The sequence below is a fragment of the Streptomyces sp. EDA2-14 genome, from assembly GCF_054963755.1.
In genome coordinates this window covers 222,132-328,152 of sequence record NZ_JBUEGE010000004.1, presented here as the reverse complement: position 1 = coordinate 328,152, position 106,021 = coordinate 222,132, and the positions used below count along the sequence as shown (strand labels likewise).

Annotated in this window: 132 protein-coding genes (2 of these 132 only partly in view); 38 read left to right on the top strand and 94 right to left on the bottom strand. The window is 69.9% G+C overall.

Annotated elements, in window-relative coordinates; genetic code table 11:
- From ACY34M_RS14595 to ACY34M_RS14535, 13 genes are all read right to left on the bottom strand, one after another.
- A protein-coding gene (locus tag ACY34M_RS14595; protein ID WP_462718048.1) for a hypothetical protein crosses the window boundary here: on the bottom strand, window positions 1-458 show its 5' portion. The gene continues 22 nt to the left of window position 1, outside the view; only the first 458 of its 480 coding nucleotides appear in the window; it begins with the start codon at window positions 456-458; its stop codon lies beyond the left edge, outside the window.
- Entirely contained in the window at window positions 458-769 is a 312-nt protein-coding gene (locus ACY34M_RS14590) for a hypothetical protein (RefSeq protein WP_462718047.1), read from the bottom strand. Before ACY34M_RS14590 ends, ACY34M_RS14595 begins: the two co-directional genes overlap by 1 nt.
- Complete coding sequence (locus tag ACY34M_RS14585; RefSeq protein ID WP_462718046.1) at window positions 766-1,044, bottom strand: hypothetical protein; 279 nt, start codon at window positions 1,042-1,044, stop codon at window positions 766-768. The genes ACY34M_RS14590 and ACY34M_RS14585 overlap by 4 nt, the downstream gene beginning before the upstream one ends.
- Complete coding sequence (locus tag ACY34M_RS14580; protein ID WP_462718246.1) at window positions 1,044-1,490, bottom strand: Pycsar system effector family protein; 447 nt, start codon at window positions 1,488-1,490, stop codon at window positions 1,044-1,046. The genes ACY34M_RS14585 and ACY34M_RS14580 overlap by 1 nt, the downstream gene beginning before the upstream one ends.
- Window positions 1,490-1,720 carry a hypothetical protein gene (locus ACY34M_RS14575; protein ID WP_462718045.1) on the bottom strand — a complete coding sequence of 77 codons (231 nt, stop codon included), beginning with the start codon at window positions 1,718-1,720 and terminating at the stop codon, window positions 1,490-1,492. The genes ACY34M_RS14580 and ACY34M_RS14575 overlap by 1 nt, the downstream gene beginning before the upstream one ends.
- A gap of 38 nt (window positions 1,721-1,758) precedes the next feature.
- Complete coding sequence (locus tag ACY34M_RS14570; RefSeq protein WP_462718044.1) at window positions 1,759-2,178, bottom strand: NUDIX domain-containing protein; 420 nt, start codon at window positions 2,176-2,178, stop codon at window positions 1,759-1,761.
- Between the two features lie 42 nt (window positions 2,179-2,220).
- Window positions 2,221-2,661 carry a hypothetical protein gene (locus ACY34M_RS14565; RefSeq protein ID WP_462718043.1) on the bottom strand — a complete coding sequence of 147 codons (441 nt, stop codon included), beginning with the start codon at window positions 2,659-2,661 and terminating at the stop codon, window positions 2,221-2,223.
- A 168-nt stretch (window positions 2,662-2,829) separates the two neighbouring features.
- Entirely contained in the window at window positions 2,830-3,162 is a 333-nt protein-coding gene (locus ACY34M_RS14560; protein WP_462718042.1) for a hypothetical protein, read from the bottom strand.
- Window positions 3,159-3,377, bottom strand: a complete 219-nt coding sequence (locus ACY34M_RS14555; RefSeq protein ID WP_462718245.1) for a hypothetical protein — start codon at window positions 3,375-3,377, stop codon at window positions 3,159-3,161. Before ACY34M_RS14555 ends, ACY34M_RS14560 begins: the two co-directional genes overlap by 4 nt.
- Before the next feature lie 17 nt (window positions 3,378-3,394).
- Window positions 3,395-3,760 carry a hypothetical protein gene (locus ACY34M_RS14550; RefSeq protein ID WP_462718041.1) on the bottom strand — a complete coding sequence of 122 codons (366 nt, stop codon included), beginning with the start codon at window positions 3,758-3,760 and terminating at the stop codon, window positions 3,395-3,397.
- Window positions 3,761-3,858: 98 nt separating this feature from the next.
- Window positions 3,859-4,125 (bottom strand): helix-turn-helix domain-containing protein, encoded by a 267-nt coding sequence (locus ACY34M_RS14545; RefSeq protein WP_462718040.1) that lies wholly within the window; start codon window positions 4,123-4,125, stop codon window positions 3,859-3,861.
- A gap of 176 nt (window positions 4,126-4,301) precedes the next feature.
- Window positions 4,302-5,087 carry a GntR family transcriptional regulator gene (locus tag ACY34M_RS14540; protein WP_462718039.1) on the bottom strand — a complete coding sequence of 262 codons (786 nt, stop codon included), beginning with the start codon at window positions 5,085-5,087 and terminating at the stop codon, window positions 4,302-4,304.
- A gap of 59 nt (window positions 5,088-5,146) precedes the next feature.
- Window positions 5,147-5,566: a TIGR03668 family PPOX class F420-dependent oxidoreductase gene (locus ACY34M_RS14535; protein WP_462718038.1), complete on the bottom strand. Its 420-nt coding sequence runs from the start codon at window positions 5,564-5,566 to the stop codon at window positions 5,147-5,149.
- Between the two features lie 191 nt (window positions 5,567-5,757).
- Between ACY34M_RS14535 and ACY34M_RS14530 the strand changes: the two genes are divergently transcribed.
- The 4 genes from ACY34M_RS14530 (at window position 5,758) to ACY34M_RS14515 (ending at window position 8,062) form a co-directional block, all read left to right on the top strand.
- A complete protein-coding gene (locus ACY34M_RS14530; protein ID WP_462718037.1) occupies window positions 5,758-6,456 on the top strand; it encodes a GntR family transcriptional regulator in 699 nt (232 codons plus the stop codon).
- Between the two features lie 508 nt (window positions 6,457-6,964).
- Window positions 6,965-7,300: a DUF6907 domain-containing protein gene (locus tag ACY34M_RS14525; RefSeq protein ID WP_462718036.1), complete on the top strand. Its 336-nt coding sequence runs from the start codon at window positions 6,965-6,967 to the stop codon at window positions 7,298-7,300.
- Window positions 7,301-7,439: 139 nt separating this feature from the next.
- On the top strand, window positions 7,440-7,802 hold the full coding sequence (locus tag ACY34M_RS14520) for a hypothetical protein (protein ID WP_462718035.1): 363 nt from the start codon (window positions 7,440-7,442) through the stop codon (window positions 7,800-7,802).
- A complete protein-coding gene (locus ACY34M_RS14515; RefSeq protein WP_462718034.1) occupies window positions 7,799-8,062 on the top strand; it encodes a hypothetical protein in 264 nt (87 codons plus the stop codon). Before ACY34M_RS14520 ends, ACY34M_RS14515 begins: the two co-directional genes overlap by 4 nt.
- 46 nt (window positions 8,063-8,108) lie before the next feature.
- Here ACY34M_RS14515 and ACY34M_RS14510 read toward each other — a convergent pair whose 3' ends face one another.
- The 5 genes from ACY34M_RS14510 to ACY34M_RS14490 form a co-directional block, all read right to left on the bottom strand.
- Window positions 8,109-8,363 (bottom strand): hypothetical protein, encoded by a 255-nt coding sequence (locus tag ACY34M_RS14510; protein ID WP_462718033.1) that lies wholly within the window; start codon window positions 8,361-8,363, stop codon window positions 8,109-8,111.
- Between the two features lie 96 nt (window positions 8,364-8,459).
- On the bottom strand, window positions 8,460-9,260 hold the full coding sequence (locus ACY34M_RS14505) for a hypothetical protein (protein WP_462718032.1): 801 nt from the start codon (window positions 9,258-9,260) through the stop codon (window positions 8,460-8,462).
- A gap of 34 nt (window positions 9,261-9,294) precedes the next feature.
- A complete protein-coding gene (locus ACY34M_RS14500; RefSeq protein ID WP_462718031.1) occupies window positions 9,295-9,555 on the bottom strand; it encodes a hypothetical protein in 261 nt (86 codons plus the stop codon).
- Window positions 9,552-9,863, bottom strand: a complete 312-nt coding sequence (locus ACY34M_RS14495; RefSeq protein ID WP_462718030.1) for a hypothetical protein — start codon at window positions 9,861-9,863, stop codon at window positions 9,552-9,554. Before ACY34M_RS14495 ends, ACY34M_RS14500 begins: the two co-directional genes overlap by 4 nt.
- A gap of 121 nt (window positions 9,864-9,984) precedes the next feature.
- Window positions 9,985-10,401: a hypothetical protein gene (locus tag ACY34M_RS14490; protein ID WP_462718029.1), complete on the bottom strand. Its 417-nt coding sequence runs from the start codon at window positions 10,399-10,401 to the stop codon at window positions 9,985-9,987.
- An 8-nt stretch (window positions 10,402-10,409) separates the two neighbouring features.
- On the opposite strand from ACY34M_RS14490, the gene ACY34M_RS14485 reads away from it, so the two are divergent.
- Both ACY34M_RS14485 and ACY34M_RS14480 read left to right on the top strand, forming a co-directional pair.
- The gene (locus tag ACY34M_RS14485) at window positions 10,410-10,775 is read left to right on the top strand and encodes a hypothetical protein (protein ID WP_462718028.1); all 366 of its coding nucleotides are present in this window, start codon (window positions 10,410-10,412) and stop codon (window positions 10,773-10,775) included.
- Window positions 10,775-10,975, top strand: coding sequence for a hypothetical protein (locus ACY34M_RS14480; RefSeq protein WP_462718027.1), 201 nt, complete (start codon window positions 10,775-10,777; stop codon window positions 10,973-10,975). Before ACY34M_RS14485 ends, ACY34M_RS14480 begins: the two co-directional genes overlap by 1 nt.
- A 73-nt stretch (window positions 10,976-11,048) precedes the next feature.
- Here the strand turns inward: ACY34M_RS14480 and ACY34M_RS14475 are convergent, their stop codons facing one another.
- The 20 genes from ACY34M_RS14475 to ACY34M_RS14380 form a co-directional block, all read right to left on the bottom strand.
- Window positions 11,049-11,324, bottom strand: coding sequence for a hypothetical protein (locus ACY34M_RS14475; RefSeq protein ID WP_462718026.1), 276 nt, complete (start codon window positions 11,322-11,324; stop codon window positions 11,049-11,051).
- A gap of 9 nt (window positions 11,325-11,333) precedes the next feature.
- On the bottom strand, window positions 11,334-11,459 hold the full coding sequence (locus ACY34M_RS14470) for a hypothetical protein (RefSeq protein WP_462718025.1): 126 nt from the start codon (window positions 11,457-11,459) through the stop codon (window positions 11,334-11,336).
- Window positions 11,456-11,917 (bottom strand): hypothetical protein, encoded by a 462-nt coding sequence (locus tag ACY34M_RS14465; RefSeq protein WP_462718024.1) that lies wholly within the window; start codon window positions 11,915-11,917, stop codon window positions 11,456-11,458. Before ACY34M_RS14465 ends, ACY34M_RS14470 begins: the two co-directional genes overlap by 4 nt.
- Window positions 11,914-12,204, bottom strand: a complete 291-nt coding sequence (locus tag ACY34M_RS14460) for a hypothetical protein (protein WP_462718023.1) — start codon at window positions 12,202-12,204, stop codon at window positions 11,914-11,916. Before ACY34M_RS14460 ends, ACY34M_RS14465 begins: the two co-directional genes overlap by 4 nt.
- Window positions 12,201-12,389 carry a hypothetical protein gene (locus ACY34M_RS14455; RefSeq protein ID WP_462718022.1) on the bottom strand — a complete coding sequence of 63 codons (189 nt, stop codon included), beginning with the start codon at window positions 12,387-12,389 and terminating at the stop codon, window positions 12,201-12,203. The genes ACY34M_RS14460 and ACY34M_RS14455 overlap by 4 nt, the downstream gene beginning before the upstream one ends.
- Window positions 12,386-12,550: a hypothetical protein gene (locus ACY34M_RS14450; RefSeq protein ID WP_462718021.1), complete on the bottom strand. Its 165-nt coding sequence runs from the start codon at window positions 12,548-12,550 to the stop codon at window positions 12,386-12,388. Before ACY34M_RS14450 ends, ACY34M_RS14455 begins: the two co-directional genes overlap by 4 nt.
- The gene (locus ACY34M_RS14445; RefSeq protein WP_462718020.1) at window positions 12,547-12,999 is read right to left on the bottom strand and encodes a hypothetical protein; all 453 of its coding nucleotides are present in this window, start codon (window positions 12,997-12,999) and stop codon (window positions 12,547-12,549) included. Before ACY34M_RS14445 ends, ACY34M_RS14450 begins: the two co-directional genes overlap by 4 nt.
- Window positions 12,996-13,310: a hypothetical protein gene (locus ACY34M_RS14440; protein ID WP_462718019.1), complete on the bottom strand. Its 315-nt coding sequence runs from the start codon at window positions 13,308-13,310 to the stop codon at window positions 12,996-12,998. The genes ACY34M_RS14445 and ACY34M_RS14440 overlap by 4 nt, the downstream gene beginning before the upstream one ends.
- Window positions 13,307-13,585, bottom strand: a complete 279-nt coding sequence (locus ACY34M_RS14435; protein ID WP_462718018.1) for a hypothetical protein — start codon at window positions 13,583-13,585, stop codon at window positions 13,307-13,309. Before ACY34M_RS14435 ends, ACY34M_RS14440 begins: the two co-directional genes overlap by 4 nt.
- Before the next feature lie 53 nt (window positions 13,586-13,638).
- Window positions 13,639-13,824 (bottom strand): hypothetical protein, encoded by a 186-nt coding sequence (locus ACY34M_RS14430; protein ID WP_462718017.1) that lies wholly within the window; start codon window positions 13,822-13,824, stop codon window positions 13,639-13,641.
- The gene (locus ACY34M_RS14425; protein ID WP_462718016.1) at window positions 13,824-14,222 is read right to left on the bottom strand and encodes a hypothetical protein; all 399 of its coding nucleotides are present in this window, start codon (window positions 14,220-14,222) and stop codon (window positions 13,824-13,826) included. The genes ACY34M_RS14430 and ACY34M_RS14425 overlap by 1 nt, the downstream gene beginning before the upstream one ends.
- A 9-nt stretch (window positions 14,223-14,231) precedes the next feature.
- Window positions 14,232-14,714 (bottom strand): hypothetical protein, encoded by a 483-nt coding sequence (locus tag ACY34M_RS14420; protein ID WP_462718015.1) that lies wholly within the window; start codon window positions 14,712-14,714, stop codon window positions 14,232-14,234.
- Entirely contained in the window at window positions 14,711-15,301 is a 591-nt protein-coding gene (locus tag ACY34M_RS14415) for a hypothetical protein (protein ID WP_462718014.1), read from the bottom strand. The genes ACY34M_RS14420 and ACY34M_RS14415 overlap by 4 nt, the downstream gene beginning before the upstream one ends.
- A gap of 85 nt (window positions 15,302-15,386) precedes the next feature.
- The gene (locus tag ACY34M_RS14410) at window positions 15,387-15,740 is read right to left on the bottom strand and encodes a hypothetical protein (RefSeq protein ID WP_462718013.1); all 354 of its coding nucleotides are present in this window, start codon (window positions 15,738-15,740) and stop codon (window positions 15,387-15,389) included.
- A gap of 29 nt (window positions 15,741-15,769) precedes the next feature.
- Entirely contained in the window at window positions 15,770-17,044 is a 1,275-nt protein-coding gene (locus ACY34M_RS14405) for a DNA-methyltransferase (RefSeq protein WP_462718012.1), read from the bottom strand.
- A 408-nt stretch (window positions 17,045-17,452) separates the two neighbouring features.
- Window positions 17,453-17,743 (bottom strand): hypothetical protein, encoded by a 291-nt coding sequence (locus ACY34M_RS14400; RefSeq protein WP_462718011.1) that lies wholly within the window; start codon window positions 17,741-17,743, stop codon window positions 17,453-17,455.
- Window positions 17,743-19,107, bottom strand: a complete 1,365-nt coding sequence (locus ACY34M_RS14395) for a replicative DNA helicase (protein WP_462718010.1) — start codon at window positions 19,105-19,107, stop codon at window positions 17,743-17,745. The genes ACY34M_RS14400 and ACY34M_RS14395 overlap by 1 nt, the downstream gene beginning before the upstream one ends.
- Window positions 19,104-19,724 (bottom strand): DnaA ATPase domain-containing protein, encoded by a 621-nt coding sequence (locus ACY34M_RS14390; protein WP_462718009.1) that lies wholly within the window; start codon window positions 19,722-19,724, stop codon window positions 19,104-19,106. The genes ACY34M_RS14395 and ACY34M_RS14390 overlap by 4 nt, the downstream gene beginning before the upstream one ends.
- Window positions 19,705-20,568, bottom strand: a complete 864-nt coding sequence (locus ACY34M_RS14385; protein ID WP_462718008.1) for a hypothetical protein — start codon at window positions 20,566-20,568, stop codon at window positions 19,705-19,707. Before ACY34M_RS14385 ends, ACY34M_RS14390 begins: the two co-directional genes overlap by 20 nt.
- On the bottom strand, window positions 20,568-21,344 hold the full coding sequence (locus tag ACY34M_RS14380; protein WP_462718007.1) for an HNH endonuclease: 777 nt from the start codon (window positions 21,342-21,344) through the stop codon (window positions 20,568-20,570). The genes ACY34M_RS14385 and ACY34M_RS14380 overlap by 1 nt, the downstream gene beginning before the upstream one ends.
- Before the next feature lie 126 nt (window positions 21,345-21,470).
- Between ACY34M_RS14380 and ACY34M_RS14375 the strand changes: the two genes are divergently transcribed.
- Complete coding sequence (locus tag ACY34M_RS14375; protein ID WP_462718006.1) at window positions 21,471-21,782, top strand: type II toxin-antitoxin system prevent-host-death family antitoxin; 312 nt, start codon at window positions 21,471-21,473, stop codon at window positions 21,780-21,782.
- A 64-nt stretch (window positions 21,783-21,846) separates the two neighbouring features.
- Here ACY34M_RS14375 and ACY34M_RS14370 read toward each other — a convergent pair whose 3' ends face one another.
- From ACY34M_RS14370 to ACY34M_RS14250, 25 genes are all read right to left on the bottom strand, one after another.
- Window positions 21,847-22,161, bottom strand: a complete 315-nt coding sequence (locus ACY34M_RS14370; protein WP_462718005.1) for a hypothetical protein — start codon at window positions 22,159-22,161, stop codon at window positions 21,847-21,849.
- A 60-nt stretch (window positions 22,162-22,221) separates the two neighbouring features.
- Window positions 22,222-23,283 carry a DNA cytosine methyltransferase gene (locus ACY34M_RS14365; protein WP_462718004.1) on the bottom strand — a complete coding sequence of 354 codons (1,062 nt, stop codon included), beginning with the start codon at window positions 23,281-23,283 and terminating at the stop codon, window positions 22,222-22,224.
- Entirely contained in the window at window positions 23,280-24,227 is a 948-nt protein-coding gene (locus tag ACY34M_RS14360; RefSeq protein ID WP_462718003.1) for a DNA cytosine methyltransferase, read from the bottom strand. Before ACY34M_RS14360 ends, ACY34M_RS14365 begins: the two co-directional genes overlap by 4 nt.
- The gene (locus ACY34M_RS14355) at window positions 24,224-25,078 is read right to left on the bottom strand and encodes a hypothetical protein (RefSeq protein WP_462718002.1); all 855 of its coding nucleotides are present in this window, start codon (window positions 25,076-25,078) and stop codon (window positions 24,224-24,226) included. The genes ACY34M_RS14360 and ACY34M_RS14355 overlap by 4 nt, the downstream gene beginning before the upstream one ends.
- A 5-nt stretch (window positions 25,079-25,083) precedes the next feature.
- Window positions 25,084-25,272, bottom strand: coding sequence for a hypothetical protein (locus ACY34M_RS14350; protein ID WP_462718001.1), 189 nt, complete (start codon window positions 25,270-25,272; stop codon window positions 25,084-25,086).
- Window positions 25,269-25,451, bottom strand: a complete 183-nt coding sequence (locus ACY34M_RS14345) for a hypothetical protein (protein ID WP_462718000.1) — start codon at window positions 25,449-25,451, stop codon at window positions 25,269-25,271. Before ACY34M_RS14345 ends, ACY34M_RS14350 begins: the two co-directional genes overlap by 4 nt.
- Complete coding sequence (locus ACY34M_RS14340) at window positions 25,448-25,786, bottom strand: hypothetical protein (protein ID WP_462717999.1); 339 nt, start codon at window positions 25,784-25,786, stop codon at window positions 25,448-25,450. Before ACY34M_RS14340 ends, ACY34M_RS14345 begins: the two co-directional genes overlap by 4 nt.
- Entirely contained in the window at window positions 25,783-26,073 is a 291-nt protein-coding gene (locus ACY34M_RS14335; RefSeq protein ID WP_462717998.1) for a hypothetical protein, read from the bottom strand. The genes ACY34M_RS14340 and ACY34M_RS14335 overlap by 4 nt, the downstream gene beginning before the upstream one ends.
- Window positions 26,074-26,152: 79 nt before the next feature.
- Complete coding sequence (locus tag ACY34M_RS14330; protein WP_462717997.1) at window positions 26,153-26,782, bottom strand: hypothetical protein; 630 nt, start codon at window positions 26,780-26,782, stop codon at window positions 26,153-26,155.
- Window positions 26,779-27,687: a hypothetical protein gene (locus tag ACY34M_RS14325; RefSeq protein WP_462717996.1), complete on the bottom strand. Its 909-nt coding sequence runs from the start codon at window positions 27,685-27,687 to the stop codon at window positions 26,779-26,781. The genes ACY34M_RS14330 and ACY34M_RS14325 overlap by 4 nt, the downstream gene beginning before the upstream one ends.
- Window positions 27,684-28,538, bottom strand: coding sequence for a PD-(D/E)XK nuclease-like domain-containing protein (locus ACY34M_RS14320; protein WP_462717995.1), 855 nt, complete (start codon window positions 28,536-28,538; stop codon window positions 27,684-27,686). The genes ACY34M_RS14325 and ACY34M_RS14320 overlap by 4 nt, the downstream gene beginning before the upstream one ends.
- A complete protein-coding gene (locus ACY34M_RS14315) occupies window positions 28,535-28,822 on the bottom strand; it encodes a hypothetical protein (RefSeq protein ID WP_462717994.1) in 288 nt (95 codons plus the stop codon). Before ACY34M_RS14315 ends, ACY34M_RS14320 begins: the two co-directional genes overlap by 4 nt.
- A 124-nt stretch (window positions 28,823-28,946) precedes the next feature.
- A complete protein-coding gene (locus ACY34M_RS14310; RefSeq protein ID WP_462717993.1) occupies window positions 28,947-30,056 on the bottom strand; it encodes a DNA polymerase III subunit beta in 1,110 nt (369 codons plus the stop codon).
- Window positions 30,056-30,178: a hypothetical protein gene (locus tag ACY34M_RS14305; RefSeq protein WP_462717992.1), complete on the bottom strand. Its 123-nt coding sequence runs from the start codon at window positions 30,176-30,178 to the stop codon at window positions 30,056-30,058. Before ACY34M_RS14305 ends, ACY34M_RS14310 begins: the two co-directional genes overlap by 1 nt.
- A 73-nt stretch (window positions 30,179-30,251) precedes the next feature.
- Window positions 30,252-30,887, bottom strand: a complete 636-nt coding sequence (locus tag ACY34M_RS14300; RefSeq protein WP_462717991.1) for a hypothetical protein — start codon at window positions 30,885-30,887, stop codon at window positions 30,252-30,254.
- Complete coding sequence (locus ACY34M_RS14295) at window positions 30,887-31,309, bottom strand: hypothetical protein (protein ID WP_462717990.1); 423 nt, start codon at window positions 31,307-31,309, stop codon at window positions 30,887-30,889. The genes ACY34M_RS14300 and ACY34M_RS14295 overlap by 1 nt, the downstream gene beginning before the upstream one ends.
- A gap of 103 nt (window positions 31,310-31,412) precedes the next feature.
- On the bottom strand, window positions 31,413-31,763 hold the full coding sequence (locus ACY34M_RS14290) for a DUF6197 family protein (RefSeq protein WP_462717989.1): 351 nt from the start codon (window positions 31,761-31,763) through the stop codon (window positions 31,413-31,415).
- Window positions 31,764-32,525, bottom strand: a complete 762-nt coding sequence (locus ACY34M_RS14285) for a hypothetical protein (RefSeq protein ID WP_462717988.1) — start codon at window positions 32,523-32,525, stop codon at window positions 31,764-31,766.
- Window positions 32,526-32,780 carry a hypothetical protein gene (locus ACY34M_RS14280; RefSeq protein WP_462717987.1) on the bottom strand — a complete coding sequence of 85 codons (255 nt, stop codon included), beginning with the start codon at window positions 32,778-32,780 and terminating at the stop codon, window positions 32,526-32,528. It lies immediately after the preceding gene.
- Window positions 32,777-32,992, bottom strand: coding sequence for a hypothetical protein (locus ACY34M_RS14275; protein ID WP_462717986.1), 216 nt, complete (start codon window positions 32,990-32,992; stop codon window positions 32,777-32,779). Before ACY34M_RS14275 ends, ACY34M_RS14280 begins: the two co-directional genes overlap by 4 nt.
- Entirely contained in the window at window positions 32,989-33,444 is a 456-nt protein-coding gene (locus tag ACY34M_RS14270; RefSeq protein WP_462717985.1) for a hypothetical protein, read from the bottom strand. The genes ACY34M_RS14275 and ACY34M_RS14270 overlap by 4 nt, the downstream gene beginning before the upstream one ends.
- Window positions 33,441-33,713, bottom strand: coding sequence for a hypothetical protein (locus tag ACY34M_RS14265; protein WP_462717984.1), 273 nt, complete (start codon window positions 33,711-33,713; stop codon window positions 33,441-33,443). Before ACY34M_RS14265 ends, ACY34M_RS14270 begins: the two co-directional genes overlap by 4 nt.
- Window positions 33,710-34,003 carry a hypothetical protein gene (locus ACY34M_RS14260; protein WP_462717983.1) on the bottom strand — a complete coding sequence of 98 codons (294 nt, stop codon included), beginning with the start codon at window positions 34,001-34,003 and terminating at the stop codon, window positions 33,710-33,712. The genes ACY34M_RS14265 and ACY34M_RS14260 overlap by 4 nt, the downstream gene beginning before the upstream one ends.
- Window positions 34,004-34,092: 89 nt before the next feature.
- Complete coding sequence (locus ACY34M_RS14255) at window positions 34,093-34,380, bottom strand: DNA-binding protein (RefSeq protein WP_462718253.1); 288 nt, start codon at window positions 34,378-34,380, stop codon at window positions 34,093-34,095.
- Window positions 34,331-34,630: a helix-turn-helix domain-containing protein gene (locus tag ACY34M_RS14250; RefSeq protein ID WP_462717982.1), complete on the bottom strand. Its 300-nt coding sequence runs from the start codon at window positions 34,628-34,630 to the stop codon at window positions 34,331-34,333. The genes ACY34M_RS14255 and ACY34M_RS14250 overlap by 50 nt, the downstream gene beginning before the upstream one ends.
- A gap of 177 nt (window positions 34,631-34,807) precedes the next feature.
- Here ACY34M_RS14250 and ACY34M_RS14245 point away from each other — a divergent pair, with 177 nt between their 5' ends.
- The 3 genes from ACY34M_RS14245 (at window position 34,808) to ACY34M_RS14235 (ending at window position 37,727) form a co-directional block, all read left to right on the top strand.
- On the top strand, window positions 34,808-35,218 hold the full coding sequence (locus ACY34M_RS14245; protein WP_462717981.1) for a hypothetical protein: 411 nt from the start codon (window positions 34,808-34,810) through the stop codon (window positions 35,216-35,218).
- 434 nt (window positions 35,219-35,652) lie between these two features.
- Entirely contained in the window at window positions 35,653-37,113 is a 1,461-nt protein-coding gene (locus tag ACY34M_RS14240) for a tyrosine-type recombinase/integrase (protein WP_462717980.1), read from the top strand.
- A gap of 92 nt (window positions 37,114-37,205) precedes the next feature.
- Window positions 37,206-37,727: an N-acetyltransferase family protein gene (locus ACY34M_RS14235; protein WP_462717979.1), complete on the top strand. Its 522-nt coding sequence runs from the start codon at window positions 37,206-37,208 to the stop codon at window positions 37,725-37,727.
- Window positions 37,728-37,795: 68 nt separating this feature from the next.
- Here ACY34M_RS14235 and ACY34M_RS14230 read toward each other — a convergent pair whose 3' ends face one another.
- On the bottom strand, window positions 37,796-38,122 hold the full coding sequence (locus tag ACY34M_RS14230; protein ID WP_462718244.1) for an ANTAR domain-containing protein: 327 nt from the start codon (window positions 38,120-38,122) through the stop codon (window positions 37,796-37,798).
- 360 nt (window positions 38,123-38,482) lie between these two features.
- Here ACY34M_RS14230 and ACY34M_RS14225 point away from each other — a divergent pair, with 360 nt between their 5' ends.
- From ACY34M_RS14225 to ACY34M_RS14215, 3 genes are all read left to right on the top strand, one after another.
- Window positions 38,483-39,439: a helix-turn-helix transcriptional regulator gene (locus ACY34M_RS14225; RefSeq protein ID WP_462717978.1), complete on the top strand. Its 957-nt coding sequence runs from the start codon at window positions 38,483-38,485 to the stop codon at window positions 39,437-39,439.
- Window positions 39,440-39,659: 220 nt separating this feature from the next.
- Window positions 39,660-41,258: a carbohydrate-binding protein gene (locus ACY34M_RS14220; RefSeq protein WP_462717977.1), complete on the top strand. Its 1,599-nt coding sequence runs from the start codon at window positions 39,660-39,662 to the stop codon at window positions 41,256-41,258.
- Between the two features lie 149 nt (window positions 41,259-41,407).
- Window positions 41,408-43,771 carry a phosphoketolase family protein gene (locus tag ACY34M_RS14215; protein ID WP_462717976.1) on the top strand — a complete coding sequence of 788 codons (2,364 nt, stop codon included), beginning with the start codon at window positions 41,408-41,410 and terminating at the stop codon, window positions 43,769-43,771.
- Window positions 43,772-43,798: 27 nt separating this feature from the next.
- Here the strand turns inward: ACY34M_RS14215 and ACY34M_RS14210 are convergent, their stop codons facing one another.
- Genes ACY34M_RS14210 through ACY34M_RS14195 form a run of 4 tightly spaced genes read right to left on the bottom strand, consistent with a single transcriptional unit; the run spans window position 43,799 to window position 48,146 of the window.
- Window positions 43,799-45,031 carry a Gfo/Idh/MocA family protein gene (locus tag ACY34M_RS14210; protein ID WP_462717975.1) on the bottom strand — a complete coding sequence of 411 codons (1,233 nt, stop codon included), beginning with the start codon at window positions 45,029-45,031 and terminating at the stop codon, window positions 43,799-43,801.
- A gap of 7 nt (window positions 45,032-45,038) precedes the next feature.
- On the bottom strand, window positions 45,039-45,872 hold the full coding sequence (locus ACY34M_RS14205) for a carbohydrate ABC transporter permease (RefSeq protein WP_462717974.1): 834 nt from the start codon (window positions 45,870-45,872) through the stop codon (window positions 45,039-45,041).
- A complete protein-coding gene (locus tag ACY34M_RS14200) occupies window positions 45,865-46,857 on the bottom strand; it encodes a carbohydrate ABC transporter permease (RefSeq protein ID WP_462717973.1) in 993 nt (330 codons plus the stop codon). Before ACY34M_RS14200 ends, ACY34M_RS14205 begins: the two co-directional genes overlap by 8 nt.
- A complete protein-coding gene (locus ACY34M_RS14195) occupies window positions 46,857-48,146 on the bottom strand; it encodes an ABC transporter substrate-binding protein (RefSeq protein ID WP_462717972.1) in 1,290 nt (429 codons plus the stop codon). Before ACY34M_RS14195 ends, ACY34M_RS14200 begins: the two co-directional genes overlap by 1 nt.
- 218 nt (window positions 48,147-48,364) lie before the next feature.
- On the opposite strand from ACY34M_RS14195, the gene ACY34M_RS14190 reads away from it, so the two are divergent.
- The gene (locus ACY34M_RS14190; RefSeq protein ID WP_462717971.1) at window positions 48,365-49,174 is read left to right on the top strand and encodes a YhjD/YihY/BrkB family envelope integrity protein; all 810 of its coding nucleotides are present in this window, start codon (window positions 48,365-48,367) and stop codon (window positions 49,172-49,174) included.
- Here ACY34M_RS14190 and ACY34M_RS14185 read toward each other — a convergent pair.
- Window positions 49,166-50,584 carry a DUF2252 domain-containing protein gene (locus ACY34M_RS14185; RefSeq protein WP_462717970.1) on the bottom strand — a complete coding sequence of 473 codons (1,419 nt, stop codon included), beginning with the start codon at window positions 50,582-50,584 and terminating at the stop codon, window positions 49,166-49,168. The genes ACY34M_RS14190 and ACY34M_RS14185 overlap by 9 nt on opposite strands.
- A gap of 123 nt (window positions 50,585-50,707) precedes the next feature.
- Here ACY34M_RS14185 and ACY34M_RS14180 point away from each other — a divergent pair, with 123 nt between their 5' ends.
- Window positions 50,708-52,027, top strand: coding sequence for a diacylglycerol/lipid kinase family protein (locus ACY34M_RS14180; RefSeq protein ID WP_462717969.1), 1,320 nt, complete (start codon window positions 50,708-50,710; stop codon window positions 52,025-52,027).
- A gap of 19 nt (window positions 52,028-52,046) precedes the next feature.
- Here the strand turns inward: ACY34M_RS14180 and ACY34M_RS14175 are convergent, their stop codons facing one another.
- Entirely contained in the window at window positions 52,047-52,490 is a 444-nt protein-coding gene (locus ACY34M_RS14175) for a DUF7144 family membrane protein (protein WP_462717968.1), read from the bottom strand.
- A gap of 177 nt (window positions 52,491-52,667) precedes the next feature.
- Here ACY34M_RS14175 and ACY34M_RS14170 point away from each other — a divergent pair, with 177 nt between their 5' ends.
- Together ACY34M_RS14170 and ACY34M_RS14165 are read left to right on the top strand one after the other, a co-directional pair.
- Window positions 52,668-52,934 (top strand): hypothetical protein, encoded by a 267-nt coding sequence (locus ACY34M_RS14170; RefSeq protein WP_462717967.1) that lies wholly within the window; start codon window positions 52,668-52,670, stop codon window positions 52,932-52,934.
- A 163-nt stretch (window positions 52,935-53,097) separates the two neighbouring features.
- Window positions 53,098-53,559 (top strand): response regulator transcription factor, encoded by a 462-nt coding sequence (locus ACY34M_RS14165; protein WP_462717966.1) that lies wholly within the window; start codon window positions 53,098-53,100, stop codon window positions 53,557-53,559.
- Between the two features lie 25 nt (window positions 53,560-53,584).
- Here the strand turns inward: ACY34M_RS14165 and ACY34M_RS14160 are convergent, their stop codons facing one another.
- From ACY34M_RS14160 to ACY34M_RS14150, 3 genes are all read right to left on the bottom strand, one after another.
- Window positions 53,585-55,870: a LuxR C-terminal-related transcriptional regulator gene (locus ACY34M_RS14160; RefSeq protein ID WP_462717965.1), complete on the bottom strand. Its 2,286-nt coding sequence runs from the start codon at window positions 55,868-55,870 to the stop codon at window positions 53,585-53,587.
- A gap of 154 nt (window positions 55,871-56,024) precedes the next feature.
- Window positions 56,025-56,510, bottom strand: coding sequence for a DUF1269 domain-containing protein (locus ACY34M_RS14155; protein ID WP_462717964.1), 486 nt, complete (start codon window positions 56,508-56,510; stop codon window positions 56,025-56,027).
- Window positions 56,510-57,082 carry a DUF1269 domain-containing protein gene (locus tag ACY34M_RS14150; RefSeq protein ID WP_462717963.1) on the bottom strand — a complete coding sequence of 191 codons (573 nt, stop codon included), beginning with the start codon at window positions 57,080-57,082 and terminating at the stop codon, window positions 56,510-56,512. The genes ACY34M_RS14155 and ACY34M_RS14150 overlap by 1 nt, the downstream gene beginning before the upstream one ends.
- A gap of 133 nt (window positions 57,083-57,215) precedes the next feature.
- On the opposite strand from ACY34M_RS14150, the gene ACY34M_RS14145 reads away from it, so the two are divergent.
- Genes ACY34M_RS14145 through ACY34M_RS14135 form a run of 3 tightly spaced genes read left to right on the top strand, consistent with a single transcriptional unit; the run spans window position 57,216 to window position 62,841 of the window.
- Window positions 57,216-58,658 (top strand): hypothetical protein, encoded by a 1,443-nt coding sequence (locus ACY34M_RS14145; protein ID WP_462717962.1) that lies wholly within the window; start codon window positions 57,216-57,218, stop codon window positions 58,656-58,658.
- A gap of 23 nt (window positions 58,659-58,681) precedes the next feature.
- Window positions 58,682-61,372, top strand: a complete 2,691-nt coding sequence (locus ACY34M_RS14140; protein ID WP_462717961.1) for an MGH1-like glycoside hydrolase domain-containing protein — start codon at window positions 58,682-58,684, stop codon at window positions 61,370-61,372.
- A complete protein-coding gene (locus tag ACY34M_RS14135) occupies window positions 61,369-62,841 on the top strand; it encodes an alpha-amylase (protein WP_462717960.1) in 1,473 nt (490 codons plus the stop codon). Before ACY34M_RS14140 ends, ACY34M_RS14135 begins: the two co-directional genes overlap by 4 nt.
- Before the next feature lie 37 nt (window positions 62,842-62,878).
- On the opposite strand, the gene ACY34M_RS14130 is transcribed toward ACY34M_RS14135, so the two are convergent.
- Genes ACY34M_RS14130 through ACY34M_RS14115 form a run of 4 tightly spaced genes read right to left on the bottom strand, consistent with a single transcriptional unit; the run spans window position 62,879 to window position 68,704 of the window.
- The gene (locus tag ACY34M_RS14130) at window positions 62,879-64,576 is read right to left on the bottom strand and encodes a SulP family inorganic anion transporter (RefSeq protein WP_462717959.1); all 1,698 of its coding nucleotides are present in this window, start codon (window positions 64,574-64,576) and stop codon (window positions 62,879-62,881) included.
- Between the two features lie 7 nt (window positions 64,577-64,583).
- Window positions 64,584-67,298, bottom strand: a complete 2,715-nt coding sequence (locus tag ACY34M_RS14125; RefSeq protein ID WP_462717958.1) for a cation-translocating P-type ATPase — start codon at window positions 67,296-67,298, stop codon at window positions 64,584-64,586.
- On the bottom strand, window positions 67,295-68,254 hold the full coding sequence (locus ACY34M_RS14120) for a polyphosphate kinase 2 family protein (RefSeq protein WP_462717957.1): 960 nt from the start codon (window positions 68,252-68,254) through the stop codon (window positions 67,295-67,297). Before ACY34M_RS14120 ends, ACY34M_RS14125 begins: the two co-directional genes overlap by 4 nt.
- Window positions 68,255-68,281: 27 nt before the next feature.
- The gene (locus tag ACY34M_RS14115; protein WP_462717956.1) at window positions 68,282-68,704 is read right to left on the bottom strand and encodes a DUF7144 family membrane protein; all 423 of its coding nucleotides are present in this window, start codon (window positions 68,702-68,704) and stop codon (window positions 68,282-68,284) included.
- Window positions 68,705-68,868: 164 nt separating this feature from the next.
- On the opposite strand from ACY34M_RS14115, the gene ACY34M_RS14110 reads away from it, so the two are divergent.
- Window positions 68,869-70,269 carry an MFS transporter gene (locus ACY34M_RS14110; protein ID WP_462717955.1) on the top strand — a complete coding sequence of 467 codons (1,401 nt, stop codon included), beginning with the start codon at window positions 68,869-68,871 and terminating at the stop codon, window positions 70,267-70,269.
- A 3-nt stretch (window positions 70,270-70,272) separates the two neighbouring features.
- Here ACY34M_RS14110 and ACY34M_RS14105 read toward each other — a convergent pair whose 3' ends face one another.
- The 3 genes from ACY34M_RS14105 to ACY34M_RS14095 all read right to left on the bottom strand — a co-directional run bounded on the left by ACY34M_RS14105 (window position 70,273) and on the right by ACY34M_RS14095 (window position 72,134).
- Window positions 70,273-70,713 (bottom strand): RDD family protein, encoded by a 441-nt coding sequence (locus tag ACY34M_RS14105; RefSeq protein ID WP_462717954.1) that lies wholly within the window; start codon window positions 70,711-70,713, stop codon window positions 70,273-70,275.
- Window positions 70,697-71,716, bottom strand: a complete 1,020-nt coding sequence (locus tag ACY34M_RS14100; protein ID WP_462717953.1) for a hypothetical protein — start codon at window positions 71,714-71,716, stop codon at window positions 70,697-70,699. The genes ACY34M_RS14105 and ACY34M_RS14100 overlap by 17 nt, the downstream gene beginning before the upstream one ends.
- A 79-nt stretch (window positions 71,717-71,795) precedes the next feature.
- A complete protein-coding gene (locus ACY34M_RS14095; RefSeq protein ID WP_462717952.1) occupies window positions 71,796-72,134 on the bottom strand; it encodes a hypothetical protein in 339 nt (112 codons plus the stop codon).
- A gap of 273 nt (window positions 72,135-72,407) precedes the next feature.
- Between ACY34M_RS14095 and ACY34M_RS14090 the strand changes: the two genes are divergently transcribed.
- The 6 genes from ACY34M_RS14090 to ACY34M_RS14065 all read left to right on the top strand — a co-directional run bounded on the left by ACY34M_RS14090 (window position 72,408) and on the right by ACY34M_RS14065 (window position 78,412).
- Window positions 72,408-74,660 carry a penicillin acylase family protein gene (locus ACY34M_RS14090; protein WP_462717951.1) on the top strand — a complete coding sequence of 751 codons (2,253 nt, stop codon included), beginning with the start codon at window positions 72,408-72,410 and terminating at the stop codon, window positions 74,658-74,660.
- A gap of 88 nt (window positions 74,661-74,748) precedes the next feature.
- Window positions 74,749-75,486 carry a winged helix-turn-helix transcriptional regulator gene (locus tag ACY34M_RS14085; RefSeq protein ID WP_462717950.1) on the top strand — a complete coding sequence of 246 codons (738 nt, stop codon included), beginning with the start codon at window positions 74,749-74,751 and terminating at the stop codon, window positions 75,484-75,486.
- A gap of 157 nt (window positions 75,487-75,643) precedes the next feature.
- Window positions 75,644-76,696, top strand: coding sequence for a glycosyltransferase family 2 protein (locus ACY34M_RS14080; protein WP_462717949.1), 1,053 nt, complete (start codon window positions 75,644-75,646; stop codon window positions 76,694-76,696).
- 49 nt (window positions 76,697-76,745) lie between these two features.
- A complete protein-coding gene (locus ACY34M_RS14075; protein ID WP_462717948.1) occupies window positions 76,746-76,961 on the top strand; it encodes a hypothetical protein in 216 nt (71 codons plus the stop codon).
- 8 nt (window positions 76,962-76,969) lie between these two features.
- The gene (gene aac(6'), locus ACY34M_RS14070) at window positions 76,970-77,443 is read left to right on the top strand and encodes an aminoglycoside 6'-N-acetyltransferase (protein ID WP_462717947.1); all 474 of its coding nucleotides are present in this window, start codon (window positions 76,970-76,972) and stop codon (window positions 77,441-77,443) included.
- A 135-nt stretch (window positions 77,444-77,578) separates the two neighbouring features.
- The gene (locus ACY34M_RS14065) at window positions 77,579-78,412 is read left to right on the top strand and encodes a PIG-L family deacetylase (RefSeq protein WP_462717946.1); all 834 of its coding nucleotides are present in this window, start codon (window positions 77,579-77,581) and stop codon (window positions 78,410-78,412) included.
- Between the two features lie 77 nt (window positions 78,413-78,489).
- On the opposite strand, the gene ACY34M_RS14060 is transcribed toward ACY34M_RS14065, so the two are convergent.
- The gene (locus tag ACY34M_RS14060) at window positions 78,490-78,939 is read right to left on the bottom strand and encodes a DUF4267 domain-containing protein (protein ID WP_462717945.1); all 450 of its coding nucleotides are present in this window, start codon (window positions 78,937-78,939) and stop codon (window positions 78,490-78,492) included.
- A gap of 149 nt (window positions 78,940-79,088) precedes the next feature.
- Between ACY34M_RS14060 and ACY34M_RS14055 the strand changes: the two genes are divergently transcribed.
- Both ACY34M_RS14055 and ACY34M_RS14050 read left to right on the top strand, forming a co-directional pair.
- Window positions 79,089-82,334 (top strand): BTAD domain-containing putative transcriptional regulator, encoded by a 3,246-nt coding sequence (locus ACY34M_RS14055; protein WP_462717944.1) that lies wholly within the window; start codon window positions 79,089-79,091, stop codon window positions 82,332-82,334.
- A gap of 75 nt (window positions 82,335-82,409) precedes the next feature.
- Window positions 82,410-83,429: a LacI family DNA-binding transcriptional regulator gene (locus ACY34M_RS14050; protein WP_462717943.1), complete on the top strand. Its 1,020-nt coding sequence runs from the start codon at window positions 82,410-82,412 to the stop codon at window positions 83,427-83,429.
- Window positions 83,430-83,449: 20 nt separating this feature from the next.
- Here the strand turns inward: ACY34M_RS14050 and ACY34M_RS14045 are convergent, their stop codons facing one another.
- Genes ACY34M_RS14045 through ACY34M_RS14030 form a run of 4 tightly spaced genes read right to left on the bottom strand, consistent with a single transcriptional unit; the run spans window position 83,450 to window position 88,054 of the window.
- Window positions 83,450-84,805, bottom strand: a complete 1,356-nt coding sequence (locus ACY34M_RS14045; protein WP_462717942.1) for a GH1 family beta-glucosidase — start codon at window positions 84,803-84,805, stop codon at window positions 83,450-83,452.
- Between the two features lie 54 nt (window positions 84,806-84,859).
- Window positions 84,860-85,699 (bottom strand): carbohydrate ABC transporter permease, encoded by an 840-nt coding sequence (locus ACY34M_RS14040; RefSeq protein WP_462718243.1) that lies wholly within the window; start codon window positions 85,697-85,699, stop codon window positions 84,860-84,862.
- A gap of 28 nt (window positions 85,700-85,727) precedes the next feature.
- A complete protein-coding gene (locus tag ACY34M_RS14035; RefSeq protein ID WP_462717941.1) occupies window positions 85,728-86,723 on the bottom strand; it encodes a carbohydrate ABC transporter permease in 996 nt (331 codons plus the stop codon).
- A 14-nt stretch (window positions 86,724-86,737) separates the two neighbouring features.
- Window positions 86,738-88,054, bottom strand: coding sequence for an ABC transporter substrate-binding protein (locus tag ACY34M_RS14030; protein ID WP_462717940.1), 1,317 nt, complete (start codon window positions 88,052-88,054; stop codon window positions 86,738-86,740).
- Window positions 88,055-88,191: 137 nt separating this feature from the next.
- On the opposite strand from ACY34M_RS14030, the gene ACY34M_RS14025 reads away from it, so the two are divergent.
- Window positions 88,192-89,514, top strand: coding sequence for an ROK family protein (locus ACY34M_RS14025; RefSeq protein ID WP_462717939.1), 1,323 nt, complete (start codon window positions 88,192-88,194; stop codon window positions 89,512-89,514).
- A 22-nt stretch (window positions 89,515-89,536) separates the two neighbouring features.
- On the opposite strand, the gene ACY34M_RS14020 is transcribed toward ACY34M_RS14025, so the two are convergent.
- From ACY34M_RS14020 to ACY34M_RS14010, 3 genes are read right to left on the bottom strand one after another with little or no spacing between them, the layout of a single operon-like run.
- A complete protein-coding gene (locus ACY34M_RS14020; protein WP_462717938.1) occupies window positions 89,537-90,592 on the bottom strand; it encodes a DUF1996 domain-containing protein in 1,056 nt (351 codons plus the stop codon).
- Between the two features lie 13 nt (window positions 90,593-90,605).
- The gene (locus ACY34M_RS14015) at window positions 90,606-92,783 is read right to left on the bottom strand and encodes a discoidin domain-containing protein (protein ID WP_462717937.1); all 2,178 of its coding nucleotides are present in this window, start codon (window positions 92,781-92,783) and stop codon (window positions 90,606-90,608) included.
- A gap of 10 nt (window positions 92,784-92,793) precedes the next feature.
- Window positions 92,794-95,001: a discoidin domain-containing protein gene (locus tag ACY34M_RS14010; RefSeq protein ID WP_462717936.1), complete on the bottom strand. Its 2,208-nt coding sequence runs from the start codon at window positions 94,999-95,001 to the stop codon at window positions 92,794-92,796.
- 226 nt (window positions 95,002-95,227) lie between these two features.
- On the opposite strand from ACY34M_RS14010, the gene ACY34M_RS14005 reads away from it, so the two are divergent.
- A complete protein-coding gene (locus ACY34M_RS14005) occupies window positions 95,228-96,502 on the top strand; it encodes a metallophosphoesterase (RefSeq protein ID WP_462717935.1) in 1,275 nt (424 codons plus the stop codon).
- Here the strand turns inward: ACY34M_RS14005 and ACY34M_RS14000 are convergent, their stop codons facing one another.
- Window positions 96,503-97,393, bottom strand: coding sequence for a LysR family transcriptional regulator (locus ACY34M_RS14000; RefSeq protein ID WP_462717934.1), 891 nt, complete (start codon window positions 97,391-97,393; stop codon window positions 96,503-96,505).
- A 124-nt stretch (window positions 97,394-97,517) separates the two neighbouring features.
- On the opposite strand from ACY34M_RS14000, the gene ACY34M_RS13995 reads away from it, so the two are divergent.
- The 3 genes from ACY34M_RS13995 (at window position 97,518) to ACY34M_RS13985 (ending at window position 99,237) form a co-directional block, all read left to right on the top strand.
- On the top strand, window positions 97,518-98,027 hold the full coding sequence (locus tag ACY34M_RS13995) for a nuclear transport factor 2 family protein (protein WP_462717933.1): 510 nt from the start codon (window positions 97,518-97,520) through the stop codon (window positions 98,025-98,027).
- A 143-nt stretch (window positions 98,028-98,170) separates the two neighbouring features.
- Window positions 98,171-98,638 carry an N-acetyltransferase family protein gene (locus ACY34M_RS13990; RefSeq protein ID WP_462718242.1) on the top strand — a complete coding sequence of 156 codons (468 nt, stop codon included), beginning with the start codon at window positions 98,171-98,173 and terminating at the stop codon, window positions 98,636-98,638.
- Between the two features lie 38 nt (window positions 98,639-98,676).
- The gene (locus ACY34M_RS13985; protein WP_462717932.1) at window positions 98,677-99,237 is read left to right on the top strand and encodes a cupin domain-containing protein; all 561 of its coding nucleotides are present in this window, start codon (window positions 98,677-98,679) and stop codon (window positions 99,235-99,237) included.
- A gap of 130 nt (window positions 99,238-99,367) precedes the next feature.
- On the opposite strand, the gene ACY34M_RS13980 is transcribed toward ACY34M_RS13985, so the two are convergent.
- From ACY34M_RS13980 to ACY34M_RS13960, 5 genes are all read right to left on the bottom strand, one after another.
- Window positions 99,368-99,970, bottom strand: coding sequence for a hypothetical protein (locus ACY34M_RS13980; protein ID WP_462717931.1), 603 nt, complete (start codon window positions 99,968-99,970; stop codon window positions 99,368-99,370).
- A gap of 22 nt (window positions 99,971-99,992) precedes the next feature.
- A complete protein-coding gene (locus ACY34M_RS13975; RefSeq protein ID WP_462717930.1) occupies window positions 99,993-100,730 on the bottom strand; it encodes a hypothetical protein in 738 nt (245 codons plus the stop codon).
- A complete protein-coding gene (locus ACY34M_RS13970; RefSeq protein ID WP_462717929.1) occupies window positions 100,727-101,953 on the bottom strand; it encodes a hypothetical protein in 1,227 nt (408 codons plus the stop codon). The genes ACY34M_RS13975 and ACY34M_RS13970 overlap by 4 nt, the downstream gene beginning before the upstream one ends.
- A gap of 65 nt (window positions 101,954-102,018) precedes the next feature.
- The gene (locus ACY34M_RS13965) at window positions 102,019-102,330 is read right to left on the bottom strand and encodes a hypothetical protein (RefSeq protein ID WP_462717928.1); all 312 of its coding nucleotides are present in this window, start codon (window positions 102,328-102,330) and stop codon (window positions 102,019-102,021) included.
- A gap of 162 nt (window positions 102,331-102,492) precedes the next feature.
- Complete coding sequence (locus ACY34M_RS13960) at window positions 102,493-102,918, bottom strand: YjbQ family protein (protein ID WP_462718241.1); 426 nt, start codon at window positions 102,916-102,918, stop codon at window positions 102,493-102,495.
- A gap of 137 nt (window positions 102,919-103,055) precedes the next feature.
- On the opposite strand from ACY34M_RS13960, the gene ACY34M_RS13955 reads away from it, so the two are divergent.
- From ACY34M_RS13955 to ACY34M_RS13940, 4 genes are all read left to right on the top strand, one after another.
- A complete protein-coding gene (locus ACY34M_RS13955) occupies window positions 103,056-103,139 on the top strand; it encodes a putative leader peptide (RefSeq protein ID WP_462718240.1) in 84 nt (27 codons plus the stop codon).
- Window positions 103,140-103,353: 214 nt separating this feature from the next.
- Complete coding sequence (locus ACY34M_RS13950; protein WP_462717927.1) at window positions 103,354-104,247, top strand: ABC transporter permease; 894 nt, start codon at window positions 103,354-103,356, stop codon at window positions 104,245-104,247.
- Window positions 104,220-104,996, top strand: a complete 777-nt coding sequence (locus ACY34M_RS13945) for an ABC transporter ATP-binding protein (RefSeq protein ID WP_462717926.1) — start codon at window positions 104,220-104,222, stop codon at window positions 104,994-104,996. The genes ACY34M_RS13950 and ACY34M_RS13945 overlap by 28 nt, the downstream gene beginning before the upstream one ends.
- A gap of 82 nt (window positions 104,997-105,078) precedes the next feature.
- Window positions 105,079-106,021: the 5' portion of an ABC transporter substrate-binding protein gene (locus ACY34M_RS13940; RefSeq protein ID WP_462717925.1), read on the top strand. It continues 116 nt past the right edge of the window; 943 of the gene's 1,059 nt are visible here — the first part of the coding sequence; it begins with the start codon at window positions 105,079-105,081; the stop codon falls past the right edge of the window.

Here is a 106,021-nt window from a genome sequence, read left to right as displayed (position 1 = left end):
AGCCACGCGCATTCGGTGACGGCGAGAGCGAGCAGCCACAGCAGACCAAGCGGCCCGTTCCACGGGCCGAACGCGACGGCGAACGCCAGCCACCCGGCCGCGACCGTGCCGACACCGGCCAGGCCGATACGCCAGGCCAGGACAGAACCGCGAGCGGGCTTACGACGGTGGACGACGACGAACCAGACAGCAGGCGCGGCGGCGGCCGGAGCGAGCAGGAAGCACGACCACCAGGCGAACAGGTGCAGCGCGAAGGCAACCACCAGGGCGAGACCGGCGACCGCGAACGGGGCGAGCGCCCTGCGGGCCTTCCAGATTGCGGCGCCCAGGTAGTCGAGCGGCTTCCTCTTACGCGGTCGGCTGTCGGGGATGACGAAGACGAATGCCTCCCCCGCGCCCTGCTGGGGGATACGGAAGGTGGTGCCGGTCTTCGAGGCGCCCGCGTCCGTTGTGGGCATCACGCGCCTCCCGTTCCGTGGTGGGCGTGGTCGGTCGCCAGGTCCTCGAGCACGGCGAGCCGCTCGGGCGTGTGGTTGTGCGTGGCCCGGATCTCCACCGAGCAGTCCTCGACGGTGCAGCGGTACACGTGGGTCGTCGCCGCCTTGACGAACTGGCTGGTGAGCGTCATACCGGCCGACAGCATGCACCCGACGACGGCGAGGGTTGTCAGGACGCTGATGTGGTGCTCGTGGAGGGTTGCCACGGTGCTGCCGGTTGCCACGACGGTCATGGTCAAGCCGACGATCTCGATGGGGTGGGGCATCTTCATCGTTCGTTCTCCTCTGGGGTCGGCTGCGGTATGGCCATGCAGGTTTTGGCGTGTGCGGCGGCTGCGTCGAGGGCCCGGTCACGGAATCGGTCCGGGAACTCGTCGACGAGCCGCTGGCAGGGTCCGCAGTAGGCGCGGGACTTCGCCCCGTTAGCGGTGAGTTCGTCGACCACGTCGGTGGATGCGCGCTGGTCGTCGAAGTGGAGCCCGAACGCGGTCACGAAACGGGCCGTGACGTTCTCCGGCCAAGCCGTCGGAACCTTGACGTCGGCCATCACGCCATCACCCCAATGAGGGTCTGAACGGCGCCTGCGAGCACGGCGGCAGCCATTCCAGCGAGCGTCATGTCGACGGCCTGCCGGAAGGCGCCCATCTTCGCGACGGTGATCTGCGACAGAGCCACCACGTGCGTGGCCTCCTCCTCCGCCGCTAGCAGCGCATCCACTTCCGACGGCGACAGGCGCGCCCACAACGGGAACCCGCTGCGGCCATCCCCCAGCCGTGGACGAACCGTCAGCAGAGACACGACGATCGACGCCACCAACAGCAGCCCGGACACGACGACCAGAGCCAGCGGGCCCGGCGACGGATCCGTCGCCGACGCCGCCGTCCACAGGCCGGCCAGCGCCACCCCGTCGAACGCCACCAGCAACGAAGCCTTCGAATCCACGCGGGCAATCAGCGACTGCGCCTCAGCGCGCGCCGTCGACACCCCCGACATCACGCAGCCGCCGGGTAGTCGAAGCCACGGAGTTCGGCGGCCAGCTGCGGGCCGACGGAGCGGAGCATCCGCCGCACGCCGACCTCGTCGCCGGACTGGCGGGCCCGTGCGAACGCGGTGAACAGGTCGCTGATGCTCAGCACCGACGGGTCGGCGACGATCGCCTTGGCGCGCGCCTCCTCCCCCTCGGGGGTGTGCGCGGAATCGGCGTCGAACAGGTTCGGAGACATGACGGTCAAGCCCTCTCGGGTGAGTAGTTGGGGGGCGGTCAGGCGATGGTCTTGGCGAGCTCGCCGAGGATGTCGGCGTGGTCGAACGCGAGCGGCGGCAGGGCCTTCAGGGGCCACCACTGGGCGTTGACCGCGTCGTCGCCCGCCTCGATGGGCGTTCCGGGGATGACGGTCAGGTGGTAGGCGACGGTCACGTACCGGCCGCGCGGGTCCCGGTCGGGCCGGTCGAACACGCCGATCTGGGCCAGCTCTTCCGGCTTCGCGTACACGCCCGCCTCTTCGGCGAGCTCACGGGCCGCGGCGGCGAGGCTCGTCTCGCCGGGGTCGACGTGCCCGCCGGGCAGCGCCCACTGGCCCTCGTGCGGGGCCCAGCGGCGCTCGATCAGCAGGACGTACCCGTCGGTCGTCGTGACGACAACATCGGCGGTGTAGCGGATCGTTTCGGATCGCTCGGACATGACGGTCAAGCCCTCTCGGGAAGTTGGGATGGTGGGATACGGTCAGCGACCGGTGTACGTCTCGGCGCGGCACTTCTCGGCGTGGGTCTGCGCCCACTCACGGGCCGCCTGGACCTGCGGCATGGCGGTCTTCGCGGTGTCGTCGGCGTCGTCGCCGACGAGGAAGTGGCCGTCGTGCCACTGCTCGAAGGTGGGGCTGGTGCAGCCGTGGCCGTGGCACTTGGCGGCCGCGCCGACCTTCAGCTGGATCTCCTCCTCCCATAGGCGGCCTCCGGGCTTGCGCTCCTTGCTCGCCTTGACGAGGGCTTCGACGGTGACCTGGGACTTGCCGACGGTGGTGAAGCTGCCGGCGTCGTCGCGGTCGGTGCTGCCGTAGAAGCTGCGGTACTTGGTCTCGTTGTCGGCAGCGATGTCCTTGCGGCGGGCGCGGATGGTCTCGGCGACCTCGTTCTTCAGGTCGGGAGCGGTCGGGATGTACGGCATGACGATCAGGCCCTCTCGGGTCGAAGAAGTAGGAAGGCAGTGCCGGACGAGCGGGAGGCGACCGGTACCGGGGGAAGCACCGGACGCCACCGCGCCCGCACGGAACAGGGAGCTGGAACCGCGGGGACGCGACAGGGGGACATCCGCGCCCCCGCGGGGATCTAGTGGCTACCAGTCGCCGAAGGTGCAGACGGCGCCGCAGCGAGACTGCGTGCAGTCGTGGGCGCGGATCTCGGCCGCCCGCTCAAGGTCCTGCTGGCGGCGGGACTTGCCCCAGCGAACCGGCTCGGCGCCCGCAGCCAGCTCGTCGCAGCGGGGGCAACCGTCGACCTTGCGGCCGAAGACGACCTGGTGCGTGTGCTGAGTGGTCTTCGGCGCCTCGGTGCTGCGGCTGCTCCAGCCGGACTGGACCGGCTCGGCACCGGCCCGCAGCTCGATACAGCGCGGACAGTCCTCGACGTGTCGGCCAAAGTTCGGGCCGTGGGAGTGCTTCGTGGTCACGACGCCACCGCCAGCTGCTCGTTGCGCACGACCACCAGGAACGCATCCGCCTTGAGGTCCATCACGACCTCGGCCGGGACACCCTCGGCTCGGCGGTCGGCGGCGAACTTCTCAGCCGGCCACGAACCACGCGGGCCCCCCGCGGGGAAACGCTCCAGGATCCGGCGACGGACGAACGACGCCTTCTCGTGCGCGGTCACATCGGCCGCGGACATCTCGACTGCCGTAGCCATCAGACGCCGCCGTCCTCGATCAAGTACTGCAGGCCGGCCCGCGTCAGAAACTCGCGCCGCTCGGCCATCTCCCGCTTCGCGTCACCGAACAGACGGAGCTGCTGGCCAGTCCAGGTGTCCGTGCCCTGCGCCAGCAGCCTGTCATGCAGCTCCTGGCAGACCTCGAAACGCACCACGGCACGCTCCGCAGCCGACGGCAGGACGCGAGCCTCAGCCAGCAGATCACCCGCCGCGGAGTACTCGGCGAACTCGGCATCCGTGAGAGCACCGGGGTCGACCGCGAGCAGCCGGTTGTAGCGGGCCTCGGCGATCCGGCCCCAGTCGGCACGCGACGAACCGGACAGCTTGATGTCCAGGCGGGCCATCGCCGTCAGAGCGGGCTGCGGGAGCGGAGCCGTCAGACGGCCAGCGCCAGGGAGGGCGGACGGAAGCGGGACAGGACGAGCAGGGGACTGAATGGACATCACGCGGCCTCCTCGGCGGGAGTCGTGAGGGTTGCCGGGCCGACCCGCGCGCTGCGGAGGTAGTCGACAACGGCGGACTGAGGGACCTTCAGGCCGGTGCGGCGTTGGGTGCCGCTGCCGATCTGGACAGTCTGGAGTCGCCCTGCCGCGATCAGTCGGTAGACCGTGGCGGGGTGGACTTCAAGCATCTCGGCGACCTCGGCCGGCTTGAGCGCCCCCTGCAACTGGGCGAGCTCTGCTGCGAGTTCGTCGTTGGGTGTGGGCACTAGGGCCTCCGGTCGACAAGTGCAGGTCAGGAGTGGGTTACTGAACTTGGATATCCATGTTCAGTGGTGCAACCGTAGCGAGTGCAGCATGGGTATGCAAGTAGTGCGACACGTTCGAGCGCAGCAAAAAGCCCCCAACTGTTTGGCAGTTGGGGGCTCAGCTGGAAGAACGCGGTCTACACGTCGATGACATACCGGAAGGCGTAGCGGTCGCTCGGGATGATGGAGTCCATGACTTCAATGACATCCCCGACCGAGTCGTAGGCAGTCCGGATCACGCGAGCCACAGGCACGCCCGCCGGTATGGCCAGCTGCTCGACCTCGTGCGGGTACGGCATGCGGATCTCAAGGTCTTCGATGAACTGGGCGATACGCCGCGCGATCGGCCCTTCCGGATCCTCGATGTAAGCATTGACCCCACCCTTGATCAATCGCGCCTCCGCGAGGCGCGTTCCCCGCGCGACCTCTGCCGGATAGTAGGCGTCGCAGAGCTGCATCGGCGACGGCGCCTCCCCCTCGACCTCCATGACGAAGAGGAGGCGACGAACGACCATCGGAGCACCTGGCGCGGCGCCATACCGTTCAGCGACCACCTCGGGCGCCGGCGTCTCGCCGACCTCCCGGATGATCTGCTTGGCCTTCTGCCCTTGAGCACGCGCCTCGGCATTGAAGTTCGACTCCCCCGTCGCACGGCGAGCCCGGTAGATGCTGCCCGTCTGACGAAGGCTGACGTTCGGACGCTCACGGACCACGGACTTCTTGCCCTGGCTGCTCGTAACGTGCCCCTCTGACCGGAGCACTGCCACGGCCTTTCGCACTGTGGCCCTGCTCGCGCCGAAGCGCTGCTCGAGTTCGTCCTGCGACGGGATCTGCGCGCCTGGCGCGAGCTCCCCGCGGAGGATCTGGTCGCGGAGCTCGTTTGCGATGCGCCGGAACGGCGGCAGCTTAGGGTCGGCTGACATTGCACTCCTGACTACTTGGATACCCATTGGGCAGGGTAGCGGGATATCCAAGTTGCGCATCAGTCCGAGCGTGCCACCCAGCCTGACCAGCGACTTACCTGAATCTCGATCACAGGACCAGTCGGCCGGTGTTCGCGATATTGGTCGTACTTGGATAGGAGTGCCTGCACAAGTTCGTCGGCGTCGGCGTTCTCGAGGACCCGCGCTCGCCCGTCAGCACGCACCCACCACAGCTGCTCCCAGTCCTCGTCGAAGTGGTCGACGAGGAGGGAGACCGCAGGGTTCTCCTGGATGTTGCGGATCCTTTTCAGGTTGCTGTGACGCTTCGGTTTGTGGTCCACGGCGATGGCGACGCGATCACCGAGGACGGCGAAGGTGGCTGGCACCAAGTGCGGCTCACCCTGGGCGTTTGCCGTCGACAGCCGCAACACCCGGGCGTCAGCGAAGCGTTGACGTCGGTCCAGCTCTGACATCTCCATGATCCGACGCTATCTACATCGAGATCCGTCGCACCACTTGCACGCTCCGCGCGAGCAGCGTTACTTTCAGTGCGCCATCATGGATACCCAAGTTCGGATGAGCATGAAGGAGCGGCATGTCCAATAGCCCCACACGCTCTGCGCTTGAGCGCCTCTACTCGACCAATAGGCAGGCTGGCCTGCCTCCTTCCGTGAGCGACATCTACCCCAAGCGCATGGCCGCCTGGCGCTACTTGGGCACCGGCGGCAGCTGCCCTGCACCCGGGCCCGGCATCTCCTACCGCCCGTTCGACTGGGAGTCCGACAACTGCGTTGCCCTTGAGATCGAGGTCGAGTGGGGCGCGCCAGGCCCCGTACTCCCCATCGCCCTTTACCGCCTTCACGACGCCGACGGTGTACTGCTCTACATCGGCATCACGACGAACCCCGCAGCTCGCTTCACCCAGCACTCGCTGAGCAAGCCCTGGTGGCCCTCCGTCGCCCGCCAGAAGGTCGCCTGGCTGGAAGTCACACGCCCGGAGGCGCTGGCCGTCGAGGCGGCAGCGATCCGCGACGAACGGCCGCTGCACAACGGCAAGCACAACACGATCAGCGCGCCGTTCGACGCCGACACGTGGCCCAGGATCACAGCCCCTGTACGGCAGAAGGCGAGCGCCCTGGCGGACTTGATACGCACAGAGATCCAGGCCGACAGATGGCTGCCTGGAATGCGCACTCCAGATAGCGAGGTGCTCGCGAGCGCCTCCGGCGTCAGCCTCGGTACCGCCAACCGCGCCTACGACTTCCTCAAGAGGGAGGGCGTACTCGTCGCCCGCATTGGCCACGGCACCTTCGTCGCACGGCCGTCTTCGAGCCGTCCTTCCCCGCCTCCGCTCCGTGAGTTTCAGTGAGTCCCGCCGAGGTTCGGTGAGTCCGGCCGAGTGCGCCGGCTTCTGGTTCTCGTCGGCGTGGTCGGTGGGCCGGGTAGCTTCGAAGTGTCGGCCTCAACAGTCGCGGGATCCGGCCAAAATCGACAAGCGGTTTCGAACGCGCTGGCCCAGTTCGGCGAGTTCGTGGACGTCGCGCCAACCGGAAACGGTGAGGTCAGTCGACCTGCATGTTTCCCATCACCGTCTCCTGGTTGCTGTTCTTCCCCCGGAAGTCTGTGTGGGTCGCCGCTTCCGGATCTGTCGCCTAGGCCAGTGGCCGGGACCTGCTCCTCAGGTAGGTTCCCGGAGACGCGAACGGCCGGACGGTTGCACCCGTCCGGCCGGTTCAACCAGCGAGCTGTAACTCGCTGATCAGCAAGTCCGCCCCGTCAAGAGAGGACTCATGGAGATGAGCGTACCAAGCGTGGCCAAGGTATTACCCGTCGAGTGTCACCCCCAGGCGAGGGCGCACCGCCTCCGTCCGGCTCTGGTGAACGGCCAGCCGGTATGGGTCGGCTGCCCGTCGTTCTGCACCGTCGATCATGTCGCGGAGAACGAGCGGCATCTGGTGGACGTGACGCACGCCGGCGATCCCGTGGATCTGCTGATCCCCCGGCAGGACGGTTCGGTGCAGCTGCTCGCCACCGCGCGGGTCCTGGCCAGCGACTCGGGCACCACGGAGGAGCGTCGGCCGATGGTGGCGGTGGATTTCGAGGACGTGCAGTCCCTGTACCTGGCGCCGTCGGAAACGGACGCGACGGCGGATCGACTGGAGACGTTGGCCCAGCAGGTGCGGGCGTTGGGCCGGGTGGCCGACGGCGCCTGATCGTCCGAACGCGGGCTTGTCTTGGGCCGTGTTTGCCCATTTTGGCCAGGTGATCTCGGCCGGTGGGGTTGTGTGCCGTCCGGGGTCGCCTTGGCCTCTTGTGTCGTTTTCAATCTCTCCGTGTGTAGAGGTGTGTGTCATGTCTGACCAGCACAACTCGTCGGCGTCGTCTCAGGAGTTGCTTCCGCGTCCTGCTGTGACGGTTGAGGCGTTGCGTGCGGCGGTGGTTCGTCTGGATAGCGAGCAGACGGCTGTGTTCGACAGGGAGTTTGCTGCTTTTGAGGCGGAGGCGGCGGCGTCCGGGAGTGACGCGCCTGTGTCGACGTTTCTGCGTAAGTGGGCGGTGTGGGTGGAGCGTATGCGGGTGCCGGCGACGGCGGCTCGTGTCCGGGAGCTGGAGGTCGCTATGGGTGCGGCGAAGACGGATGACGAGGCTCGGGCGGTGGCGGTGGAGATGAGCGAGGTGCTGCACCGGGTCACGGCTGATCTTGTTTTGCCGTGACGGACTGGGAGTTCGAGTACGACGGGCATGGACTGGAGTCGTGGTCGTCTCTGCCTGTGGAGCAGCGGCTGCATCTGGATGGGATCGCGGCGCGGCTGGTCGCTGCGGCGGAGGTCGAGTATCCGGATGATCCGGAGTACGGCGACCCTGGCGTGAGCGGCTTGCTCTCCGTTGGGGAGACGCCGTGGGTGGTGTGGTATCAGCTGCATCGCCCGCGGCGCCGCGTGTACATCGTGGGAATCGTCGGGCCGTCGCCCTGACGCGCAACAACGCCCCCACCCCTGCCGGGTGGGGGCGTTCTCCTGTCTACCGTCCGCCGGCGCGCCCGTCGTCTTGGTTGTCGGCGGGTGTCGGTACTTCGCCCGTCCCGCCGCAGGCGTCGCATTGCACGACGGTCTCGTGGCCGTCGTCGTCCCGCACGGTGATCTGCCCGCCGTTGCAGCCGGCGTTCTGGCACCTGGGCATGCGGGCCTCCAGGAGCCGCTTCGTCAGGTTGATCAGCCGCGTGTAGCGCCAGTCCCGCTCGAGGGCGGGGATGTGCTCGCGGTCGACCCAGCCCATAAGCCGCTCCTTCCATCGCGTTCAGCGTCCTCCTGCGGGCCCGGACACAGCAATGCCCCCGCGGCCCTTCTCCGGGCTACGGGGGCATTGCGATGTTCACCGGTCGTAGGGCGGTTCGCGGAGGGCGCGTTTGCGTTGGTCCTCGTGGTGGTGGGCGAGGTAGGCGTGTTCGTCGGCGGCGAGCTGGTGGAGGCGGGCCAGGTACTTTGCGGCCTGGGCGGCGCGTTGACGATGCATCGCGGCTTGCTGGTCCTTCAGCTGCTGGAGTTCGGCGGCCTTCTCTTCTTCGGGTAGGGCGTCACGCGCGGCCATTCGTTCGTCCCAGCCGGGGATCACTTCGGATGCGGGGACGGTCTTGGTCTTGCCGCTTTCGATGTCGTCGAGGATCTGCTGGAGTTCTTCGGTGCTCTTTTGCTGGATGGCTACTCGCCACCAGCGGGCGAGCGTCTTCTCGTACTCGGTTCCGTACTCGGCAGAGTGGATCTCGAGCCAGGCTCGGGGCCTGTCGAAGTCGTCGATCTTGTCGAGGATGGCGTCGATGGTCCGCGGTACGTCGGGCAGGGTCTGCAGGTAGGCGGCCCATTTGGCGGGGACGCCGCGGAGGAATGGGTCGGACCCTTCGTAGAGGGGGACGGTCGCGGTCCACAGGGTGTCTTTGTCTGCGTTCGAGCCTTCGGCGTGGCTCTTGTCGGCTTGCCCCTGCTTACGCAGTCGGTCCAGGGAGCGCCACACTGTGTGCCGGTCGTCCTGGTCGTGGGGGTTGAGACCCAGCTTTTCGGCGATGTCGTTGCTGGATAGCCCAGTGGGATGGTCATTGAGCAGGGCGAGGATCGTCTCGTCTCTGCGGCTGACCTCTTCGGATTTGGGTCGTCCTCGTTTGGGAGCCGGCTCGGCCATGGTCCCTCCCCCAGTGGTTGCGTCCTTGCCCTGGTCAGCTGTCGTTCGGGTTGCCGGTGGCGACGAGGTTGATGCGCCTGGTGTTGTCGCTGATGAGCAGGATGGTGATGGCGCCGGGGAGGACTGCTTCGCGCATGCGGACGGGTCCGCCGGTGTCGAGTCCGTGGGGCTGGGTGACGGCGTCGGGGTCTTCTTCGAGGCGCGGGATCAGGTTGAAGAAGGCGAACTGGGCGTCGAAGGGCAGGGCGGCGATGAGGTCGAGGGCGGTCTGGTCGCGCTCGAAGTGCCAGGTCACGCCGCGGAGTGTCCTTGGTGTTGCCGCATGCTGTGCTCCCACTGGTCCCAGGCGGTCCGTGATTCGGGCGTCTCACGGTACTCGGGCGGTAGCTCTCCGTTGTGGGCTTTCGCGTATTCGAGGATAGCGTCGAGGTGCGGGACGGTCTCGTCGCGCCAGCGTTCGACGAAGCGCTGCCAGCGGGCCAGGACGGCGGGCAGCTCGGGGAGCGGGGTGAGGTTGACCTCGCGGAGAAACGTCTGCCGGGTGTCTGCGGCGGGGATGGCGTGCGCGATGGCGTCGATCGTCCACGGCTGCTCGCTGCTCATCACTGTCTCCTCGCCCGTCCCGTGACCGTTACGGCTACCCAATTACGGCTTCGGTTGACACTAGGAAGCGTAGCGGTTGCCCGGCCGGGCGGGCGGCCGACCGGGCGATTGCGCGGGTCGGTCAGGCGAGGTAAGGGGTGAGGCTGTCCAGCGCCTGGCAGGCGTTGCGGGCTGAGACGAGGCATCGCAGGACGTCGGTGAACTGCTGCCCTCGGTAGACGTGGAGGCCGAAGAGGATGGCCCACGCTGCGTCGACTTCTGGGGGCTGGCATTCGACCCTGGTGCCGTAGTGCGCAGCGAGGCTCAGGCTGAGGGGGTCCGTTGGGAGCCGTCCCGCGCGCGTCGGCGGCACCTCGAGCGAAGCTGCGATGCAGTCGACGATGGGATTGAACTCTTTGGCTGTGTGCTGTCGAAGCTGGTCCAGCTGCGCGTGGGTCACGTGTAGGCGGTGAGGCCAGTTGATGGCCGGGCCGAAGCGATCTTCCATCTTGATCCGCAGCAGGTAGCGGAACTGCACCGACGGCATGTCATCGATCATGATTCATGGTGGCGCTGCGCACCCTCGGCGAGTTGGGTCGCCACGCTGACGGTACGGGTGGTCTAGCAGGCGCCGTGTGGACGCCGCCGTACCCCTGCCAGCAGTTCGCGCGTTCCTTGGTCATGTTCTATGACGAGATCGACGGCCCGCTGTCGACACAGTTAGACGCGGGCGGCGGGCTGGTGCCGCTGCTGACGCAGGGCGAGGCGCGCGCGGCACGATATGCGCTGTGGCTGTTCGGGCAAGGGGACGGGGCGGCTTCCGAGGCGGCGCATGAACTGGCTGGCCGGCTTGACCGCCGGTTCCGTCTCGCGTTCCCTGACGAGTCGGTGGCCGTGCCGGGCTTTAAGGATCAGCAGTTCGGGGTGCTGTGATGGACGGCTTCGACGTCGACGACGACACGACCGCCGAAGACCGGCCCGCCCCACTGCTGCCCGTCCTGTCCCTCCCGGAGGCGCAGGAGCTGATGCTGCTGCTGGCCGCGGTGGTGGATGGCGGCGTCCCGGACAGGGATGTGGCGCGCTGGCTGCTGGGGAATCTGGCGGCGAGGGTGCCGTCGTATGACGCTGAGTGATCGCGGGATGCTGCGGGTGCAGAGATAGTTACGCCCAGGTGTAACTATCTCTGCACCCGAACCTCGTCGCCGGTCACTGTGTGTAAGACGTGAGCGGCGGCTCTTTCTCGACCATGGCCGGGCATTCGATGCAGTCGTCGTCGCGGCCTTCGATGCACCGCTTGAGTGCTTGCCGACCGTGGGCGAAGACGAGTCCGTCGTCGTAGTGGCTGAAGATCTGCGAGTCGTGCGTGCGGGCGACGACCCAGTCGGGGCCGACCGCTTCGATACGGACACAGCCGTGGTCGCGGTCGAACGCTTCGTGCGCGTGGCCGTGGATGACGTCGCCGACGGCGAGGGGCTTGGGCATGGGGTCTCCTTAGAGCTGGGTGACGGCGACGCCGATGCAGATACCGGCGAGCAGCATGCTGGCTGCGATGGGTGCGCGCCGGACGACGAGGAAGATGGCGATCCCGCCGACGACTCCGATGAGGAAGCTGCTCATCGCCGCCTCGCGGGCCCGTAGGGGCTTTGCCATGCGGGTCGTCCGTCGCGGCGCGGCAGGGGCGGACGCGGGCGCTCAAGCGGCGGGACGGGGTCGCCGTTGGTGTCGACCCAGTCGCTGCGCTGGAAGCTGTCTTGCATCTGCTGGAGTGAGCGGGCTATCGCCTCGAGGCCTTGCCGGTAGGCGTCGGCGGCTGCCTGCACGGCGGTCTGGAAGCCGAGCGCGAACTCTTCCATCGCGGGGGTGGTCTCGAAGGTTTCGACGATCTCGATCGCGTGAACGCCCTCGAGCCGTTCCCAGCCGTCGTCGCCGACTTCGGTTCCGGCCGGCGCCAGCCACACCTGGCCGCTCGTCACCGTGACCGGCCCGGCCGCGGGCCGGCTGCGCATGGCGTCGTCGCTGACGTCCCAGTCTTCGAGGGCGCCGTCGATCTGGTTGAGGATGTCGCCGGTCTTCACTCGGGTGCTCCTTGCTTGCGTGCGTGGCGGGCTCCGACGTCGATGCCGTTGAGGAAGTCCCAGGCGGATCGGAACGTCCATCCGCCCATGCTGGTCTGCCCGGTGACGATGGTGGCGCCGACGGTGAAGCTGTACTGGTCGCCGTGGTCGTGGAGTTGGATGTCGAGTCCGGTGTCGTGGGCGACGACGGCGGCATGCCAGGCGAGTTTGGTGGCCTCGTCCCAGGCGGGGTTGAGCTCGGGTTCGATGTGGCTGCCGCCGCCGGTGTGGATGCGGGTGACGTTCACTCGCCCTCCTTCTCGAGCGCCCAGCGGCGGTCGTCTGCGGCGGCTTCACGGACGGTGGGCCCGTCGTACTGCTGCCGGGAGTGCATGGCGCGGAGTGAGGTGCGGAGTTGGGCGGCTTCGGCGGGGAGGAGTACGCCGCGTTCGGCGCGGTCGACGAGGTGGAGGAGCTGGTCGAGGCTGGTCACTTCTTCCTCCGTCGTGCGGCTCGCCTGGTGGCGCGGTTGGCGCGGGGGGCGGGTGCGTCGTCGGGGACTATCTGCTCGCCGTGGCTGACGAGTTGGGTCTCCCAGCGGGCGCCGGGGCGCGGCGTGTGCTCGGCGCGGGGAGCGCTCGATGGGCCGGTCATGACTCCCCCGCGCCGATGACGGCTGCAGCGATCGCGATCCAGCCTTTGTGCCAGGCCTGGTCCATGAGGTAGCCGGCGTTGGGGTCACGTTGGAGCCAGCCAGCATGTCCGGTTCGGGCGGCGAGCTGGACGATGCCGCGGGGCTGTTCGTCCCGCCAGTGGCCGCCTTGCCGGTCGGCGACGTAGTGCGTGCCCGCGGAGATGGCGAGGCCCAGCGCTGCGCGCTGCCAGGACAGGCGCATGCCGGTGACGCGCTGGATCGCGACGAGGGCGGCGGCTTGCGTGGCCGTGTAGGTGATCACATGCTCGGCGCAGGCGATGGCACCGTTACGGTTGCGCTGGCCCTTGGTGACGGCTTGATCGTCTATCTGAATCCAGTGGTCAGCGACCTCGTGGGCGGCAGTGAGCGCCGCGTAGGTGGCGGCGAAGCGGGCGGCGGGGCTGGTCATTCGGTCTCCTTGAGCATGTGAAGACGCCCGTCGCGGCGGGCTTTGTCGGCGAGTGCGGCGGTGACGACGCGGGCGGGGATGAGACCGGCGTAGCAGCGGTTGAGGATGCGTTTCCCGTCCTCGTTGATCCACTTGTTGCGGGCTTCGGCGCGGGCCTTGCGGGTGGCGCGCTGCACTTCGACGGCCACGGCGGCGATGGCGTGCGGGGCGTCGATGACACGGCCGTCGTCATCCAGGCAGCGGGCACGCAACGCATCTGCGAGCGCGGCGACTTGCGGGTCATCGGCAACCACGACGGGGCGGGCGGTCACGGCTGGCTCCCGTTGTCGGCGGCGATGAAGTAGTGCTCACGTTTGGCGTCGCGGCAGTAGGCCTCGAGGTGTTCTGCCGGGCGTGCGCACGGCGGATAGGCGTGGCCGTCGTGGGACAAGGTCTTGCCGCAGTAAGGGCCTTGCTGGCGGCCGTCGTCGAGGATGAGCAGCAGCCGCAGCCGGGCGTTCTCGGCGATATCGCGGCCAGTGAGGGATTCGAGGTAGTCGAGGGCGAGGGATCGGGTTTCGGCGAGGTGCTGCTCGGCGGGTGTCACGGTGCTCCTCACGGTCGGGGGTGGGGCGGCGGAGGGTGCCGCCGCCCCAGGGGCTACTCGGTGGGCGGCTTGGGCTTGGTGATCAGGTCGAGGCCGAACCATGTGGCGGCCAGAATCCCGACCGCGATAGCAGTGCCGACGAGCATTTCGGCGACCTGATCGGCAAGGACGGCCAGGACGACGAACGTGGCCGGGATGAGCGACAGCAGCACCCACCCGGCGACGCGGCGGGCGGTCATCAGGCGGCTTCCGTCGAGGGGTCGACTTCGGGGTGGGTGAACGTGACGGGCTTGCCGAGTTCCCGTGCGTAGGCGATCTCGGCGCGGGTGCTGTCGCCGATGTAGTTGCCGACGACGAGCACCTCGTCGGCGAGCCGGATCTTCGCCTGGTGCAGTTCGTCGAGCCGCTGCTTCCCGGCCTCGGCCTCCGTCTCGTCGGCCCACAGCGGGGAAGGCTGCTTCATGTTGCAGCCGGGCTTGACGACGATGCGGCCGGCCCACGTCAGCTCGCAGTCGGCGGCCGTCATCTCGTCCATGAACCTGGTGGAACCGCAGATGGCGACGATCTTCGGGATGCCGAGGCGGGCCTTCGCGTCGGCGAGCTTCTCGGTCGGGGTGAGCAGGTTCGGGTAGGACACGGATTCCTCCTAGGCGGTGATCTGATGGACGGCGATGCCTGCCTTTTCGGCGAGGCGCATGCAATTGCGGGTGCCGACGTTGGCCTGGCCTGGTTCGGGGAACGCGACCATCCACTCGGGGCGCGGCCCCTTGGCGACCATGGCCGCGTTGCGGCGTGGGCCTGCACCAGGGCAGTAGTCGTCGAGCTTTCCGGGGTGGGCGACGTCGCCAGACTTCTTGCGGCGCCGATGGCCGGGGCCGGGCGGGCAGTTGGGCGCACAGTTGTCCCAGTCAGCAGGCATCGGATCCTCGGTGACGCCGTACCGGTGGCCGATCTCGTTGATCCAGTCGGAGGCTGCCTGGTCTGCCGACTTCTTGCCGGGGCAGGCGCCGTGGCGGACCACGACCGGGCCCTCAGCGATGTTGACGGCAATGTCGAAGAGCGCGCTGGGAACGACGCCGGTCTCGGTGAGTTCGCGGGAGCCGGCGAGCAGAACGACGGTGACCTTCATCGCCCCTCCCCCGCCTGCATGTCCTGCCCGTCGCGGGTGAGTTGGTCGGCGGCGTTCCGGCAGCCGTGACGGCAGACCCCGGGGTGCGGGCACGGGGCGGTCGTGCAGGCGGTGGCCTGCTGGATCTCGTCCCCGTCGAGGATCCGGAGCAGGTGCGCCCCTGCGACTCGGGTCGGCTCGCTCATGTCCGGGCGAGCCCATGCTGTGGCCGTGGCGTGGACTGCTTCAAGCTTCGCCTCGGCGCGCTCGTGATCGCGGCTGCTGGAGTCGAGGATCCGGGCGCAGGATCCGCAGGTAGTGCCCCACGTGATCCGGTTCTCGTAGTCGGCGAGCTGGGTCAACTGCGGCTTGAGGGCGGCCAGCACGGCATCGGCCTGCACGTCCGCAATTGCGGCGTCGTCTGGAGCGGTCAGGTACGCCTCCGTGATCACCCCGGCGATGCGGTCGCGGAGGTTCTGCTCGGCGGGCTCAGACGAGGCGGGCTGGGCGGCGGCGATCAGCACGTCGAGGTTCTCCTGGGCGGCGCGCACGACGCGGACCTGCTCGGCGATCTCGGCTCGGGTCGGGCGGGATGGGTCGGTACTCATGGTCAACTCCTGGAGGTCGTGGTGGGATGGGTGGAGCACCGCCCGGCTAAGCCCCGGGCGGTGCGCGTGCGTGGTCACGGGGCGGTCAGGCGGGCAGGCGGTAGACGCGGACGGCGTACTCGTCGCCCTCTGCCGCCCAGCGCAGACCCCACTCGGGTCCGCGCCACGGCTGCTCCGGGTCGTAGGGCAGCCACTCGAAGACCGCCCAACCGAGCTCCAGGTGGCTGCTGTTGGCGTCGCCCCAGCCGCCATCGGCCAGGCTCGCCGCGTTCACTGCGGTCAGGGCCTGCACGCAGTCGGCGGTCACCGCGACGAGAGCGTCGTGGGCGAGACGCGCCACCGGGACACCCGCGAAGGTGCGGAAACCGGGGGTGTCGGCGGTCGGGGTGAGACGGCCGGACGGCCAGACAGCCGGGCGGTGGGTGGTAGGGGCGGTCATGTGCTGCTCCTTCGGGTCAGGTTGGGTGGTCATGCGATGTCGTCGAAGAGGCCGACCATGTACGGCTCCGACAGCCGCTGAACGGCCAGTTGGGCGTAGGGCTCGTGCTGCTCGATCCCGATCGCCTGCTTGCCCTCGCGGAGGGCTGCGGCGAGCGTCGTGCCGGAGCCGGTGAACGGGTCGAGGACGATGCCGCCAGGCGGGGTGACGAGACGCACCAAGAACTGCGTAAGGCTGAGCGGTTTGACCGTGGGGTGCGCAGTCCCGTCGACGAGGCGGGGCCGTTCGGATGCCGGCGCCTTGGCCTCGTAGCGGAAGGCCGGGAAGAACCGGGCCTCCGCACCGAGCTCGCTGGCCGGGCAGTCGCTTACGCATGCCGCGGAACAGTCGACGCTGTGCCCGAGCAGGACGTTCGTCGGCCAGCGCCCCGCCTCGTGGCCGGAGTCCTCGCGCACGCCGGTCCACTCCCCGTAGGCGTCGCCGTTGCGGTTCGACGAGAGACCTACGACGGACGCACACTTTGCCCTGTAGTCCTGCTCGGCCTCGGTGCGGCATCCGTCGATGTTCAACGCACCCGTGCCGTGAACAGTGACATTTGCGGCGACGGTGCCGATGAGGGGCTTCCGGGCGACGACGAGCGGCTCGAAGGCTGGCTTGAGAGCGGTGCCCCAGCCGGTGCGGGCACCGGTCTCGTCGACCAGGTTCAGCGACTTCGGGAAGCCGGATCCATACAGCCAGGCCATCGAGTCGCGGATCTCGAAGCCGGCGTCCTCCACGGCAACGGCGAGCCGGTGCCAGGTGCGGGATCCGCCGAACGCCAGCATGTGACCGCCGGGCTTGAGGATGCGCAGGCATTCGGTGGCCCACGCCTCACACCATGCTTGGAAGATCTGCCAGCGGTTGTCGGCGCGAACCATCTGCGGGTTGTCGCAGCGGCAGGGGGAGCCGCCGTGCGGCAGGTGTCCGCAGTTCGCGCATCGGTAGGCGTTCCAGCCCTGGTTGCTGACCCACTCGGTTTCACGGTCGCCGATGCCGGGCTTGCCCTTCTGACCGGCTCCGCTGGTCCGGTATTCCGGGGCCTTGGCCGAGGTGCGGCCGAACACGGAGTTGCGGCCGGTGTCGGCGGGGTTGAGCGAGCGACGGAACCCGTCGGATCCGTCCCAGTCCTTGCCCATGAATTCCAGGCCGTAGGGCGGGTCGGTGACGATCGAGTCGACGGAGTTGTCGGGGAGCGTGGGCAGGATGTCGAGGCTGTCGCCGAAGTGGAGGGTCACCCCGTCCGCCGCGTAGTAGGGATCGGTCATCAGAGGCTCTCCAGAGTTGGTTGGAATGGGTTGAGATCGATGGCTGTCTGGCCGTCGATCACTGGAACCGGGCTGGCAGTTGGCGCCGCCGCTGTTCGGGACGGGCTGGGGTTGAGGCGCTTCTCGCAGACCGGGCCGAGACCCGACGGCGTGGGGCGCTTCAGCCGGCGACGGCAGGCGGCACAGCGCGGGGCGGGGGCGGTCATCTACGGCTCCAGGGCGCCGGGTTGGGGCCAGCGACACCGCGAAGCCCTGTACGCCCCTCAGGCGGCCCGAAACGCCTCGGGTGGACCTGGGAGGCCTCCGACGCCCACGAGGCCGTCTGGCGGCGAATGCGGGGCACGCACGGGGGTCGCGGGCGCGATCCGGCAGCCCACCGGTCACCCGGGCGGGACTCGACGCGCGGCATCACGCGGCCTCCTCGGACCGGTCTGCCTGGCACGGCAGTTGGAGGACGGCGGCCTGCTCGCACTTCGGGCAGGTGCACCGGCCGTGCGTCGGAGTGGGCCCGGTCGCGGTGGTGCCGATGGGCCAGGCGCCGCGGTGGGCGATCTCGTAGGCGGGCTCGGCCGGCGCCCCCTTGGCGGCGGGTGCGGGCTCGACTTTTCGGCCGGCGAGGGCGAGGAGGTGGTTCTTCAGGTCGCCTTGCTCGCGGAGGGCCTTGATGTTCTCGATCTCGTCGAGGGTCGGCTCGTACATCACGTCGGCGCCATATCGACGAACCGCGCAAAATGCCCTTGGAAGGCCACGGTGACGGTCGCCATGGGTCCGCCGCGGTGCTTGCCGACGATGATGTCGGCCTCACCCGCTCGAGGACTCTCGCGCTCGTACACGTCGGGGCGGTGGAGCAGGATGACGATGTCGGCGTCCTGCTCGATGGATCCGGACTCGCGCAGGTCCGACACCATCGGGATCTTGTCCTGGCGCTGTTCGGGACCGCGGTTGAGCTGGGCGAGCACGATGATCGTGATCCCGAATTCCTTGGCCATGACTTTCAGGGCGCGGGACATGATCGAGACGGCGACCTGGCGGGACTCGGCCGGCGGCGCCTGCATCAGCTGCAGGTAGTCGATGTAGACGACCTTGAGGCCGAACGTGCGGACCAGGGTGCGGATGGCGGCGCGCAGGCCGGGGATGGTCAGGTGCGGGTTGTCGTCGATCTTCAGCGGCGCTTCGGCCATCTCGGGCAGCTTGGCGGCGGCGCGGGCGAGGACGACGTCGTCGACGATGCCCTGCTTCACGTGGTGCAGGGCGATCTTCACCTCGCCGCACATGATCGTGGTGGCGAGTTCCTTGGAGCTCATCTCGAGCGACCAGATTGCCGACGGGATCTTGTTGGTGATGGCGGACGCCCGTGCGAAGCCGGCCGCGAGCGTCGTCTTGCCCATCGCCGGGCGGGCCGCCAGGATCACGAGCTGGCCGGGAGCCCAGCCGCCGGACAGCAGCGCGTCGAGGTCGACGAACCCGGTCGGGATCCGGTCGGCGATCGACGGCTTCGTCGTCGCGTCCACGAGGACGTCGGGCAGCAGGTCGCCGAGCCCGACCATCTGCGACTGGCCAACCGGCCGCGCGAGTTGATCCATCTCGGTCTGCGCGGCGGCCATGTCGGCGTCGGGGTCGAACGCCGGGTTGCTGAACCGGACGTGCATCTTGGCGCTGAACTCACGGCCGCGGGCGGCCAGGGCGGCGCGGGTGACCTCGTTCGCCCAGTACTCGGCGGCGCCGGGGTTGGCGGACATGTACAGGTCGCTGAGCTCGTTCTCGGTGAACGGCCGTACCGTCAGGCGTCCTTCGGCGCGCCAGACGGCGAGCTTGTTGGCGACGGCCTGCCAGCGGATCGCGTGGCCCTTGAGGGTCACGGCGAGTTCCTCGATGGCGAACCAGACCATGCGGTAGCGCTCGTCGCCGATGTCGGCCGGGTCGAAGCCCTCGGCGGCCAGGGTGTCGACGCAGCTCGGGTCGGCCATCGCGGTGGCGGCGAGGATCCGCTCGGCGTTGACGTGGCCGCCGGGCTCGACCTCGACGTCCTCGTCGGGCCCCCACATTTCGATGTCGGTGCTCACGCGGCGGCCCCCTGCCGGCGGTCGGGGCCCTCGAGCAGGACGATGCTGCTGCCGCACATCTCGGCGAGCCGGGAGGCGACGCGCGGGCCGGTGATGTCGGACAGCTGGTTGGGCAGCACGTCGCAGGTGATGATCACGGGGCGGCGGCGGATGTACCGCTCGTCGAAGATCTCGAATAGCCGCTCCTGAGTCCACGTGGACGGGCGGGCCGCGGCGAGGTCGTCGACGAACAGCAGGTCGACCTGCTGCAGCTTCCGCACCAGGGCGCGGCCCTCCCCGTCGGGGGCGTCCGGGCGGAGCGCGTCGAACAGGGCGGTCGACCGGTACGGCTTGATGATCGGGGTGCCCTGCCACGGCTGGCCGGGCCCGTACTGGGCCTCGAGCCAGCGGCGGCACGTCTTCCACGCGGTGTGCGTCTTGCCGACGCCGATGGCGCCGGTGAGGAACAGGCTCCGGCCACCCCAGCCGGCGATCCAGTCCTGGACCTGCTTCGGCAGCGGGATGGGGCGGCGGTAGATGTCGGGGGTCTCTTCGTCGAACCGGTTAAGGGCGACGGACTCGCGCTCGAGGAGGACGGATTCGCGGGGGCTGAGCTCGTCAGCGGAACTGGAGGGCACTGGTCTTCTCCTCATCGGTCATGTGGCTGGTGTCGTGGGGCGCGGTGTTGGGCGCCGGGGGCTTGTTCTGGCCCCGCTTGCTGGCGGCTTGGCGGCGCAAGGTCTCGAACTTGGCGCGGAGCTTTCCGGGGCTGAGGATGTGGGCGTTCCAGAAGTCGTCTGCGTGGGCCCAGTCGATGGCGTTGATGGCCTGGTCGACGGTGACGCCGTCGACATCGAGCAGCAGGCGGACGTCGTTGCGCCACGTCTTGGTGATCCGCTGCTTCTTGCTGCCGCCTTTTTCGAGTACGGCGGCGAGGTGTCGGCAGACGCGTTCGACGTCGTGTCGGGGAGGGGATCCGTCGGGGGCGTCAGCCTCCGAATCGGCCTTAATTCCTTTTCCCTGCTCCCTGCTCCCTGCTCCCTGCTCAGGGGCGTCATCCTCCGGAGCGCTCTCGCGGTCTTCCGGAGCACTCGGGTGATCCTCCGGAGAGTTGCAAGAGTCCAGCTCAGGGGCTTCCCGCACCTCCCACGGGAGCGGGAATCGCGGCTTCCGTGGATGGCTGACCTTTTGGTGCTCGTCCCAGCCGTTGACGAAGACGAGTGGCCGTCCGGAAGCCTCAAACAGGGTGACGAGACGGGCTTCTTGAAGCCTCTGGAGATCCTCGCGAGTCCTCTGGAGGATGTCCGGAGTCTCTTCGAGCGGCCAGATCGCGGCGCGCACGAGCCGCGGGTCCGCCGGCCCGACGCCGTTGTCGTCGACATAGGTCCACAGGCCGATGAACGTCAGCCGCGCGGACAGCGGGAGTTCGGCGATCGTCAGGGAGGTGAAGAACTCCGGCTTGATGGAACGGATGCGGGCCATCAGTTGCCACCGCCCGAGACCTGGATCTCCGGCAGGAAGGCCACGAGCTCGGCGCTCATCGCCTGCCCGGCTGCCCGAGCAGCCTGCTCTATGGCGTCGCCTTGGTAGCCGGCGGTGAGGGCCTGCCTCAGTTGGCGCCGGAATGTGTGATCAGCCCAGTCGGCGGGAGGTGCGGGATCGCGCTCCTCCCAGCCGGCCCACCATGCTGGGTAGGCGCCGCTCGCCCGCTCGAACTCCTCGTCGGTAGGCGGGGCGCGGTGCGCACGCTCTTCCTCCGTCAGGTGCTCGAGCGGCAGGTAGTCGATCGGGTCGATTCCAAGGTCTGATCCTGCCCGGAACACGATCTCGGTCAGGTCGAGTTGTGCCGACAGGCCGCGGTTCAGCATCGCGAACAGTCGGCGGGCGAAGTACCGCACGTCGCCATCGACGGGCGCGGGGCTTCCCGTGCGCTCCCACCCCCAACGCCATGTCGTATAGAGGTGCGCCGCGACCAACTCGCGCAGCTTGCCCGACGCCTGCTTCTCGGCAACGGCCTGCCGGAACATCTCCTGGTCGACGTCGGCGACCGGCATGGCGTTCGGCATGCTGCTGGTTTTGCCGGCGTTGCAGTCGACGCACGCCGTGACGAGGTTGTCGGGCTTGTCGTGGCCGCCGAGCGACTGCGGGATGACGTGGTCGACGTGGAGCTTCGCGTCGGGGGCGGTGGCTCCGCAGTACCTGCAGGCGTGGTTGTCGCGCCGGAGGATTTCGTATCGGAGTCGCTTGGAGACGGCCATCGGGGCTTCTTTCGGTGAGCTTGGGCGTGCGGAAGCGGCGGCGTCTGGCGGTGCTGGCTCGCACCTGCCACAATACTTTAAAGATTGGTAACTATGGAAGGATTGGCAATGACTTACACTCTGGCCATGGCTGCTGACCAGGGCATTCAGATCGCAGATGACGGAGTCGCGGAGGTCTCGATGACCTCGGCGCGCGCGAACCTGACCCAGCTGCTGCGCGATGTCCGCTACGGCAAGCGCACCGGCGCCTTCACCGAGCGCGGCGCCCGCAGCGCCTACGTCGTGCCGCCCGAGGACTACGCGGAGATCGCCGCCATGCGCGAAGTCCGCGACCGTCTGGCGCGGTTGGAAGCCGGCGACAAGCCCGACGACAAGGTGAGCGCCCGCGTCATCCGAGAGGCGCTCGAGGACGCCGCTCGGCGCACCTCCGATACGTAGCGTCCTCATCTCTCCTCCTCTCGGGCCCCGCCATGGCGGGGCCTTTGTCGTGCGGTGCGGCTGGCTAGCTGATGGCGGGGATGACGATCCAGCCGGGTTCGGCGGCGGGCGTCACGCCGAGCGCTACGGCTGCCGCGGCGAGCTGCTCGTTCCAGCTGGCGTACTGCTCGGCGGTGGCGTCCTGGGGGCGGACGGTCTCGTAGCCGCCGAGGTCGGCTTCCTTGTGCTGGGTGACGAGGTAGGTCTTCTCGCGGTCGTAGGCGCCGGCGTTGAGGAAGCCGACGTCGGTTCCGGAGGGGATGCCTTCTTCGAGGCGCTCGCTGTCGGTGTCGGGGATCTGGAAGCCGTAGGCGAAGTGGGCGGAGTGGAAGAAGCCCATGTCAGTGGTCCTTCGGGGTCGTTGCGGATGTGGTTGGTCAGGTCCCGGCGGGTCGGCCGGTCACGCGGCGGCGGCTCGGGGTTCGGTGGCGGGCACCGGGATGCCGGTGGGCACGGAGACGATGTGCGCGGCGAGGAGTGGCGGGACGGCGTTGGTTATCTGCCGGAAGCGCCTGGACTCGCTGCCGTGGAACGGGTAGTCGTGGCGGAATCCCTGCAGGACGGCGGCCTCGGTGAGCAGGAGTGCCCGCTCCTCCAGGTCGGCGGTGCCGTCGACCTGGATCCACTTGAAGTCGTGTCGGGCGTTGCCGGCGACGAGGGTGGCGGCGGGCTGGTCGAGGCGGCGCACGGTGGCGTTGGTCCTCTTGCCTTGGCGCAGCGCCCACCGCGGTCCTCGAGGGCCGTTGCCGCCCGGGGGCCATTGGGTGCCGGTGGCGGGTAGTCCGGGTTCCGGGCCGAGTGCGTCGGCCATGGACACCCACGGCTGGAGGCGCTCACCGAACAGGTCCCACTCGGGGGCCTGAGCGTGGGTGGGGTTGGGGGCGGTGACCTTGCGGGTGCGGGAGGCGATGAGGATGGCGCGCCGGCGGGTCTGCGGCACCCCGTAGTCGGCCGTGTTGAGGATGCCGACCCAGGTGCTGTAGCCCCACTGTTGGAGGTGGAGCGCGTACTGCTGCCACAGCGGGAGCACTTCGGGGACCTGTTCCATGCACGTCCATTCGGGGCGCAGGTCGTACAGCCAGCGCATGGGTTCGGCGGCGAGGATCGACTTTGCGTCCTTGCAGGCGGCGGCGGCTTTGGTGCGGGTGTCGCGGCCGTGGGCCAGGTCGTGGACGGCCTGGTACAGGTGCGGGAGGTCGTGGATGCCGGCCCCGTGTCCTGCTCGCGAGAAGGGGGTGCAGACGGGCGAGGAGATCTTCCCTTTGATGCGGCCTTTGAACGGTGCGGTCGGGTACTGGGTGATGTCGCACTGGATGGTGGCGTGGCCGGCCGCCCGGGAGGTGCGGGCGGCGTCGGTGTCGAGTTCGAGGCCGATGTCGGTGAGCCCGAGCATGCGCAGGCCTTCGGTCCAGCCCCGGGGGCCGGAAAAGAAGTCAACGATGTCGAAGGGGTTGGCGATCATGCGGCCACCGCCAACGGCTGCTTGCGGTACGCGCCGACGGCTTCAAGGACGGCTCTGGCGAGCGGCACGGGGACGGCGTTGCCGACGGTGAGGTTGCGCTGGCCTGCGTTTCCGTAGAACTGGAGCTCGGGCCGGAAGCCCTGCAATGCAGCGGACTCTTCGACGGAGGGCCGCAGGTGCGCGACCCCAACCCGGTCCCGCCACAGTGGTGTTCCGATGTGCCGTTTCATGGCCTGCCGGGTGCCGTTGCCGAAGGGTTCGGCGCCGCCGGTGTAGGTGCCGCCGCCGGTGACGGAGGGTGCGGGGCGTTGGGTGTAGCCCCAGCCGATGACGTCGGCCATGGCCCGGTAGGCGGGCTGCCCGAGTCCGCCGTGAGTGCGTGCAGGGAGCTGGACTTCCTGCGCCCGTGAGGCGATGAGGACGGCCCGCTTGCGGGTCTGCCCGAGCCCGTAGTCGGCGGCGTCGAGGACTCCGGCGACGGCGCTGTAGCCCCACCGCTGGAGGATTTCGGCGTACTGCTGCCAGACGACGAGGACGGACGGCACCTGTTCCATGCAGATCCATTCGGGCTGCAGGTCGTAGTGCCAGCGCATCGGCTCTGCGGTGAGGATGGACCGTTCGTCGCGGCAGGCGGCCCCGATTGCGGTCCGGGTGTCTTTGCCGCGGGAGAGGTCTTCGATGGCCTGGTGGACGAGCGGCAGGTCGAGGAGGCCGAGCTTCTTGCCGCTCTTGTTGAAGCCGGGGCACGGCGGGCTGTCGATCTTCTTGACGTTGCGGCCCTTGAACACCCAGGTCGGGTACTGGGTGACGTCGCAGCGGACCGTCTTGTGTCCGGCGCCGACGCGGGTGCGGCAAGCTGCGGCGTCGAGCTCGAAGCCGATCTCGTTGCTGCCCTCGGGGAGTGCTTCGGACCAGCCGATGCCGGCGAAACCGTGCATGATCATGCGGCCAGCTCCTTCGCGGTCCGCTGGAGCCGCGCCATGCGACGCTCCTGCTCGGCGCGGGCTTCGCGCCGGCGGATGACGACTGCGAGGAGGTCGCGGACGTACTTCTCGTTGCCGTCCAGCTGGCGCGCCATGGAGGCCGGGGACTCTCCGAGGAGATAGAGGTGTTCGATCTCCTTCATCCGCATCGAGTCGCGGCTGTTGACCGCGGGCGCCCGGTAGGGCTCGACGCTCTCGGGCTCGGTCTTGGGGTCGTCGATGTCGTCCCAGGCGAAGGGGCCATGCCAGTCGTGTCGCCGTGCGTGGTTGCGGGCCCGGTGGCTTACGCCGGGGACGGCGACCAGGTGCCGGTACGCCTTGGCGACCGAGGCTGCCGTCTTGGCGTTGACGGTGGTGAACCAGCCGGCCGCGATGCGCGCCGTCTTGTCGTCGCTCAGCCCCGAGTGGGCGGAGATGGTCTGGCAGGAGTGGCCGATGTACATGAGGGCCTGGATGCGGCGGATGGTGCCGGTGGCGTCGATTCCAAGCGCGAGGACGGGCGGGGGGCCGATGCGGATGCCCAGTACCGCGGCGGCGGTTGTGGTGCGGACTTCGGCCTGTCCGTTGGCGATGGCGTTGATCACGGACGTTGCGACGTGTGCGGCTTCTGCGATCTGTCGGTCGATCCAGTTGTTGGCGATGAGCCGTTCGATGTGGGTTCGGGTCTGGGTGGCGTCGATCTGTCGGCGGAGGCCGCGGTTGTGGTCGAGTTCGAGTGCCTTCTCGTAGCGGCTGTTGATGCGGACGCACTCGTCGCGGCGGCATCCGCGCTGGTAGCAGCCCCGGCTCGGCTCGTGGTCATTGGTGGTCATGGCTGCTACTTCTCCTTCCGGGGCTTCTGGATGTCGTTGACGAGGTCGATGGCGTCGGCGAATTGGATGGCGAGGCGGATGAGGACCCAGGCGCCGAAGCCGTAGATGACGTAGGGGGCGAGGATCCAGATCCAGGTCAGGGCGGTGAGCGCGGTGACATACACGTCGAGCGCGGCGAACAGGTCGGCCCTCACGACGTCACCTCCGGCTTGGCGCAGCGGCAGGCACAGTTGCCTTCGGGAGCGGGTTGACCTGTGGCCTTGGCGTGCTCGACGTCCTCGCTGTCCCACCACGGGTGTGGCTGTGGCGGCTGGTGGCAGTCGCCGAACATGCAGTTCCAGCAGCGCGAGTAGCAGACGATGGCCTTCATCACGCGGCCTCCGCCCGGTCCGTCTCGGTGCGCTTGCGGTAGACCGCCACTCGGTGCCCCTTGGTCGACGGTGCGGTCGAGGGGACGTACATGCCGGTGTGGATCAGGTAGTTGTGGCTCATGCCGCGGAGTACGCCGGGGAGGACTCCGGCGGCGACGTCGGGCAGGCGGTCTCGCAGGTCGTTGGCGGAGACGGTGACGTTGTCGCGCATCCAGATGAGGACGGCCTGGGCGACGACCTTCTTGTCCCAGTCGGAGGCCTGCCGGACCAGCTGGTCGAGGGTCTTGTCGCGGGCGTCGCCGGCGACCTGCTCGGCGAGCGTGAGACGGCGGCTCATGACGTCCTCCGGTCCTGCTCGAAGTTCACGGCGGTGATGGTCTGGAGCTCGTCCCGGTGGCGGCGCTGCATGGCGTGCAGCTGCTTCTCGTGCGGGTAGCAGAGGGCAAGGTCTCCCCAGCCGGGCCGCATCTTGGGGACCCAGGTGGCGCCGTAGCCGCCGCAGTTGTTGCAGCGCAGGTTCCAGCCGATGCGGCCGGCCTCGGCGGCTTCGTCGGCGGTGGGGAGCGGCGGGCCGTAGGGCTCGCGGGTGGTGGTCTCGGTCTGGTTTGCGGCCTGGGTCGTCATGGCGGGTGTCTCCTGGGTGTGGTGTGCTGGGTTCCGGGCCGCCCCGCAATGCCCGCGGGGCGGCTCAGGCGTGTGCGGGCTAGAACGGGGGCTCGGAGGGGTCGCAGCCCAGCGCGATGCTGCTGATCTGCTTCTCGATGTCGCCGGTGAGGTCGGCGCCCGCGGCCTTCAGGGCGAAGGTGATCGTCTGGCCCACGCCCTGGGCGTCGCCCTTGCTGAGGAGTGCGGCGGCGAGGTATTCGACGAGCACGCGACGCACGCGCTCGGGGATGTCTGCGGTGACGTCGGGCCTCGGCGCCCACGGGTCGTTGGCGGGGACCGCAGAACCCGGCGCCTGCCATGCGGTCTTGGGCTGGTAGCCGGCGTCGGAGATCCGGGCGTCGATGGCGCCTTCGATGACGACATCGGCCTTGTCGAGTTCGGCTGCGAGGGTGCGGGCGGCCTTCCAGCGCTCGATGTTCTTGCTGATGAGGGCGTCGGCAATGTGCTTGGCGACCAGCTGGTTGGAGTCGTACTGGCGGCCCCGGAGAAGCCGCAGCGCGTCCCGCATGTCGGCGGTCCGGGCCGCCTGCTCTTCGTTGCGGGCGAGGGTGGCGTGGACGAGGGCCGCCGCGAGGACGCCCTCACCGTCCTTGAGGACGGGCGTCTCGGGGTCGTTGAGGACTCCGTCGACGAGACGTGCCGCTTCGGCGCGGTGGTCGATGCTCATGCGGCACCGCCCTGCTGCGCCGCGGTGCGGAGCTTGTTGGTGAGGTCGCGGATGGCCTGTGCGCCGACGTGTTCGAGGGGGGCGCCGAGGGCTTCGTAGGCGAGGCGGTCGATGTCGTTGGCGATGTCCTGCTGCTCGCCGAACTCGCGGAGTTCGCGGACGGCGGCCTCGTGGTCGTCGTCGGTGTCGACGTCGACGATGTCCGAGGCGTCCGGCTGCTCCGTCTCCTGCTGAACGGGCGCGGTGAGGGAGGCCACGGACAGTGGGGCCGTGGTCCGGAACTTGGTACCGCCGACCGTCATGACCTCGGCGTGAACGGTGCCCTCCAACTCCTCGGACACGTAGGCCATGCCGTGGAGGGCGTCGGAGGCGATCAGGCGGGAGAGTTCGCCGGTGGCGCGGGCGACGAGCATGCCCTTGGGGTTCTTCTTCCACTGGTCCTTGCCGAGGAGGCCCATCAGCCGGGCACGGTCGATGGTCCACTCGACTTCCTGCCAGGTGTCGGAGTCCTTGCGTCGGCCGCGCATGATGCACCGTTCGGGCGTGGACTCGACCAGCTCGATCTCGTGGCCCTGCTGCTGGACGATCGCCCGCATGGCGTGCGCCCTCAGGGCGGGGGTGCCCTGGATGATGTCGATGGACTTCAGCGTCGCCATCGGCTTCATGCCGAGTTCGGAGCCGGCGAGGATCGCGGCGGCGATGTCGCCGGGCTTGCCGCGCAGGGACTGCGGGACGAACGAGGTGACGGCGAGCTTCTCGGCCATCTGGTAGGCGAGGTCAGCCTCCTGCGCCCACTGGATGAGCGCGGTGGTCCCTGCGGTCGGGGCCGGGGCGGGGAGGGTGTTGGCGGGCTGCTGGGTGGCGACGGCGTTCTCTTCGTCGCGGGTGGCGATCTCGTTGCTCATCCGAGGTATTCCTCTGCTTGGCGGATGGTGTCCCAGGTCGGCATTCCGATCTGGGGGATGTGGTCGACGGGTCCGGTCCAGTCGGGCCAGTGGTCGTTGGCGACGCAGTCGGCGTAGATGCGCAGGGCCTTCTCGTTGCGTGCGCGGCCGATGTCGCGGTCCTGGTCGTGGAGTTCGCGTACCGTGACCAGGTAGGGGGCGATCTTCGACTGGAAGACGAAGACGAACCGGGCGCCGTCGGGGGCGAGTCCGGCGGCCTCGACGCCGTCGATGTAGAACGGGTCCTGCTGGTGGTAGGCCCGGTCTTTGATGGCGCGGCTGATGGTGTCCGGCGACGCATCCTTGATCGTCTTGTAGTCGGTGATGATCGACCCGCGCCGCCAGTCCGGGCGGATCCTGCAGCGGACGCCTGTCGCCGGATCCGTCCAGTAGATCGACTGCTCGGCGGCCCCCGTGCCCGGCGTGAACAGCGGTCCGGCGATCGGGTGTTGGCGGATCGCCTCGGCCATCGCCACGACCACGTCGTGGTCCTTGGTGAGCAGCGGCACCTTGCCTGCGAGGTAGGCCTCGTCGCGGAGGATTTGGGCGTCCTTCTTCCGCCAGTCCGGGAAGTCGATGACCTCCAGTTCCGGGCCCTCCCCCAGCACGTACAGGTGCGCAGCGTGCCCGAGGTCGAACTCCTTCTTCGGAGCCTGCGGGTGGTCGCGGTCGTACTTGAACTGGGCGGGGCAGCCCGGCGCGAGGAGCGCGCGCAGGCCTGACGAGGAGATCGACGTGCGGTCAGCGTGGTACTCGTCGGCCGACAACCCGTCGACGACAGCGGGCGCCTCAACCTCAACAGCGGCGGTCATGCGGCGGCCTCGACGCAGGTCTCGCAGCGGCCGGTCTTCGCGTCGAACGGTCCGGCAGTGTTGCCGCACGGGCAGGCGAGGGGCGCGACGTCGACGCCGACCAGTTCGGTGCGACCGGCGCCGAGCGTGCCGTCGACCCGGTAGATCGCGGCGACCTGGAACGGGCGCTCCTGGTCGGTACCGAGGAGGTATTTGAGCTGGCCTTCGTGGGAGTCGCCGCGGGCGACCCGATCACGCATTTCGTCGAGGAGGGCGAGGAGTTCCTCGCGGCTCATGTTCTGCATCTGTGGCTCCAAAAGGGTGTGCTGAAGGAGGGCAGCCGCCCGGCAGGGGGAGGCAGGGCGGCTGCCCTGGGGTGCCGCGGAGCCCTGGGGATGTAGCTCGACGCGGCGGTCTGTGGGTTGTTGGTCAGGCGGCGGTCTTGGCGGGCCTCAGCGGCATGACGACGTGCCGGTAGGTGTCGTCGTGGGGGTCGACCACCTGGAACGGCTTGATGGGGGTGGTGACGTCGATGCGGATCGGGCCCGTGAACTGGGCGAGCGCGTCGAGCAGGTACGGCGGCTCGATCTTCAGCTCGATGGCGTCCTGGTCGCCGCTGTAGGTGGCGGCGATACGGATGCGGGAGCGGGCGTCGTTCTCGGCGTGGACGATCCCGTGCGTGTCGTTGACCGCCAGGTAGATCGCCTTGTCGTTGGCGAGGGTCGCGGCGTGCACGGCGTCCTTCAGCTCTTCGGCGGTCACAGCAATCGACCCGCTGATCGTCTTCTCGCTGGGTGACACTTCGTGGACGCGGTGCGGGAACGCCTCCCAGTCCATGAGCACGGTGGTGATCTGGTGCCGGGCCCCGATCAGGGCTGCCGTGCCGAACCCGTTGGCGGGCAGGGCGACTTGGAGCCGGCCGGTGAAGGCAGGTACGGCGTCGGCGAGGGCCGCGCCGGGCAGGATGCCGGTGCCGCCGTCCGGGCCGTCCCAGGCAATCCAGGTGGTGGCGATGCGGTACCGGTCGGTGGCGCACATCTCCAGGCGCCCACTGTCGGCAACGAAGCGGACGCCGCGCATGCCGGCGGTGGCCCCTTCGGCGGTCTTGCTGATGGCGTCCTTGATGCGCTTGAACCCGGCGGCGAGCTCGTCGCCGTCGACCACGCCGACCCCGTCCGGGACCTTGGGGAGGGCCGGGTAGTCGGCTGCGGGCATGACGGGCAGGGTGAACTCGGCGCGGTCGGTGGTGACGGCGAGGCCGTCGTCGGTGGCGGCGAGGGCGACGTCGGTCTTGCCGAGGGCGGCGACCACGTCGGAGAAGGTTCGGCCCGCCGCCACGACGAGGCCGGGCTCCAGGACGTCGGCGTCGACCGTGGTGTGGGCGGCGGTCGTGCCGTCCCACACGCTGATCTTCAGGTGGTCGTCGGCTGCTTCAAGGCGGGCACAGTTCAGGACGGGCTGCGACGGCTTCGCCGGGATCTGCCGGGCCGCCCACTTCGCCGCGGCGGCGAGCTCGGGCTGCGGGATGGTGACGTTCATCAGGCTGCTTCCTCCTCTCCGGTGTCGTCGTCGGTGGTCTCGGTGTCGTCGGTGTGGGGTTCGGGCTTGGCGTAGCCCTTGGTTTGCAGGTCGGTCAGCGGGAACAGGCAGGGCTGGTCCATGGGGTTCTCCTGGTGGTCTGGCCGCCGGCTGGCGCGGGAGCGAATCGCCGCCCGGCCGGCGGAGCGATGGGGGTCAGGCAGCGGCCGGTTCGACCGGCACGTCGTCCATGGCGCGGATGAGCTCGCAGCCGGGGCACTCGCAGCGCCGCCCGATTTCGCGTCCGCCCGGCTCGCCATGCTCGGCATGCAGTCGCTGGCCCTGGGCGGTGATGAACTCGCGCAGCCGCCAAATTTCGTCGCGCTGCTTCTCCACCAGCTGGATGCCTTCGCTCTGGCGGTGCGCATCGTCGAGCTGCACGGAGCTGTGGCCAACGAGGCCGGACATGGCCCACTTGGCTCGCCCGGCGGCTGCCTTGAGCTCTCGGACCTGCTCGACCGGCACGCACCCGTCAGGCAGTTCCGCGGCTCGGTGAATGATGGCGTTGATGTTGTGTGCGGACTGCGAGACGACGTTGGCGAGGTACATCCCCGCCCACGCCAGACGATCCTCGGCGGCGGCCCGTCGGGCCTCGGTACGAACTGAGCGGTCGCGCAGCACCTGGTCCTGCAGCAGGTTGCAGTAGTTGTTGTTGTGTTGGCGGGACTCGGCGTTGGCGCGATCGAGGGCCTTGAGCAGCAGCTCGGTGTCGCTCAGGCCGGTGACGTCGTCACCGAGGCGTGCGTACTCGTCGCGCAGTTCGGTGATGCGCTCGTCGTGGATTGCGCTCATCACGACGCCTCCTTCAGTACGAGCAGCGGCTGGGTGTCCTCGTCGTCGCGCGCCCACGACGGCACGTTGGCCGGGCTGGCGGGGTTGGCGAGCGGGGACTGGTGCAGCGGCAGCACGGCAAAGGGCTGCGTCGCGGTGACGGCGTGCTCGGCCTTCACGCCGATGTCGACCTTGCGGGTCAGGTCGTCGATCTGCTGGTCGCGGAGACGGACGACTCCTTCGAGCTGACCGACAGTCCGCTCTGCCGACTCGGCGCGCTCCTTGAACTTCCGGACGTCGGCTTCGAGGTCAGTGATGAGCTTTTCCTGCGACTCGAAGAAGTCGTCCGCACTGGCCAGTTGGCCCCGCAGCCGCTCGACCTCGTCGACGGCGCGGTGGTTGCCGGTGCCGCGCAGTGCAGGGATCAGGTCGGCGATGGTCACTGCTCCTCCTCCAGATCGGGCGCGTGGAACATGAGCTCGGCGGCGGCGAGGATGAACAGCGGCAGGATCAGCACGCACGGGGCGGCGATCTCCAGGACGGTGTTCACGCCGCCTCTTTCCGCAGCGGCGCCACGTGGCCCGCTGCTTCGCTGTCGAGGAAGTTGAGCCGGGACCGGGCCCCGTAGAGGGCTTCGATGACGTCGGCCTGGGTGCGGCCGGCCTGGCGTTCCCAGTCGTGGGGTTCGGTGTGCAGGTATTCGGTGAGGGCGTTCCAGGCGGCGACGGTGAGTGCCTCGTCGGCGATGTCGCCCTTGCCGGGCCAGAAGCCGGCGGAGTGGTCGATCGCGTCGGCGAGGTTCGCGCGCTCCGGGTCCCAGCCGTGGGCCAGGATCCGGGTCGCGGTCTGGCCGATCAGCGCGGATACGCGGGAGCGGGTGAGGGACAGGCTGACCATCTACGCCACCGCCTTCACGCGGGCGGCGTTGAACAGCCCGTACTTGCGGACCTTGTCGTAGCGGGCGATGCCCCAGACGATCGCGTGGCAGGCCCACAGGAAGTCCCGCTCGTAGTCCTGGAAGCTGAGCTCCCACGTCTCGCCGAACGTCCAGCCGTCGAGCCGCTTGACCGTGACGGCATGGGAGGCATAGCCGGGCTTGATGTGGCTGCTCCGCCACAGGCCGACCTGCACCGTGTCGTCGAGCGTGGCGCTCTCGCCGCACACGCAGAACGTCTTGTACTTGGCGCCGTACTCGAAGGAGTCCAGCAACTTGCGCGCCTCGTCCTCGTTGTAGGCGTCCTGGTCGAGAATCTCGGTGCGGACCGCCTTGCCCAGCCCGCGAGGAGCGTCGCCGTAACGGACGGCATCCACGAAGAGTTCGCAGACGACCTGCCGGAAAGCTTCCTCCGAGTACGAGCGGGCGGAGTCGCGGTGACCGTCAACCTTCTGCGCCCAGTAGTGCGGGTTGATGCCGCCGCGCCGGCTGCGGAAGAACGGGAACATGTCCCGCTCGCGGCTGAACGTGTACGCGTCGCCGTAGTCGCCTCGAATCATGAGGCAGCCGGGCCAGGTGATCAGGTCGAACCAGTACTCGCCGTATCCGCGCGGGTTGTTGGTGAACCGCAGGTGCCGGTACAGACCGTCGTGGTGAAGTACGTGCATGCCGTGGCGGTCCGTGTCTTCGGCGAACCGGGCGGCGACCTTCGGGTGATCGGACATCTACGCCACCTCCGGCAGCTGCTTGGTCTGGGTGCGGGCGGTCTTGTCGTCGCGGATTCGGTGCAGGGCTTCGATCAGTTCGTCGATGCGTTCCGGTGACGTGGTGGTCAGGGAGATCGACAGGCGTTCGTTGATGCGGTCGCTGCCGAGGGCGAGCTGCTGGATGCGCTTGCCGTCGTGGTCGCGGCCGTAGCAGTCACCGACCGGGGCGTCGTTCAGCTCGTAGACCAGGCCGCCGATGAAGTGGGCGCTCACGAGGCACCTCCGGGCGTCCATGTCGGGTAGTCGGCGTTGGTGGAGACTGGGGCGTCGGGCTGGGTGACGAGCCAGGCGGCGTGCGAGTCCCCGATCCGGTCCGACGGGGAATGCGTGCGGGCAGCGGCCTCCAGGAGGATCGCGGCGGCTCGCACGACCTCAAGCGGCGTATCCAGGGCGTCGATCGTGCGGGGGCGAGTCGGGGCGGTCACGACGCCGCCTTCTCGTCCTTGGCGGGCCAGGCGACGGGCAGGCCGAGTTCCTCGGCGAGCTGCCGTCGGGCTTCGGCGTGGCCTTGCCAGCGCCAGTAGTCGGCGTCGTTGTGGCAGCCGTTGATCGCGGTGATGAACTCGGCACGCTTCGCGGCGTGCTCGGCAGCCTTGGCCAGCTGGGCGCGCGCCTCGTCGCGTTCGGCGCGGACCGCAGCCAACTCGGCGAGGAGCGTGAGCATGTCCTCGCGGGCGTTCAGGGAGAACTCGCGGTCGGCTTCGGCGTCCTCGCCGTCACCGAAGCTGAGCGTCCCGACACCGCGGAGGTACGGGCCGCCCGTGTAGGCGTAGAAGTCCTTGCCGTAGTCGGCGTACTCGACCCACGGGCCGGGCGTTGCGGACTCGGCGCGGTCGCGAATCTCGGTTTCGCGCTGCGGCGACAGGCGGGCGGTCACGACGCACCGCCCGTCTGCGCGGCGCGCGTCTCGCGGTCGGCCATGGTCGCCGACCAGAAGGTGTAGAACAGCTCGTCGAGCGCGTCCGCCTTCTCCGACTCCGGGAGGCTGTCGAAGGCGATCCGTCCGATCTCCTCGACCTGAAAGCCCTCCGGGTACGTCTCGCGGAGCATCTCCTCGGCCTCGTTCCACATCGCCTCAAACGCGGAGACGCGGGTCACGCTGCTCGTGATGCGGTCGAATGCGTCGAGCGGGGTCAGGTCACTCACGACGCACCGCCCTGGAGCTCGCTGGCGTGCACGAGGTGGCCGAACGCGCCGACCTTTCCGTACACGACCTCGTTGTCCATGGGGAGGTTCGCGGTGGCCACACGCACGGCGTAGCTCAGCGACGCCGGGTGGCCCTCCATGTGCATCCAGGAGGCGCCGAACAGGCGGTCGTTCCAATCCTCGACGCGGAACTCGTGCGGTCCGTCGTCCCCGAGGAGGCTCGCCTTCACCGTGACCGTCTGGCCGGCCAGCGGGTGAGCCTCGGAATGGGTCTGCAAGTATGTGGACAAGGTCCACTCCTGTTCTCTGAGTGTCTGGTGTGGATCGAGGCCCTGGTTGCCGGTGTGTGAGAGCCCGGCGGTCGGGGCCGTTTGCCGCTCTAGGCGACGGAGGCGAGGTCTGCGGTCTCGGCGGCGCGGAGGCGGCGGACCTTGTCCTGCTCCTTGGCGACCTTGCGGCCGTGCTCGTGGAGGCGCTGCCGGTCGCGCTTGTTGGTCATGACGCGGCGTCCGGTCTTGGACTTGATGCCGAGGGTGTTGATGAGGTGTCGCACCTTCTTGACGCCGCACCCGAGGACGTAGGCCGTCTCCTGGACGGTCATGTACTCCTGGTTGGGATCAGCCGGCGGTGTGGGGAGGTTGTATCGGAGGTGCTTGTCGCTGGGCACAGGGGTCTCCTTCGGGGGGTGGGGTCTCGGGTGGGGCCAAGAGCTGGTTTGCGTTCGCCCCCAGGGCCTTTCGCAGCCGCTGGTATCGGGTGGGTCTCATGCGGGTGCGGGTGCCGTTCTCGATGTGGCTGAGGTAGCGGCGGCTTATGCCGGCTTTCTCGGCCAGGTCTGCGACTTCGACGCCCGCCGCCTTACGCAGTTCACGGACCTTTCGGCCGTTCACCGTGTAGGTGGTTGGGGGTTGCTGCATGAGTAGAAGTTAGCCCTAGGTAGCCCCCCAGTCCAGCCCTAGTTAGCCCTTACTGGCCGGTAGTTTTAGCTTCAGTTAGCTCTCGTTGCATATATGCAGGTCACATGGGTGCTAAAGATTCGGCCTTAGCTCGCCCTGGTCCTGGTTGGCCCTGGCTGGCCCTGCAAAGATGGCCTCATGTCGACACGCGATCTCGGACGCCTCGCCCAGGCCGTTAGGGCGACACGGCTCGCCCGGTACCCCTCCCGCCTGGCCGCCGCGAAGGCCGCCGGGATCTCCAAGGACACCTGGAAGCGCGTCGAGGAGGGCATGGAGGTCCGCGACGTCAGCTACGCCAAGATCGACGCCGCCCTCGGGTGGCCGACCGGTGAATGCGAAGCCGTGATGCTCGGCGCCGAGCCCCCTCGACTCGACGGCACCGACGTCGCACCGAAGGTGACGGTGCTCTCGCCGGAAGAGGTCGACGAGCGCGTGCGCAACATCGTGCAGCTCGCCGCGATCGCCACCGCGCCCGACATGACAGGCAAGCAGGTCAAGGCTCTCAGCGACCGGATCGCCCGCGATCTACGCGAAGAGGGCAAGATCTAGGCGAGATTCACCCGAAAGACGTACAACCATTTGCTTTCACGGATTCGTTACGAGACAGGGCGCGCCTACTGATACGTAAGTGGCCCCAACTGGCCCCAGACGTGGCAGAGTCGAAAGCGTTCCACCCTTGGAGGCTCCTTCCGACCCTTGGGGGAGTCATGTACGGAGACGCTCACATAGCCGACTACGGGCCGGCGTTCTCGGGCCACACGTTCAAACTCGATGACCGGATCATCTGCGTCATCCCGGACAGGCCCGACCGTCAGCGCGAGGTCGCGTCATCAATGCGTCGACTGGTCAGGGCAGTTGGAGGCGACTGTCGCGAATGCAGGGGTTGCCCCATCGCCGTCCTGGGCTGAGGCAGGATGGGTGCGGAGCCACGGCGGTAGGGGTACCTGCCGGGCGACCGCACCGATCAAGCGCAAGGGGGCACGGTGGCCAGACGGTCAACTGATGTCTACACGGAGTGGCGCGGCGGCACCTGCCGCGTGAAGTGGTGGACCGGCGAGTACCACGCAGGCGGGCGGAAGCGGTTCGAGTCGAAGGGTGGCTTCCTCGACGAGGACACCGCGCTGAAGCACGGCCAGGACCAGTTGTACGAGATCCGGCACGGACTCCACGTCTCCAATCGTGACGGCGCCGTCCTGATGTCGGACTGGCTGGACGACTGGCTTGCATCGCTGGACCTCGCGCACCTGTCGCTGAGGAACTACCGCTCGTCGATCAACGTGCACATCCGTCCGTTCTTCGGCAACAAGGCCGTCGGCGACATCTCCATCCTCGACGTCCGGGCCTTCAAGGCGCAGCTGCAGCGCACCCTGGGCAAGGACACCAGCCGCAACACCGTCATGACCGCCCTCGGCCTGGTGCTGGACGACGCCGTCGACGCCGGGTTGCGCAAGACCTCCCCCATCGAACGGAAACGGCGCCGCGGCCGGTACAAGAAGAAGACTCGTGAGCGGAAGCGCGACATGCCCATCGAGGTCGTCGACCAGCTTGCCCGCAACGCCGACGCCGTCTTCGGTTACTCCGGCTACGTGCTGATCTGGACGATGGCGATGACCGGCATGCGGCCGGGCGAGCTGTTCGGCCTGACACGCGACTACTGCTACCCGAGCTGGCCGCAGTCGGATCCACGCCCGGACAAGGAGGAGACGGACCGCTACGACGAAGACATCGAGCGGTACGGCGCCGGCGAGGACCTGATCCCCGCAATCCGGGTCGAGCGACAGGTTCAGTACGAGGACGGCGACCTCGGCTTCTACCCGCCGAAGTACCACAGCTACCGGACCCTGGTCATCCCGCCGTTCCTGGCGGCCATGCTGGCGAAGCTGCTCGGCAGCCACGGCTCTCCATGGGTGTTCCCCGCCATGGAGGGGGGCTGCCTGGCACAGACCGCGTTCAACACGGTGTACTGGCGACCGACCGCGGACGGCTGCGACGCGCGGGAGAGGTGGCGCCAGTTCCCGGCCCGGCCAGCGATCCCGGTGGTTCCCTCGTTCCGGGGCAAGCGGATGTACCTGGTGCGCCACGGACACAAGGAGTGGCTCGACGAGGACGGGCATCCGCGGTACGTCGTGGAAGCGCGCATGGGGCACGAGCTGCAGGGCGTAGAGGGGACGTACAGCAACCTCACGCCGGCGATGGAGCGGGCCGTGGCGGAGTCCCTTCAGCGGCGGTGGGAGAAGCTGCAGGCGTCCGCCGAGCATCCTGCGGTGGAGCCGCGCCCGGTGGAGGTGTCGGTGTCGAGTCTGGTGCGCGAGGCCGTGGCCAGGGGGGTTACCGGCCGTCCGGCGGTGCTGGCGGAGGTGCGGAAGGTGCGTCCCGATGCGCATCCGCAGGCGGTGAAGTCGGCGTTGGGTAGGCTGAGGCGGCAGGCCTCTGGTGAGGCCTGAGCTGCGGTCTCGTTTCCCGTTGGTTTCCCAGTTGGGTAGGTTGGGGCGCAGAAAGCGCAGATCAGAAGCCTACGAGGACCGAGAACTCCAACATGGATCCACGATACGAGACACGGGCCCCGGCGGTGAAGGTCCGCCCGGCCCACGAGGACGACCTGGACGCCGTCCTCGCCATCCGCAATCACGCCATCGAGCACGGCACGGCGCTGTGGACGGACACGCCGCAGTCCCGCGAGGAGGGCGCGGTCTGGCTGGGCGCGCACCTCGTAAACGGTGCCGCGTACGTGGCAGAGCTGGGCGGCGAGGTCGTCGGGTTCGGCGTCTACGGGCCCTGGAAGGCGTACTCGGGCTTCCGGCACACGGTGGAGAACTCGGTGTACGTCACCGAGGGCCACCACGGCGCAGGGATCGGTTCCGCCCTGCTGACGACGCTCGTCGGCTCGGCCACGGACGCGGGCCTGCACGTCATGATCGCCGGGATCGAGGCGGGCAACGCGGCCTCGATCCGGCTGCACGAGCGGCACGGCTTCGAGCACGCGGGGACGGTGCGCGAGGTGGGCACCAAATTCGGCCGGTGGCTCGATCTGACGCTCATGCGCCGCCAGTTGAGCTGACCGCCGGCCGCCCGTCACCCGGCCCCGCCCCCGAAGCGGCCGTCAACGACGCGCCGTGGGCCGCGTACTCACCACACGCGCCGCCGCGCCGGACGGGGCCGCAGCGCGGCGTAGCGCTCGATGGCCCGGCGCAGCTCCGCTCTCTCCCGCTTCGGCAGGTCCTCGCCGCCTTGGGCGAACTCCAGGATGTGCTCGGCCACCAGGCGGAGCTTGACGTTGCTGCGCTGCGACACGTCGCGCAGTACGCGCCACGCGTCCTCGGGCGGGATCCGGCCGAGGACGACGACCACTCCTATGGCCTGGTCCACCAGGGCGTGCGAGGACACGGCCTGCTTGAGCTGAGCGACCTCCGCCTGGAGCCGTTCGTACTCCCGCGCGAGGTCGGTGGCGGACAGCAGGACGAGCGGCCGCGACGGGGAGAGCGCGAAGAACGCCGTGGCGCCGCCGGAGCCGGAAGCGGAAGCAGAAGCTGAAGTGGGCAGAGTGGTTCACCTCTCCGGGACTACAACGGAAGCGCCGGTGGAGACGCTTTCGACCCCGATCGACACGGTAGTGCCAGGCGCCGGGGCCGACATTCCGATCCTCCGCCCTGCCGCACGAGGGTCGCAGTCCACAGAACGAATTCCCTGACGCGCACAGTCCGTCAAGCGAAACGCGCAGGCCACGGTGGGTATCGGTTTGACACTGTGGCAACCGCCCCGCCGCCGGTCGTAAGCTGCCCGCACCTGGCATATTCAGTGGGGAGGGCTGCGCACATGGGCACTCTGCATTTCGACAGCAGCGACATGGACGTCACCGAGGATTTCCTGAGTCGGCACTACGCCCGTATGCGCATCGGCAACGGCACGCCCGCCTCCTGCCGGACGCTGATGCGGCGCGACGAGATGCCGGGGGTGAGCGTCGACGAACTCGACCTCGACTTCGACATGCGGTACGCGGCGATGCCGCTGCAGAAGATCTGTCTGTGCTTCGTCCACGAGGGCACCATCCAGGACCACGCCGTCGGCGACGTCGAGGACGCCTTCGGCCCCGGCGACGTGGTGTACCTCACCCCGCCCGAACTGCCCTACGAAGGGACGGTCTGCAGCGCCCGCTACAACATCACCATGCTCGACCCCGACCTCCTGACGCAGGTCGCCGCCGGCGGCCCCGGATCGGCGCCGGGACCGGTCCGGCTGCTCGGCCATCGGCCCGTCTCCGCCGCCGCGGCCGACCACCTGAAGCGGACCATCGTCCATGTGCGGGATCACGTACTGGGCGATCCCGCGCTCGCCGCCGAGCCGTTGATCACCTCGACCGCCGCCCAGTACCTGGCCGCGAGCGTCCTGAAGGCCTTCCCCAACACGGCGTTGACCCGGCCCACCGGGACGGACCGGCACGACGCCCACTCCGCCACGCTGCGGCGCGCCGTCGCCCACATCGAAGAGCACGCCCACGAGCCCCTCACCGTCGCCGAGATCGCGGGCGCCTCCCATGTGACCGTCCGGGCGCTGCAGTACGCGTTCCGGCGGCACCTGGACACCACACCGCTGGCATATCTGCGCCGGGTCCGTATGGCGCACGCGCACGACGAGCTGCGGGCCGCCGATCCGACGACGGCGACCGTCACCGCGATCGCCGCGCGCTGGGGCTTCCACCACACCGGCCGCTTCGCGGCCCTCTACCGGGAGTCCTACGGGCGCACTCCGCTGGAGACCCTGACCGGCGCCTGAGGGCCGCCGCGCCGCGACTCCGGCGGCCTCTCCATACCTTGATCGTTCATGTGGACGAACAACGATCACGTACATAGACGTTGACGCGGCGGTGACACCAGCTCTACCGTCACCGACGACCGCCCGCAGAAAGGGCTTTCCCCCGCCCTGATTATGACGCTCCGGGTCGGTCCTGTTCACGGATTCGAACCAGCCACGTTCACGCACCTGGAGACGGACGATGAACTCAAGAGCCGCGAGACCCCTCATCACGCTCACCGCGACCGGATTGCTCGCCGGATCCCTCGTCGCCCTGTCGGGCACCTCGGCGCAGGCCGCCACGACGCGCTACCAGGCGGAGACCTCCCCGGCCGTGTGCACCGGCGTCGTCGAGACCGAATGGTCCGGCTACACCGGTTCCGGCTACTGCAACGCCACCAACGCGTCCGGCGCGTACGCCCAGTTCACCGTGGACTCCCCCGGCGCGGGCACGGCCACCCTGAGCATCCGCTACGCGAACGGCACCAGCACGACGCGGGCCACGGACGTCGTGGTGAACGGCGCCACCGCCACCTCGACCTCGTTCGCGGGCACCGGGGCGTGGACCACCTGGGCCACCAAGACCGTCACCGTCCCGGTCAAGGCCGGCAGCAACACGATCCGGCTCAACCCGACCTCCTCCGCCGGGCTCCCCAACATCGACTACGTGGATGTCGACGCGCCGGCGGGCGACACCACCACCCCGCCCGCGAGCGGCGCCCTGTACGTGTCGCCGACCGGGACCGACGGCGCGGCCGGCACCGAGTCCGCGCCCACCACGCTCACCTCGGCGATCAGCCGTGTCGCCGCCGGCGGCACCATCTACATGCGCGGCGGCACGTACGCGTACTCCTCCACGGTCACCGTCCCCGAGGGCAAGAACGGCACCTCCGGCGCCCGCACCACGCTCGCCGCCTATGCGGGCGAGAAGCCCGTCCTCAACTTCTCCGCGCAGAGCGAGAGTTCGAGCAACCGCGGGCTCGCCCTCAACGCCTCCTACTGGCACATCAAGGGGCTCGTCGTGGAGCGCGCCGGGGACAACGGCATCTACGTCGGCGGCAGCCACAACGTCGTCGAGCGCACGGTCACCCGCTTCAACCGGGACTCGGGGCTCCAGCTCGGTCGGATCGCCTCCACCACACCGCAGTCGCAGTGGCCGTCCGACAACCTGATCCTGAGCGCGGAGTCGCACGACAACGCCGACTCCGACGGCGAGGACGCCGACGGCTTCGCCGCGAAGCTGACCACCGGCACGGGGAACGTGTTCCGCCACACCGTCTCGCACCACAACATCGACGACGGCTGGGACCTCTACACCAAGTCCGACACCGGCCCCATCGGCCCGGTGACCATCGAGGACTCCCTGTCGTACAACAACGGCACGCTCAGCGACGGCACCGTGAACGCGAACGGCGACCGCAACGGGTACAAGCTCGGCGGCGAGGACATCAAGGTCGACCACGTCGTGCGGCGCAGCATCGCGTACAAGAACGGCAAGCACGGGTTCACGTACAACAGCAACCCCGGCTCCATGGCGGTGTCGAACAACCTCAGCATCGACAATCCGCAGCGCAACTTCGCCTGGGACGAAGGCACTTCGGTGTTCCGGGGCAACACCTCGTGCCGGTTCTCGGTCTCCGGGTCCAACGACAAGACCGTCGGTGACGCGGACTCCACGAACCAGTTCTGGACGGGTACGAACGGCTCCCGCTGCGCCTCCTACAGCGGCGCGCTCGCCTGGTCGTACGCGGCGGACGGCACGCTCGTCGTGACCCTCGGCGGCAAGCAGGTCGGCCTCTAGCGGATGCATCGTCCGACTCGCCCCGGGCACCCGCGGCGAGTCGGCCCCGCGGTCCGGCACGATGGCCACAAGGATTCTCCGTGCGGGGTCGGGCCGGGCGGCAGACCGGCCGCGCCGCGCACACCCCTGCCGCAACCGCTGGAGCTGCCATGGCGAAGGATCTGTCCAAGCACCAGGCCGCCGCGCTCGACGCGCACTGGCGCGCCGCCAACTATCTCGCGGCGGGCCAGATCTATCTCCTCGACAATCCGCTGCTCACCGAGCCGCTCGCCGCCGAGCACATCAAGCCGCGGCTGCTCGGTCACTGGGGCACCTCACCCGGCCTCAACCTCGTGCACACGCACCTCAACCGGGTGATCAAGGAGCGCGGGACCGACGTCCTGTGCGTATGGGGTCCCGGTCACGGCGGGCCCGCCGTGCTGGCCAATTCCTGGCTGGAGGGCTCGTACACACGGACGTATCCGGACGTCACGCGGGACGCCGCCGGCATGGCGCGCCTGTTCAAGCAGTTCTCCTTCCCCGGCGGGGTGCCCAGCCATGTCGCGCCCGAGACCCCCGGCTCGATCCACGAGGGCGGCGAACTCGGCTACTCCCTCGCGCACGCCTACGGCGCCGCCCTCGACAACCCGGACCTGCTCGTCGCGTGCGTGATCGGCGACGGCGAGGCGGAGACCGGTCCGCTCGCGACGTCCTGGCACGCGAACAAGTTCCTCGACCCGGTGCACGACGGGGCGGTGCTGCCGATCCTGCACCTGAACGGCTACAAGATCGCCAACCCGACGGTGCTCTCCCGCATCCCCGACGCCGAACTCGACGAACTGCTGCGCGGGTACGGGCACGAGCCGCTGTACGTGTCGGGCGACGAACCGCTGCGCGTCCACCGCGAGCTGGCCCGCACCATGGACCAGGCCCTCGACCGCATCGCCCGCATCCAGCGCGAGACCCGCGAGGGGAAGACGACGGTACGCCCGCGCTGGCCGATGATCGTGCTGCGCACGCCGAAGGGGTGGACCGGCCCGGCGGCCGTCGACGACGAACCCGTCGAGGGCACCTGGCGCTCGCACCAGGTGCCGCTGGCGAACGTCCGCGAGAACCCGGACCACCTGCGGCAGTTGGAGGCGTGGCTGCGTTCCTACCGTCCCGGGGAACTCTTCGACGCCGAGGGCCGCCCGACCGAGCAGGTCCTCTCCTGCGTCCCCGAGGGCGACCGGCGCCTCGGCGCCACGCCGCACGCGAACGGCGGGCTGCTGACCCGTGCGCTGCCGACCGCACCCCTTGAGCGCTTCGCGGTGCCCGTCGACAAGCCGGGTACCTCGCTCCACGAGCCCACCCGCGTGCTCGGCGACCTCCTTTCCCAGATCATGCGGGACACCGCGGACCGCCGTGACTTCCGCATCGTCGGCCCGGACGAGACCGCGTCGAACCGGCTGGACGCCGTCTTCGACGCGACCGGCAAGGCCTGGCAGGCGGGCACGCTCGCCACGGACGAGCACCTGACGCGCGACGGCCGGGTGATGGAGGTGCTCTCCGAACACCTCTGCCAGGGTTGGCTGGAGGGCTACAACCTCACCGGCAGGCACGGCCTCTTCTCCTGTTACGAGGCGTTCGTGCACATCGTCGACTCGATGGTGAACCAGCACATCAAGTGGCTGAAGACGTCGCGCGGGCTGCCGTGGCGGGCGCCGGTGCCCTCCCTCAACTACCTGCTGACCTCGCACGTCTGGCGCCAGGACCACAACGGCTTCTCGCACCAGGACCCCGGTTTCGTCGACCACGTCCTCAACAAGAGCCCCGACGTCGTACGGGTCTATCTGCCGCCGGACGCGAACACGCTGCTTTCGGTGGCCGAGCACGTGCTGCACAGCCGGGACTACGTCAACGTCGTGGTGGCCGGGAAGCAGCCGTGCTTCGACTGGCTGTCTCTCGACGCGGCCCGCGCCCACTGCGCGCGCGGCGCCGGGGTGTGGGAGTGGGCGGGCACCGAGGACGGCGAGCGCGAACCGGACGTCGTCCTCGCCTGCGCCGGGGACGTGCCGACGCAGGAAGTCCTCGCCGCGGCAGGCCTGTTGCGCCGGCACCTGCCGGAGCTCGCGGTGCGCGTCGTCAACGTCGTCGACATGACGCGGCTGCTGCCCAAGGACGAACACCCCCACGGCATGCCGGACTTCGAGTACGACGCGCTGTTCACGGCCGACAAGCCGGTGATCTTCGCGTACCACGGCTACCCGTGGCTGATCCACCGGCTCGCGTACCGCCGCACGGGCCATGCCCACCTCCACGTACGCGGCTACAAGGAGTCGGGCACCACGACCACGCCGTTCGACATGGTCGTGCGCAACGACCTCGACCGGTACCGGCTCGTCATGGACGTCATCGACCGGGTGCCGGGGCTCGCCGTGCGGGCCACGGCGGTGCGGCAGGCGATGGCCGACGCGCGCACCCGGCACCACGCGTGGATCCGGGAGCACGGCACGGACCTGCCCGAGATCGCGAACTGGTCGTGGGCGGGGTGAGGGTCCCCGCGCCGCCCACGAGCCCCCTCAGCTCTGTCCGTTCGTGAACCACGCGGCGAGGTCGGGCGCGACCCGCTCCACCGTCACCGGCTGCCCGTCCGCCCGCAGCGACTGCGTGGCGGCGACACCCGCGGCCACCGCCTCGCGGGCCGCGACGGGGCTGGTGTCGGTGGCGCCGCCCTCGCGCACGAAGCGCAGGAACTCGGCGACGAGCAGCGGGTCGGAGCCGCCGTGGCCGCCCTCGCCCGGCGAGGGCATCGGGACGACGAGGTCGGCGTCGGCGCGGTAGCCGCTGCGGTGCTTCCAGACGCGGACCTCGGCGCTCTCCCCGTGGTCGCCGAAGTTCTCCAGGCGGCCCTCGGTGCCGATGACCGTGTAGTTGCGCCAGTAGTCGGGCGTGTAGTGGCACTGCTGGTAGCTGGCGTGGATGCCGCCTTCGAGGCGCATCACCATCATGGAGAGGTCCTCGACGTCCACGACCGGGTTGAGTCCGGTGAGGGACAGCGGCGGCCAGTTGTTCCCGGGGTCGTACCAGTCGGGCATGGTGGCGCCGGGCGCCTGGCCCGAGCGGTCGGCGATGTCCCCGTACACGGTGAGTCCGCCGAGCGCGCCGACCCGCTCCGTGTAGGCGCCGGCCAGCCAGTGGATGACGTCCAGGTCGTGGGCGCCCTTCTGGAGCAGCAGTCCCGTGGTGTTGCGGCGGTCGGCGTGCCAGTCCTTGAAGTAGAAGTCGCCGCCGTGCCCGACGAAGTGCCGGCACCACACGGCCTTGACCTCGCCGATCTCGCCGCGCTCGATGAGTTCGCGCATGACACGGACGACCGGCATGTGGCGCATGTTGTGGCCGACGTAGAGCCGGGAGCCGGAGGTGCGGGCGGCCTCCAGGACGCGGTCGCAGCCCTCGGTGGTGATGGCGAGCGGCTTCTCGACGAAGACGGCGACGCCCGCTTCGAGGAGGTCGATCGCGAGCTCCTCGTGCGTGTGGTCGGGGGTGATGACGAAGACGGCGTCCAGGTCCTCGGCGGCGAGCATCGCCCGGTGGCCCTCGTAGGTGTGCACGTCGCCGCCGAACCAGTCGCGGGCCCGGTCGAACATGCCGGGCGCGGTGTCGGCGACCGCCACCACGGCGGAGCCCTCGCCGGGGCGGTGGGCCTCGCGGGCGACGGTGGCGCGCAGGCCGAGCCCGACGACCCCGAGGCGGAGGTCACGGGTGTGTACGGGGGTGGGGTGCGCCTCTTGCGCACGGGTCTCGGTGGTCATGCGTGGTTCAGCCCTTCATGCCGGAGAAAGCGATGCCCTGGATGAACTGGCGCTGCATCGCGACGAACACCACGATCACCGGGAGCGTGGCGAGCAGGGACCCCGCCATCAGCACCGGGTACTCGGTGAGATGGGCGCCCTGGAGCGCGGCGAGCCCCGCCGACAGCGGCATCTTCGCGGGGTCGGTGTTGACGATGAGCGGCCACATCAGGTCGTTCCAGGACCACAGGAACGTGAGGATGCCGAGCGCGAGCAGGCCGGGGCGGGCCAGCGGCAGCGCGATGCGCCAGAAGACGGTGAAGGGGTTGGCGCCGTCGAGCCGGGCCGCCTCCTCCAGCTCCTCGGGGAGTCCCATGAAGAACTGGCGCAGCAGGAAGGTGCCGAACGCGGAGAACATGCCGGGGACGACGAGTGCCTGCATGGAGTCGAGCCAGCCGAGGTTCTGCATGATCTGGTACTGCGGCAGCAGGAACAGCTGGCCGGGCACCATCAGGACGGCGAGGAATCCGAGGAAGATCGGCCCGCGGCCGGGGAAACGGATGCGGGCGAAGGCATACGCGGCCATCGAGCACAGCAGCAGCTGGGCGGCGGTCCTCAACAGCGCCATGACGACGGTGTTCACGAACTGCCGGCCGAACGGGACGCCGTCGAAGACCTTCTGATAGTTCGAGAAGTCCCAGTGCGTGGGCAGGATCGTCGGCGGTACGCGCACGGACTCGCCGAAGCTCTTGAAGGAGGTCAGCAGCTCCCACAGCAGCGGGAACACGGTGATCACCGCGCCGAGCACGAGCAGGACGTGGGCGGGCCAGATCCGCCCCTGGCGCATGTCCGTCTTACGCATAGTGGACCCACTTCTTCTGCAGCCGGAACTGGACGGCGGTCAGCGCCATGATGAGGACGAACAGCACGCTCACGATCGCCGCGCCGTAGCCGCGCTGGTTGTCGAAGAACGCCTTCTGGAAGAAGAGCATCACGACGGTCTGCCCCTCGCCGTAGGCGGGGTTCTGCAGCGCGTTCTGCGTGTTGGCGCCGAGGATCAGGTAGACGAGGTCGAAGACCTGGAGCGACTGGATCACCGAGAGCACGGTGGTGAAGAACAGCGTGGGGCTCAGCAGCGGCAGCGTCACCGAGAAGAACTGCCGCAGCCGTCCCGCCCCGTCGAGGGCGGCGGCCTCGTAGTAGTCGCCGGGGATGGACTGCAACCCGGCGAGCAGCAGGATCATGTTGTAGCCGACGGTCATCCACACGCCGACGACGGCGACCGCGATACGGATGGTGTGCGGGTCGGAGACCCAGTGGGTGCCGTCGATGCCGATCGTGGACAGCGCATGGTTGAGGATGCCGGCGTCGCCGTTGTAGAGCCAGCGCCAGACGACGGCGACCGCGGCGGGCATGGTGACGACCGGCAGGAAGTAGAGGGTCCGGTAGACGCCGGTGCCGCGCAGCCCCTTCAGGTTGAGCAGGACGGCGATCACCATCGAGAGCGGGATGCCGAGGAGGACGAGACCGGTGTAGACGGCGGTGTTGCCGAGCGACTGCCAGAACTCCGGGTCGCCCACGAGCGTGCGGTAGTTGTCGAGGCCGATCCAGGTCGTCCCGCCGAAGGCGCCCCATTCGGTGAGGCTGTAGTACAGGGTCTGCAGCACCGGCCACAGGTAGAAGACGGCGAGGCCGAGCCCGGCCGGGGCGATGAGGGCGTAGCCCCACCACTTGTCGCGGTGGCGGAAGCGGCGCTCGCGGCGGCGCAGCTCCTTGTCGTCGATGCGCTCGGAGTGGGCGCGCGGCGCGGGCACGGCGGCCTTCGTCGGGGTGTCGGTGACGCTCATCAGACCCTCTCCTGCGCAAGCAGTTGGTTCATGGCGTCGGCCAGCGAGTCGGTGGCGGAGTCGAGGCTCTCGACGCCGGCCCACGCCTTGGCGAGCCACATCTGTTCCTTGTGCTGCCAGGCGGAGCTGTTGGCGGAACTGGGGTAGAGCACGGCGTTGTCGAGTGCGTCGAGGTGCGCCTTCAGGTTGAAGCGCGGCATGCCGGCGGCCCAGGGTTCGGCCGTGCCGTTGCGGGCGGGGATCGCGGTGCCGTACTTGCCCTGGAGGAGCGAGATGCGTTCGGTGCCGAGGAAGCGGACGAAGTCGCGGGCCAGGTCGGGGTTGGGGGTGCGGGCGTAGACGACGTTCGCGAGTCCGTGCAGCACGCCGGCGCGGTGCTTCCCCCGGGGCATCGGCGCGACGTCGACCTTGGCCCGCAGCTCGCGGTCGCGGTAGAAGGTCGCGGCGTTGTAGGACGCCTCGTAGGTCATGGCCAGGGTGCCCGACTGGAACATCTGGGTGGGGTCGGTGTCGGCCATCTGCTGGAGGGTGGGCGAGGCGCGATACCGGTGGATCAGGTCGATCCACAGCCGCAAGCCCTCGCGGGTCTTCTCGTCGGCGTATCCGGAGCGTTGCTTGTCCTCGGAGAGGACCCAGCCGCCTGCCTGCGGAACGGAGTCGTAGTAGTTCTCCTGCGCGCGGACGGGCGCCCCCACCCCGTAGATCCCGCGCCCCCGGTCGGTGAGCCGCTGGGAGTTCTCGATGAGGTCCTGCCAGGTCCAACCGGCGTCCGGGTAGGGGACCTTGGCCCGGTCGAAGAGTTCCTTGTTGTACCAGAGGGCGACGGTGTCGAAGTCCTTGGGAGCGCCGTACTGGGTGCCCTTCCACCGGTACAGGGAGACGAGTTCCTTCGGGAAGTCGTCGGTGTGCAGCACGGCGTCGGAGCCGCCGGTGTCCAGGGGCAGCAGTTGCCCGGCGGCGGCGTACATGCCGAAGTTGGGCCCGTTCATCCAGAACACGTCGGGCGCGGAGCCGCCGGTGCAGGCGGTGCGCAGCTTGGTCCAGTACGTGCCGTTGGGCGTGAGCTGGACGTCGACGGTGACGCCGGGCCGCTCCCGCTCGAAGGCCCGCGCGGCGCGCTGCATGGCGGGCAGTTGGTAGACGTCCCAGACGCCGTACGTGAGATGGCCGCGCCGGGAACCGCCGCCGGCGGCGTCCGACGCGTTCGAGGAGGAGGGGCCGCAGCCGGACGTGAGCGGCGCTGCCGCGAGTGTCGTGGCGGCCGCGGCGAGGAGAGAGCGCCTGCGCACAGGGAGCCTTCCTGGTGAAGGGTCGACCGGAATGCAAGGACGCTATTTGCTTGAAGTTGATGGGTCAAGGCTTGTTTCGATCACTTTCACGCAAACAAGCCGGTCCAGCGGCAGGCCACCGTGTCACCCGGCGCGGGCGACGTGCTGTCGGCCGGACGGCCCGAGGGTGCCCCGCAGGGGCCGCAGGCTCGTGTCACGTGTTCCGGGAGGGCGCCGTCATGCCGATCTCAGGTGCCGCCCGGGCCCTGGCGGGCCGGATCGCGCAGCAGCTGGTGCACGTCACGGTCCTGGACATGGCGACACGGCTGGCCGCACAGGCCTTCCTGGCCGCCCTGCCGATGCTCATCGCGCTCGCCTCGTTCAGCCCTCGGGTGGTGCGGCGCGAGCTGCTGCACTCGCTGCGCACGTTGATCGGAACGGGCGGTTCCGTGGTCGCGCAGGCCCGGGAGCTGACCCTCGGCGAGGACGACGTCCTGCACAGTTGGGGCACGGCGGGCGTGCTGGTCGCCCTGCTGTCGGCCACCGCCTTCACCCGCGCCCTGCAACGGCTGTGCGAGCGGGCCTGGGACCTGCCCCGGGCCTCGGTGCGGCTCGCGGCCTGGCGGTGGGCGGCGTGGCTGCTCGTGTGGGTGGCGATGCTGATCGTGCAGGGCGCGCTGCACCGGGCGTTCGGCGCGGGCGCGGTCCTCGGCTACCCCTTGCAGTTCGCGGCGTCGACCCTGATGTGGTGGTGGACCCAGCACCTGCTGCTCGTCGGGCGGGTGCCGTGGCCGCCGCTGCTGCCGGGAGCGGTGCTGACCGCGGCGGGATCGATCGCGTTCTGCGGCGCCTCGGGGGTCTGGCTGCCGCACGCGCTGCGGGTGAGCGTGGAGCGCTACGGGGCCCTCGGGTCCGTGTTCACCATGCTGTCCTGGCTGATCGTCTTCTTCACCACCGTGGTGTTCGGGGTGGCCGTGGGCCGCGTGCTGGCGCAGGAGGAGTTCCTGCGCCACCGCCTCGACGGCCCGGCGGCCACCGGCTCACGCTGACTCCGCCCGCACCCTGCCCTCGCGCACGGCCGCCGACAGTGCGTGGAAGTCGCGCTCGTTCTGATCGGCGTACGCCTCCGCGAAACGGGCGATGGCCTGGTCGAAGCGGTCGGAGCGGCCCAGGTAGGCGGCGATGGCGATGCGGTCCCCGGAGCGGGCGTGGGCGCGGGCGAGCGTCGCGCCGCAGGCCCGGGCGAACAGGCCCATGACGCGCGGGGTCATCAGGTCCGCCTGCGGTATCGCCTTCCAGTCCCGCAACTGCCTTACGTAGAAGTCGCGTTCGGCGCCGTCGAGGCCCTCCACCCGCTCCCAGCCGAGGAACATGTCGCTGGTGGCCTGCATCAGGCGCTGCCCGGTGACGACCCGTTCACCCTGGTTGTCCTGGGCTCCGGGCCCCACGAACCGGGCGAGCACGGACGCCTGCGCCTCCTTGGCCTGAAGCAGCAGCGGATCGCGGTCGTCGCGGCCGAGCAGCAGCACGATCCAGCAGCGGGTGCCGACACTGCCCACGCCGACCACCTTGCGTGCCATGTCGACGACCCGGTACTGGGCGAGCAACGCCCTGCGGTCGGCGGTGAGCGTGCGCGCGTACCGCTGGATCAGGTCCATCAACTGCGCCTCCAGCTGCTTGCGTTCGACGCCCGGCAGCAGCTCGCCGAGCGGCGCGACCAAAGGCGGGTCGGAGGCGATCCGCAGTTCGCCGTCGACGACGTGGGCGAGCTTCTCCAGTGCCTGGAGGTGGTCGCGGCCGCGGGCCTTGCTGAGCGCCCGCGTCATGCGCCGCTTGGTGCGGGCGTCCAGCTTCGCGGACACGGCGGCGTACAGCTCGTCGGCCTCGATCCGCGAGTACCAGACGTCGAGCGTGCGCATCCCGGCGAAGCCCTCCATCGACAGCCGGTACGAGGCCGCCGCGTCCCGCACCACCCCGGCCCGCTCCCTGCGGTCGAAGCCGTTGCCGCGGCCCGCGATGGCGAGGCTGGCCGCGAGGCGTTTGACGTCCCACTCCCAGGGCCCGCGCAGCGTCTCGTCGAAGTCGTTGACGTCGAACATCAGGCGCCGCTCCGGGGAGGCGAGCAGCCGGAAGTTCAACAGGTGCGCATCACCGCAGAGTTGGGCGCGAAAGCCCGTGGATGGGGTGCGCGCCAGATCGGCGGCCATGATCGCGGCCGCGCCCCGGAAGAACCGGAACGGCGACTCCAGCATGCGCCCGTAGCGCAGCGGGACCAGTTCCGGCAGCCTGCGCGCGGACTGGCTCTCCAGTACGTCGACGGGGTCGGGGCGGTCCGCGGCGGGCGCGAAGGTGGCGTGTCCGGAGCGCGGGACGCCGGACCTCGCCGTCCTGCCCCTGTCCGCCCGCTCCCGCGCGGTCTGCCGACGGATCGTCGTCCCGGTCTCGGCGGTCTCGGTCATGACGGCTCCCTCCTGGCTGTGCACACGGTGCGCCGGGTCGCCCGCCGCCACGTCACCCCACCGGTGTGAGGTCGCCTCCGGTGGGTGAGCCCGCCGGGTCCCGCCGGTCGCAGACTGCCGGTCATGGAAGCGACGACGAGGGGGCGGGTGCGGGGGCAACGGTGGCTGGCGCGGGCGGCGCTGGCCGCCGCTGCCGCCGCCGTGGCCGTCCTGGCCGCCTTCGCGGGGCTGCGGACGTTCGCCCTGCTGGGCGTGGGGCTGCTGGGGACGGCGGTCACGGCCGCCGGTGTGTGGTGGGTGCTCAGCAGGCGGGGGGTCGTGCGGTATCTCGCGCTGCTCCTCGCGCTCGCCGCGCCGGTGTGGGTGCTGGTCTCGTACGCCCGCGCGCGCCTCGTGTGGGTGGTGCTCCTGTCGGGGGCGCTGTGGCTGCTGGCCGCGGGGGCGGGCAGGGCGGCCCTGGCCCCGCGGTCGGCTCCCGCCGCGATGCCCGAGGCCCCGGCTCCGGCGTTCCACCGGCCGGTGCTGATCATGAATCCGCGCTCCGGCGGGGGCAAGGTCGACCGCTTCGGGCTGCGCGCGAAGGCCATGGAACTCGGGGCCGACGTCGTGCTGTTGGAGGGACCCGAGGCGGTCGATGTGGCGGCGCTGGCCCGTGAGCGGGCGGCCGCGGGGGCGGATCTGCTCGGCGTCGCAGGCGGTGACGGCACGCAGGCCCTCGTCGCCGACGTCGCCGCGGAGTTCGGACTGCCGTTCCTGGTGATCCCCGCGGGCACCCGCAACCACTTCGCGCTCGATCTGGGCCTGGACCGCGAGGACCCCGCGAAGGCCCTTGACGCCCTGCGCGACGGCGTCGAGCTGCGGGTCGACATCGGCCGGGCGGGCGGCTACCCGTTCGTCAACAACGTGTCGTTCGGGGCCTACGCGGAGGTGGTGCAGAGCCCCGCCTACCGCGACGGCAAGACCCGCACCACCCTCGACCTGCTGCCCGATCTGCTCGTCGGGCACAAGGGCGCGCGGCTCACGGCACACGTCGGCGGGGAGGACGTCGTCGATCCGCAGGCCCTGCTGGTGAGCAACAACCCGTACGGCGCCCGCGACATCGCGGGGCTCGGCCGGCGCACCCGGCTCGACGGCGGGATCCTCGGCTGCGTCGGCGTGCGGGTCACGAGCGCCGCGCAGGCCGCGGGGCTGCTGCGGGGCGGCCGGTCCGCGGGGGTGACGACGCGGACCGCCGCCTCGGTGGTCGTCGACGCAGACCAGGAGTCGATCGCCGTCGGCCTCGACGGCGAGGCGCTGCGCATGGCCGTTCCGGTGCGGGTCGAGGTGCGCCCCGGCGCCCTGCGCGTGGTCGTGCCGAGCGAGCGCCCGGGAACGTACCGGGAGCGCCCGCCGCTGGACTGGCGCGGCATCACCGGCCTGGCGCTGACGGTGCGGCGCGACTGAAGGCGGCGGGGCGGGCGCCCTAGAGCGGCGCCCCGTAGACCTTGTGCGCCTCGCGGTGTCCGTACATGGCCAGCGACCAGATCACCAGGATGTCGAGGGCGATGAGGATCGCCGACCACACCGGCTGGTACGGGGTGAAGAAGAAGTTCTCCAGCGCGCTCATCGCGGCGATGATCATGACTACGATCCGCGCCCAGGTGCGGCCGCTGAACAGGCTGACCGCGGCGGCGAAGACGATGACCCCGGTGATCATCTGTACCCAGCCGCGGGCATTGACGTCGAAGTCGAACGCGTAGTCGTCCTGGGCCTCGTAGAAGTTCTCGTTGAGGATCGCGGAGAGGCCCGCGATCGCGTGGTAGGCGCCGATGATGCCCATCACGAACGCGGCGAAGACGACTCCGCCGACGGCGGCCGGACGCACGCGCGGCTCCGGCCGGGGCGCGTCGGGGAACTGTTCAGCCATGTCGGACCTCCTCCTCGATGGGACCGGAGCATGCCGCCCGCACCACCGGGGCCGGTTCACCCGCAGCGGATGAGCCCCGGCCGCTGTACGCCTGTCACCCGTGCGAGGTGATGCCGTCGGTGGCGCCGCCGCCGGGACAATGGCACGCGGGGTGGCGGTCGCACAGGAGGTGACGTCATGGGCGGGGCACACACGGGCCCGGGGCCTGCCGGAACTCCCTCCGGCGGTGGCGACTTCGAGATCCGCGTCCGAGGACGGATCGGGGAGGCCTTCCGGTCGGCGTTCGGCGAGCTGACCGTCGTGCTGCACCCCGCCGAGACCGTGCTGGTCGGCGCCGGCCTCGACCAGGCCGCCCTGTACGGAATCCTCGACCGCATCCAGGGGCTCGGCCTGGAACTCCTGGAGGTCCGCCGGCTCCCCCGGACACAGGACGGCAGGGGGTAAGGGGTTCGAGAGGCGGTCGGGGACAAGAGCCCGCCGGTTCCCGGTGCGGAGCCGACCGGCCCCGGGGACCGGCCCGCAAATCGGCGCGGAAGAACCCTTTCTTATCCGCCGCGCGCCCCCCACTGTGGTGAGGCGATGCCCTCCACATGGGGAGGTGAGGGGCATGATCGCACCACTGTGCACGCGCCCGTCCAGGGAACGGGCGGGCACGGAACGGGCCTTGGCGCTGCGCCTGCAACTGCGCGCGCTCACCCACGAGAGCACGACCGCCGACGCGGCCCTGACGACCTGCCTGGTGTGGGTCGCCGGGACGCTGGTGGAGATAGCGGGCGACGTCGCGGATCCGCGGACCGCCGGTGCGCTGGTGCACCGCGCGTCGGCCGCACTCGCCGCGGTGCCCGCGCCGCGGGACAACGGATCGCGCCCGGCACCACAGCCCTTGACCGTGCGTCAGCTGGCGGTTCTGCACCAGCTGCAGGAGGAGATGCCGCTGCGGGAGATAGCCGACGGACTCTACGTCTCGTACAACACGGTCAAGAGCCACACGCGCGCCGTGTACCGGAAGCTGGGCGCGCGCTCGCGGGCCGAAGCCATCCTCCGGGCACGGGAGTTGGGGCTCATCTAGAACCGCCGCGCCCGCACGGTCGCGCTCACAGGATCTGGAGTTCGCGGGCCCTGCGGACGGCTTCCGAGCGGCGGGACACGGCCAGCTTGCGGTAGACGCTCTTGAGGTGGGTCTTCACCGTGTTGATCGAGAGGTAGAGCTCCTCGGCGATCTCCTCGGTGGTCATCATCTGGGCGAGCCGGTCGAGGACGTCGCGCTCGCGTGCGCTCAGCCGCTCGGCGGGCGCCGTCGGGACCGGTTCCCGCTCGGGCACCGGGGCGACTTTGGTGACACGGTGCGGCTGTGCGGCACTCAGCAGCCGCACGCAGGTCGGGGCGACCGTCCGCTGCACCGCCTGGGGCAGCCGGGACACCGTCACCACCTCGGCGACCGCCTCCGCTCCCCTGGCCCCGCGCTCCGCCGTGCCGGCGACCCGGGCGACGACGCCGCCGACCTCGACGAGGAACGTGTCCGCCGTCTTGGCCAACACCCCGTCGCTGTGCACGAGTTCGTGCCGGGCGCGGCTCGGCTCGCCGCGTGCGAGGGCGCCCCAGGCGCGCACCAGGTGCAGGGTGGCGCGGGACGGCTCGCCCGCCGTCCAGGGCGGCATCGGCGGCTGGGTGGCCTGGGCGGTGAGCTCGTCGGCGGCCCGGAAGCGGCCGCGCAGCGCCTCCAGCAGGGCCAGTTCGACGAGGCAGTCCCTGCGCAGCGCGCCGTTGCCCGCGGCGCCCGCCGCCTTGAGCCCTCCGGTGAGGGATACCTGCGCGGCCTTCAGGTTGCCGTCGCGCAGCTCGTCGCTGCCCCGTACGGCGAGAATGAGGGCCTGGATCTCGGGACGTTCGGCGAGGACGGTGTGCGGCACGCGCCCGCAGGCCGTCTCGGCGTCGGCCGCGGCGGCCCCGGCGCGGCGCGGGTCGCGGCAGCGCAGCCGGTCCATGCGGATCACGGCGTGGGCGAGCCGGCACCGCGCTGCGCGGTCGTCCTCCCCCGGCGGCAGCTGGTCGAGGAGCTGGGCGGCCCGGTCCAGGCTCCTGCCGCACGCCTGGTCGTCCCGGCGGGTGCGCGCGACGGCCGCCGCGAGCAGCACGGACTCCGGTTCGTCCGCGGGCGGTTCCTCGGCCGTCCTGCGGCCGGGGTCGACGGGAAGCCGGGACCTGGACAGGCCGAGCACCTGCCCGATCGCGACGTGGTGCACGATGAGCCGGGCCGCGCCGGCCCAGTCGCCCGCGGCGAGCAGATGCCGTACGGCGTCCGCGAGCAGTCCGTGCGCGGCGAGCCATGCGGCGGCCGTGCGGTGCAGGGGCGCCACGAGTCCGGGCGCCTCGTGCCGCAGGCAGGTCCGCAGCACGTCGGCGAACATCTGGTGGCAGCGGTACCAGCCCTGCCCCACGGGCTGCAGAAAGGAGTTCTCCCGGACGAGGCCCGCGAACAGGGAGCCGTCGGGGTCCCGGGCGAGTTCGGCGGCCAGCTCGGCGTTGACCCGGTCCAGGATGCTGGTCGTCAGGAGCAGCCGGCGCATGTCGGACGACTGCTGGTCGAGCACCTCCTCGACCAGGTAGCTGGAGATCGCCTCGTCGTCGCCCGCGAACTGCGCCACGAACCGTTCGTGGTCGCCGCGCTTCTCCATGGACATCGCGGCGAGGCGCAGTCCCGCGGCCCAGCCGTCCGCGCGCCGCCGCAGCGTGCTCAGCGTCTGCCGTGTCACGTCGATGCCGTGCTGGGCCAGGAGCGCCGCCGCCTCCCGGTCGTCGAAGGCGAGGTCGGCGGTGCGCACCTCGGTGACCTCGCTGGTGAGCCGTCCCCGGTAGAGGTGCAGGGGCGGGTCGCGGCGGGCGAGCACCACGAGGCGCAGTTCGTCGGGGGCGTGCCGCAGCAGGTGGGTGACGCCGCGGGCGATGGGCGAGTCGAGGGCGGGCTGGAAGTCGTCGAGGACCAGGATCACCGGCTCGCCGTGGCTCTTCACGCAGGCGGCGAGGGTGGCCACGACCAGTGGTTCGTCCGTCGGCGCGGCGGGTTCCGGCGCCGCGACCCCGGCGGCGCGCAGCGCACCGGACACCCGCTGCCAGAAGACGCCGGGATGCTCGGCGGGGCCGTCGCAGGTGACCCAGGCGAGCGGCCAGGTGGGGCGGCGGGTGTGCGCCCATTCCAGGGCGAGGGCCGTCTTGCCCGCGCCGACGGGGCCGACGACCACGGTGAGCGGCCCGCGCACACCGCGGGCCAGTTGGGCGGTCAGCCGGGGGCGGGGCACGATCCAGTCGGGCAGTGCGGGCACGGTGCCTGCGGGTTCGGGGCCGGGGGCGCCGGCCGCAGTGCGGTGAGACCCCTCGGCCATGGTGCACCTCGCTCTCGTAGCGCCGAGAACCCTCCCCCGTGCACGCAAGTGTGGGGGTGGACGCGCCACCCCGGGCCCACGCCAGGCGCCATCTCACCCGGGTGAAGTTCCCGGGCGGGACGGCGCGTCGACAGGGGGTTGTCCGGCCGGCCGGTTACGTGCCCTGAAGGGCCGCCACCAGCTCCTCCTCCCGGTCCTTGGTGAGCGACGTACGGATGACGGTGGGGTTGAAGGGGCGTACCGCGTCCCGTACCCGGTCGGGCGTGGAGCGGCGGACGAGGGCGAACACGGCGGCGCGGCCCGGTTCGAGGGCGCTCGCGGTCTCCTTGACGAAGGCGTCGTTGATGCCGATGTCGGTGAGCTTGCCCGCGACGGCGCCGGTGGCCGCGCCCACGGCGGCACCGAACACCGGCATCAGGAAGAGCAGTCCGAACAGCGAGCCCCACAGGGCGCCGCCGACCGCGCCCGCTCCGGTGGTGCTGTGCGTCTGGTGGACGTGGATCTTGCCGTCCATCGTGCGCCAGGCCACCGCCGCGTCATCGAGGTCGAGGAGTTCCTGCCGGGACAGGTCACGGGCGAGGCGCAGCACCGCCTCGGCCTTTTCCTTGTCCGAGAATCCGAGTACGACGAGATCTGCCATCAGGTCCTCCTGTGCCGGTTTCCGGGGGTGGGGCGCGGGGGTGGAGTGGGGCGCGGAGCGGAGCCGGGCGCGACCGGGTCGCCCAGGCGCTTCGCGGCGGCGGCGAGTTCGGCGGCGACGGGTTCCAGCGCCTCCTCGGTGAGGAAGCCCTCGGCGACGGGCACCCCTCCGGCGTCCCTGACCGCCTTGCGCAGGTACTTCGCCCAGACGTGCTCGAACAGGATGTACGCCGCCGACGATCCGGGGTCGAGGGAGTCGGCCATCTCCCTGATGTCGCTGGTGCTCAGCCCGAACGCGTTGCCCTCGGCAAGGCTCGGATACGTCTCCTGGGCCGCCCTGATCCGCTCCCGAGAGATTCCGAGCAGGGCGGCGACGGTCGCTCCCATGCCCTCCTGCTGGAAGTCGAGGGTGAACAGGTCGCCACCGGACTCCTTGCTGACGAAGAGCATGTCGAGCACGCGAATCTGGTCGTTCGCCTCGAGAACCGCCAGTTCCTCGATGATGCGCCCCTCGAACTTGGCGTCGGGCCCGAACTCGATCGTGAGCAGTTGCACCGGTCCGATGTCCGCCATGGCGTCTCCTTTCGACCTACGACGGAATCTCCACCGGCATCACAGCGGTGACAGTGCCCGCGGCGCTTCACCCGCCACAGGTGAGCAACGCGCACCGGGCCGCGGCAACGCTGGCCGCGGGAGGTGTCACGCCATGAGCGATGAACGGGCCCCCGGGCCGGGCGAGGGCGAGGGGACGCCGCCCGGCGCGCCCGCCGCCACCGAGGCCGAGCTGGAACGGCTGCGCGCCGAGGTCGAGACGCTGCGCGACCGCGTCGGCACCGAACGGCGGCGCCGCGCGCGGACGTTCATGGTGCGGCGGACCGTGGCCGCGGTGCTGATCGCGCTCGTCGCGGTGTTCGCTGTGACGTCGGTCGTGGGCGTGTGGGGTTCGCGGACCACCCTGAACACGGACCGCTGGATCGCCACGGTGGGCCCGCTGCCCGAGGACCCGGACGTGAACGCGGCGGTCTCCACGTATCTGACGAACGAGATCTTCGACCAGCTCGATGTCCAGAAGCGGCTGTCCGAAGCGCTGCCCCCGCGTGCCACGTTCCTCGCCGGTCCCGTGACCGGGGCCGTGCACGACTTCATGCGCGAGAAGATCTCTCAGCTGATGGCGACGGACCGGTTCCAGGACCTGTGGCGGTTCACGAACCGGCTCGCGCACGAACGCATCGTCGCCCTGCTGGAGAAGAAGAACAAGAACGTGCAGGTGCACGGCGACACGGTGACGCTCAACCTGCTCCCCGTGGTCAACAATCTGCTGGGCTCGCTGGAGAACGACCTCCCTTCCGTCTTCGGCAAGAAGATCGACCTGCCGACGCTCACCTCGGGCGAGCTGCCGCCGGGGCTGCACGAGCGGATCGAGAAGGCGATCGGCAGGGACCTGCCCGAGAACTTCGCGCAGATCCGCCTCTACAACCGGCACACACTCGGTCAGCTCCAGGACGCGGTGGTGCTGTTCAAGCGCGCCGTGGTGGGCCTGCTGATCGCCGTCCCGGTCCTGCTCGCCCTCTCCCTGTGGGTGTCGCCGAACCGGCGGCGCACCCTGCTCCAGCTCGGCCTGTGGCTGGTGGTGACGGTCACCGTGCTGACGGGCGTCCTACGTGGTGTGCGGAACCAGTTGCTCGGCCAGATGCCGGAGGGCGTCTACCGCGACGGACTGCGCGCGGCACTGTGGACCGTCTTCACGACACTGCGCGATCGGGGCGACCAGCTTCTGTGGCTCGGCGTGGGCATCGCCCTGATCGCCTATCTGGTGGGTCCCGGCCGGCTGCCCTCGGCGCTGCGCGGGTGGGCGGTGCAGGGGGCCCGCGCCACCGGCCGCGGGCTTGCGAGGGCGGGCGAGCGGGTCGGCAAGGACGGGCAGCTGCGGCCGTGGCTGGCCAAGCACGTGGACGTGCTGCGGGTCGGCGGCGCCGTCCTCGCGGTCCTGGTGTCGATCCTGCTGTCCTCGTGGACGGGGCTCCTCGTGATCGCCGTGCTGCTGGCCGCGTACGAGGTCGCCGTGACGCTCGCGGCCCGCGCGGGTGGCTCACCCCCGGAAGGTGAGGCGGGTCCGCGGCCACCTGCCAAGACTGGGGCGCCGGGCTGACCGACCGTACCGGGAGGGTGCACATGAAGACGCAGTCGCGCGTCGGGCCGAAGGGTGACGGAAGCGGACGCGCCCGCCTGTGGGGCCCGTACCTGAGCGAGCGTCAGTGGGGGACGGTGCGCGAGGACTACAGCCCGGGCGGCGACGCGTGGTCGTACTTCCCGCACGACCACGCGCGGTCACGTGCCTACCGGTGGGGCGAGGACGGCCTCGGCGGGATCAGCGACGAGAAGCAGCGGCTGTGCCTCGCGCTCGCCCTGTGGAACGGCCGCGACCCGATCCTCAAAGAGCGCGCCTTCGGCCTCACCAACCAGGAGGGCAACCACGGCGAGGACGTCAAGGAGTACTACTTCTACCTCGACGCCACGCCCAGCCACTCCTACCTGAAGTACCTGTACAAGTATCCGCAGGGCCCGTACCCGTACAACGAGCTGGTGTCCGTCAACGGGTCCAGGTCACGGCAGGAGTTCGAGTACGAGCTGCTCGACACCGGCGTCTTCGACGAGCACCGGTACTTCGACGTGACGGTGGAGTACGCGAAGGCCGACCACGACGACATCCTGATGCGGATCACCGTCGACAACCGGGGCCCGGACGAGGCGACGCTGCACGTGCTGCCGACGCTGTGGTTCCGCAACACCTGGTCGTGGGGCGAACACGCCGCCACGACGGGCAGGCCCCGGCTGCGGGAGGCCGAGGGCCCGCGCGCCACCCGCACGGTCCGCGCGGACCACCCCGAGCTCGGCAGCTACGACCTGCGCTGCGGCGGCACGGCCGAGCTGCTGTTCACGGAGAACGAGACCAACAACGAGCGCCTGTTCGGCTCGCCCAGTGCCTCCCCGTACGTCAAGGACGGCATCGGCCGTTACCTGATCGAGGGCGAGGGGGCGGCCGTCAATCCGGACCACGAGGGCACCAAGGCCGCCGCCCACCACGTGGTCACCGTGCCCGCCGGCGGGTCCGAGACGTTGCGGCTGCGTCTCGGGCCCGCCGGTGCCCAGCTCTCGCTGTCCCGCGGCTTCGACTCCGTGTTCCGCGACCGGATCGCCGAAGCGGACGCGTTCTACCGGGAGTTGACGCCGAAGAACGCGGGTGACGACGAGGCGCGGGTGCTGCGCCAGGCCCTCGCCGGGATGCTCTGGTCCAAGCAGTACTACGGGTTCGACCTGGAGACCTGGCTGGCCGAGCACGAACTGACGCCGTGGAGCCTGCCGCGGCCCGGTGTGCGCAACCGCGAGTGGTTCCACATGATCAGCGACGACATCGTGTCGATGCCGGACAAGTGGGAGTACCCGTGGTTCGCGGCCTGGGACCTCGCCTTCCACGCGATCGCCCTGGCCGTCGTGGACGTCGACTTCGCGAAGCAGCAGCTCGAACTCCTGCTGCGGGACCGCTTCCTGCACCCCAACGGGCAGATCCCGGCCTACGAGTGGAGCTTCGGCGACGTGAACCCGCCGGTGCACGCCTGGGCCGCGTACTTCGTGTACACGGTGGAGAAGGAGACGACGGGCCACGCCGACCACGCGTTCCTGGAGCGCACCTTCCAGAAGCTGCTGACGAACTTCACGTGGTGGGTCAACCGCAAGGACCCCAGCGGCCGCAATGTCTTCCAGGGCGGCTTCCTCGGCCTCGACAACATCGGCGTCTTCGACCGCAGCGCGCCGCTGCCCACCGGCGGCTCCCTGGAACAGGCCGACGGCACCGCGTGGATGGCCCTGTACTGCCAGTCGATGCTGCAGATCGCCCTCGAACTCGTCGAGCAGAACGAGGCGTACGAGGAACTGGTCCTGAAGTTCGTCGAGCACTATCTGTGGATCGCCGCGTCCATGGACCGGATCGGCAACCTCGACGACGAACTGTGGGACGAGGAGGACGGGTTCTTCTACGACGTGCTGCGGCTGCCGGACGGGCAGGCGGTGCGCCTGAAGATCCGCTCGATGGTCGGACTGCTGCCGCTGTGCGCGTCCACCGTCTTCCATCCCCAGCAGCTGGAGCGGCTGTCGGGACTGACCGAGCGCCTGCGGCGGTTCGCGTCGCGCCACCCGTCGCTGTCCGTGACGCTGGCCCAGGCGCAGGCCGGGACGGCGGGCGGCCCGCGGCTCCTGTCGGTCGTCGACGAGAAGAAGCTGGTGCGCGTCCTGTCCCGGGTCCTGTCGGAGGACGAGTTCCTCAGCCCCTACGGGATCAGGGCGCTGTCCCGCTACCACGCGGAGCACCCGTACACGTTCTGGGTGCACGGCCAGGAGTACAAGGTCGGCTATCTGCCCGCCGAGTCGGACACCGGAATGTTCGGCGGCAACTCCAACTGGCGCGGACCGGTGTGGCTGCCGATGAACGCCCTCGTCATCCGGTCCCTGCTGCACCTGTACAGCTTCTACGGCGACGAGCTGACCGTGGAGTGCCCCACGGGATCCGGGGTGCGCAAGAACCTCTACGAGGTCGCGGAGGAGATCTCCACGCGGCTCAGCCGCATCTTCCTGCGCGACGCCGACGGCCACCGCCCGGTCTACGGCGGACAGCCGCTCTTCCGGGACGACCCGCACTGGCGGGACCTGATCAGCTTCTACGAGTACTTCCACGGCGACAACGGCGCCGGCATCGGCGCCTCCCACCAGACGGGGTGGACCGGTCTCGTCGCGGCCCTGATGAAGGTCTTCGGCACGCTCGGCCCCGACTCCTTCCGGCCGCGGACGACGAGGAGGCAGCAGCGATGACCGCATTGCCGGCACAGCCCGTGATCCACGAGGTCAACACCCGGGTGTGGCTGCGGGAGACGGGGAAACGGCTCGGCCGCGAGATCGGCCTCGCGGAGGTGCCGAAGGACGTCTGGGACGAGATCACCCCGTCCGGGGTCGACCTCGTCTGGCTGATGGGCGTGTGGGAACGCAGCCCGCAGGGGCGCGCCATCGCCCTGCAGAACCCGGCGCTGCGGGCCGCCTTCGACGCGGCGGTCCCCGGTATCGGCGAGCGGGACATCGCGGGTTCGCCGTACTGCATCCGCCGCTACGAGGTCGACGGTTCGCTCGGCGGGGCCGTCGGGCTCGTCGCGGCGCGCACCGAACTCGACCGCAGGGGCGTCGGCCTGCTGCTCGACTACGTGCCGAACCATGTCGCCCCCGACAACCCGTGGGTGGGCGAGTACCCCGAGCTGTTCGTGCGCGGCGACAGCGAGGACCTGCGGCGGGAGCCGGACGCCTTCCTCGACACGGGGCGCGCGGTTCTGGCGCGGGGCCGCGACCCGTTCTTCCCGCCGTGGCCCGACGTCGTCCAGCTCAACGCCTTCGCGCCGCAGTTGCGGCGCGCGACCGTCGAGCTCCTCGACCACATCGGCCGGGTCTGCGACGGGGTGCGCTGCGACATGGCGATGCTGCTGACGAACGACGTCTTCGCCCGCACCTGGGGCGAGCGGGTCGGCAAGCCGCCGCAGGAGGACTTCTGGTCCGAGGTGATCCCCGCGGTGCACCGCAAGCGCCCGGGCATGCTGTTCGCGGCGGAGGCGTACTGGGACCTCGAATGGGAGCTCCAGCAGCAGGGCTTCGACTTCTGCTACGACAAGCGGCTCTACGACCGGATCCTCGGGCACGACGCCGCGTCCGTGCGGGCCCATCTGACCGCCGACGAGGCGTATCAGCGCCGGCTCGTCCGCTTCCTGGAGAACCACGACGAACCGCGCGCCGCGCACACCCTGGCGCCGGACAAGGAGCGCGCGGCGGCGGTGCTGATCGCCACGCTGCCCGGCGCGACGCTGTGGCACGAGGGCCAGTTCACCGGGCGCCGCGTCCAGCTTCCGGTGTTCCTCGACCGGCGCCCCGACGAGCCCGTCGACGAGGAGCTGCGCTCCTTCTACGAGCGGCTGCTCACGGGCGTCCACCAGAGCGGTATGCGCACCGGCAGCTGGCGTCTCCTGGACTGTGCGGGCTGGCCGGACAACGACACGGCGGCGTCCTTGATCGCCTCGTGCTGGACGGGTCCTGCGGGGCACTTCCTGACGGTGGTGAACCTGTCCGACCGGCAGGCGCAGGCACGGATCCACCTGCCGTGGCCCGACCTCGGGCGTGAAACCTGGCAGTTGACGAGCCTGACCGGGCCCGAGCGGTACGAGCGGTCCGGCACGGAGATCCTGGACACCGGCTTGTTCGTGGACCTGGCGCCGTGGGGCACACACGTGCTGACCGCGTCGTGACTCGGTCCCGGGGCGCTGCCCCCGGCGGGGCGGGTGCTCACCATTCGACCCCGGCCCGCACCCGGTACGCCTCCACCGCACTCTCGACGGTGGGGTAGAACGCTCCCGGCCCAAAGCTCCGCGCCAACCCGTACCGCTCGATCTTCCGCCGCACCGGATCCTTCAGCTCGGCGAACACCAGGTCCACACCCCGCCCGCGCAGCGACTCGTCGAGCTCCTCCAGGACGTCCGCCGCGGTCGTGTCGACATCGGTCACCGGCTCGGCGGCGATCACGACGCAGGCCGGGTCCACGACGCCGCGCAGCGCCCGCACTACCTCGTCCCGGAACGACTTGGCGTTGGCGAAGAACAGCGGGGCGTCGAAGCGCAGCAGCACAAGGCCCGGCAGGTGCTGGGCCTCCGGGTGGGAGCGGACGTCGTGGTAGCCCTCGATGCCGGGCACCCGCCCGAGGACCGTGCTGTACGGCCACCACGCGCGCCGGAAGACATTGAGGATGGACAAGCCCACGGCGATGGCGATCCCCGGCAGCACACCGAGCAGCGCCACCCCGAGGAACGCGGCGGTGCTCAGCCAGAACTCGGCCTTGCGCTGCCGCCACAGCCGCGCCGTACCGGGCAGGTCGGCGAGCGAGAGCGACGCCGTGATGACGACGGCGGCGAGCGCCGGCTGCGGCAGGTTCCGGAACAGACCCGGCAGCAGGACGAGCATGAGCAGGATCAGCGCGGCGCCGACGAGCCCCGTCAACTGGGTCTTGGCGCCCGCCCGTTCGGCCACCGCCGTGCGTGATCCGCTCGTGCTGACGGGGAAGCCCTGGAACAGTCCCGCGGCCGCGTTCGCCGCGCCGATGGCGATCATCTCGTCGTTGCCGTGCACCTCCTGGCCGCTGCGGCCCGCGAACGCGGAGGCGTTGGAGATGGTGTCGGCGAGGGAGACGAGGGCGATGCCGAGGGCGCCCACGAACAGCGGGCCGAGATCGTCCCAGCGGATGTCGGGGACGGTGAACGGCGGCAGCCCCTCGGGCAGCCGGCCGACCAGCTTCACCCCGTGCTCCCCCAGGTCGAACACGACGGTCGCGCCGATCGCGAGCACCACCATCACGAGCACGGCGGGCACCTTCGGCAGCAGCCGTTGCAGCAGCAGGATCAGGGCGATGCAGCCGCAGCCCACGGCCACCGCCGCGGGCACGGCAGCCCCGTCGGCCAGCTTCCGTACGAGACCGTCGACTTCGGCGATCAGTCCGTCCGCGTCCACGGAGAACCCGAACAGCTTGGGCAGCTGGCCGACGAGGATGGTCAGGGCCAGGCCGTTCATGTAGCCGATCATCGTGGGCTTGGAGATGAGGTCGGCGATGAAGCCCAGGCGCGCCACGCCCGCCAGGAGCGTGATCGCCCCGACCATGAGGGCGAGCACCGAGGCGAGGGCGACCGCGCGTTCGCTGTCGCCCTCCGAGGCGACCAGCGGCAGGACCGTCGCCGCGATCATCGGGCCGAGCGAGGAGTCGGGGCCGAGGACGAGGATGCGGGACGGGCCCGCGACGGCGTAGGCGAGCAGGCAGAGCACCGAGGTGTACAGACCGGTGATCGCCGGAAGCCCCGCGAGCTCCGCGTACGCCATGCCCTGCGGTACCAGGAGCGTGGTCAGGACGGCGCCCGCCACGAGGTCCTTGACCAGCCAGGACCGCTGGTAGCCGCGCAGGGTCTTCAGTCCGGGCGGCAGGGGCGGCCCCTGCGGCACGGCCCGCTCACCTCCGCCGGGCGATCAGCTTGCCCAGCTCCCACAGCGCGAGGAGCGCGAGGGCGGGCAGCAGGGCCCAGCCGAACTGGCCGATGTGCAACGGCACGGTGTTGAGCAGCCGGTTGAAGGCGTCGGTCTGCGTGACGAGCACGGCGAGCACGAACTCGGCGAGGATCGTCCAGTTGAGCTGTTTGCTGTCGAAGGTCTCGACGGTGAGCGCGGTCCCGGTCTGGCTGCGGCACTCGACCGCGGCCACGATCAGGCACAGCGCGAACGCCGCGAACGCGATGGAGTTGCCGACGCGGACGCTGTCGAAGCGGGCCTCGCCGAGCTTGATCAGGCTCAGCAGCGCGGCCGCGATGCCCACGCCCACGAGCCCGACCGTGAGCATCAGCGCCGGGGTCAGCACCGGTTCGCCGCGCGGCCTGGGCCTGCGCGTCATGAGCCCGGCGCCGACCCGGTCGAAGCCGAGGGAGAAACCGAAGGCCGCGTTGACGACGAAGTGGATCCACAGCACCTGTGCGGGGTTGAACGGCTCGCCGCCCGCGATGTCGAAGAGCGTCGCGCCGAGGAACGTGAGGACGAAGACGACCAGCAGGATCAGCACGAAGCGGATGTACTTGGTGAGGTTGTCGTAGATCTTCCGGCCCTGCTCCACCGCGTGGATGATCGTGGCGAAGTTGTCGTCGGACAGGATCATCCGGCCCGCGTTCTTGGCGACCTCCGTGCCCGATCCCATGGCCACACCGATGTCGGCGGCCTTGATGGCGGGCGCGTCGTTGACGCCGTCGCCGGTCATGGCGACGACGTCCCCCTTCTTCTTCAGCGTCTCGGCGAGCAGCACCTTGTGCTCGGGCGCGACCCGGCCCACCACGCCGATCCCGTCGATCCGGTCGAGCCGCTCCGCCTCGGAGAGCGCCGCGAACTCGGCGCCGAGGATCGCCTCTCCCCCGATCCCGATCTGCTCGGCGATCGCCGCCCCCGTGATCACGTCGTCGCCCGTCACCATGCGAACGCGGATGTGGGCGGCCTGCGCGGCGGCCACGGCGTCCTTCGACTCGGGGCGCGGCGGGTCGACCATGCCGACGAGGCTCGTGACCCGCAACTCCCGTACCTGGTCCAGGAGATCGCCGTCCGGCCTGAACGTCGCCGGGTCGAGGTCGCGGGTCGCGGCGGCCATCACCCGGCGCCCCGCCCGCCCCATCCGCTCGGCCTCGTCGTCCGCCCGGCCGCGCAGCCCGGCCTCGAAGGCGATGCCCACGCCGTTCGACAAGGCGGTGGTGGCGCGGGCGAGCACGGCGGGCGCCGCCCCTTTGACGAAGCAGCGCACGACGGGCCGACCCTGCCCGTCGTGCGCCGCATGGAAGGTGGCCATGAGTTTGTACGCGGGGTCGAACGGCAGGGTGGCGAGGCGGGGCAGCCGCTCCCGGGTGGCGGCCACGTCGAGGCCCGCCTTGTGGCCGAGCACGAGCAGCGCGCCCTCGGTGGGGTCGCCCACGACCTCGCCGTCGACGAGCACGGCGTCGCTGGCGACGAGGTACGGCAGGATCGCCTCCTCGATGCCGGGCGAGCTGCCCACGGCGTGGTGGATCCTGCCGTCCAGGTCGTAGCCGCTGCCCGAGACCGTGTACCGGTCGAAGGCGTCGACGACCTCGACGACCGTCATCTGGTTCATCGTCAGGGTGCCGGTCTTGTCGGAGTTCACGGCCGAGGTGAAGCCCAGCGTCTCCACGGACGGCAGGTCCTTGACGATCGCGTTGCGGCGCGCGAGGTCGAGCCCGCCCAGCGACAGGATGGTCTGGGTGACCGTCGGCAGCGCCTCCGGCACGGCCGCGATGGCCAGCGACACCGCGCTGACGAACAGCGCGTCCCAGGCCTCGTCGCGGCTGCGGCCGAGGGCGAACATCACGACCATGGTGAGCGCGGCGGCCCCGACGATCCACAGCGTCAGCCGGTTCAGCTCCTTGGACAGCGGCGACATCTCGCGGGGTGTCGCCGTCAGCATCCCGGAGATCCGGCCCAGCTCCGTGGCCGCCCCCGTGGCGGTCACGAGAAGCACGCCGCTGCCGTGCGTCACCGGGGTGTTCATGAACGCCATGTCGCTCTGGTCGGCGGGCCCCACGTCCCCGTTCGGCACCGGCGTCTGGACCGGCCTGGCGTCCTTGGCGACGGGCACGCTCTCGCCGGTGAGCGCCGACTCGTCGATCTGCAGCGCGGTCGCCGCGACGAGCCGGCCGTCCGCCGGCACCTCGTCCCCCGCGGCGAGCAGCACCACGTCCCCGACGACCACGTCCTCCGCGGGGATCTCGGCCTCCTTGCCGTCACGCCGCACCCGTGCGGTGGCCTTCGTCATCGCCTTCAGCGCGTTCATGGCGCTGTCCGCCTTGCCCTCCTGGCGCAGGCCGATCACCGCGTTCAGGACGGACAGGGCGAACAGCACCACCGCGGTGCCCCACTCCTGGATGGCGAGCGACACGACGGCGGACGCGACGAGGATGATCTGCATGTACGAGGTGAACTGGGCGAGGATCCGGCGCAGCGCCGGAACCGGCCGTTCCTCGGGCAGCGCGTTGGGTCCGTGCTCGGCGCGCAGCGCCGTCGCCCGCGCCGTGTCGAGTCCCGTGGCCGGGTCCACGCCGAGTTCGCGGGCCACCGCGTCGGCGGGCTGGGCGTACCAGAGGCGTTCGGGCGGGGCGCCGGGGCCGGTCGCAGCGGCCGTCACCGGGACCGCCTCCGTCCGCCTTTGTGGGCGTACGGGTCGGCCTCCGCACCGGGCGGCGCCTCCTTCTCCAACGCCTCCCGTTCCGCGGCCAGTTCACGCCGGGCCTCTTCCCCGACCTCCGGGTACTGCGGGTCGATGTCCATCAGGGTGTGGGCGAGCACGGACGCCGCGCAGATCCGCGCGTACCACTTGTGGTCGGCGGGCACGACGTACCAGGGGGCCCAGCGGGTGCTCGTGGCGGACAGCATGTCCTCGAACGCCTCTTGGTAGTCGTCCCACCGGGCGCGCTCCCGCACGTCCGCCGCCGAGAACTTCCAGTTCCGCTCCGGAACGTCGATGCGCCGCAGGAAACGGATGCGCTGCTCCTCCTTGGACAGGTTCAGGAACAGCTTGACGATCCTGAACCCGTTGTCCGTCAGATACCGCTCCCAGTCGTTGATCTCCCGGTAGCGCCGGCGCCAGAGCGCCTTGCCGCTCTGCTTGCGGCCCGGCAGCCCCTGCCGGGCGAGGAGTTCGGAGTGCACCCGCACCACGAGGACCTCCTCGTAGTGGGAGCGGTTGAAGATGCCGATCTCACCGCGGCGCGGCAACGCGCAGGCGTAGCGCCACAGGTAGTCGTGGCTCAGCTCCTCGTTCGAGGGCACCTTGAACCCGGCCACGCGCACGCCCTGCGGGTTCACCCCGCTCATGACGTGGCGGATCGTGCCGTCCTTGCCCCCGGCGTCGAGGGCCTGGAGGCACAGCAGCACCCCGTGCCTGCCCTCGGCGGCGAGGCGACGCTGGTAGTCGGCGAGCAGGACGACACCCTCGCTCAGCAGTTCCTTGCCCTGCCGCTTGCCCTCCAGGCCCGACTTCCGTGCGGGGTCGAAGTCCTTGGACAGGTGCACCCTCGTACCGGGTTCGACCCGCAGGGGTGCGATGAACTCGGCGATCCGCTCGGCCCGCTCGTCCTTCATGCGCCACCTCGGCCAGCACGGTCGGTCTCAGTAAAGGGTGTCCCGCCGCACCACGCACAGGCCCCAGATCACCAGCGCGTTGATCGCGATCAGGGTCAGGGACCAGAACGGGTAGTACGGGATGGAGAGGAAGTTGCCGATGATGAGCAGCGTCGCGAGGACGATGCCGAGGATCCTCGCCCACTTCATCGCGACGAACAGGCCCAGGCTGACGGCAACGGCGACCGCGCCGAGGATCAGGTGGATCCAGCCCCAGGTCGTGAGGTCGAACTGGAAGACGTAGTTGGGCGTACTGAGGAACACGTTGTCCTCCAGCACCGCCATGAGGCCGCGGCAGAAGCCCATGGACCCGGCGATGAAGAGCATCACCGCGGCGAAGATCGTCAGCCCGCCGGCGGCAGCTTCCTTCGCGCTGCCCATGCCGTGCTGCGACGTGGTCGAGGTGGCCATCACTGGACCCCCAAGCTAGAGAAAGGTGCCAAGCGCACCGCTGTGCAGCAGAGTGTGGCGCCCGCGTCCGCGAGGGGCGTCACCCTCCGGGGGTGACGCCCGACCGCTGGCCCGCACGGAGGCTGACGGGGATCAGGGCGGCGGACCGAAGCGAGGCGATGAGCGTGGCAGGCACCCCACGGACGGAGGACGTTCTGAGCGGCAGCCGGCGCCGCCGCATCCTCGCCCCGCTCGCGCTGGCCCAGTTCATCTGCAGCTTCGCCGGGTCGAACATGAACGTGATGATCAAGGACATCAGCAAGGACCTGGACACCACCGTGCAGGGCGTACAGACGGCGATCACGGTCTTCCTGCTGGTCATGGCGGCGCTGATGATCCCCGGCGGGATCCTCGCCGACCGCTACGGCCGCAAGCCCTGCCTCGTCCTCGGCCTCGGAATCTACGGTGCGGGGGCGCTGCTCAGCGCGGTGGCCCCCGGCCTCGGCCTGCTGATCCTGGGCAACTCGATCCTCGAGGGCATCGGCACCGCCCTCCTGATCCCCCCGGTGTACATCCTCACCACGCTGTACTTCACCGACGTGGCCGGCCGGGCGAAGGCGTTCGGCACGATCATGGCCTTCGCCGGCATCGGCGCCGCCACGGGGCCGCTCCTCGGCGGCCTGATCACGTCGGCGATCAGCTGGCGGGCCGCCTTCGTGTTCCAGGCGGTGGTGGTCGCCGTCATCATCGTGCTGAGCCGGGGGCTCAAGGACCCGCTCCCACCGGACCGCGCACGCGACTTCGACACGGTGGGCGCGGTCCTGTCGGCGAGCGGACTCGTCTTCCTGGTCCTCGGGATCCTCCTGGCCGACGAGAATCCCTGGCTCATGGGGGCGCTGCTCCTGGTCGGTGCGCTGGTCCAGGCGGCGTTCTTCCGCTGGATACGCAGGCGGGAGCGCACCGGGGCCGAACCGCTGCTGCCCACCGCGCTGTTCCACAACCGGACGTCGATCCTCGGCCTGATCACCCAGCACCTCCAGTGGCTGATCCTCATGGGTCTCTCGTTCGTCGTCGCCACCTATCTCCAGGTCGTCCGCGGCTACAGCGCGATCGGCACGGGCGTCATCTTCACCGCGTCGACGCTGGGCCTGCTGATCAGCTCGCTCGGTGCGGAACGGTTCGCCAAGCGCCGCGAGCAACGCAGCCTCGTCATGGCCGGCTTCGCGATCACGGTGTGCGGCATCGGCGTGCTGCTGGCCCTGGCCCACGGCTCGCCGAAGGCCTGGACGTTCACGCCCGGCCTGTTCCTGATCGGCCTGGGCATCGGCCTCATGCTGACACCGTCGGTCAACGTCGTGCAGTCCAGCTTCCCCGAGGACCTCCAGGGCGAGATCTCCGGCCTCTCCCGCAGCGTGTCCAACCTGGGTTCGTCGGTGGGCACGGCGCTCGCCGGCACGATCCTCGTGGCGGACCCGGCCGTCGGCCCGTACGCCGTCGCGCTGTGGGTCCTGGCGGCCATCGGCCTCGGCGGCCTGGGCGCGGCGGCGAAGCTGCCGAGGACACCGCCGAACACCAATGAGGCGTAACGGCTAGTGGGGGTCGTACGCGACGGCGGTACGCATCACGAGATCCTGCACCGCCGCGCGCCGTCTGCTGAACGGTATCCAGAACAGCCCCAGCGGAAAGGTCACGCACAGCGCGGCCCGTGCGAGCGCCCGCAGTGGCCGCAGCCGCCGCCCCACCCGGTCGGTGACGCTCACCCCCATCAGCCGGGCACCGGGCGAGGCCCCCATCGCCACCCACGAACCGCCCAGGTAACAGACCGCGAGCACCCACCCGACGGGTCCGGCCAGCCACTGGGGTACGTCGGGCAGCCGAAACGGCGGCCCGACGACCACCCACCGCGCGCAGGCCGCGCTCACCTCGACCACAAGTCCCGTCACGGCCAGCACGAGCGCGTCGACGAGCGCGGCCAGCCCACGCGACACGATGCCGGCCGCGTCGGGCGCCCCGTCACTCCGGCTCGACACGCCGCAACAGCCGATCGGCGAACCGATTCACGCCCCGGTCCCCCCGCTGCCCCAGCACCCGCACGGCGTCCACGGCCTCAACGGTGAGCCCGCCCCCGGTGTCCCGCACGATCCGCCCAAGATCAATCTCCCGCAACACCCCCCGCGTGATCCCGACCAGATCGAACCGGGCGAGCACGGCGTCCACGTTCAGCCGGGCGGCGATCCGGTCGACGTCCACGCGGGCGGCGATCCGGTCGACATCCACGCGATCGGCCACCCGGACCACATCCACACGGTCCGCCACCCGGACCACATCCACACGGTCCGCAACCCGATCCACGTCCACACGATCGGCCACCCGGACCACATCCACACGGTCCGCCACCCGGTCGACATCCACACGATCCGCAACCCGGTCCACGTCCACGCGGTCCGCAACCCGATCCACGTCCACACGATCCGCAACCCGGTCGACATCCACACGATCGGCGACCCGATCCACATCCACGCGATCGGCGACCCGATCCACGTCCACGCGATCCGCGACAGCGTTCACGTCCACCCGGCGCGCGACGCGTTCCACGTCCACGCGGTCCGCGATCGCATTCACGTCCACGCGGCCGACGACGGCCGCCACATCCACGCGGCCGGCAATCGCATCGACGTCCACGCGCTCGACCACCGCCGCCACATCGATCCGCCCGGCGATCGCGTTCACGTCGACCCGGTCGACCACCGCCGCCACGTCGACCCGGTCCACCACCGCCCCCACATCGACGCGCCCCGCCACCGCATTCACGTCCACCCGCGCCACGATCCTCGCCACGTCCACCCGGTCGGCGATCCGGTTCACGTCGACCCGGTCGACGATCGCGTCCAGGTCCAGGCAGTCGAGCACCGCACCGACCGACCGGCGAACCACCAGACGCGGCACTTTCCCCACGGCGCCCAGAGCGCCCACCGCACCCCGCACCAACCGGCCGGCCGCCCTCGCGGCGGCTTCCGCACTCACCTCGGTCATTCCGTGACCGAAACAGGCGGCCGGGGCTCCGGCATCCTCCGCGGCGGGTGAGTGACAGGGCCCCGGCAGCACAGCCCCCTCACGCGGGCGGCAGTTCGGGGACGGGTGGCCGGTCCTCGGCGAAGTTCTCGGCGAAGTCTCCGACGAACCCGAACGCGAGCCCCCGCCGCTCCGCGAGCAGCCGGGCGAGGCGCAGGACGCTGAGCCCGCTGGCGCCGAGGTCCCGCGCCTGGCGCAGGTCGACGAAGACGCCCGCCCCGCCCGGCCGGATGGCCCCGTGCAGCACCCGGCCGAGACGGGCCTCGGCGGCGGGGCCGATCGCCTCGCGCACCTCGATCAACAGACAGCCCGCGACACACCGCAGCACAACGGGTGCGGCATCCGGTCCGGGCGACAGGGCCTTCGGCCTACGAGCCACGAGCGGAACGTTCCATGTCATAAGTCCCCCCGAGAGCGCCGGACTTGAGAGGCCAGCATCCGCACGCACCCGCGCACCGGCATCGCTCCGCAAGGGTGAACAAGGACGGACAGATGTGAACGCAAAAGGCCGTCAAGGGGTCAAATCCGCCAACGACTGCTCCCGTACGCCCTGTTGATCATTTGGGCGGGAGGTTCATAGTCTCGGCCCCGGCACGGCGTGGTCGCATTCCCACGCCCGCCCTCATCACCCTGACGAAGGTGGAGCCCCCGCATGAGCCACGTACCTCGCGCACACCACGTAAAGCACGACGGTCCGAGCCGACGCCGCGTGATGGGCGGCGCCGCGTCCCTCGCCGTCGCCGCGACAACGTTGCCCTCCGGCATCGCGTCCGCCGCCGCGCAGTCGTCCCCCGGCGACCTCGTCCGCTGGAAGAGACAAGCGGACCGGGTGACGATCATCCGCGACGACTGGGGCATTCCGCACGTGGTGGGGAAGACGGACGCCGACGCGGTGTTCGGGATGATGTACGCGCAGGCCGAGGACGACTTCAACCGCATCGAGCGCAACTACCTGGTCAGCCTGGGCCGGCTCGCCGAGTCCGAGGGCGAGAGCGCGCTCTGGCAGGACCTGCGCCAGCGCCTGTTCATCGACCCGGAGGACCTGAAGAAGCAATACGCGAAGTGCCCGGCGTGGCTGCGCGCACTGATGCGCGGCTGGGCGGACGGCCTCAACTTCTACCTGGCCACCCACCCCGACGTGCACCCCCGCGTACTCACCCGCTTCGAGCCGTGGATGCCCCTGAGCTTCTCCGAGGGCAGCATCGGCGGTGACATCGAATCGGTGGCACTCAGCCAGCTGGAGGCGTTCTACGCCCAGCGCGAGGTACCCATGACGGACGAGGAGCGCGGCCTGAAGTTCCGCGAACCCTCGGGATCCAACGGCATGTCACTGGCCCCGGGCCACACCCGCGACGGCCACGCGCTCCTCCTCATCAACCCGCACACCAGCTTCTTCTTCCGCTCGGAACAGCACGTGACGAGCGAAGAGGGCCTCGATGTCTACGGCGCCGCGACCTGGGGCCAGTTCTTCATCTACCAGGGCTTCAACGAACACACCGGCTGGATGCACACATCGAGCGGTGTCGACAACATCGACGAGTTCGCGGAGACGGTCGACCGCGCCGCGGACGGCTCGTACACCTACCGCTACGGCAAGGACCGCCGCCCGGTCACCACGAACGAGATCACTCTCACCTGCCGCACGGAGAACGGCGGCCGGGAACACCACACCTTCACCACGTACGCGACCCACCACGGCCCCGTCGTCCGCGAGGCCGACGGCAAGTGGATCGCGTGCGCGCTGATGAACAAGCCGGTCGAGGCACTCAAGCAGAGCTATCTGCGCACGACGACCCGCGACTACGCGGAGTACCTCAAGGTGGCGGAGCTGAAGGCCAACAGCTCCAACAACACCCTCTTCGCGGACTCCAAGGGCGACATCGCCTTCCTGATGCCGCAGTTCATGCCGGTCCGCGACGACCGCTTCGACTACATGAAGCCGGTGGACGGCAGCGACCCGGCCACCGACTGGCACGGGCTGCACACCTTGGACAGCATGCCGCGGGCGGTGAACCCGAAGAGCGGCTGGGCGTTCAACAGCAACAACTGGCCCTGGACGGCGGCGGGCGCGGACAGTCCGCACGCGTCGGACTACCCCCGCTACTTCGACAAGGCGGGCGAGAACCCGCGGGGCCCGCACGCGATCCGCGTGCTGACGTCACGCGACGACTTCACCCCGCAGTCCCTGATCGAGGGTGCCTTCGACCCGTACCTGACAGCCTTCGCCCGCCTCCTGCCCGGCCTGGCCAAGGCATGGGACGGGCTCCCCTCCGGCAACGCCCGGAAGAAGAAACTCGCCGCCCCGACCGAGCTCCTGCGTACCTGGGACCACCGCTGGTCCGGCAGGTCGACGGCCACGTCGCTGGCCGTGTTCTGGGGCGAGGCCCTGTGGGCCCTGGTGTCCAAGGCGGCGGCCGACGCGGGCCTCACCGTCTGGGACTACATGGCGGACCGCGCCACCGACACCCAGCGCCTGACGGCACTCGAATCGGCGGTGGACCGGTTGACCGAGGACTTCGGCGACTGGCGGGTCCCCTGGTCCGAGATCAACCGGTACCAGCGCAACGACGGCGCCGTCACCCAGACCTTCGACGACACCAGGCCCAGCTACCCGGTCCCCTTCACGTCCGCCCAGTGGGGCTCCCTCGCCTCCTTCGGCGCGAAGCGCTACCCGGGCACGAAGCGCTACTACGGCACGAGCGGCAACAGCTTCGTGGCGGTCGTCGAGTTCGGCCCCAAGGTCCGCGCCTGGGCGGTCACGGCCGGCGGCGCCAGCGGCCACCCGGACTCCCCGCACTTCGGCGACCAGGTCAAACGGTACGCGAGCGGGGACCTGCGGCCGGTGTACTTCTACCCGGAGGACCTGAAGGGGCACGTGGAGCGAAAGTACCACCCAGGGGTATGACGACGGGGGTGTGAGCGCCTCTTGGGCCGGGCCCGAGCGGAGTGCGGTCCGTTCGACACGCGCTCCCCACGGTCCGACCATGTGGGATATGCAGGCGTCCGCATCCCCCCACGGCCCACGAGGCCGGGCGCTGCCACTGCTTCTGGTGGCGGTGGCGCCCGACGTGCCCCTGGAGTGGCTGGCCGAGCTGGACGACCCCCGCTTCTCGTACCACCTCGCGCACACCGGCCACGACACCCTGCGCGACCTGTACCGATACCAGCCCGACCTGCTGGTGCTCGGTCTCCACGTGCGCGACCCGGGGCCCTGGGAGGTGCTCCGGCGGGTCCGGGACATGACCGAGGAGCTCCGCATCATCGTGGCCACCCGTGGCCTCGACGCGGCGGCCGCCGTGCGGGCCCTCGACGCCGGCGCGGACGACGTGATCTGGCTCGGCATGCCCGGGGGGCTGGCCAGGGCCCTGGTCATGGCCCGGCTTCGCCGGGCGACGCCCGTGGTGCCTCCCGACCAGCTCCTCGAGGACGGCTGCGTCCGGCTCGACCTCGGCAGTCATGAGGTGACCATGGGCGGCCAGTACGTACCGCTGACCCCGCTCGAATTCGACCTGCTGCACGTCTTCGCCCGTAATCCGGGGCAGGTCCTCACCGCGGAGCAGCTGCTGCACCGCGCGTGGCGCGGCCGCTCCGGAGAGGATCCGCACAAGGTGAAGTACGCCGTGCTGCGTCTGCGCCGCGGCATCGAGGGCGCCACCGGGCGGAAGGCGCCCATCGAAACCGTGCGCGGAGTCGGCTACCGGTACGTTGTGCCCGGCTCGCACCCGGCGTAGGTACCAGGCCGAAAGTCCCCTTCCCGCCCGCGCGGCCCGCTGCAACCGTCGCGCAACCTTCCTACGACCGAGCTGCTCCCCGGCCCGCTCACAGTCGAGGACGTCGTCAGGCGATCCGCCTGCGGCCGTCCACGGCAGAGCAAGGGACAGCTCGTCCATGACACTCGTCGCACTCATCCCCGCACACAACGAACAGGACCGCATCGTCGCCACGCTGGCGGGCCTGTACCGCCAGACGGTCCGCCCGGACCGCATCGTCGTCGTCGCCGACAACTGCACGGACCGCACCGCGCGCATCGCCGAGTACTGCGGCGCCGAGGTCTTCGTGCCCACGGACAACAAGGACAAGAAGGCCGGCGCCCTCAATCAGGCCATGGCGCCACTGATGGCGGACCTGGCCGACGCGGACCTGGTGCTGGTCCAGGACGCCGACACGGTCCTGAACCCCGAGTTCGTGGGCTGCGCCGTGGAGGCCATGGAGGACGCGACCGTGGGCGCGGTCGGCGGGGTCTTCTACGGCGAACCGGGCGGCGGGCTCCTCGGCCAGCTGCAGCGCATGGAGTACCAGCGCTACGCCCTGGAGATCCGGCGCAAGAACAACGAGGCCGTCGTGCTCACCGGGACCGGCAGCCTGTTCCGCGCGGGCGTCCTGCGCCAGGTGCGCCAGGCCCGCCTCGACGGGGTCATCGGCGGCGGCGAGAGCTACTACTCCCTCGCCTCCCTCACCGAGGACGACGAGATCACCAAGGCCGTCAAGACACTCGGTCACCGCACCGTCTCGCCCGACGGCTGCTGGCTGGTCACCGAGGTGATGCCCTCGGTCGGCAAGCTGTGGCACCAGCGGCTGCGCTGGCAGCGCGGCGCCCTGGAGAACCTGCGCGACTACGGCTGGACGTCCGTCACCCGGAAGTACTTCGGCCAGCAGATCAGGCTCGGCGTCGGCGCGCTGGCCCTCTTCCTGTTCTTCCTGTTCGCGGTCCTGAACCTCACCATCGTCGGCTGGGGCGGCCTGTCCCTCTTCTGGACCTCGATCATGCTGATCTTCGTCGTCGAACGGACCCTGACCGTGCGCCGCCTCGGCTGGCGGGCCACGCTCCTCGCGCTGCCGCTGATACCGGAGTTGCTGTACGACGTCTTCCGGCAGGCCGTGTTCGTGCGCTCGCTCGTCGACCTGGTGCTGCGCCGTGAGGCCCACTGGGTGGCCACCTGACCCGGCGGCCCCCGTCCACCGACCCATCCCCACCCAGGAGTTGACCACCATGTACGGAAACCCCACCAGCGCCGCGGCACTCGGCGGCGCGGGCACCGGCGCCCTCGCCATGACCGGCGGCCTCAGCCCGCTCGCGATCCTCGGCCTGGTCGTCGGCTGCCTCACCCTGATCGCCGCGGGCCTCGCCCTGCGCACCCTCAGCCCGGTCATCGCGGGCAAGGACCGGGGCCCGGGTCCGTACAGCGCCTCCGCTCCCAAGGCATGATGAGGGACATGGAGTTGAACGGGGACAAGGTCCTCCTGCGGCCCGTGACACATGGCGAGGACAAGATCCTCGCCGGGATCGTGCGGGAACCGGAGGTCGCCGCGTGGTGGTCGCCACCGGACGACTTCGACGACATGCTCGCCGTCGTCCTCAACGGGCAGGTCATCGGCGCGATCCAGTTCGACGAGGAGAACGACCCGGAGTTCCGCCACGCCGGCATCGACATCTTCCTGTCGGCGCGGCACCACGGGAAGGGCCTGGGCACCGACGCCGTGCGCACGCTGGCCGGATGGCTGGTACGGGAACGCGGCCACCACCGCCTGACCATCGACCCCGCCGCGGCCAACACGGTGGCGATCCGCAGCTACGCCAAGGTCGGCTTCAAGCCCGTGGGAACCCTGCGCTCGTACTGGCGCAACCACCGGACGGGCACGTGGGAGGACGGACTCCTCATGGACCTCCTGGCGGAGGAACTCACCTGAAGCAACCGGGGCACGATGCCCCGGGCAAATCGGCCGTCCCGGGAACAGTCGAGGTGGTCGGTGCGGTTGCATCTGGGTGGGCCGGGATTGCGGCCGCGTATTTTGACCACCGCTTTTGTCCGCAGGAGGACTTTGATGACCGACCGGCCCTTGACGCTCATGGCCGTGCACGCCCACCCCGACGACGAGGCGACCAGTACCGGTGGTGTTCTCGCGCGATATGCCGCCGAAGGAATCCGCACGGTGCTCGTGACCTGTACCGACGGCGGGTGCGGTGACGGGCCGGGAGGTGTGAAGCCGGGCGAGGCCGGACACGATCCGGCGGCCGTTGCCCGGATGCGCAGGCAGGAGCTCGAGGCGAGCTGCGAGGCGCTGAAGATCAGTGATCTGGAGATGCTGGACTACGCCGACTCCGGAATGATCGGCTGGCCGAGCAACGACGCGCCCGACTCCTTCTGGCAGACCCCCGTCGAGGAAGGCGCCGCCCGGCTCGCGGAGCTCATGCGGCACTACAAGCCCGATGTGGTCGTCACCTATGACGAGAACGGTTTCTACGGCCACCCCGACCACATCCAGGCCCACCGGATCACGATGGCGGCGCTGGAGCTGACCGAGCTGACGCCGAAGGTGTACTGGACGACGATGCCCCGATCGGGGATGCAGCGGTTCGGGGAGGTCATGCGCGAGCTGCACCCGGACATGCCGGAGCCGGACCCCGCCGAGACCGCCGCGATGGCCGAGCTGGGCCTGCCCGACGAAGAGATCACCACGTGGGTGGACACCACCGCGTTCAGTGGCCAGAAGTTCGACTCGCTGGCCGCGCACGCCAGCCAGGGCGAGAACATCTTCTTCCTCAAGATGGGCAAGGAGCGGTTCGGCGAGTTCATGGGCATGGAGACCTTCGTACGCGTCAAGGACACCACCGACGCGGCCCTCCCCGAGGACGACCTCTTCGCCGGACTGCGCTGATCCTCCCGGCTGACGCAACACACGAGGCGCCCCACCGGATCCGGTGGGGCGCCTCGTCGTGGACCGGGCGGCTCGGCTCATCGCTGCCGCAGGGCGACGTCGGGGGTCCGGCCCGCCCGGGTCGCCGCCGGTGCGGGGGCGCTCTTGCGGGTCTCGCGCAGCGTCAGCAGGCCGATGCCGGCGACCAGCGCCGCGGTCAGACCGTGGACGCCGAACGCGACGGACGCCGGGCCCTGGTGGGCGAGCACCGTCGTCATGTCGCCGATCGGCGTGAGGGCCTGGGCCAGCAGGACCCAGCCGAGGACACGGCGTTGGCCGGCCAGCAGCAGGACGGCCAGGATCACCCCGGAGACGAAGTCGCGGATTCCCTTGACGACCAGAAAACCGCCGCCGTCGCCCGACGGGTAGTGGGGCAGCCCGAAGCCCGGTGCGCTCGTCCCGGGGGCCAGCACGAAGGACACCCCGAGGTAGAAGCAGAAGAGGACGCAGGCGGTGATCAGAACGGTGTTGATGGTCTTGAGCGGCATGTTCGTCTCCTTGTGTCTCCCCGGTGGGACGCCAGAAGCTCCACCGGTCCAGGTCCGGCCCTGGTGCGATGTGCTCAAGGCTGACTCCCCCTGTTTGGGAGGCACTTGGAGTCGACTTGGAGGCGGGCATTCGTAGAATGAGCCGCGTCATGGTCTTGATCCGGGTGTTGGGCTCGTTCGCGGCCGAGGTCGGCGGCGCGCCCGTCCCGCTCGGCGGGCCGCGACAGCGCGGCGTGCTGGCCCTGCTGGTGGCCGCGCGCGGGCAGGTCGTGCCGGTCGACCGGCTGGTCGAGGACCTGTGGCGCGGTGAACCTCCGTCGCGCGCGCTGGCGTCGTTGCAGGCGTACGTGTCGAATCTGCGCCGTCTGCTGGAGCCCGGCCGCCCACCGCGGACCCCGGCCCGCCTGCTGGTGAGCGCGTCGCCCGGCTACGCGCTGCGGCTGCCGCCCGGCGCGGTGGACGCGTGGCGCTTCGAGGAACTGCTCGACGACGCCCGCGCGCTCGCCGATCCCCGTGCCGCCCGGACCCGGCTGGCCGAGGCGCTGGCGCTGTGGCAGGGACCCGCGTACGCGGAGGTCGCCGACGAACCGTGGGCCACGGCGGAGACCTCACGCCTGAACGAACTGCGCCTGGTCGCCCGCGAATTGCACGTCGCGGCGGGGCTGCGGCTCGGCGACGCCGCGGCGGTGGTGCCCGAGGCGGAGGGCCTCACCCGTGACGAGCCGCTGCGCGAGGAGGGCTGGCGCCTGCACGCCCTCGCGTTGTGGAGCAGCGGCCGGCAGGCCGACGCCCTGGCCGCGCTGCGCCGGGCCCGCCGCGTCCTCGTCACCGAGCTGGGCCTCGATCCCGGCCCCGACCTGGTGGAGCTGGAGGACGCGATCCTCACGCGGCGCACGGACTTCCTGCGCGCGGCCGTCCCGTCGCGCCCCGCGGAGGCACCAGGACCAACTGCGGTCACCCATGGGCCGGTTGATACGCGGTTTGTCGGGCGGGACGGCGAACTCGCCGCGCTGCTGGCGCGTGCAGAAGAGGCCGCCGTCGACGGGATGCACGCCGCGCTGGTCACCGGAGAGGCCGGGCTCGGCAAGTCGACGCTGCTGGAGCAGCTCGGCGCGCGGCTCGGCGACGCCGGGTGGCTCGTGGCCACCGGGCGCTGCCCGGAGGTGGCGGGTGCGCCGCCCGCTTGGGCGTGGGTCGAGGCGCTGCGGGGCGTGGCCGTGAGCGTGTCTCCGGGAGCGTTCGCGGACGACGTGGCGCCGCTGCTCACGGACTCGGCGCCGGTGGACGGTGACACGGCGGCCGGTCGGTTCCGGCTGCGCCGCGCGGTGTGGGCCTGGCTCACCGCGGCCGCCGCGGGCCGCCCGGTCGCCGTCGTCCTGGACGACCTCCACTGGGCCGACGCCGCCACGCTGGAACTGCTCGGGGGCTGTGTCGGCGTACGGGCCCCGATCCTGGTCGTCGCGGCGTACCGCGCGGACGAGGGCGAACGCCTCACGGAAGCACTCGGCTCCCTCGCCCGCACCGCACCGCTGCGGCTGGCCCTGCCGGGGCTCAGCGGCGACGCGGTCGCGGAACTCGTCCGCGCCGAGTGCGACACCGGCGGCGGGGCCGACGACGCGACCGTCGCCGGGATCGCCGAGCGGACGGGCGGCAACCCCTTCTACGTGCGGGAGAGCGCGCGGCTGCTGAACGGCGAGGGCGCGCTGGTCGCGCTCTCCGAAGTCCCCGAGGGCGTACGGGACGTGCTGCGGCGCCGGTTCGCGCGGCTGCCCGAGAGCGGTGTGTCCGTCCTGCGGCTCGCGGCGGTGGCCGGCCGGGAGAGCCCGGTGGACGTGCTCGTCCGGGCCGCCGACTGCGACGAGGACGGGGTGCTGGACGCGCTGGACGCCGGGGTCGTCACCGGACTGCTCGACGAACCGGGGCCCGGACGCGTCCGGTTCGTGCACGCGCTGGTCAGGGACACACTGGTCGACGACGTCAGCCGGTTGCGGGCCACCCGGATGCACGCCCGGATCGCCGCCGCGCTGGAGGGCACGGGCGATGTCGCGGCGCTCGCCCACCACTACGCGCGCGCGGGATCACCGAAGGCCGTCGGCCACTGCGTACGGGCGGCCGAGTCGGCCGAGGCGCGCTACGCGCACGACGTGGCGGCCGCGCTCCTCACCGACGCCGTCGCCATCTCCGGCGACCCGGACGAGCGCGTCGACCTGTTCGGCAGGCTGCTCCGCGCGCAGATCAGGGCGGGGGCGGTCGCCGCGGCCAGGCAGACCCGTGAACGGGCCGTGGAGTTCGCCGAGTCGATCGGCCGGGACGACCTGATGATCGCCGCGTTCACCGCATGGACCGAGCCCACACCGTGGCTGGCCCGCACCTATGGCACGGTCGACCGCCCCGTCGTCGACCGCCTGCGCCGCCTCCTCAAGCGGTCCGGACTCGCCCCCGCCGTACGCTCCCAGCTCCTCACCGCGTACGCCAACGAGCTGGAGGGCGAGGACGATCCGGCGGCCATGGAAGCGGCGCGGGAAGCACTCGACCTCGCCACCGGTCCGCGGCTGCGCGCCGCGGCGCTCCTGGTCCTCGCCGGTGACACCGGCCGTCCGGAGTACGCCCGCGAGCTGGTGGAGCTCGGCATCGAGCACGATCTGCCCGTCTACCGCGTGACCGGGCTGCTCAACCAGGCAACGAACGCCGCCGCGGCGAACGACCCGGCGACCCTGCGCCGCGCGGTCGCGGAAACGCTCGAACTCGCCCGTGCCTACCGGATGCGGGAGCCGACCGGTGTCGCCGAGATCGCGGTGGCGGCCCTGGCGCTCGTCGAGGGCCGGTACGCCGACGCCGCGCGCGGCTACGTCGAGGCCTGTGAACCCATGGAACGGGCGGGCTCGGTGCACACGGGCTTCCTCCGCCTCGCACTCGCGACGGTCCGGGTGAACGACGGCACGCTCGGCGACCACGTGGACGACGTGCGCGCCCTGCACGAGGAGGTCGGCCCGATGGCCACCGACCTGCTCGTCCTCGCCCTGCTCGCCGCGGGCCGCGCCGACGAGGCGCGCCGGGTCCACGCGTCACCGGGCCCGATCAGACCCGACTTCTTCTTCACCTTCCTGGCGACCCTGCGCGCGGCGGTCCTCATCGCTTTGGACGACCGCACCGCCGCCGAGCGGCTCTACGCGGACCTGCTCCCCCACCGCGACGGCCCACCGGCCGGCACGGAGAGCCTGTCGCTGGCCCTGCGCCCGGTGGCCCACACCCTCGGCGAACTCGCCCTCTTCCTGAACCGCCCCGCCGAGGCCACCACCCACTTCGCACGGGCCGCCACGATCGCCGACCGCTGGAACGCCCCGCACTGGGCAGCGGAGGCGCGCACCCACGCCTCCCCCGCACAACCCCGTTGAGACATCGCCGACTTGATGCCCTCAGGGCACATTCGGGCCCCCTGCCTGCGGGGTTCGGAGGTTAGGGTTCGGCGTATGAGCAGGCAGGCCCCCACGCTGGAGGATGTCGCGCGGGAGGCCGGGGTCTCCCGTGCCACCGTCTCGCGGGTCGTGAACGGGGTGCGCAATGTCGATCCCGGCCTTCAGGATCTCGTGCGCCGTGCGATCGACCGGACGGGGTACACGCCGAACCGCGCGGCGCGGACGCTGGTCACGCGGCGCACCGGGACGGTGGCGTTGATCGTGTCGGGGGCGGGCGACGCCTTCGTCGGGCGTGTGTTCGCCGACCCGTTCTTCGGTCGTGTCGTCGACGGCGTCGCGGGGTATCTGCGGAGACGTGCGATGCAACCGGTGCTGCTGTTCGCCGAGTCGGAGCCGGCCAGGAAACAGGTGGTCGACTACCTGCGGCAGGGCAGCGCGGACGGCGCGCTGGTCGTCTCTGTGCAACCCGGCGATCCGCTGCCGGAGATGCTGCTCGCCGCCCGCGTTCCCACGGTGCTGTTCGCCCGTCCCGCCCGGCCGACACCGGTGAGTTGTGTCGATCTGGACCACCGCGCGGGAGGGCGCCTGGCCGGTGAGCATCTGGTGGCGCGGGGCTGCCGCCGCGTCGCGGTGATCGGCGGCCCGCCGGAGCTCCGGGCCGGTCGGGAGCGTCTCGCCGGATGCCGTGACGCCCTGACTCGTGCGGGGCGGCCGGGCCCTCCTGTCGCCGAAGGTGTCTTCACGCTGGACAGCGGGGCCACGGCGATGGCCGCGCTGCTGCGCGAACACCCCGACATGGACGGCGTGTTCGCGGCGAACGACCTGATGGCCCGGGGCGCCTGCCAAGTTCTGCGGGAACTGGGCAGGCGCATTCCGCAGGACGTCGCCGTCGTCGGGTTCGACGACTCGAGCGTCGCCGCGACGTGCCGGCCGCCGCTGACCACCGTGCGCCAGCCGGTGGAGGACATGACGGCGGCCATGGCCGGGATGCTGGACGAGCTCGTCGAGGGTGCCGGTGCGGAACCGCGCACCCTGGTCTTCGAACCGGAGCTGGTCGTACGCGAGTCGGCCTGATCCGCGGCCGCGGGGCGCGGTCAGGCGTGGGACTCCCGGTGGGCGCGGATGATCTCCGCGTAGCGCAGGCCGCTGGTCTTGAGGGTGCGGGCCTGGGTCGCGTAGTCGACGTGGACGAGACCGAAGCGCTTGTCGTAGCCGTAGGCCCATTCGAAGTTGTCGAGCAGGGACCAGGCGTAGTACCCGGCCAACGGCGCGCCCTTGCCGATCGCCCGGGCGCAGGCGTTCAGGTGCTGCTCCAAGTAGCCGGCCCGGTCGGGGTCGTGGACGGCGCCGTCGGGCGAGACGGTGTCGGGGAACGCGGAGCCGTTCTCGGTGACGTACAGCTTGCGGACCCCGTAGTCGTCGGTGAGGCGCAGCAGCAGGGCCTCCAGGCCTCCGGCGTCGATCTGCCAGTCCATGCCGGTGCGCGGTACGTCGGGCAGCCGGACCTCGCGGGCGTACGGGACGGGGCCGCGGGGATCGTCGGTGACGGTCGCCGGGAAGTAATAGTTGAGGCCGTGCCAGTCGAGGGGCGCGGCGATGGTGTCCAGGTCGCCGGGGCGCTCCGGCAGTTCCACCCCGTACAGCTCGCGCATGTCGGCGGGGAAGCCGCGGCCGTGGACGGGGTCGAGCCACCAGCGGTTGGTGTGTCCGTCCATGCGGGTGGCCGCCGCGATGTCCTCGGGGCGGGTCGAAGCGGCTTCGACGGTGGAGTGGTTGGTGACGAGGCCGACCTGTGCGCCGGGGACCGCCGCGCGGACGGCGTGGGTGGCGAGGCCGTGGGCGAGCAGCAGGTGGTAGGAGGCGTGCACGGCGGCGGTCAGGTCGGTCAGGCCGGGGGCCATGCGGCCTTCGAGGTGGCCGATCCAGGCGGAGCAGAGCGGTTCGTTGAGCGTGGCCCACTGGGTGACGCGGTCGCCGAGCCGGGTGGCGACCACGGAGGCGTAGTGGGCGAGGTGTTCGGCGGTGTCGCGTGCGGTCCAGCCGCCGCGGTCCTGGAGGGCCTGGGGCAGGTCCCAGTGGTAGAGGGTGATGTTGGGGGTGATGCCGGCGTCGAGGAGGGCGTCGACGAGTCGGTCGTAGAAGTCGAGCCCTGCCGCGTTGACCTGTCCGTCACCGGCGGGAAGGACGCGGGGCCAGGCGACGGACATCCGGTAGGTGTCGGTGCCGAGCCGCTTCATCAGGGCGATGTCCTCGGGCCACCGGTGGTAGTGGTCACAGGCGATGTCGCCGTGGTCGCCGCCGTCGACCTTGCCCGGGGTGTGGGAGAAGGTGTCCCAGATCGACGGTGCCCGGCCGTCCTCGGCGGCGGCGCCCTCGATCTGGTAGGCGGAGGTGGCCGTGCCCCAGGCGAAATCGGCGGGGAAGGCGGCGGGATCAAGCGATTCGAACACGGAGGGCCTTTCTGGTGTGGGCCGGTGGGAGCATGAAGTCGTCCTGCCCCGCGACTACTTGACGGCACCCGCGGTGAGTCCGGCGACGAGGTAGCGCTGGAGGAGCAGGAAGCCGGCGACGACGGGCAGGCTGACGATGAGTGAGGCCGCCATGATCTGGTTCCAGTACACGTCGTTCTGGGTGGAGTAGCCCTGGAGGCCGACGGCGAGGGTGCGGGTGGTGTCGTTGGTCATGACGGAGGCGAAGAGGACCTCGCCCCAGGCGGTCATGAACGCGTAGACGGCGACGGCGACGATGCCGGGGATCGCGGCGGGCACGATGACCCGGAACAGCGCGCCGAGCGCCCCGCAGCCGTCGACCTTGGCCGCCTCGTCGAGGTCCCTGGGCACCGAGTCGAAGTACCCGATGAGCATCCAGATGGAGAAGGGCAGCGAGAAGGTGAGGTAGGTGAGGATCAGGCCGCCGCGGGAGCCGAAGAGCGCGATGCCGGTGGCGTTGCCGATGTTGACGTAGATGAGGAACAGCGGCAGCAGGAACAGGATGCCGGGGAACATCTGGGTCGACAGGACCGTCACCGTGAAGACGCGCTTGCCACGGAACGAGTAGCGGCTGACCGCGTACGCCGCGAACACGGCGACGGTGACGGAGCAGACGGTCGCCGCGCCCGCCACGATCAGTGAGTTCATGAAGTAGTCGGCCAGCGGGACCGTGTCCCAGATCTCGAAGTACGGCTGGATGGTGAGCCCCGAGGGGAACCACTCGAACTTCCCCGACACGTCCTCCAGCGGCTTCAGCGAGCTGGAGACCATCACGTACACGGGCAGCAGCACGAAGACGGCGAGCAGGGTCAGGAAGATCCGCCGGCTCCACAGGAAGGACCGCGGGGCGGCCATCGGGGAGCGCGGCTGCCGGACGGTGGGGCTAGACATCGCTGGCCTTCCTTCCTCGGGAGGTGAACCAGAGGTAGGCGCCCGTCACCAGGAGCAGGAACAGGAGCAGCAGCACCGACATCGCGGAGCCCGTCCCGAAGTTCCAGGTCTGGAACGAGGACTGGTAGATGTGGATCGAGATCAGGTCCGCGGCTGCCGGGGCCGCCTTCCCGAACAGGACGAAGGGGGTGTTGAAGTCGTTGAACGTCCACAGGAACAGGACGAGGACGAGGACCTGGTTGACGGGGCGCAGCGCCGGCAGGGTGATGCGGCGGATCTGCTGCCAGATGCCCGCGCCGTCGAGGGCGGCGGCCTCGTAGACGTCCTTGGGGATGTTCTGGAGTCCGGCCATGATGATGAGGAAGGCGAAGGGCCAGCCCTTCCACACCGAGACGACGAGCAGGGCGACGAAGCTGTTGTCGCCGATAAGCCAGAACGGCGGGCTGTCGGTGAGGCCGAGCTGGTCGTGCAGCACGTGGTTCACCAGGCCGTTGTCCCGCTGGAACATGAACGCCCAGGTGATGACGGCGGCGTAGACGGGCAGGGCGTACGGCACCAGGAAGAGCGTGCGCAGGATGCCTCGGCCGCGGAAGGTCTCCTGCATGAAGATCGCCGCGGCCGCTCCGAGCAGCCAGCACAGGCCGACGGAGAGCACGGTGAACAGGCAGGTGACGAGGAACGAGCTCAGCAGCGCCTTGCCGACGGGTGCGTCGAAGTCGACGGTGAGCGAGTAGTTGTCGAGGCCGGTCCAGGGCGCGGTGCCCCAGTCGCGGATGTAGAACTGGGTCAGTTCCTTGAAGCTGACGGCGATGCCGATCACCATCGGCACCAGGTGGACGAGCAGTTCGAGCAGCAGTGCGGGGAGCAGCAGCAGGTACGGCAGTCCGATGCGGCGCAGCCGCCCGGGGCGGCGCCTGCGCGGCGCCGCCTCGGGGTCGTTCCGCTGTGCCGTCCGCTCGCCTGCGCTGAGGGGGGCGGTGGTCGTCATGGTGGTGTCTGCACTCACTTCTTCGGCATCTGCTGCTGGGCCTTCGCCAACTTGGCCCGTACGGACGCGGTGGTCACCGCACGACCGGCGGCGGCGTCGGCGAAGAGTTCCTTGACGGCGGTGCCGACGACGGTCTCGAACTGCGACTCCTCGGCGACCTGCGGCAGTGCGGTGGCGCTGGTGGTGAGGGTGTCCCTGAGGACGGCGACGGCCGGGGCGCTGAAGGCCTTGTCCTGCTGGGCGGCCTTGACCGGCGGGATGGAGCCGTACGCCTTGTTGAGGACGGTCTGCTCCTCGTCGCTGGTCATGAACTTCACGAACTTCTTGGCGCCGTCGATGTTCTTGGTGTTCTTGAAGACGGCCATGTTGATCCCGGCGACCATCGAGTTGGTGGCCTTGTCCTTGCCGGGCTCGCCGGACTGCACAGGGGCGGGTGCGACGCCCCACTCGTCGTCCTTCATGCCCTGCGACTTGAAGGTGGCGGAGGCGGTCTGCCACAGCACCATCGCCGTCTTGTCCTTGGAGAAGTCGCTCAGGGACTGGTTCTGCGCGTACTCGGCGTTGCCGGGCGCGACGACCTTGTCCTTGGCCATCAGGTCGACGTACTGCTTGACGCCGGCGACCGCGCCCGCGGAGGTGAAGTCGGCCTTGCCGTCGGGGGTGAAGAAGTCCGCGCCGTGCTGCTTGGCGAGGACGAAGACCTGGTGGATGTTGTTCGAGAGGTTGGAGCCCTCGGCGCCGAGCCCCCACTTGCCGTTCTTCGAGAGCTTCTTGCCGGTCTCGGCGACCTCCTTCCAGGTCGTCGGCGGCTTGTCGATGCCGGCGTCGGCGAACATCTTCTTGTTGTAGTAGAGCGCGTAGGCCATGGAGTACAGCGGTACGGCGGCCGGGTCCTTGCCCTGCACGCCGGTGGAGCCGAGGGCGGACTCGACGAAGCGGTCCTTGCCGCCGATCGCGTCGAAGTTCTTCGCGTCCCAGGGCAGCAGGGCGCCGCTGGACTGGAGGGAGGCGCTCCAGGTGTTGCCTATGTTGAGGACGTCGGGGCCCTGTCCCGAGGTGGTGGCGGTGAGGATGCGGTTGAGGAGGTCCGCCCAGGGCACGACCTCCAGCTTCACCTTGATGCCGGTCCGCTTCTCGAACTTGTCGAGTTCCGGCTGGAGGACCTTCTTGTCCACCTTCAGGTTCGCGCCCTGGTTGGAGGCCCAGTACGTCAGCGTCTTCGGCTGCGCGTTGGACCCCTCCGAGCCGGAACTCCCCCCGCCGCAGGCCGCCGCGGTGAGCATGAACGAGAGGGTGACGGCACCGACGGCCGCGGCTCTGATTCTTCGCATGACTCCAGAGACCTTCCGGGAAGTGGCTTGGCGGACCACGACTTAATTTAGGCTGTGAGTTAAACCTCAAGCGAAGGTCGCGTCAAGGGCTCCGCCCGATGTAGGTTGCGAGAAGGACTTCGGAGCAAGGGGACAGGGTGAGAGTGCGCAACGGCCGTACAGTGCGTGACCTGCGGCGGGAGAACCGCACCGCGGTATTGCAACGGTTGTATTTCGACGGACCGCTCAGCCGGTTCTCCCTGGGACCGGCCACCGGGCTCAGTTCGGGCTCGGTGAGCAACGTCGTCTCCGAACTGGTCGACGAGGGCCTGGTGGAGGAGGCCGGCAGCGTCGACTCGGCCGGCGGGCGGCCCCGCACACTGCTGCGCATCAGCGCGCAGAGCGGCTACCTGATCGGTGTCGACGTCGGCGAGACCCGGGTCCGGGTCGAGCTCTTCGACCTGGCCCTCACCGAGCTGGCCAGGACCGAGAAGCCGCTGGCGACCGATGGGCCGAACCGCCTCGACCGCTACGACGTCGGCACCGTCGTGACGCATCTGCGCACGGGCATCGCCGAGGTCCTCGACCAGGCGGGCATCGCGGCGGAGCGGCTGCTCGGCGTCGGCGTGGGGGTGCCGGGCATCGTCGCCAGGGACCCGGAGGACGGCGCCGTCGTGCACGGCCAGACGATCGGCTGGGACGCGGTCCCGCTGGAGCGACTGCTGCGCGAGGCCCAACTGCTGCCCGACACCGTGCCGTACTACATCGACAACGGCGCCAAGACGCTCGGGCAGGCGGAGATGTGGTTCGGCGCCGGGCGCGGCGCGCAGAGCGCCGCGGTGGTGCTTTTCGGCTCCGGTGTCGGCGCCTGCGTCGTCAGCGACGACATGGGTCCGGGCCGGGCCGTGGAGTGGGGGCACCTGACGGTGCGGGTGCGCGGGCGCCGGTGCCGCTGCGGCGCCATGGGCTGCCTGGAGGCGTACGCGGGCGCGGAGGCGCTGCTGGAGCGCTGGGCGGAGGCGGGCGGGCAGCCGCCCGCGGGCGCGAACGAGGAGACGGCGCTGACCGCGATGCTCGCGGCCGCGTACCCGGAGCCGGACGAGGCGGGGGTCACGCCGGAACCCGACGCCACCGCTCTGGCCGTCCTGGAGGAGACCGCCGAGTACCTGGGCGCCGGGTTCTCCGACCTGATCAACCTCTTCCAGCCCGAGCGCATCCTGGTCGGCGGCTGGGCGGGGCTGCAGCTCGGCCGGCGCTTCCTGGACTCGGTGACCGCCCATGCCACGTCGTACGCCCTGACCTACCCCGCCGCGCACGTGAGCATCGACCTCGGCACCCTGGGACCCGACGCCGTCACCGTGGGCGCCGCGATCCTGCCGCTCGCCGGGTTCTTCGCGCGTGGCGGCAGGCCGGAGGAGGCCGAACCGGTGGAGCAGGACCCGGCGTGGCGGGCGGCGCTGCGGGAGCGCTCGGTGCAGTGAGCAGCGCCGCCCGCCACCGGGGTCACGGCAGCCGGTGGTCGGCGTTCAGCACCGCGCCGCGCTCCGGGTGGTTCTGGTCGTAGCCACGGGTGTCGCACTGCAGGCCGCCCACGATGCAGTGGTCGACCATCGCCTTGAGGGTGCGCTCCTCCCACGCGTTGAAGAAGTCGTAGTGGAAGGAGTACCCGCGGCCGCTGGCGAGCCGGACCCGGGACATGTCACCGTCGACCGGCCAGGCCATCTTGAACTCGATCATGGGCAGCGCCACGGGGTGGCTCGCCGGACACACGTTGTCGTTCGTGCCGGGCTTCACCAGCGGATACGCCATGTGGCTCTGGTGGTCGGGGGTGTCCAGGTACTGGCCGTTCCAGCAACTGGGCGCCTGCATCCGCAGGTTGAGCTGCGATCCGGCCGGGCACTGCTGCGGGATGTCGACGTTCTTGAAGCTGTCGCCGCACTCCCAGCCCTCCACCCAGCCCTTGTGGTCACGGAACTGCTGGGCGCTCTGCATCGGGCTGCCGACGACGAAGCGCAGCCCCTTGGGGAAGGGGCGGACGCTCGTGTAGTCGGTGACACCCGCCTTGTAGTAGATGACCTGCGGCCCGACCGGCAGCACCTTCGTGTCCCCCTTGAACAGGGACGGCATCCAGTACGCGGAGGCGTCGGCAGGTGCCTTGCAGGTGGTGTCGCCGCCGTAGAGGCTCGCCGTCGTGCTGTTCGCGTTCGTCGTCGTGTTGCCCATGAAGGTGTGGTCGTGGGACGTGCCGGGCTGCCCCGGGTACACGATCGGGTCGTCCGGCGCGGTGTGCGTGACGGCGCAGTTGGCCTGGAACTCGTGGAAGTAGCGCGGTGGCGGGGTGGCGTCGGACGGGGTCACACCGGTGACCGGAGGGTCGGCCGGTATGTAGCCGTCGCCGTCCGGATCGTCGGCGGACGCCTTGGTCGACACCGCCATGGTGTGCGTGCCGACCGGGGTGCTTTCGGGTCCGGCCGCCGTGGCGACGGTGCCGATGCCGAGCACGCTTGCGAGGAGCGCGCTGCCGATCAGCAGCGCGGGGAGTTTCGAACGCGGTCTCATGGGGCCCCTTTCGTCATCCGTAGATGCCGAACTCGTGCAGCGAGTAGCCCCAACTGGTGCCACGCGCCGTCAGGTTCAGCCGTACGTACCGCGCGGTCGCCGTGACGTCGACGGTGTCGATGTCGCCGTTGCCGTCGGTCGTGGTGTGCACCGTGCGCCAGGTGCTGCCGTCGTCCGAGACCTGCACCTCGTAGGACTTGGCGTAGGCGGGGTCCCAGACGAGCTGGAGCTTGCGGATGGCGGTGGCGGTGCCGAGGTCGACCCTGATCCACTGCGGGTCGCTCCAGTCGCTGGCCCAGCGTGTGTCGGCCTTGCCGTCCGTCGCCTTGGCGGGCTCGCACGGGCAGTCGCCGTACGAGGGCTGGTAGGAGGAGGCGGTGGTCGGCTTGTTCAGCGCCATGTTCGTGCCGCTGACCGGCGGGGCGACGACCTTGACCGACTTGGTCTCGATGCCGGCGTTGCCGTGGCCGTCCTCGGCCTGGACGTAGACCTTCCACACGCCGAGCTTCTCAGGGGCCGTCACGGCGAAGGTGCCGTTGCCGGTCGCCCGCCACTTGGCCTCGACCAGACGCTTGTCGCCGTTGGCGTAGTTGCCGCTGAGGAAGACCTTGTAGGTGACCGGGTCGCCGTCGGGGTCGCGGGTGTTCGCGCGGACGGTGAACTCCTCCCCCGCCGCGGCCGAAGAGGCGTGCTCCACGGCCATGTCGGTGACGACGGGCGGGGTGTTGTCACCACTGGTCGATCCGCTGTACGCCTTCTTCACCGCGTAGTAGGACAGCCTCTTCAGCCCGTCGGGCACGAGGTTGAACCAGATCCCGCCGAAGTCGTGCTCGACGCCGTAGTGGAAGAGGGTGGCTCCGAGGGCGACGCCCCGGTGGCCGGTAATGCACTCCCAGGCCTTGGTGTACCCCTCGGCCTTCTGTACGTCGGTCGGTTCGTCGGGGACGCCGTTGGCGTCGTCGGGCACCTCCCACTCACCGGCGGGGCCGCTCTCGGTGATGATGTACGGCTTGGTGTATCCGCCCTTCTCCCAGTCCTCCTGGACGCCGCAGACGTCGCCGTAGGAGTTCATCGAGTACAGGTCGAGGTCGGGCGCGTTGCGCTTGTAGTAGGGCCAGGCCCCCGTCCAGGCGTCGGTCGAGGTGACGGGGTGGTCGGGGTCGATGCTGTGGATCTTCTTGGCGACGTCGTTGACGAAGCCGGTGTAGGCATTGCGCTGTGCCTCCAACTCCGTTCCGCTGTAGCAGTTCTGGAGACCGAGCACCGACTCGTTGCCGACGTTCCACATGAGCGTCGCCGGGTGACTCTTGTACGCCTCCACCCACTTCGCGAACTCGGTGAGCATGTTGTTCTTGTACGTGGTGTCGGTGACGTAGTTGACGCAGCCGCCGGAGCCGGGGCCGCCGCCGGGCTGCAGCCAGAAGCCGTTGACGACGCGGATGCCCTGCGCGGCGGCCGTGTCGAGGAGCGGCTTGGTGGAGGCGTCGGTGCCCCAGGTGCGGATCGTGTTGACCCCCATGGACTTGACGTCGGGCAGGTACTTCGGGGCGTCCGCGATGGCCGGGCCCCAGGTCAGACCCTTGACGGTGTAGGGCCTGCCGCCGACGGTCAGCTGCCAGTTCCCCTGCGAGCCGGTCACCTTGACGGCGCCGGTGGCGGGCGGCGTGCCGTCCGCGGTCCCGTACACCTGGAACTCCCACAGGGAGTAGCCGTAGCCGCCGGACCGTTCGGTGCCCAGCATCCGGACGTAGCGCCCGGATCCGGAGACGGCGATCTCGTCCGTGCCGCCGTCGCCGCCGGTCACGGTCTTCAGGGTGCGCCAGTCCGTGCCGTTGTCGGACGCCTGGATCTGATAGCTCTTGCCGTACGCACCTTCCCAGGTCAGCACGGTACGGCTGAGGTCGTACCGCTGCCCGAGGTCGACCTGGAACCACTGCGGGTCGCTCCACTTGCTGGCCCAGCGGGTGCCGGTGAGATTGCCGTCGACGGCCGCCGACGGGGCGTAGCCGTCACCCTCCTGGGAGGAGGCGGTGGCCGGTTTGCCCTGTGAGAGCAGGGTCTCCGCGGCGTGCGCGGGCGGGGCGGCGGCGAGGGCCAGGGACGATGCCACCAGCGCTCCGACGGCGAGCAGGGGGACGGCGCGGCGGCCGGTTGGTCTTCGGTACAAGGGGGTTGAGGAGTTTGTGGACACATCTGCTCCCTCAGGGAAAGGACACGACGGTCGACGGCACGGTCGACGTGCCTGCCGGGACGGTCGAGTCACCGGTGTCGTTGATGACGTGGTTGTAGTGGCCCTGGCCGCCGAGGGAGACCACGAGCAGGCTGTGGAACTTCACCCCTGCCTTGACCGGTGCCTTGAAGCCGTGGTCCTGGCGGATGTTCGGGTCCACGTTGTAGTTGCAGTAGCTGCCCAGGCCCCATGCCTCGTGGGTGTCCACCGAGTCGTCGACCCGGTAGGCGGCGTACCCCTTCGTCGAACCGTTCTGGATGGCGGCCTGGTTGGGGGCGTCGTACGCCTTCTCGTTCTGGTAGAAGATCGTCCGGCCGCGTTCGCCGTACCACTCGACGTCGTACTTGTTGAAGTGCTCGACGAACAGCCCGGTGGCCAGGACGTCGTCGCCGTTGACGCGGACGCCGTAGTCGGCCCGGTTGGTCTCCCAGCCGACGCCCTCGCCGTGGTCGGCCCGCCACACCCAGGTGTGGTCGATGATGGTGTCGTCGTTGTTGATCACCATGCTGGTGGTGGCCTTGCCTGCGCCCGCGCCGCCGATGCGGACGTAGACGTCCTGCACGGTGGTGGGGTTGGCCGCGTGGTCGGCGGACGCGCCCTGCGGGCCGATCTCCAGCAGCGTCGGGGAGTTGACGGGTCCTGCGTCGACGAGGAAACCGGCGAGCCGCACGCCGTCGACGTCGGCGACCTTCATGGCGGTCACGCCGTTGTCCGGGACGATCGTGGCGAGCCCGAGACCCAGCACGATCGTGTTCGGCCGGTCGATGGTGATGGTGCGGTCGACGTGGTAGACGCCGGGGGTGAAGAGCAGGTGCAGGCCCTGGTCGAGGGCGGCGTTGATGGTGGCGGCCGTGGCGCCGGGCTTGACGACGTAGAACTTGCTCAGCGGGATCGACTCGCCCTGCGGGGTGCCGTCCGCCCAGGTGGTGCCGCGCGCGTTGGTGCGCTTGGCGGGCGCGAAGACCTTGTACTCGCTGCCGTCCAGGTAGAGGAAGGGCTTCTCGCGGGAGATCGGCGTCGTCTCCAGCGTGGTGTAGCGGGGCTCGGGGAAGCTGGTCGCGGGAGCGCCCGAGACACCTGAGAACACCTGGTTCCAGACGCTGTTGGACCAGCCGCCGATCGAGCTGTCGCGGGTGTACCACTGCTGCTGCGAGTAGTTGCCGATCTGACCGTCGATCTTGCTGTCGGCGATGTAGCCGCCGCTGGCCCAGCCGTAGCCGTTGGGCGCGAGGTTGAGGCCGCCCTTGACGTGCATCCGGCGGAACGAGGAGGCTTGTGCGACCGCCCACCGGTCGGTGCCGTTGACCGGCTTCACGGCGAGGTTCTCCGCGCTGCGCCAGAAGTTCTGCGTGGCGTTGCCGTTGAACCAGCCGGCGTCGACGGTGACATCACCGTTGATCGTGGTGTCGTCGGGGCGCAGTCCGAGGCCGGCGATCTGGGTGTAGAAGCCGATCTGGGCGTTGAGGTTGTCGTAGGTGCCCGGCTTGAACAGGAAGGCGTGCCGCCCGGAGCCGAACTGGGCCGACTCCTGCTCCTTGAAGACCTGGTCCAGTTTGGCCTGGATGCCGGGCGTCGAGGGGTCGACGATGTGCACGTTCGGGCCGAGGTCGCCGCCGCCCTGGATCGGTCCTGAGGTGTCGCCGGTGGTGCCGTAGACCTTGAACTCCCAGAGGGAGTAGCCGTACGGGGTGGCGCGGGCGGTGCCGAGCATGCGGACGTAGCGGGCGGTGCCGGAGACGTCCACGGTCTCCGTGCCGCCGGCGCCGGTGGTGGTGGAGTAGGCCGTCGACCAGTCCGTGCCGTTCTGGGACGTCTCGATCCGGTAGGCCTTGGCGTAGGCGGCCTCCCAGCGCAGTTCGACCCGGCTGAGGGTGGCGCGTTCGCCGAGGTCGACGCGGATCCACTGCGGGTCGGCGGCGGCGCTGGACCAGCGGGTGCCGTTGTCGCCGTCCACGGCGGCGGTGGCCGGGGTGCCGTAGTGCTCCTGGCTGGAGGCGGTCACCGGCTTTCCCTGCGAAAGGAGTTGGTCCGCGGCCCGGGCCTGCGCGGCGGGGACGACGGTGAGCAGGGCGGCGGCCAGGACGCCGACCAGCACGCCGACGAGTCCGCGGGAGGTGGATCTGCGACGGCCGGTGCCGCGCGGCACCGGCGTTCTCGGAGGTAAGCCAACTCTGGGCATGGGGACACTCCTTGACACGGAAGGGGTTTGACACGGAAGGGGCGGGAGAGCGCTCTCCGTGTGCTCCCCCGGCACCTTGCCTGTGGCGCCGGTCGCGGTCAAGGATCCGAACACGACTTTTCTTTTGGCTTGCATTAAGTGCAGGTTGATGGGGTGGAGCTCAGCGGCCGCGCACACCGGAGCAGAATCGGAACGATCCGCCGGACAGAGCCCCGGGAGGGGAAGCGTGACCGAGACCAGCGACACCCGATCCGCCGACGGCAAGAAGCGGGAGGGGCGAGAGGAAGGCCGGGCGCGAGAGGCAGGTCAGGCGCAAGAAGCAGGTGAGGCGCGAGAGGCGCCACGGAGCCTGCTGCAGCGCCTGATGCGTTACATCCCCCTGATCGCCCCCGTCCTGCTGTGGGCCGTGCCGTGCTGGGTTCTCCTGCACACCGGCCAGGACTGGCCACTGACCGCCGCGTTGACCGGCACCGCGCTGTTCGCCCTCGGCCTGATCGGCATGCCGCTCGCGATGATGCGCGGCCACGGGCGGCGCCAGCAGGACCGGGCGGCGATCGTCGGTGACACGCTGTTGGGTGCCATCTGGGTCCTGTTCACGTGGTCCGTGCTGCTCGGAGTCCTGCTGCGGCTCGCCCTGACCGTGGCCGGTGTGGGGGACGGCCAGGACCGGGCGCGGATCGTCACGTGGGCCGTCCTCGGCGTGGCCGCCGTGCTGCTCGCCCGGGGGTACGTCGAGGCCCGACGCGTGCCGCGGGTGCGCAGCCTGGACGTACAACTCCCGCGCCTGGGCGCCGGCTTGGACGGCACCCGCGTCGTCCTGATCACCGACACCCACTACGGTCCGCTCGACCGCGCCCGCTGGTCGGAACGGCTCTGCGAGACGGTGAACACCCTGGAGGCCGACCTCGTCTGCCACACCGGTGACATCGCGGACGGCACGGCCGACCGCCGTCGCGCCCAGGCCACCACCTTGGGCACCGTGCAGGCGACCAAGGCCCGGGTCTACGTCACCGGCAACCACGAGTACTACAGCGAGGCCCAGGGCTGGGTGGACCTGATGGACGAGCTGGGCTGGGAGCCGCTGCGCAACCGCCATCTGCTGCTCGAACGCGGCGGTGACACCCTCGTGGTCGCGGGCGTCGACGATGTCACCGCGGAGTCTTCCGGACTGGCGGGCCACCGCGCCCACCTCGACGGAGCCCTGGACGGAGTCGACCCCGACCTGCCGGTCCTCCTCCTCGCCCACCAGCCCAAGTTCGTGGACCGCGCGGCGGCCCACGGCGTCGACCTCCAGCTCTCCGGCCACACCCACGGTGGCCAGATCTGGCCCTTCCACCATCTGGTCCGGCTCGACCAGCCCGCGCTCGCCGGTCTCAGCCACCACGGCACGCGCACCCAGCTCTACACGAGCCGCGGCGCCGGCTTCTGGGGCCCACCCTTCCGTGTCTTCGCCCCCAGCGAGATCACCCTGCTGGTACTCCGCTCCCCGGAGTCGGCCTAGTCATCCGTTGGTCAGGCTGACGGCGCAGTCGCTGAACGTGCGGACGCGGGCGGTCGCGGAGTCGGCGCGCCAGTACAGAGTCCACTCCACCGGTGGCGCGTCGCGAAGGGAGACGTAGGCGATGTCGGGGCGTTGGTAATAGCGCCGTACCTGCGCACCGACGGTGAAGCAGCCTTCGCCCGCGCCGACACGCGTGAGTATTTCGTTGAACGTGGCCGAGGAGGGGCCGTGTTCGATGGGGCGACCGGAGGGAGTGGTGGACGGCGAGGTGTCCCGCTGGAGAGCGTCGGGAACGTTCTCGGGCAGCCGCAGCAATCTCACCCGGGCCAGGTCCTCCATGCTCAGCGACTCCCGCCGGGCAAGGGTGTGCCCGACGGGAACGGCCAGCATGCGTGCCTCGCGTACGAGCACCGGACCGCAGGCGAGGTCGGGTTCGACCGCGGAGCGGTGCATCAACGCGGTGTCGACCTCCCCGTCACGGATCCAGGAGAACACCTCGCCGACCTGGGCCTCGCGCAGCCGCACCTCGCACCCTGGTGCGCGTACACGGAACAACTCAGCCGCCGAAAGCAGAAGTTGACCAGCGGCCGCGCCGACGAACGCGACGCGTAGCGTTCCCGTGAGGCCTCGCCCCGTGTCGACCGCCCGCTCGAACGCGGCGGCGATCAGGGACCAGGCAGGCCGCACGTCCTCCTCCAGCTGCCTGCCGACCGCGGTCAGTTCCACACGCCGACTGGTGCGCCTGAACAGTGGCGCACCGACACGGCGTTCGAGTTTCGCGATGGTCTGACTGACTCGCGTGGTGGAAAGCCGCAGCCGCTCGGCGGTCCGGCCGAAGTGCAGCTCCTCGGCCAGGGTGAGAAAGGCGTCCAGCTCGTACCGTTCCAGCATTGCGCCCCCGCATCGTGAACCCGGACTTCACGATCGTTGCACAGGTCGGCGTTGATCGGCCCACCGCCAGCCGCGAGATTTAAAGCAACGCACCAACCCCGACCTCCCAGTTCTGGAGCCATCGATGTACGTCACCACAGAGCACGCGCTCTCCGCCACAGCCGGCGACACCGAGAAGGCCGTCGCGGAGCTGCGTGACCGCACCGAGATCCTCGACGCACTGTTCCGGTTCGGTTTGGGCCAGGACCTGAAGGACACCGAGCTGTTCGGCTCCGCCTTCGCCGCCGACGCCGAGCTGGACTTCGCCCCGGCGGCAGCGAAGTGGGGCGGCCGACCGCCGTTGATGGTCGGCCGCAGCACGATCGTCACCACGATCCTCGGCCTGTTCACCGGTCGGGTGGACACCACCCACCAGGTCACCAATCCGCGGATCGCCATCGACGGTGACACCGCACGGCTGACCGCGCTGGTGGAGGCCCAGCATCTGCTCATCGCGGACCGCAGCACCTTCGCCCTGCTGAAGAACCCTTATGCGGTCGACCTGGTCCGCGACGGAAACCGGTGGGTGATCGACAGGATGCGCATCGACAACGCCTGGTTCACCGGCGACCCCACCGCCATCTTCTCTGCCTGAACACCGAATTCGACCACGCGACGCAAGAAAGAGAACTGATGATGACGCACACCTTTGACGGGTCCCCGAACGCAGACGAATCGCACGAGGAAGAAAGACACCGCACGGCCGGCACAAGCAGTCCACTCGTCCGGGAAGCCACCATGGCGGACTGGCCGAAGATGTGGGCCTTCATGGAGGGCATCGTCCGGGCCGGGGAGACATTCTCCTGGGATCGCGACACCACGCGGGATCAGGCGCAGTCGATGTGGTTCCCCAGCCCGCCCGGCCGCACCTTCGTCGCCGTGGACAGCGGTGGCGAGATCCTCGGCACCGCCAACAGTGTCCGCAATCACCGCGGCGGTGCCTCACACATCGCAAGCGCCAGTTTCATGGTCGACCCGGCGCACTCGGGACAGGGCGTGGGCCGGGCACTCGGGGAACACGTCATCGCGCAGGCGCGGCGCGACGGCTTCCGGGCCATGCAGTTCAACGCCGTAGTGGAGACCAATGCACGGGCAGTCGCTCTCTGGCGCTCACTCGGCCTGAAGGTGGTGGGCACCCTCCCGGAGGGCTTCCGCCATCCGGTGCACGGATATGTGGGGCTGCACATCATGCACCGGGCGCTCTGAACTCACCGAGAACTTCCCGACTCAAAGAGATGCAGGACATGAAAACCCCAAAGACCCCAAAGACCGCTACGCCCACTACGACCGCTACAACCGCTACAACCGCTACAACCGCTACAACCGCTACAACTGCGAGAGGACCGGTACTGACCCGTCACGCCGAAGCCGAGACCTGCGCCGACCCCAGCAGCGTGATGACACTGCTCGCCGACTCCGACGACTTCACGAGCTATCGATCCACGTTCGCCGAAGGGGCCGTCGGAGCCCCCGCGCACTTCCACACCAAGGCGACGGAGCTGTTCTTCGTGATCAGCGGCTCCCTCCAAGTACTGGTGGACGAGGAGATCACCGTCCTGGAGGCGGGCGACTTCCTGGCCGTGCCGCCCCACACCCCGCACGCCTTCGCCGCGGCGCCCGGCCATGAGGCGGACGTCCTGTTCGTCTTCACACCGGGCATGGGCCGGTTCGACTACCTGCGCCTGCTCGGCCGGGTGATGCGCGGCGAGGCCCCCGCGCAGGAGATCCCCGCCTCCGCGGAGCGATTCGACAACCACTACGTCGACAGCCCCGCCTGGCGGGCCGCCCGCGAAATGCCGGCGTGATCGACCCCGTAGACGGCGGGACCGCGACCCGGGTCACACAATGGCGCCGAGTCCGGCCGTTCTTGGAACGGCCGGACTCCACCCTTCCCTGGCAGCCGCCCCTCGTCACGCATCGGCAACAGCGGGGTCCTCAACCGACGCGCGCGCCCGCCGCCTTGGCGCGCTCCCGCGCCTCGGGACTGATTCCGCGCTTGCGGCCCGACATCCGGCCGTCGAGGGCCTCCCGCTGCGCCACCCGCACCAGCCGCCGCGGACCGGGCACCGCGACGACGCCGAGGAAACGCGGATCTCCCGCGAACCACAGCTGGGGCACCGTCCCCGCTTTCACCGAGCGAACCCAGAACGTGAATCCACTGCCCAGCCAACTGCCGTGGCCGATCGGGACGTACTTCTCGGAGCGCTCCGGGTCGGGCAAGGAGAACCGGACGGAGCCGTTGTCCGCCAGGCCCGCGGCTCCCGTACAGGACTGCCACGGATAGACCCGCAGAATCCGGCGCAGGCTCATGACCTCGCAGAGACGTACGACGTTCAGCATGGCAACGTAGAGCAGCACCAGCAGGACCGGGATGAGCACTGTCAAGGCCCAGGCCGACGTCATGAGCACCGCGAGAAGCCAGACCGGAAAGGACGCCAGCGACAGCAGGAAGGCACACAGCCGAAACAGAGTCGTGCGGCGCCAGCCCCGCCGGGTCTCCGGGTCCTCGTAGGCCGTCTTCGTCAGGGTCGTGTCCATGGCCGTTCCTTTTCCGGGCTGGTCAGCCGAAAGCGGTGCGTACGGATACCGCGACATCGGACTCGGGGATCCGCTCCTTGATCTCCTCTGGGAGCGGATTGTCGAAGCTCACCATGTGGGCAATCCCGCGGTGGATGTCGCGATAGTGCTCCCGAGCCTCCACAGCCGTGGAGGTGAGCGTGAGGACGAGGAGCCTTTGTCCGTCGGGGTAGGGCATATATGCCGTTACTTCATAGAGGGAGGGCTGCTGCGCATCGGCTTCGGCAGGCACCTCGACCACGGATTCGGTGAACGCGCCGGGGCCGCATGGCAGATCCACCACTGCCACGGGTACCGCGCTCTCGCGCTGCGCGGCGGCCCGCGCTGCCGCCAACTTCGGCGGAGAGAACGGCGTTTCCTTGCTGGTGATGGTGAGAACGGAGGAGATCATCTCGCCGTCGTCGCGCTCATGCGCGCCGATGGAGACGTGCACAACACCTTCCTTGATCATCAGCCCGCTGAGGGCCCGCGCCTCACTCAACTGAGTGAGGAAGTCCGCACGCTGCTCCTCCGGCACGAGGCCGAGGAGCGTGTTGACAGCCTCAACGGTCCGCGCGGCCTCGGGCGAATCCGGTTCAGCGAAGAGGTCGGCGATCGGGATCTCCACGAAACCCGGAGGGATCGCGAACCACACGTCACAGTCCCGCTGCATCGCGGATTCCTGAATCTCGTACCCGTACTCAACGCCGTCGCCGTCGTCGACCAGTTCTGTAGGTGTCATCGGAACAACACCTGCAATGTTTTAAGGGCGGTGGCGCCATGGCCTGCAACGTCGAACGAACCGGCGCGGGCGGCGTCCATGCCAGTGCCGACGTTCTCCACGGTGTCGTTCTTGATGTCGTCCCACGCGTTCTTCGCGACACCGTAGGCGCCAGTGACCGCACCGGCACCGGAAACGCCGACGTCAATGCCCTTGGCCCAGGCAGATGGGTTTGCAGCGCCCTTCACCATCCAGGTGGTAACCGGGTTGTCGGCGGAGGCGATGCGCTGGGCGGCAGTCCAGGTGTTACTGCCCACACTGGACAGCTTCTCCCCCAGCGTCAGTGCCTCGGCACCGGCGCTCGCCGCACGCGCTGTGCCGTTGATACCGCGCGCCAAGGCCCCGACGCCCGGAACCACTCCGAGAGCGTCGCCTGCCAGTCCGACGCTGTTACTCCAGAAGTCTGCATCGAACTCGCCCTTGGTGAAGCCGTCCTTGAGCGAGGCTCTCACCGTGGGATCGGAGAGCCGGGAAACCAGGGTGGCGGCGCTGGCCGCCGCGGCTACCAGAAGCAGGATGGGGCCGACCGGCACGGCGAAGAACAACGCGGCGAGACCGGCGATCGCGGCAATCGCACCGAGGATGTCGGTGAGGTTGTCACCGACCCAGTCCATCGCCTTCTCGAACCAGTTCGGCTCCTCGGGCGCCAGGTTGTCCGTCGCGTCCCGGATGACTCGTGCCTGGTTGCGGGCGTCGGTGGAGTGGTCGTCCTCCAGCTCTCTGGCCCGCCTGATGACGTCGTTGTAGGCGTTCTTGGCATTGGTGACCGCTTCGCGCGCTTTGTTCAGCTCATCAGTCGCCGTGTCCAGTCGCGCCTGCGCGTTCCTCAGCTCAGCGTCGTCGGTGAACGTCTTGCCGGCAAGCTTGAGGTCAGGGTTGGCCGAGGCGCTCTTCTCCTGTCCCTCGGCCGTGTCGACCTCCTCCTTGGCTGCCTTTGCCTCGCCGTCGAGCTTCCGCGCCCGGTCCTGGTGGCCATCGAGCACGCCCTGCCAGGCGGTCAGCGCGGCTGAGGCCTTGCCGATGGATGTGTAGGCGTTCTTGAGGTTCGTCGGAATCGCACCGTCGAGTTCCTCCCGGAAGGCGACTGCCGCGTCGCCCTCCCACGAGGTCCCGCTCCGAAGCCTCGTGATCATTTTGTGTGCTTCGGAGATCGTTTCGGCTGACTTGTTCAGCTTCGCCGTCAATTCGGAGACGGTGCCGAGGTTGCCCGGCGCAGGGTTGAACCCGAGGTGAGTGTATGGATTCGCAGTCACTTTTCCCCCGGTCGTGCCGCGGCCTTGCGAAAGCCGTCCTCGAGGGCCGTCTCGACTTCCTGATAGTTGCTCTTGGTCTGCTTGATTCCTTCGGCGAGCTTGCCGGTCTGCTCGGCAATCTGCTCCGAGCCGTACTTCCAGTGCTCCTGGAACTCGTTGCAGGCTGAGTCGAGATCCTTGGTCCCGATACCCGCGGACGAGACACTCTGCATGGACTTGCGGACTTCTTCGAGGGCAGTCTTGGCGTCGTTCAGAGTCTTCATGAACGACGCCAGTTCATCGGTATCCGTCTTGAAGTGGTCACCCACTCCGGCCTCCCCGCCCTCGCAGCGGCGGCAGATAGCCGCTCAACAGGTTTCTGATCGTGGTTTCGCAGCCACATTATCGTGCCAATGGCGAGGGCAGAGGCGAATGTGAAGCTGGTCGCACCGTCGCCGCGCAACCGTCCACTACAGTGCGGCCAAGGCGACTCACCCGCCGAAGAAACTCAACCGGACCTTGCGGTGGGGATTGTCCTTGTTGGTGTCCACCAGGCACACCGACTGCCACGTGCCCAGTTCCAGGCCGCCCCCGACCACGGGCAACGTCGCATGCGGCGGGACGATCGCCGGGAGGACGTGGTCGCGGCCGTGGCCCGGGGAGCCGTGGCGGTGCTGCCAGCGGTCGTCGGCGGGCAGGAGGGTGTGGAGGGCGGCCAGGAGGTCGTCGTCGCTGCCGGCGCCCGTTTCGATGACGGCGATGCCCGCGGTGGCGTGCGGGACGAAGAGGTTGAGGAGACCGTCGCGGCCCTGCGCGACCTCGCGCAGGAAGGACTCGCAGTCGCGGGTGAGGTCGACGACGCGCTCGGCGGAGCCGGTGGTGAGGTCCAGGACTCGGGTGGTGAAGGCGCCTGACATGGGGGTATTTGACATGGGTTCATTGTCGCTCAGGTGAGTGGGCGAGGGCGGTGCCGTCTCGGTCCGGGCGTGGGATTCATGGTCCATACGCTGAGACGGCGTTGACCATAGGTCGACAACTGGATACGTTCTGCCGCATGTTGCGTTCAGCCATGCTCACCACGCGCGGTCACATCGACCTGCTGCGGGTGGCCTCTGCCGCGTGTCGCCTCGGCCGCTGACGCCCATTACCGCTTCTTCCGCGTTGCCCGCTTGATGTCGTGCGTGTTCCGTTGACGCCGCACGTATCACGTTGACGCTGCACGCATCAGCGTGGTGGCTTCGCTCCCCCGCCTTCTTCATCTTCCGTCGCCGCCTCGGCCTTCGTCCGTGACAGCGCGCCATTGACGCGCGCCCGCTGACGCCGAGGTGTGCCCTCGCCTGCCATGGAGTGCCATGAGCACCAGTCATGCCCCACCCGTTTCGCATGCCCGGACGTCCGACGAGCCGTCCGACGACCTCTCGGACCACGTCTCCGACCAGACGCCTGAGCTGGTCCCCATTGTCGCCTCCTCCACCCGCCGCACCCGCGTCCCCCGTTGGCTACGTCGCACCAGTGGCCCGTTGCTGCTGCTCGTAGTGTGGCAACTCCTCACCTCGACCGGCGTGTTGACGCCCGAGGTGCTCGCGTCGCCGGGCACCATCGCGCGCGTAGGGACCGACCTCGTGGCCGACGGGTCGCTGCCCTCGGCCATGGGTGTCTCGCTGCAGCGCGTCGCCGTCGGGCTGCTGTGCGGTGTCGTCGTCGGGACCGGGCTCGCGCTGCTGTCCGGGCTGTTCCGGGTCGGCGAGGATCTTGTCGACGCAAGCGTGCAGATGCTGCGGACCGTGCCGTTCGTCGGGCTGATTCCGCTGTTCATCATCTGGTTCGGGATCGGCGAGGCACCGAAGGTCGCCATCATCACCCTGGGTGTCTCGTTCCCGCTGTACCTGAACGTGTACGCCGGGATTCGCGGCGTCGACTCCCAACTCATAGAGGCCGGGGAGTCGTTGGGGCTCAGCCGGTGGGGTCTCGTACGACATGTCGTGCTGCCGGGTGCGCTCCCCGGAGCCATGACCGGGCTGCGGTATTCGCTCGGCATCGCGTGGCTGGCACTCGTCTTCGCCGAGCAGGTCAACGCCGACGCCGGTATCGGATTCCTGATGGTGCAGGCGCGGGACTTCCTGCGCACCGACGTCATCGTCGTCTGCCTCGTCGTCTACGCGTTTCTCGGCCTGCTCGCCGACTTCGTCGTCCGTTCCCTCGAAAGGCTGTTGCTGCAATGGCGACCGACGTTCACCGGCCGGTGACCCCCGCTCCCACCACCGCGCCGACACCCGCTCCGTCCACCGGGTCCGGTTCCGCCGTACGCGTCGAGGGGCTCACGCGGTCCTTCGACGGGCGTGCCGTCATCGACGCCCTTCACCTCGACGTGCAGCCGGGCGAGTTCGTCGCTCTGCTCGGGCGCAGCGGGTGCGGAAAGTCCACACTGCTGCGCATCCTCGCCGGGCTCGACCGGGACATCGACGGCACCGTGCTCGTGCCGCGCCGCAAGGCCGTCGCGTTCCAGGCGCCGCGGCTCATGCCGTGGAAGCGGGTGTGGCGCAACGTACTGCTCGGGCTCCCCGGAAAGCCCGAACGGGACGTCGCCGAACGGGCATTGGAGGAAGTCGGGCTCGGGCATCGTACGGACGCCTGGCCCAAGACACTCTCCGGCGGCGAGGCCCAGCGTGCCTCGCTCGCCCGCGCCCTCGTCCGCGAACCCGATCTGCTGCTGCTCGACGAGCCGTTCGGCGCGCTCGACGCGCTGACCCGCATCACGGCGCAACGCCTCGTCGGCGAACTGTGGCAGCGGCGGGGTTGCGCGGTGCTGTTGGTGACACACGACGTCGAGGAGGCGGTCCTGCTCGCCGACCGGGTGCTCGTCATGGACGACGGCGTCATCGCCCACGAGACACGTGTCGACCTGGAGCGGCCGCGTGATGTCACCGATCCTCGCTTCGCCGAGCTGCGCGCGGAGCTGTTGCAGCGGCTGGGTGTGGACGAGTCCTCGCACTGATCCACTGGCCCACGCCGCCTCATTCCGCTTCTCTCCTCCCCTCTCCCCCTCTTCAACTCCACTAGTTGTGAACGGACTTGCCATGCGACGCCCCCTCATAGCCGGCGCCCTCGTCACTCCCCTCGCTCTCCTGCTCGCCGCCTGCTCCGGTGCCTCCACCGCCAGTACGTCCGCTGGAAGCGGCGGCAGTGGTGGCAGCGGCGGACACACCGACGGGAAGGGGTCGCTCACCCTCAACGTCGGTGACCAGAAGGGCGGCTCCGAGGCGGTGCTGCGGGCCGCCGGTGAGCTCGACGACCTGGACTACAAGATTCGCTGGTCCACGTTCACCTCGGGGCCGCCGCTCCTCGAAGCCATCAACGCCAAGGCCGTGGACGTCGGCGGCGTCGGCAACACACCGCCCGTCTTCGCCGCCGGCGCCGACTCGAAGATCAAGGTCGTGTCCGCGAGCCACGGGACCGCCAAGGGTGACACGATCCTCGTGCCGAAGGACTCGAAGCTGAAGAGTCCCGCGGAGCTCAAGGGCAAGTCGATCGCCGTGGCGCAGGGGTCCTCCGCGCACTACCAGCTCGTCGCCTCCCTCAAGAAGGTGGGGCTCGGGCTGCGGGACGTACAGGTCAAGTACCTCCAACCCGCCGACGGGCTGGCCGCGTTCACCGCGGGCAAGGTCGACGCGTGGGCCGTCTGGGACCCGTACACCTCGCAGGCGCTGCGCGGAAAGCTCGGGCGTGTGCTCACCGACGGCGACGGAGTCACCAACGGGCTCGCCTTCCAGGTCGCCTCCCCCATCGCCCTCGCCGACAAGAAGAAGTCCGCCGCGATCAAGGACTACCTCGACCGGCTGAGGCGCGCCCAGAACTGGGTCTACAAGCACCCGCAGGCGTGGGCGAAGGTGTGGTCCAAGGACACCGGACTGCCGTACGAGGCGGCGTACGACGCCGTGAGGCGCACGAACGGCACACGGGTCACGGTCGCCGTCGACAAGAACGTGATCGCCTCCGAGCAGCAGATCGCCGACGCCTTCA

Coding starts and splice junctions, on each gene's coding strand:
- ACY34M_RS14590 (WP_462718047.1), bottom strand. CDS start 769: ATGAAGATGCCCCACCCCATCGAGATCGTCGGCTTGACCATGACCGTC.
- ACY34M_RS14585 (WP_462718046.1), bottom strand. CDS start 1,044: ATGGCCGACGTCAAGGTTCCGACGGCTTGGCCGGAGAACGTCACGGCC.
- ACY34M_RS14580 (WP_462718246.1), bottom strand. CDS start 1,490: ATGTCGGGGGTGTCGACGGCGCGCGCTGAGGCGCAGTCGCTGATTGCC.
- ACY34M_RS14575 (WP_462718045.1), bottom strand. CDS start 1,720: ATGTCTCCGAACCTGTTCGACGCCGATTCCGCGCACACCCCCGAGGGG.
- ACY34M_RS14570 (WP_462718044.1), bottom strand. CDS start 2,178: ATGTCCGAGCGATCCGAAACGATCCGCTACACCGCCGATGTTGTCGTC.
- ACY34M_RS14565 (WP_462718043.1), bottom strand. CDS start 2,661: ATGCCGTACATCCCGACCGCTCCCGACCTGAAGAACGAGGTCGCCGAG.
- ACY34M_RS14555 (WP_462718245.1), bottom strand. CDS start 3,377: ATGTCCGCGGCCGATGTGACCGCGCACGAGAAGGCGTCGTTCGTCCGT.
- ACY34M_RS14550 (WP_462718041.1), bottom strand. CDS start 3,760: ATGGCCCGCCTGGACATCAAGCTGTCCGGTTCGTCGCGTGCCGACTGG.
- ACY34M_RS14540 (WP_462718039.1), bottom strand. CDS start 5,087: ATGTCAGCCGACCCTAAGCTGCCGCCGTTCCGGCGCATCGCAAACGAG.
- ACY34M_RS14535 (WP_462718038.1), bottom strand. CDS start 5,566: ATGGAGATGTCAGAGCTGGACCGACGTCAACGCTTCGCTGACGCCCGG.
- ACY34M_RS14520 (WP_462718035.1), top strand. CDS start 7,440: ATGTCTGACCAGCACAACTCGTCGGCGTCGTCTCAGGAGTTGCTTCCG.
- ACY34M_RS14510 (WP_462718033.1), bottom strand. CDS start 8,363: ATGGGCTGGGTCGACCGCGAGCACATCCCCGCCCTCGAGCGGGACTGG.
- ACY34M_RS14505 (WP_462718032.1), bottom strand. CDS start 9,260: ATGGCCGAGCCGGCTCCCAAACGAGGACGACCCAAATCCGAAGAGGTC.
- ACY34M_RS14495 (WP_462718030.1), bottom strand. CDS start 9,863: ATGAGCAGCGAGCAGCCGTGGACGATCGACGCCATCGCGCACGCCATC.
- ACY34M_RS14490 (WP_462718029.1), bottom strand. CDS start 10,401: ATGATCGATGACATGCCGTCGGTGCAGTTCCGCTACCTGCTGCGGATC.
- ACY34M_RS14480 (WP_462718027.1), top strand. CDS start 10,775: ATGGACGGCTTCGACGTCGACGACGACACGACCGCCGAAGACCGGCCC.
- ACY34M_RS14475 (WP_462718026.1), bottom strand. CDS start 11,324: ATGCCCAAGCCCCTCGCCGTCGGCGACGTCATCCACGGCCACGCGCAC.
- ACY34M_RS14470 (WP_462718025.1), bottom strand. CDS start 11,459: ATGAGCAGCTTCCTCATCGGAGTCGTCGGCGGGATCGCCATCTTCCTC.
- ACY34M_RS14450 (WP_462718021.1), bottom strand. CDS start 12,550: ATGACCGGCCCATCGAGCGCTCCCCGCGCCGAGCACACGCCGCGCCCC.
- ACY34M_RS14445 (WP_462718020.1), bottom strand. CDS start 12,999: ATGACCAGCCCCGCCGCCCGCTTCGCCGCCACCTACGCGGCGCTCACT.
- ACY34M_RS14430 (WP_462718017.1), bottom strand. CDS start 13,824: ATGACCGCCCGCCGCGTCGCCGGGTGGGTGCTGCTGTCGCTCATCCCG.
- ACY34M_RS14420 (WP_462718015.1), bottom strand. CDS start 14,714: ATGAAGGTCACCGTCGTTCTGCTCGCCGGCTCCCGCGAACTCACCGAG.
- ACY34M_RS14415 (WP_462718014.1), bottom strand. CDS start 15,301: ATGAGTACCGACCCATCCCGCCCGACCCGAGCCGAGATCGCCGAGCAG.
- ACY34M_RS14410 (WP_462718013.1), bottom strand. CDS start 15,740: ATGACCGCCCCTACCACCCACCGCCCGGCTGTCTGGCCGTCCGGCCGT.
- ACY34M_RS14405 (WP_462718012.1), bottom strand. CDS start 17,044: ATGACCGATCCCTACTACGCGGCGGACGGGGTGACCCTCCACTTCGGC.
- ACY34M_RS14400 (WP_462718011.1), bottom strand. CDS start 17,743: ATGTACGAGCCGACCCTCGACGAGATCGAGAACATCAAGGCCCTCCGC.
- ACY34M_RS14385 (WP_462718008.1), bottom strand. CDS start 20,568: ATGGCCCGCATCCGTTCCATCAAGCCGGAGTTCTTCACCTCCCTGACG.
- ACY34M_RS14380 (WP_462718007.1), bottom strand. CDS start 21,344: ATGGCCGTCTCCAAGCGACTCCGATACGAAATCCTCCGGCGCGACAAC.
- ACY34M_RS14375 (WP_462718006.1), top strand. CDS start 21,471: ATGGCTGCTGACCAGGGCATTCAGATCGCAGATGACGGAGTCGCGGAG.
- ACY34M_RS14370 (WP_462718005.1), bottom strand. CDS start 22,161: ATGGGCTTCTTCCACTCCGCCCACTTCGCCTACGGCTTCCAGATCCCC.
- ACY34M_RS14365 (WP_462718004.1), bottom strand. CDS start 23,283: ATGATCGCCAACCCCTTCGACATCGTTGACTTCTTTTCCGGCCCCCGG.
- ACY34M_RS14360 (WP_462718003.1), bottom strand. CDS start 24,227: ATGATCATGCACGGTTTCGCCGGCATCGGCTGGTCCGAAGCACTCCCC.
- ACY34M_RS14355 (WP_462718002.1), bottom strand. CDS start 25,078: ATGACCACCAATGACCACGAGCCGAGCCGGGGCTGCTACCAGCGCGGA.
- ACY34M_RS14340 (WP_462717999.1), bottom strand. CDS start 25,786: ATGAGCCGCCGTCTCACGCTCGCCGAGCAGGTCGCCGGCGACGCCCGC.
- ACY34M_RS14335 (WP_462717998.1), bottom strand. CDS start 26,073: ATGACGACCCAGGCCGCAAACCAGACCGAGACCACCACCCGCGAGCCC.
- ACY34M_RS14330 (WP_462717997.1), bottom strand. CDS start 26,782: ATGAGCATCGACCACCGCGCCGAAGCGGCACGTCTCGTCGACGGAGTC.
- ACY34M_RS14325 (WP_462717996.1), bottom strand. CDS start 27,687: ATGAGCAACGAGATCGCCACCCGCGACGAAGAGAACGCCGTCGCCACC.
- ACY34M_RS14320 (WP_462717995.1), bottom strand. CDS start 28,538: ATGACCGCCGCTGTTGAGGTTGAGGCGCCCGCTGTCGTCGACGGGTTG.
- ACY34M_RS14315 (WP_462717994.1), bottom strand. CDS start 28,822: ATGCAGAACATGAGCCGCGAGGAACTCCTCGCCCTCCTCGACGAAATG.
- ACY34M_RS14310 (WP_462717993.1), bottom strand. CDS start 30,056: ATGAACGTCACCATCCCGCAGCCCGAGCTCGCCGCCGCGGCGAAGTGG.
- ACY34M_RS14305 (WP_462717992.1), bottom strand. CDS start 30,178: ATGGACCAGCCCTGCCTGTTCCCGCTGACCGACCTGCAAACCAAGGGC.
- ACY34M_RS14300 (WP_462717991.1), bottom strand. CDS start 30,887: ATGAGCGCAATCCACGACGAGCGCATCACCGAACTGCGCGACGAGTAC.
- ACY34M_RS14290 (WP_462717989.1), bottom strand. CDS start 31,763: ATGGTCAGCCTGTCCCTCACCCGCTCCCGCGTATCCGCGCTGATCGGC.
- ACY34M_RS14285 (WP_462717988.1), bottom strand. CDS start 32,525: ATGTCCGATCACCCGAAGGTCGCCGCCCGGTTCGCCGAAGACACGGAC.
- ACY34M_RS14250 (WP_462717982.1), bottom strand. CDS start 34,630: ATGCAGCAACCCCCAACCACCTACACGGTGAACGGCCGAAAGGTCCGT.
- ACY34M_RS14245 (WP_462717981.1), top strand. CDS start 34,808: ATGTCGACACGCGATCTCGGACGCCTCGCCCAGGCCGTTAGGGCGACA.
- ACY34M_RS14235 (WP_462717979.1), top strand. CDS start 37,206: ATGGATCCACGATACGAGACACGGGCCCCGGCGGTGAAGGTCCGCCCG.
- ACY34M_RS14225 (WP_462717978.1), top strand. CDS start 38,483: ATGGGCACTCTGCATTTCGACAGCAGCGACATGGACGTCACCGAGGAT.
- ACY34M_RS14220 (WP_462717977.1), top strand. CDS start 39,660: ATGAACTCAAGAGCCGCGAGACCCCTCATCACGCTCACCGCGACCGGA.
- ACY34M_RS14215 (WP_462717976.1), top strand. CDS start 41,408: ATGGCGAAGGATCTGTCCAAGCACCAGGCCGCCGCGCTCGACGCGCAC.
- ACY34M_RS14210 (WP_462717975.1), bottom strand. CDS start 45,031: ATGACCACCGAGACCCGTGCGCAAGAGGCGCACCCCACCCCCGTACAC.
- ACY34M_RS14205 (WP_462717974.1), bottom strand. CDS start 45,872: ATGCGTAAGACGGACATGCGCCAGGGGCGGATCTGGCCCGCCCACGTC.
- ACY34M_RS14200 (WP_462717973.1), bottom strand. CDS start 46,857: ATGAGCGTCACCGACACCCCGACGAAGGCCGCCGTGCCCGCGCCGCGC.
- ACY34M_RS14190 (WP_462717971.1), top strand. CDS start 48,365: ATGCCGATCTCAGGTGCCGCCCGGGCCCTGGCGGGCCGGATCGCGCAG.
- ACY34M_RS14185 (WP_462717970.1), bottom strand. CDS start 50,584: ATGACCGAGACCGCCGAGACCGGGACGACGATCCGTCGGCAGACCGCG.
- ACY34M_RS14180 (WP_462717969.1), top strand. CDS start 50,708: ATGGAAGCGACGACGAGGGGGCGGGTGCGGGGGCAACGGTGGCTGGCG.
- ACY34M_RS14175 (WP_462717968.1), bottom strand. CDS start 52,490: ATGGCTGAACAGTTCCCCGACGCGCCCCGGCCGGAGCCGCGCGTGCGT.
- ACY34M_RS14170 (WP_462717967.1), top strand. CDS start 52,668: ATGGGCGGGGCACACACGGGCCCGGGGCCTGCCGGAACTCCCTCCGGC.
- ACY34M_RS14165 (WP_462717966.1), top strand. CDS start 53,098: ATGATCGCACCACTGTGCACGCGCCCGTCCAGGGAACGGGCGGGCACG.
- ACY34M_RS14160 (WP_462717965.1), bottom strand. CDS start 55,870: ATGGCCGAGGGGTCTCACCGCACTGCGGCCGGCGCCCCCGGCCCCGAA.
- ACY34M_RS14155 (WP_462717964.1), bottom strand. CDS start 56,510: ATGGCAGATCTCGTCGTACTCGGATTCTCGGACAAGGAAAAGGCCGAG.
- ACY34M_RS14150 (WP_462717963.1), bottom strand. CDS start 57,082: ATGGCGGACATCGGACCGGTGCAACTGCTCACGATCGAGTTCGGGCCC.
- ACY34M_RS14145 (WP_462717962.1), top strand. CDS start 57,216: ATGAGCGATGAACGGGCCCCCGGGCCGGGCGAGGGCGAGGGGACGCCG.
- ACY34M_RS14140 (WP_462717961.1), top strand. CDS start 58,682: ATGAAGACGCAGTCGCGCGTCGGGCCGAAGGGTGACGGAAGCGGACGC.
- ACY34M_RS14135 (WP_462717960.1), top strand. CDS start 61,369: ATGACCGCATTGCCGGCACAGCCCGTGATCCACGAGGTCAACACCCGG.
- ACY34M_RS14120 (WP_462717957.1), bottom strand. CDS start 68,254: ATGAAGGACGAGCGGGCCGAGCGGATCGCCGAGTTCATCGCACCCCTG.
- ACY34M_RS14115 (WP_462717956.1), bottom strand. CDS start 68,704: ATGGCCACCTCGACCACGTCGCAGCACGGCATGGGCAGCGCGAAGGAA.
- ACY34M_RS14100 (WP_462717953.1), bottom strand. CDS start 71,716: ATGACCGAGGTGAGTGCGGAAGCCGCCGCGAGGGCGGCCGGCCGGTTG.
- ACY34M_RS14090 (WP_462717951.1), top strand. CDS start 72,408: ATGAGCCACGTACCTCGCGCACACCACGTAAAGCACGACGGTCCGAGC.
- ACY34M_RS14085 (WP_462717950.1), top strand. CDS start 74,749: ATGCAGGCGTCCGCATCCCCCCACGGCCCACGAGGCCGGGCGCTGCCA.
- ACY34M_RS14080 (WP_462717949.1), top strand. CDS start 75,644: ATGACACTCGTCGCACTCATCCCCGCACACAACGAACAGGACCGCATC.
- ACY34M_RS14075 (WP_462717948.1), top strand. CDS start 76,746: ATGTACGGAAACCCCACCAGCGCCGCGGCACTCGGCGGCGCGGGCACC.
- ACY34M_RS14065 (WP_462717946.1), top strand. CDS start 77,579: ATGACCGACCGGCCCTTGACGCTCATGGCCGTGCACGCCCACCCCGAC.
- ACY34M_RS14060 (WP_462717945.1), bottom strand. CDS start 78,939: ATGCCGCTCAAGACCATCAACACCGTTCTGATCACCGCCTGCGTCCTC.
- ACY34M_RS14055 (WP_462717944.1), top strand. CDS start 79,089: ATGGTCTTGATCCGGGTGTTGGGCTCGTTCGCGGCCGAGGTCGGCGGC.
- ACY34M_RS14050 (WP_462717943.1), top strand. CDS start 82,410: ATGAGCAGGCAGGCCCCCACGCTGGAGGATGTCGCGCGGGAGGCCGGG.
- ACY34M_RS14040 (WP_462718243.1), bottom strand. CDS start 85,699: ATGGCCGCCCCGCGGTCCTTCCTGTGGAGCCGGCGGATCTTCCTGACC.
- ACY34M_RS14035 (WP_462717941.1), bottom strand. CDS start 86,723: ATGACGACCACCGCCCCCCTCAGCGCAGGCGAGCGGACGGCACAGCGG.
- ACY34M_RS14030 (WP_462717940.1), bottom strand. CDS start 88,054: ATGCGAAGAATCAGAGCCGCGGCCGTCGGTGCCGTCACCCTCTCGTTC.
- ACY34M_RS14020 (WP_462717938.1), bottom strand. CDS start 90,592: ATGAGACCGCGTTCGAAACTCCCCGCGCTGCTGATCGGCAGCGCGCTC.
- ACY34M_RS14010 (WP_462717936.1), bottom strand. CDS start 95,001: ATGCCCAGAGTTGGCTTACCTCCGAGAACGCCGGTGCCGCGCGGCACC.
- ACY34M_RS14000 (WP_462717934.1), bottom strand. CDS start 97,393: ATGCTGGAACGGTACGAGCTGGACGCCTTTCTCACCCTGGCCGAGGAG.
- ACY34M_RS13995 (WP_462717933.1), top strand. CDS start 97,518: ATGTACGTCACCACAGAGCACGCGCTCTCCGCCACAGCCGGCGACACC.
- ACY34M_RS13990 (WP_462718242.1), top strand. CDS start 98,171: ATGGCGGACTGGCCGAAGATGTGGGCCTTCATGGAGGGCATCGTCCGG.
- ACY34M_RS13985 (WP_462717932.1), top strand. CDS start 98,677: ATGAAAACCCCAAAGACCCCAAAGACCGCTACGCCCACTACGACCGCT.
- ACY34M_RS13980 (WP_462717931.1), bottom strand. CDS start 99,970: ATGGACACGACCCTGACGAAGACGGCCTACGAGGACCCGGAGACCCGG.
- ACY34M_RS13975 (WP_462717930.1), bottom strand. CDS start 100,730: ATGACACCTACAGAACTGGTCGACGACGGCGACGGCGTTGAGTACGGG.
- ACY34M_RS13960 (WP_462718241.1), bottom strand. CDS start 102,918: ATGTCAGGCGCCTTCACCACCCGAGTCCTGGACCTCACCACCGGCTCC.
- ACY34M_RS13955 (WP_462718240.1), top strand. CDS start 103,056: ATGTTGCGTTCAGCCATGCTCACCACGCGCGGTCACATCGACCTGCTG.
- ACY34M_RS13950 (WP_462717927.1), top strand. CDS start 103,354: ATGAGCACCAGTCATGCCCCACCCGTTTCGCATGCCCGGACGTCCGAC.
- ACY34M_RS13945 (WP_462717926.1), top strand. CDS start 104,220: ATGGCGACCGACGTTCACCGGCCGGTGACCCCCGCTCCCACCACCGCG.